Below are 115,343 nucleotides of genomic sequence, written 5' to 3' on the forward strand. Positions count from 1 at the left end.
TCTCAAGGCCTTCTGCATGAGTACCGTGGTTTCGATAAGTCGCATTTTTAACATCGCCACCGGTATAACCGGCAGAGGTTTTTGTTATGCCGGGTAATTTGCGAATTAAATCTTGCATACCCCAAAAGCAACCGCCGGCTAATACGGCTCGTTCAATGGTCATATTCTATCCTTCTACTTGGGCTAAATAGGCTTCATAACCTTCAGCGGTCATATCGTCACGGTGAATAAACTTCAGTGAAGCTGAGTTAATGCAATATCGTAAGCCACCTTGTGCTGTCGGACCGTCAGTAAATACATGGCCTAAATGACTATCACCGTGTGCTGAGCGGACTTCTGTGCGCACCATGCCATGATTTTCATCACTAAGTTCACTGACATTTTTGCTTTCAATGGGCTTAGTAAAACTAGGCCAGCCACAACCTGCGTCAAACTTATCAGCTGAAGCAAACAAAGGCTCACCTGAAACCACATCAACATAAATACCCGGTGAGGTATTTTCCAATAACTCGCCAGTCCAAGGCTGTTCAGTACCGCTTTCTTGTGTAACACGATATTGCTCAGCGGATAACGCAGCAATAGCATCGCTTGATTTGGTATATTGTGACATAAGATCTCCTTAGTGGTTTGATGGCGATTAATGATTTATTGCAGCAATAAATTAATGAAATATAACTCTGCTCATTACTACTACTTAACAATAGACCGGAAATGTCATGATTAATTCACCATAGTATTGAAACTATATTGAGCAAAAATTCGATATAACAAGGCTTACCTAAGGTAAACCAGCGGACTAATGTAAACCTGCTATATTTAGGGGCGATAATCGTAAATTCGAGTTTACTGAGAAGTGCGTTGTTTAGTCGACCTTGTCGAAATATTAACAAGGAAGATAAGATGAACTTCAAATTAACCATAGCACTAATCGTCACGGTTACCGCTTTTAGCAGCTATGCTGAACGTTGGAATGAACAGCAAACACAAGTATGGCATATAGTGTTAGCTTCATATGCAGATATCGAAAAACGCGATAATAATTGGACAGATAAATGGGTAACCGAAGACGCCATGGTGTGGGGGAATAGTACCCCAATGCCTCGTGACCGAAGTGCAGTAAAACGATGGGAAAAATTCAGTTTTGAAGATGGCTCAACTAACAATGTTGCTGAATATAGCCCAACAGCCATTGTTGTACATGGTGATACCGCTGTTGCACATTATTACTATTCTAATGGCACTACGGCTAAAAAAGGAGAGCAAAAGGTTACTCATGGCCGTTGTAGTGATGTGTTCGTCAAAGATGATAACGCGTGGAAATTTGTCGCTTGGCATTGTGCTGATGAAGCGAAAAAATATTAATTAACTCTGTTTGAGATTCATTCCTAGCTGATGTTGAGCTAGGTTTTTTTTGTTAATTTTTCAGGGTGAGAACAAAAGCTAAATTTTAGACATAAAAAAACCGATGACCAAAGGGGTCATCGGTATGTAAGCTTGGGGAAGCTAGAATTCAAAATTAATACAACAGGTTCAAACGAGAACAAGGTTATTATAGAGCAACAACTCTACAAAAGTAAAGCCTTTACTCTAAAATAGTTTATTTAGATTACAAAAAAGACGATTTTAGCTGTGAGGAGGTGTCATAAATAATGAGAATTGTGGCAATAAATGAGAATTTAGATACTTGTGTGAGTACGCATAATACTTGAGTAAAGGGCAGGTTTAAGCTCATTACTGTCGGTCATATTCGATTTTTTAATCGTCAACTATAAACGGGCAACGGACATTTATAGTCATTTAAATTTTTTTTTGCCAATCAGATACACCATATTTTTCTAAAATAGTGCTCAAAATCCCCTTATGGCGAATTAAGGTAAGTCCATCATCAATACTATTAATGACTTCAGGAAGAATTGTTGGAGAGTAACCTAAAAATAAAGGTACAAAACCACCTTCACTACGAGCATATATTAGATCAACAATATTATTTTTATTCATTTCATATTGAATATTATATCTAGAATCAAGAAGAGCCGAAATACGTCCTTTTTGTAACATCTCAATATTTTTCGTTAAAGGAGAATCGCCAGTAGCTTGAAAAATATGATCAGCATATTTAAACTTTAGACTGTTAATGTATGGACCATAGTCATACCCTTTAATTATCCCTAAAGTTTTACCTGAATTTAAAAAAGCGTCTAAATCATTAAGTTTATTAGGCGACCAATCAACCTTTCTACTGATGTAAAAGTCATTTTGCCAACCACCAAAATACTGGTGACTACTTTGTAATTTGTGATCTGTAATGTGAGATTTTGTTACAGCTAATACAATATCTATTTCAGATTTACTAGCCATTATAAGAGAACGTGATAGAGAAATGATTTCAATATTAACCGTCATTTTTTTTGCTTTGGCTATTTCATTTAAAGCCTCAACTAAAATCCCTGGCGCTTTCTTATTATCACAGATATAGGGGCACCAAATGTCAGAAGCTATATTTAACGTCTCAGCTCGAATATTGGCATTTGAAATTAATAACAAAAAAAGTAAGTTGTAAATTTTTTTATCTAACATTTATTGACTACTCCCTTTATAAGATGGTTCAGCACTATAGCAACAGCGAAAATAATGTTATGAACAGGTAAAGTATATATTTCAACAAAGTATCAAAACTTACCCATATGGAGTGAGTAAAGCTATACCTTATTTTAATCAAAAACCAAGCATCAGTAAAGAGCGGACTACAGGGGGTTGCCTTCACCCATTAAGTTCACTTTGTGCGCTTCAATGTCATTAACTTAAGGATTTAACACATACGTTTATAATTCATTGGGTACTTATTTGTCTTGTTTCTCCGGTCTTGTCTAAAAAATTTACGATTAGGTCTAATAACACTTAAATTCTTTGATATTTTACTTATTAGCAGTTCGTATAACTCAAGCTCAGCTAGCTTCATAATGAACCTGACAACATTATCCTTTAGCTGATTTATCGCAAAGGTGAAATTGATTTTATATTGATAAAACCAATAATTTAATGATTTTATTGTGTCAGGTTATTTTACAGTTAAGATATCTATGTTGGGATTGTGTTTTTTATCATATTGAAATACTTAGGTATTATAAATTTGGCATACTTTATGCTTTGCATTGAGTATCACAAAGTGATGACGCTTCACTTTTAGCATTTACCTTCGAATACTATTGTGAAGGGATTAGAAGGAATATCAAATGAAAAATAATAATACACTGATTAGCAAAGCAGCTAAAACACTTATTAAACTATGTACTGTGAGTCTTTTTGCCCTAGCGACGACTGGCGCTCACGCTGGTCTTATCGCTGATATTGCTATTGAATCAAATACTGGCTGGAATACAAATGGCTGGTATAACCCTGTTGGTGGTTTCTTTACGCAGGATTTAGGTCCTTTAACTGAGGGAGGTCGATCTACTCATTCAAATGGAAGCATCACCTCACATAATGATGTATCTCAAGGCGCTCATACACTGCAAGTGGGAACGTATACCATCAGTTTTGCTGCGGGTAACTTCAATAATGCGCAATTCCCATTAATGGAAATTGTTTTTGCTGGCATGAATATCGAGGAAGCAGCGTCTTCGTCTGCACTAACTCCTGGCAGTGGTCACTGGGAGCTTTGGTCATTCACTTGGGACGTTGCCGCCAATAATGTAAATATTGGAAACATGCTTAGCTTCTATAATTACGCCACCAATGGTACTGGTAATGCTTCTTTAGACGGTGTGGGTGCCATGAGCGATTTAGGAAACGGCTTTTTAGTCGATTATAGTGATGGTGCTGGTATCAATGCAGTACCAGAGCCTACAACACTCGCTATTTTCGCATTAGGAATGATTGGCTTAGCATCACGTCGATTTAAGAAACAATCTTAATAATTTAAAATTAAGTATTTAAGAATACATCAATTGTAAGGATTGGTGTTTTTTGTTTCTACTGATTGAATCAGCTAAACGTCTGCTTACCCCCCCCCCCCACAGTGCTTATTCTTTAAGGTTATTTGACCCATTTCTTACTTCTGCTCTGTGGCATAAGTGACGGTAAAACCCAATCTCCAATCAGTTTAGTTTTAGCACTAATATTTGTTGCTGCTAATGTCCCCTTGATGCGCTAAAGCGGAAATAAACAGGCTGAAGTGTCAGGATTTTTTACAGTCCGCAAAGTGGCAGTCGTCAGCCTTAGCAACCATGCTAAAAGGGTCAGCAATTAGTGGGAATAAGTTATCGGTTAATCTCGATGCTAATGTCGGGCTTGTCTGATTAAACGACAAAAAAATTAATAGCTTACAATGCTGTCCGCTGACTCGAACGGGCACATGCACTACTTAACATGCCGGTCTTGTTAAGCGTCGCTATCCAATCAACTTTCCCTATTAACACACACACCGCTTTTTTTAAGCGGAGCCAATGAAACTGAAGCATCCCAAATTCTATCCCAAACACTGGCAAGCATACTTAAATCAGGCCTATCGCTCACCTTCTCAACATGGCTTTTAACAATCCCAGCGCTAGTTTGCTCGCCGAGAATAAAATTGAACACATAACGGCACTCCGCACCCATACGTAAATCAGATAAAACAATATTCTGTTCTACTGCTTTGACTGAATAAAAGCCTTTAGTAAACCATTGAAGCCTCTGTACATTCCATTCATCTTTGATATTAGTCAGTAGAACATCTGAAGAATGATAGGCATCTAAACTCACATCTGACGCTGAGTCAAATACAGAGAGATAACCCTCGTAATATTGACCGTCTGACATGACCAATACCCGCCAAAGTAAGGTGGAAAAAGGCGCAGGTGCACTCAAATAATGATCGACTTTTATCTGCCTATCGTTCAGCGCTATGGTTACTTTTTTGTCGATATAAAATTTTGCGGTTAAAGACCAACAAATATAAAAGCAGCTTATGGCTAATGCAAAATGATTAATTTTTGCGACCTTTGCGGGCTTAATTTTGGGCAGAAAAATCACAACAAAGGCAAACAATAGCGGCAAGGTATACATGGGATCAATAATAAACAAGTTAGAGACGGCAAAGGGATACTCAGTGATAGGCCACAACAATTGTGTACCATAAACCGTGAAACTATCTAAAATCGCATGGGTAGATAAACAAAGGAATACCAGCCAAAACCAGTGTGTCTTATAAATTGCTGTAGCTTGATGACATTTGATGAGTAGCCAGACAATAAAAGGACTGATTAACAAGTGTATTAATAGCGAGTGGCTAAATCCTCGATGGTAAGTAAAAGCCTCTACTTCACCACTGTATGGCAGGAACACATCTAAATCAGGCAAAGTCCCTAAAATAGCACCATAAATAGCGGCTTTGTGGCCAATTTTGTTGCCTAATACCGCATAGCCCACCGCGCCGCCCAAGACAGCTTGTGTTAATGAATCCATAATGACCTTGTTAATTTAACCATGATTAACCTTATACTACGCCTTAACCCTCAATGCTAGATCAGTTAAGACTGCCACTTGCTATGTTATGAGCGATAAGCTATCTCTAGAGGTTCACTCAAGCTTTGAGCTAGCGACCTGTTTTTCGACAACCTCAAAAAATAGGTTTTTTTTCTTGTTCAAGCAATAGGATTTGATTAGTCGGATTAAATGACAAAAAATTAATAGCTGATAACTGTCTTGAAAAACACCAAGAGTACAATGTGCTTATTACCCTTGCAGGCTGAATATCAGAAATTATAACTGAAAGGTAATTGTCGAAAACAAGTTAATATGTCTACTTCATTGATAGATATTGAGTTCACTGACTTTGTCAATTTGATTAACCATGGCATATACAACAAGGTTCGATAGCATTTAAGTTTACGAGTCTGTAGTAGCTCAAACTTATTGTACCTAACTTGTCGACTTATATTAAAGATAAAATAGTGTTAAATCTACTGACACAACCCCTTAAACTAAGTGTTGAGTTGGGTGGTTTGTTCAGAGATATAACACAAGATATTTGATCAACTTGTCAGTTAAGCCCTATCATAGCGAGTTTTTATCTTTATGAATGAGATAAAGAAATGGCAGGTAAACCCGTTCATTATAAGCGTTACATGGATGATATTATTGTGTTATCACCATCAAGGTGGAAATTACGTCAAGCGGTTAAAATGGTAAATCAAGATGTTGAGAAACTAAAGTTAAAACAACACCTTGATAAAATTGATATAGGTAGAATTAAAAATGGTTTTGATTTTTTAGGCTATCAGTTTGGAGAGAAAAATTAACCGTTTCAAAACGAAGATTAGAAAACCAGATTCCTCGATTAACACCGCTTTATGAGCGGCACAAAAACTGCTCCTGCGTGTTTGGCATTCCCACCATCCTGGCGATCAAAAAAGCATCAAGCTAATTGGAGATGCTTCTTGATGATTATCGACAACATTGGGTTACATGGTTTTATGCAGGCATACCCTCGTCGATAATTAATGTTGATAACCAATCTATATTAAGATTTTTTCTTAAATCGACGTGCTGCTAAACCCATCATTCCTAGTGCAAAAATAGCAAGTGTAGATGGTTCGGGTACGATGAAAAAATTCATGCTTGCTACTTTTTTTTCTTTTTTTAACATTAATCCAGCGAACTTAGATTTATTTTCGTTCGTTAAATTTTTGCCCCATAATTCGAAGTAAGGGGCTGTATCAGGGTGCTCATAATCCCCTGATGATAACCCTGCGTGTAACGCTTTGTTTGAACGTGATGAATCAAACATATCGGCAAATGCGAAAAAAGTATGGTCGCTGCTTCCGCTTGCAGATGTGTAAGCACTCCACCCATCTTGGTTATGCATATACCCACCAGAAGACAGCCCCTTATATAAACTTACTGATTCATAAAATTCTCTGTAAGATGCAACATGGTAACCGTCGTGTACCTCATATGTGTCTGTCGTTGAAAAATCCACATCTTGAGCAACCGCGAAATAGAACGAATCGTCAAACTGGGACTGTGTTAAACCCTTGCTACTGCTACCTGCTAGGTCAAACCAATCCTCTAATGCTATTACCTCAGCTTTCACACCTATACTCGTTATGAAAATGGTACATATAATAATCGTTTTTAGTAATGTTTTTATCATTAGTAGTTCCTTAATGCTGTAACTACGATGCTACGGCTTCTGTTATAATGTATATACTTTCTTACAGCAAAATTTATACCAGAAATTAAATATATAATGATTACAATAAAATACACTGCGCGCTAATGTGAACATCTCAAAAAGTGTAAAAAATCCTGACATAGTATTACCCGTAAATAAACAATTTAGTAATTAACCTGTAATCGGATAGTTTGTCACGCCACCCATTGAAAAAGTTCGAGAGTACACTTTGATTATAAAGGACAAGTCGACTGTTCTATTTTAATCAGACTAGATAATTAAATTGGATAAGTGCCTACTAAATGCGCTCATATCAGCTGCCTGAAAAATCTGTAATTTTTAATGAGACAAATTTAATTCATTTAATGGCAACTCAAGGCTCAAAGTTGACATCAAGTGAGAAAGGTCAACTATCTCGGTAACATTGAAAAACCGAACGAGTTCAGCCTGAATGGAATCATTGAGAGCATTTAATATAAAACCCATAAAACAAGGAAAAGTAAGGGGGGCGATTTCGAGTGAAATTGGTAGGTTTTTTGCGGTAATGTTCTAAAAACTCAGTTGAATGAATTAAATACCGAACAGCTTATTGGTGATTTCTCTATATTTTTAATTCATAGGCAGGTTTTCAACCAGCTAACCTATTGTAAATGCGTCAAGTAAACTTAAGCTCATGACATTGATGCGTACTTTTTTGACAAAAATTATACACAAACTCTTTTTATTAATTCGGCTCATTATAAGGTCAGCAATATGGCCTTTAGCTGACTGTAAAAGATCCTGACACTTGAAATAGTTTATGTCTCGAATGTGCACAAAATTAGCATTAGCAGTTTTATGATGAACTCACATGGCTTTTCCGACTGTTAGTCTTGAGCAAAATCTATAACGTCAAAGTGATAGTTCAAGTTTGAGCTAATATAAAGAATGAAAGCAGGCATAGTCTGATTATTAAAAATTCAATATGGCTTAGCTGTCCATAAAGCTTAAAGACTACAAGTCCTCATCTTCAATTCCAAGTGATATAATTCTATCACCGATTTTGTTTATGATAGTTATCTCACCAAGACAAACAGCTAATATAGACTTATTCTGTCTGAACTCCTGCGGGATAATAACCCGGCCAAATTTATTTTTAGGATAGCTTTTAATTTCATGCTTTAATTCTAAACTGTCCTCTTGGTAATAAATAATAGTGACGGTAGTTAAATTTTTAGTCTCCAATTTGAGCTCCTTTAAAGTAATTACTAGTGGCTAAGATGCTAGAACTATCATCTATTAAACGTATGTTGTCCAACTATATTAAGATAGTAGCGCTTTGATGTTCTGTTAAAATCGAATCAATAAATCTAGTTAGGCGCAGAAAGTGAAACTGCTGTAGTATTTATCTGAGCGGACTATTAGCGTGATGTCGCCTTTACTCAGTACTCTTCTGGCCTAAGCGCTATTTTTTATTAACATCTCTCATCTAGCATTCATATGGTTAGGTCAATATGAGCTTTATTTAGCCTGTTTGTTGAGGAGTTCATCGGCTTGTTAATGTTAATGGTGCCATTTTTATAAGGTGTATTTCTACCCTCTATTTTTCACGCTCGATTGTCACTTTCTATATTGGTGATGTGGATGCAAACTTTTTAATTTAAACAGCCGATCAACACCACCTGCTAAGGTGGTGTTTAGGATTGTTATCAGTATTTTTTGTCTTTAATTATCTTTTGTTGAAATAAGAATTAAGCTTTAATGCTCATCAGTCTTATTATTTGGTAGGTATTTATAACCATTGATCATGGCAGAAACAAGGGCGCTTTTTTCCCGTCTTTCAGCGATAATTACCCCAATAATATGCAGTGGAATAAACAATAATAGACAGTAAAAAGCATATACATGAGCGGTAATAAAAGGTTCTCGAAAATCTCTCATCACTTGATAAGCCGCTGCATCAACGTTTTCTTTTGAATAAGGTGCTATCGCCGCTATATTGTCTTTATTGATGGCAATACTTTCAGCAAAATATTGACCAAAGGGGGGGTAGTAAATGTCGGTACCGGCGATAACCAGACCTGAAATCATTTGTACTGTCATAACGGATAACAGTGCTAGTACCATCAACTTACCTGCAGGGCTATGGCCTTTGTAAGCTACCTTTTTACCTTGTGTGAATGCAACTAATTCAGCTTTGAAGCCTTTTTTAAAAGGTAATATTTTATGCCACCGCTCATAACCTTTACCGACAAAAGCTATGATTAATCGAAAAATCAAGTTACTAGCAAAAACATATCCCACCAACACATGTATGGTTTTTAATAACACTTTACCTTCGGTACTAAGGCCAAATGCTTTTCCGTTTAATATCACTGTGCCAATCGCAATGAGTAATAAAATTGCGATGACATTTATCCAATGAAAAAGCCTTACTTTACGACTCCATACGAAAACTTGTTGCCTATTAATATTCATATTATTTCTCTTTTATTGCTGTGGCGTTAAAAATAGCCAGATTGTAAAACAGGGGTGACCCAGTATTTTAACTTGGCGGGTTGGCAAATTGGCTTAAGTATAGCCTTAAGTTTTTCTAGGTCTTTAAAAAATAGCAGGACTTCAAATTGAGAAAGTGCTCGATAGCCTTCAACACTAGCAATAGTTTCACCAGATTTGTAGCTTACCTCGCCAATTAAATTTTGGCCTACCATAAGGTTTGCTTTTTTAATGGTGGCAAATTTTAGCTCAAAAGCGCCAAGCGAAGACAGTTCAACGACTTAGCTTTTTTCACTTAGCTTTTTTCAAAGGCAAATGCTGACGATATTGGAAATGAACAATAAAGCATAAATAAAATAGCGCATATTTGCAGTGAAGTATCTTAGGTATTTCTTTCACCAGTAATAACGACATACAATAAATTCACAGGTAATTAAACGTTGTAAGTCAATTATTGCTGTTATTATATGAAGGGTCATTAGACATAGGTCGAGCCTTACTTAATTTAGGCTTATTTTTCGTGATGGTACATTTGTCTATTGTATATTTAACTATTTGATATAAAGAGGTTTTATGAAGGATAAAGTGATAGTGTTAATTTTAGTTATAATAATGCTATTAAATTTTTTTGACGTGATCACTGATATTTCTTTAGGTGTACCTATGTGGCATGTTTTCTCAGAAAGTCTTATTGTAATAGTTTCTGGTTTTGGTGCGCTGTTTTTAGTTAAAGACATACATTCTCGAACATTAAATACTGTTAGGCTAAAACAAGAGTTAGTCTTTTCGGATGATAAATTGAGAAATATTTCTCAAGAAATGAAAAATGCTCGCCATGCCTATAGTCATGTTATTCATAGCCAGTTTGAACAATGGCACTTAACACTTAGTGAGCAAGAAATTGCCATGTTGCTACTTAAAGGACTAAGCTTCAAAGAAATAAGCAGTGTTAGAAATACCAAAGACAAAACGGTTCGCCAGCAAGCCTCTGTGATATATAGTAAAGCCAATGTAGAAGGGCGGCATGAGTTTGCAGCTTGGTTTTTAGAAGATTTTATGGCGTAAATAAAGCGCTTTTACTTCTAATAAGTATGGCTCAGCGATTTTTAATGCTCAAAACTTTTAATGACACAGCGCAATATATTGCTGTAATGCTATGCAGTACAAGTGATAAAACTTCATTACTTGTACTTTACATCATCATTGACTCGCTTGATAAACCTTGATGAAGCCAAGCAGTAAGCCTTAACCGTTTTAAGACTAAATGCGTTGAAGGTTTCTGGCGCTTTGTTTTCAATGGCAACACCAGATGGTTATTTATAGCCACTTTGTTGGCGAATAATTTTAGATAAAGTTTAGCTGTTTGCTGTAAATTTTTAATATGATTTCAAAAAAATGTACTATTTATATTTGTGTAAAATTAATACAGCGAGTTACCGTCAAAAAATTAAAATCTATCCAGGCAATAAATTTCTCACGGCTTTGTTTAATTAATCACCTCAATCCCTACTAATACCATTAAGCTAAGTAGTCAAACCAAGTGCTTTGCCTACATTGTGATATGCTATTTAGCAGTGAAATTTAATATTATAGATTTGGAATGACTAAGTGACTTTACTGTTTATTTATTTGGCAATTGCGATTGGGGTGTCATTTTTATGTTCAATACTTGAGGCGGTATTATTATCGATAACGCCAAGTTTTGTTGAGCAAATGCAAACCAAAAAACCTAAGCATGGGCTGGTGCTAGCAAAAGTTAAAACGCGTTTAGAAGAGTCACTTGCCAGTATATTAATTCTTAATACCTTTGCACATACCATGGGTGCAGCAGGTGTTGGCGCACAGGCTATCGGTATATTTGGTGAAAAGTGGGAAACCATGATTGCTGTGCTGTTAACGCTGGTGATTTTGTATTTTTCAGAAATTATTCCTAAAACGTTGGGGGCAACATTCTGGCGCAGTTTGGCTATACCTTCTGCCTTTGTTATCACTTGGTTGGTGAGAATTGTTTATCCATTGGTTTGGCTATCAACTCGGTTAACGCACTCATTCAAGCGGGATAAAGCCAATGAAATTACCCGGGAAGAAATTATAGCCTTAGCGTCATTAGGCTACAAAGATGGCAGTCTGTTCTCGCAAGAAAATGAATATTTATCAAATATACTAAATTTGCGAGAATTACACACTGGCGATGTATTTACACCTCGCACGGTAGTGCACATGTTACATCAAGACATCACCGTCACTGCGGCGCTAAATCATGAACAAACTCGGCAATTTTCCCGCATACCCGTTTACGGTAAAACCATTGATGATATTACCGGTAAAGTGATTAAGGGGGATTTATATGAAGCTGAACGTAACGGGCATGGTGATGAGCCGATTAGTAATTTTGTGATTAAGTTAGCTGCGGTATCTGAAAAGTTACCGGTTCAGCAGTTGTTAGATATGTTTATTAAAAATCATATACATATTTACTCAGTTGAAGATGAGTATGGTCAAACTTCAGGGGTTGTTACTTTAGAGGACGCTATTGAAACCTTGCTTGGTCGTGAAATTGTTGATGAAAGTGATACGGTAACTGATATGCAAGCACTAGCGCGTGATAAATATCGTGAGCGATTAAGAGGGCTTAAGTAGCATAATACTGTGTAATGGTACTACACTTTGTTGTGTTCATCAGTTAATCAGACAATAAAGTCTATGATGATTTCCACCCGTTTATTGGCACTTTTCGACTATTTCTGCTATTAAATGTCATCTGCTTATGGGTTTATGGTGTGAACCAAAATAAAAGCGCTGACGTATTGTTTTTCAACAGATTAACCAGGAGCATAACATGCGAATAATAAGCTATTTTTTTGCGCTATTGTTGCTAACAGCTTGTAGCACACAATATCCAAATAAAGATATTACCGGACAAATATTTCCCACCGTAGTGGGTCAAACCTTAGAAAAAAAATCATTAACCATTCCAAGTGATTTCACTGACGACTTAACCTTACTTTTGATTGGTTATGTGCAAAATTCACAGTTTGATATTGATCGTTGGTTAATTGCTTTAGATGTAACCGATACCCGGGTAAAAGTTTACGAAGTACCGACTATACAAGGCTTATTTCCACAAATGTTTAGTACCTTTATTGATAATGGTATGCGATCTGGCATTCCAAAACCTCTATGGCAAGGGGTGGTGACGATTTATGACGATGGTGAACAAGTTCAGGCTTTTACCGGTAATGAAAATATTTCTAATGCCCGTGTGGTGCTGCTAAATAATAAAGGCGAAATATTGTACTTTTATGATCAAGGTTTTGCGGTAGACGCGCTAAACGAGATCAGAGCTGTGTTATCAAACCAGGCGTTAAGTAAATAGTGGCAATACTAAGCCAGTATTGAAAATTATACTCGCTTAGTATTTTTAGTGAGCGTTACTCATTTTACAGACTATTAGCTTACAGACGGTTACTTAACCGCTAACTGCAATATTTCACGACTTTGCGTTAAGGTAATGGCTTGGTGTTCACCTAGCGCTGTCATCTTGTGTGCTTTAAGCTGTGCAATGATCTTATCAATAGCGCTAGCTTTATCATCGCCGTGTTCAGTTAGTTGTGTAGCAACATTTAAGCTATGGTAGAAGGCTTCAATAGCAACAATTGTGCGTTCAGCTAAATCATCACCGGCAGCTAAGGCAAAAACATTATGACCTAGCTGTTCTAACTTAGCTTTTTTAACCGTTAGTTGGTTGCGCAATAATGAAGGTTGTACAATCGCCAATGAGCGTGCGTGATCAACGCCGTAAAGTGCGGTCATTTCATGGCCAATCATATGTGTTGCCCAGTCTTGTGGTACACCGGCACCAATCAAGCCATTAAGCGCTTGATTTGCTGTCCACATGAGATTTTCACGCCATTGTAGCGTTTCATGTTGGTCGTATTGCTTAGCCAAAGTTAGTAAGTTTTTAAGCAAGGCTTCTGCGTAACCCTCTTGTACCATAGCACCCGTTGGCATAGTTAAATATTGCTCACAGGTATGTACCCAAGCATCAACCAAACCATTAATTAATTGCCGTTCTGGTAATGTTTTCATTGCATCAGCATCAAGCACGGCAAACTTTGGTTGCACGGCTGGCGAGGAGAATGGCAGTTTATCTTGAGTTGCTGCGCGGGTAATAACGGAACCCGAATTAGACTCTGAGCCAGTAGCAGGTAAGGTCAGTACAGCGCCAATGGCAATAGCTTTAGTCACGTTATGCTTACCTAATAGAATGTCCCAGCCTGCACCGTCATAGCATGCAGCGGCAGCAACATATTTCGCACCATCGATCACTGAACCGCCACCAACCGCTAGTATAAAATCAACTTTTTCAGCTTTAACTAGCGCAACAGCCTTATCTAAATTTTCCATCGTTGGATTGGGCTCAACACCGGAAAACTCTATCCAAGTATGCTTGCTTAAGGCATTTTGTACTTGTTGATAAACACCATTTTTTTTGATTGAGCCACCGCCGTAAATAACCAGCACTTTGCTAGTGCTTGGAATAGCGTCAGTTACACTGGCAATTTTACCTTGGCCAAAATGGATCTGAGTCGGGTTAACGTATGAAAATTCCATGGGATACCTCATTTAATATTTATCGAATAAAAAGCATAGTAGCTTTTTTTATTGCATATTACTGTAATAAATGTTGTGTAAATAGGCATTTTTATCGATAATCATTGCCTATTTGTATAAATGTGATGATAAGCATGTTTATTGTTTGAGTAAGTTATGAAAAATTTAGCACAACTAATGCAGTCTTTTGCGCATTTAAAATCATTGAATACATTGAATGGCAGTTATCAAACGCTGATTCCGGGCGTAAAATTTTATCGTGCTGGTGCCGGCAGTGATCGAGAGCCATTACTTTATCAGTCAGGCATTATTGTAATAGGGCAAGGGCGTAAAAATATTTATATTGCAGACAATTGTGTGCAATATGGCTCAGGCGACTATTTAGTGTTAGGTGTGCCAATGCCCTTAGAATGTGAAGCGTTTTCTGACCATGGCTTGCCTATTTTAGGGTTAATTATTGATGTTGACTCGCATATATTACATAAACTCGTTAACCAAATTAATGAACAAAATACGTTAGGTAATTTAGCAACACCGAGTCATAAAACGCCATTAGATTTTGGTGTTAAATCAAATAGTTTAGATGATAATTTCAATAGTGTGATTACTCGGTTAATCAAAGCGCTACACGAAGATGTTGAAGCAAAAATTCTTGGGCCGGCGATTGTTGAAGAAATTGTCTACCGAGCCTTGGTGGGTGATAATGGCCATATATTATTTGATTTAGCTCGTCATGATGGTCATTATGCGAGGATTGCTCGTGTGCTTGATACGCTGCACACAGAATATGCCGAGGTAATATCGGTTGAGCATTTGGCTAATCAAGCACATATGAGCGTTTCAGGTTTTCATCGCGCTTTTCGACAAGTTACCAGCGAAACACCATTGCAATATTTAAAAAAAATACGTTTAAACAAAGCCAAAGATCTGATTGTCACAGAAGGTAAGCAGGCAACAGAGGCGGCAATCTTGGTGGGTTATACTAGCCCGTCACAATTTAGCCGCGAATTTAAACGCCACTTTAATGCCACACCCAGAACCATAGATAGCTGATTGTTGCTTAGCGATTTCAAAGGTTAACTATTGCCGTTTCAGGTGAAATTAACTTGGCTGTAGATATTTGACCCATGACAGTAATCATCCACTTAACAGCTGACGGACTAAAGTTCGACCTACATAAACAATTGCCCAAGGCTAGATTGCTACCCCCCAACCACTGCACCCAGCAGTGGTTGGGGGATAAAAACTATGCCTATGAAGATCGCATCAACAATATGGCTAAAGCGCTATTTTTCGTGGTTATTTATAGGTAAAGGTAACTTTATCCATTTCAGCCACTAAGCCCTGTCGTGAGGGTATGAAAGTGACTCTTTGAGTTTTGGCAATGGCGTTACTGAGAATAATCTCTACATCACCTTCCATCACAGTTTTACCTTTTTGAAAAGAAGCACGACTTGACTTAGTCGACAAGTTGCCATGGGCAAAAGCAATTCTGACATTACCGCTGTAGGTATGGCGTTTGCTGTTTTCTGAAATGACTTGTTTTATAGCCGTGATTTCCATGTCGTTTGCCGACGTAAAACTTGATATCGCACTTAATACCACAACAGTTGATCGCGTGAATTTTTTAAATAATATCATCTTGATTCCCTCACCTAGATTTATTAAATACTGCTTTGGTAGGGGTTGTTAATTTTTCATGTTTCTTTTTTTGCATTCAATACAGCTTGCTCGCGGTGCAGGTATCTAGCAACCTGTGCTATGTAAATTCCTCACAGCAAAGAGCAAGTCATATTAAAGGCAATCAGTAGCACTGTTAGCCCTTTTCTTCGTCATCAGATGTTTGATTAAAGTAACGACTAAGTATATGCACTAGCCTATGATCAAAAGCGAATAATCACGGGTAAAAACCCTCAAAAAGTTTAACAAACCCTCAAAGTTACCATACTAAACTTTTATCTGATTGGCATCGTTAATTTGAAACTTTCATAATTATTTCACAATAGCACTGAGGTGCTGCTTAACATTATTGTGCTTTAAAGCCGATACGAAAGCCGCCCCAGTGTTGGCCGTTGACGATAATTGGCGCAGAAACGTCATGCATAACTTCACCTGTATCACGCTTGTATGTTTGCAGAAGAAACTTATGCGTGTGCTGGCCACATCGAATGCCTGTGCTATCGTCAAATATTCGCTTAGTGCGATTATTAATACTGTCAGTGGCGATGTTACCGGTTAGCGGTTGCGAATAACGTTGGTTATGAGTAGGAAAGTAGCCGTTGATATCGACGGCGCCAGCAAAGACAACTTCAAGGTTTTCTTTTAAAATTGGTTCTTGAATCGCCGGTAAAAATTTATCGGTAAAGTCATCGAAAGTACTATGATATTTTTGCGGATTAGTATTGGCAATCTTACTATAACTAAAGTTAAAAAGAGCTTGTTGGCTAATTTCATTACGTGAAATTTTATCACTAAACATAGTGGCTACTTGTTGTGCTGCTAGCTGTGCTTGCCAACAGATTTTTTCCACTAAAGAACCAGTTTTAAATTCAGCCAGATCGATGAATATTGACTCGGTACTTTCGCATAGCGCTTTTGCTTTATCTGAAACTATATGGGTTTCTTTACTTTTTTCGAGTAAAAAGTCATGTAAATTTGTGATCGCCATGGAAATTTCATCACTGGTGGCATTGTGTTCTTCTAGTGCGTTACTGATGAGGTTGCTGGCATCAGACGACTCAGTCATTTTTTGATTGATATCACTTAAAGAAATAGCGAGTGAACCCATGCTGCTAACAATATTATGGCTTTGCTCAACAACTTGTGCCATTACTTCAGTGGTTTGTAACGTTTCCTCATTGATCTGGGTGAGCATGCTACCAATTTGATCTGTTGCCTCAGCTGTCTTCGATGCTAATGCTCTGACTTCATCAGCCACAACCGCAAAGCCTCGACCTTGTTCGCCAGCACGAGCCGCTTCTATTGCCGCATTTAATGCCAAGAGGTTTGTTTGGCGTGAAATTCCATCGATAACATTAGTGATATTTTGAATTTTAGTCGCTTTTTGCGATAGCGATTTTATTTTTTCAGCGGCATTTATCACATCACTATTGAGTTGCTCGATCACCTCGACATTCTCATTTAGCTGCTGTGACCCAGCCGACGTTGCTGTCATGGCTTGGCTAGATTGTTGCGATGCTATTGCCGCATTTTCATTCATCACCTTAATACTAATAGACATTTGCTCAGCAGCGCTGGCTAGCCGATCAACATCTTCACTCGATAATTCAATAGCACCACTGAGCTTTTCAAGGAAAAAACTGACTTCTGCAGAGTTAATGGCTAACTCACTGGCTTTATCGTCAATATTTTTTCCTGCTATGCTGGTTTTACTCGCCTGATTACAGAGAATATCCTGTAAAGATTGGTTGGTTGAAATATCAAGCTTTAAAGCGTGAAGCAATAACTGACGCTGATTTTGTTGATTTTTCTTAATTACAAAGTTGATACTGACGAAAGAAATAACAAGGCTTGCTATAAATATAGATGATACATACCAAGTTATACTGGTTGTTATCTGTGCTAAGGCAATTAATAGCAATGCTATTAAAGTGGCCGCAAGTAAAGCTAGTGAAACTGCAATCTGACGATTTGTAGACATGACTTATTACCGCGTGGTTATTTAACCCATTTATTTTTGTAATTTACCGTAGTCAACGTTGATGGGGTTGTCAATCAGACTTTAGTCTTTATTGAGGTGATTTGTGGTTGTAGGCAGTAGGATATTATTTTTTAGTCATCAGGGCTTAAATAATATCGTCAGTACTATTATTGCTATATTAGCGGTTAAATTTACCTTGTTTGAGGTAACTAATGACTTGTGCGATAACCGCGTCATTTCGCATCATAAAGACATGAGAGGTTGGTATTTCAATATGATCATTCATGCCATCAATTTTAGTACTTTCGACCGAGACTTTACCGTCGTCAGCATCAGGAATGAGGGTCGATAGCAGCAAGTTTATGCTTTGGGTGCCCGCAATAATACCGACATCAAAATTGGCTTTGCCTAATTGGTTAGGCACACTTAATGCGCCAGTGCCTAGTTGCATGCCTGCATCACCATTCACTAAATGAAAACCGGGTAAATTACCAAGTTTGTCAACAATTTCAGTGCCTTTGTTTGGTGGCCCAAGCATAACCACTTTATTGAGGTTTTTAATACTATGGTGACTGAGAAATTGCCGTACTAAAATGCCACCCATCGAATGGGTTACAAAGCTGACTGGCATGTTGTGGCATTGTGCTAACGCATCTGAAATGGTTTGTTCTGCTAACTGTTCAATAGAGTAAGAACGTGAAGGATAGTCAATATTTAATACGCTGTAACCTTGCTCGGTTAGGCGTTGTGCCATTTTGTCCATTGAATGTGCTGAACGCGCTAAACCGTGCAATAAAATGACGTATTCTTTCGATGCACTCTGGATATTATTCATGGTTAATTTCACTGTTTAGCGTAAACGTTGCTGCTTACATTGCACTAGCTCAGGCATGGGTTGTTGTGACTACTTTTGAAACAGTGGCTGCTTAGCACAATAACTGACAAGACTAATAGCCATACTATAATACGTTTTAAAAATAGCACCCAGTATTCATTAAGCATTAATACTTAATGAATACTGGGTGGTTACAAGCGCTTATAGTGCCAACTTTATTGAAATAGGGCAGTGATCACTCAGTTTCTGACTAAGCTCTCGGGTGTATTTTGGCTCAAAGACTAATTGCTCAAATGAGTTTTCGACATAATGCGCTTTTGCTTTTGGATCAAAAATTATATGGTCGATATAGTCTTTGTAATATCCGCCCCAGCATTGTGATTCTGCTGTAATTGTAGGCGCCCACAGTGCTTCGCCACCTTCATCATTAATGGTTTGCCATAAGCCTTGTACTTCAGTGTAATTTAACGCTATGTCTTTAACAAAGCGACGGTTAAAGTCACCGAGTAATATAAAAGGAATACCTTCTTCAGCGCGGGCATCAATCCAAGCTTCTAATGGCTTGGCTTGCTTGGCAAGTTCTGCGCAGGCTATTTTTGCATACTGTTCTTTTTCATTGCTATTGGGCATTTTAGCAATGCTGGCTTGATCAAGAGCTTTATCGAAACAGCCTGATTTCATGTGCACAGCTAATAAGCGCACGCTCTTACCATTTTTTGTTAGGGTAACGTCCATGCCTCGGCGCGCTAGGCCTTGGTCAAGTTCACGGTATTCGACCGCACTGGCTTTATAGCCGCTGCTTTTTCTTACCGCGACACCAACACGCTGGACCCAATCTTTTGTGGTGAAAAAGTAGTCATAGTCGTCACCAAAAACTTTTTGTGCCCATTTTGCGCTTTCAACTTCTTGTAAGGCAATGACATCGGCATCTAATTCGCGTGCATAACGCGCTAACTTTTGGTAATCGGTGTCTTTGCGTTGGTTATATTCATGAGACCCCAACCAAGCGATATTCCAAGAAGCGACTTTTAAGGTTTCTGCAAAAGTTGTGGTGCTTAAAAACGTGAGTGCGATGCAAAGAAGGCTAATTAATTTTGTCATTAGGTTATTCTACAATATACATGGGCAGCTATAGTAACCGCTGGCAGAGCAAATTAAAATAAAGTGTTTAGCTTTGTACTATGACTATCATCAGGATGAGGAGCAGAACTATGGCTAGCACTATGGCATGGAGCTAAAACTTCTTTAAGCGGTATTGGCCTTTTCGCAGCATATGTAATGTCCATATCAAACCAGAAAGCGTGAGCCACAAGGTGATAAAAGCAAATAATATTATTTGAATTGTGTTGAAGCTGCCTGCACTGCCGTAATCCATAAAGTGCAACATAAAGAAAAAATCAGCAAAGCGTTTATCACTATTACTATGGCCTACTAAACGCCCCGAGCCTTGTTCAACATAAACACTAGTGGCTAAGTCATCAGTAAAGTTAATTTGCCAACTGGAATTTTTATGTTTGAGAAAGTCGGTAATTGGCGGCGATATTAACGCGACAGACTTAATATTACCTGGACCATTATAAGTCGCTTTGGCAATAGCTTTGGCGAACGGTTCATCCACCAAGGTTAGCTCACCTGTAATAGCATTGACGAGATGGTAACTGTTGGCAAAGTGGCGATATAACCCTTGCTGTTGAGTGAGCAGGTAATAAGGCTGCGAGAGGATACTGACTTGGTTGAGTTCAAGCGTAGCCGGGTATAATTTTAGTACGCTTTTAACAGGTAACAATGCTTTGTTTGCCAGGGTTGACTGCTCGGTCATTACCGTTTGACGATAAGCATTACCGCGGGCTTTGTTGTGATCAATCACATTGAAAATTAAACCACTGGTTAGCCAAATAAGTATTTGTAGACCGACGAGTAATGAGGCCCATTTATGAATTTTTCTTATCCAAAGCATCATGACTTGTCTCCAAAAGATAAGCTGTTATCTTGTTGCGCTTTTTTAGCCCTATCGCGGTTTTTTCTACGTGAGATTATCATCGGTTTGATCACTTTGAAATAAGTCAGTACTAAACCACTAAAGACAGCAAAAAATCCCAATGAAGCAATAAAAAACAGCAACCAATTACTGACATCTTCGTCGTCGCCATAATCCATGATATGCAAGCGAAACATCCAATCAAACAAATACCAAAGTTGGTGACGTTTGCTAACAACTTTACCGCTACTCACTGAGATATAAAGCGACGGTGAGGCGAAGTTGTCAAAATTAACCTGCCATACAGGTAAATGTCGAGCACTTAAGCCAAAGTGTGGATTTGTAGTTATTAGCTCGGCATTAAGTACTTTACCATCACCAGAATAAAAGTGTTTTGCTAGGGTAATTGCCGTGTTTTTATTTAATGGCGATAACTGTTCGCCGCTCTGTGCATCAATTATAACTGCTTGTTTAGCTATGTTAAAGCGATAGACTTCACGGTTTGCCAGCATGCCAACACTTAAGTTTTTAGCCCGCGGATATTGTTGAAATAATGTTGGTGAGGAGTAAGCTAAGTTCTCTGATTTTATTTTATTTTGATGGTTGATAATTAAGCTATCACCGTGAATATAATCAATATCAAAAAAGACCATATAAGCACCCGTAACAGACCAAATAACAAATTGCGCACCAATAAATAACATCAACCATTTATGAAACTTATGGCTGAGATTAAAAAGTTTTAAAGGCTTTTTTCTTATTGTTCTAGCTTTAATCAGTGTTGTTTTAATTGCGTTATTCTCCACAATAGCTATTCTACTGGCAGTAGTTAATGGTGCGAGCGTAGCCGCGTTAACGATTCCACCCATCATTGATGCAGCAGTGCGATTGATAACTTTTGATCATATGTCGTTGCCTTATAATATCGATAAAAGAGCAACAATAACAATAGAAACTGAATAACGATGAGATAGAAAGGTCTGTCTTTATTTTTTAATGGTGTGGAGTATAGTATTTAGTCTGCTCACTATTGAACTTAATCCTAGTGAATTTAATCGCGCGATTTTTATGGATTGTTATGGGCGGATATGAAGATAAATGCACAGATATGCAAAAAATAATTTAGCCAGTTAGCTATGGTATAATGGCGTGGGCAAAGCTATCAAATTATATAGCTGTGGTGAATGCTCATTATTTACCGATAAACTACTTATTAAAAAGGCGTTAACCATCATGGATATTATGACTGAAACCTTGCCAATTTCTATTCAGGTGAGTGATGACTTAGTGGCCAAAATAAAAAATATTGCCGCCATTAGTAATAAACTTGAAGCGCAGTTAAATTTTCATACCATGACGGCGAATTGGTATGGCGATGAAGCAGAGGTTTTACAAATCAATTTTTATCTTGTCGCGATTAAGGAATTTGGCAATGTAGCAAGACAAGCATCGAGTGTTGAGGTAGAAACGTTTGCAGATGACGTTTTGTTGTTGAGCTCAAACAACAGGTTAATAGATTGTCATGTTGCTATTACAGCGGCTGAATCCGAATTAATACGCCAACAGCCGAAACTATTGTCGGGTTACCTTGCTAAAAAACTGTCCAAGATACTTAATTTAATTGCTGATAGGCAGCAACTTACACAGATATAAAATTATTTTTCAATAAAGTTGAACTAACCACTATCAAGTGACTCTTACCTAGCAAGAGATTCTCCCCTCGGTTTTGTTTTTATTAATGTTTTATAGTGTTTTTATATTTTTATACGCTCCTCAATTGAGGGGCGTTTTTTTTGCCTATAATTTTTGGCGAATGACTTATTAGTTATTGAAAGTGCTCAAGGAGCAAAGCGATTAATTTTTGCTCCTTGAGTAGTGAATCCTTTATTTTCACCAAATTTTCGTCGATGGGGCCTGTTTTATTTTTATATAAATTGAACTAACCGCGATAATAGCACTCTTACTTAACAAGAGATTTCCCCCTCGGTTTTTTTATTAGTGTTTTATAGTGTTTTTATATTTTTATACGCTCCTCAATTGAGGGGCGTTTTTTTTGTCTATATTTTTGGCGGATGACTTATTAGTTATTGAAAGTGATCAAGGAGCAAATAAATTAATTTTTGTTCCTTGAGTAGTGAAATTATTTATTTTCACCAAATTTTTGTCGAGGGATTTAGGTTTATTTTTATTTAAATTGAACTAACCATAATAATAGCACTCTTACTTAACAAGAGATTTCCCCCTCGGTTTTGTTTTTATTAGTGTTTTTATATTTTTATACGCTCCTCAATTGAGGAGCGTTTTTTTTGCCTATAATTTTTGGCGGATGACTTATTAGGTATTGAAAGTGATAAGTAGTTATTGAAAGTGGTAAAGGAGCAAAGAGATTTATTTTTATTTAAATTGAACTAACCATAATAATAGCACTCTTACTTAACAAGAGATTTCCCCCTCGGTTTTTTTATTAGTGTTTTATAGTGTTTTTATATTTTTATACGCTCCTCAATTGAGGGGCGTTTTTTTTGCCTATATTTTTTGGCGGATGACTTATTAGTTATTGAAAGTGCTCAAGGAGCAAAGCGATTAGTTTTTGTTCCATGAGTAGTAAATCATTTATTTTCACCAAATCTTCGTTGAGGGATTTAGGTTTATTTTTATATAAATTGAACTAACCATGGTAATGACACTCTTACTTAGCAAGAGACTCTCCCCTCTGTTTTTGTTTTTATTAGTGTTTTATATTTTTATACGCTCCTCAATTGAGGGGCGTTTTTTTTGTCTTTTTTTTGCTTTGATCATAGCTAAAGAAATTAAGCTGATATTAATCGGCAATCTTATTTTTCATATCATTTTCTGTAACATTGAAATTTTAGCCATCTATAAAATAAAGTTAAACAATCACAACAACATCCTCTCTTTCTACATTTCATTCTACAATACACTCATAGTTTTTGCCTATCGATATAATAAATTCAAACGATTGTTCCTATTTTAAATGCTGACGTATCATTGCTCCTACTTAACAAGTACTCATATTTTTAAAACAAGTGGAGATAAACATGTATAAATCAATTATCAATTCAACCATACAACCATTTAACGCAACAGCATTTAGTAAAGGCGAATTTGTCGAGGTTTCAGAAGCTGATGTTGCAGGAAAATGGTCAGTATTTTTCTTTTATCCAGCTGACTTTACCTTTGTTTGTCCAACAGAGTTAGGCGATATGGCTGACCATTATGCACAACTACAAGAAATGGGCGTTGAAGTTTACTCAGTATCAACGGACACACATTTTACCCATAAAGCTTGGCATGGCAGTTCAGACACTATTGGCAAAATTACCTACCCAATGATTGGTGACCCAACAGGCAAAATTACTCGTAACTTTGGTGTCATGATTGAAGACGACGGCCTAGCATTACGTGGCACGTTTGTTATCAACCCTGAAGGCGAAATTAAGATTGCTGAGATACATGATCTAGGTATAGGCCGTTCAGCAAAAGAGCTAGTGCGCAAAATTCAAGCGGCACAATATGTAGCTGAACATGACGGTGAAGTATGTCCAGCAGCATGGCAGCCAGGTGCAGAAACATTAACACCATCATTAGATTTAGTTGGCAAAATCTAAATAAAGTAAAAAACTACCGCGATATTTTTACAATATCGCGGTATTTAACAAGCCAATTCAGCATGACCTAAAAATCATCCTATTCATCAGTTTTTTCAAAGGAATAAACCATGTTAGATACAAACTTAAAGCAACAACTAACGACCTATTTACAGAATTTAACATCGGCTGTTGAATTATCAGTATTTTTAGGTGACGACGTTAAATCAAAAGAATTAAATACCTTGGTGACAGAAATTGCTGAAATGTCAGCATTAGTCTCGGTTGTTGCAGCAGATGCAAGCAACGAGCGAGTGCCATCAATGTTAGTAAAATCAGTTAAAACTGGTGGCGAAATGCGCTTCGCTGGCGTGCCGATGGGACATGAATTTACATCTTTGGTATTAGCCTTGTTACACAGCGGTGGACATCCAATAAAGCTTGATAAAGCGGTGATTGAGCAAGTGGCCTCACTAGAAGGTGAGCATAGCTTTGAAACCTATATTTCCTTAAGTTGTCAAAATTGCCCAGACGTAGTGCAAGCACTTAACATGATGGCGGCAATTAATCCGCAAATTAAGCATGTGATGGTTGATGGGGCATTATTCCAAGAAGAAGTTTACCAACGAGATATTTTATCAGTACCGGCAGTTTACTTAAACGGTAAAGCGTTTGGCCAAGGCAGAATGACGGTAACTGAGATTTTAAACAAAGTTGATACCAATGCTGGCGCGAGACAGGCTAAGGCGATAAACAATAAAGCAGCTTTTGACTTATTAGTTATAGGTGGTGGCCCAGCAGGTGCGTCATCAGCGATATATAGTGCCCGTAAAGGGATACGCACAGGCATAGTGGCAGACAATTTTGGTGGCCAATTACAAGAAACCATGTCCATTGAAAATTTTATCTCAGTGAATGCAACTGATGGGCCTAAACTAGTGGCTAATCTAGAAGCCCATGTTAATGAATACGATGTTGATATTATGAATAATCAACAGGTGAAAAAAATTATAGAAAGTGATGTTGAAGGTGGTTTAATCACCGTTGAATTAGAAAACGGCGCTATCTTACAAACACGCTCAACCATTATTGCCACAGGCGCAAGATGGAGAGAAATGAACGTCACTGGTGAGCAAGAATACCGTGGTAAAGGTGTCGCTTATTGTCCGCACTGTGATGGGCCATTATTTAAAGGCAAATCAGTTGCGGTAATTGGTGGCGGTAACTCAGGTATCGAGGCAGCCATTGATCTAGCTGGGTTAGTTAAGCATGTTACTGTTCTTGAATTTGATAGCGTACTGCGTGCTGATGCGGTATTACAAAATAAAGCGCGTTCTTTGCCAAATATCGAGATTATTGTTAATGCTCAAACCACCGAAGTATTAGGTAATGGCAAGCATGTTACTGGGCTAAACTACCTTAATCGTGCAACAGATAGGCAAGAGAGTATCGAACTTGCCGGTATTTTCGTACAAATTGGTTTAGTGCCAAATTCAAAGTTTTTGCAAGGAAGTGTTGATTTAACCGAGCGAGGCGAGGTGATCATTAACCACAAAGGTGAAACCAATATCGCGGGTGTTTATGCGGCGGGCGATGTAACAAACACGCCATTTAAACAAATTATTATCGCTATGGGCAGTGGTGCAACAGCAGCATTAGGTGCATTCGATTATTTAATTAGAACACCGAACCCGCTTGAAAACACTGAAAGCGTTAGCGAAGCTGCAGCCTAATGGCGGATTAATTCGTCGCTTTAATTAGTACTGAAACGCTAGTGCAATAAGTACTCAAAAAATAAACGCTATCGTTGGCAACGATAGCGTTTTTGGTCGAAGCTAATAAGCGTGTTGTGAAATATAGCTAATTTATTCATCAAATAACCCCGTCATTGCTTGGCGCACTTCATTAACCACCGCTCTAACACTTTCCATACGCGCGTAACCAGCACGACAAAGTAAAGATATTTCACGCACCGGCTGCGGGCTTTCAAAAGGAATGTAATGAATATGCTTTTGTGGAGCATAATTAATTGTCGCCAACTGTGGTAGCAGCGTAATACCCATATTGCTGGCCACCATATAACGTAAGGTTTCAAGACTGGTGGCTCGAAAACTATGATCTTCCTCCGCACCAGCGCTAAAGCAATAGCCCATGGCTTGATCTCTCAAACAATGGCCATCTTCTAAAGTGAGAATTTTTTGATTATGTAAATCATCAAATGTTACTTTAGTTTTATTAGCCAGTGGATGTGAAGGTGACGTTGCCATCACCAAGGGCTCAGTGAATAAATCGTAACGTTCAAAACGCGCCATTTCTGGCAACCAAGGCAAAATTAAAATATCGAGTTTACCTGTTTCCAATTGTTGCAGTAAATCTTGCGTTCTATTTTCATGTAAATAGAAGTTTATTTTCGCTAGATTGCTGTTTAGTGCCGGCATAATATGCGGCAATATATATGGCGCTAACGTCGGTATTAAGCCTATATGTAAATCACCTGACAGGGGATCAAGTAGCGCTTTTGCCGCTTCTTCAAAGTTATTCGCGGCGTTAAGTACTTGCCGAGCTTGTTGTACTAACTTTTCTCCTGCGGGTGTTAGCATAACATTGCGCGGTTGGCGTTCAATTAAGGTTAGCTTAAGGCGTTGTTCTAGTTTTTGAATTTGACCACTTAGCGTTGGTTGACTAACAAAGCAAGCCTCAGCGGCATGGCCAAAATGCTTATATTCGGCAATGGCCGTTAGATATTCTAAATCACGAATTTTTATCATAGTTTACATCTATTGATATGAGGTGGTTGATAGCTAGATTGATGTTAACTTAAGGTACTGAGTTTAGCTAGAATACTGACAAGCCAAGCCTGCAATGAAAGCGCTAATACCCAGACTAAACCATGCTTGCAAAGGCTATAAACTTGCCAACAGCTTGGTTAACTGAGGCGCTTATTGCATCACTGGGTATTTAAGCCATTGTGTAAAATGACTTACGGTACTTTGAGGTCTTAAAGTCTTAAGGAGTTGAGGGAGATTGAAGCATTATAGCTTTGATCGCTCATAAGCCGGAATGTTAATAAAATTTTCATCACCTTTAGCAACAGCTTCTTTTAAGCTCGCTTTTCTATTTTGGCGAGATTCAATACTTTCACCAAATACCTGAAAGTGAGCTCGCGCGATAACGTCGACAGCCTCTGCATGAGATATAACGCCTAACGCTTTACCCGCATGGATAAAACCTTCAGCCCTGAATTTTTGCTTATCATCTTTTTTATGATTTTTTGCGAGGCTAAAAACTTTCAGCAACTGTGCTTGGCAACAATCTAAATATTCGTCTTTATTCATTATTTTCCATTCACCTTCTACGTTTTATTAACCTATATACCTGCTGTTTGAGCAAGGTTAATAGTTTTATTCATGGCTATTTTAATGACCTTAATCAGCAGTGCTTTTTGATTCATCAACAATGAAATTGACCGTGATGCACACCTAACTGATTTTAATCGTGAAAGCCGCTTACAACAACATGGATTGAGCACTTAATGTTTTTAGAAACACCACCATTGCAACTAAAACCCAAACTAGCAAAGGCGGATGATTATTTTCTTGCGTTTAATTACAGCCTGTATACAATAACAGTAATACTGTGTAAAAATACAGGCTCGCTCTTAAGTAGCTTAAGGAACAACTATGCGCCCTTTAACCCCCAGACAACAGCAGATTTTTGATCTGATCCGAGAAAAAATTTCCGACACAGGTATGCCGCCAACGCGTGCTGAAATTGCTGCTTTTTTTGGTTTTAAGTCGGCCAATGCAGCAGAAGAACATTTAAAAGCGCTAGCGAAGAAAGGTTATATTGAAATGCTACCTGGCACATCGCGTGGTATTCGTCTTACACAAGAGTTTATCGCTGAAGATGGTTTGCCACTTATTGGTCGTGTAGCGGCCGGTGAGCCTATTTTGGCGCAAGAACATGTTGAGCAGCATTACAAAGTTGATGGCAATTTATTTCATCCTCCGGCTGATTATTTATTGCGTGTTAATGGCGAGAGCATGAAAGATATCGGCATTATGGATGGCGACTTGTTGGCTGTTCATCAAACAACCGACGTGCAAAATGGTCAAGTGATTGTTGCTCGTGTGGAAGACGATGTTACCGTTAAGCGTTTTAAACGTGAGGGCAATGTGGTTTATTTACATGCTGAAAATGAAGATTTTGCACCGATTAAGGTCGATTTAAAGTTTCAGCAATTTAATATCGAAGGTCTAGCCGTTGGTGTTATTCGCGCGGCTGATTGGATGTAGTTCAGCTTGCACTTACTTCATAAATGCTAATATTTACCTAAACTAGATTTTTCTACATTATATTTCGCAGATTTAACTATCACTAGGTTTAATCTAGGGGGTTAAAATCTGCGTATTTCTTATGCTTGATAACCATTTCTGTGCCTAATATGTACCTCAATTTTTTTGGTTAGAACAATCCTCCTGTTCGGCAATAAATACCGCTAATAGCTTGCTTTTTATACAGCAAGTTTCTGTGTTGATTATTTATTATTCAGCATGAAAATTATGCCTTGAACAAAATATGAACATTGCAGCCATCCTTTTAAAAATCTACTTGTCGTCCAGTTTAGGGCATTTACTCTATTGTATTTATTGGTTTTTATTTATCATGCTTTTGAAATTAAAAATTGACCCCTATCAAGTTTTAAGTAATTCTAGTCTGGAAAACGTACAAAAAAACAATAGGGCGCAATTGGCAACTGTTGATTAATGCGTCACTTAAATAATAATAAATGTATGCGCTAAATAGCCGGTTTTCATAATGAAAATATGTTATTTGGCCTAAATTAAAGGTGAAGGAGATGTCGTGTGAAAAGACGTAACCTAGGTTTGTTGTTGCTAGGGGGCTTGTTCTCTAGTTCAGTGTGGGCAGAGATGTCGCTGAACTTAACTAAAGGTGTTACTGAGGTGAGCAGAGACGTATATGATTTACATATGCTAGTGCTCTATATCTGTACTGCTATTGGTGTTGTGGTCTTTGGTGCTATGTTTTGGTCTATGGTGTTTCACCGTAAATCAAAAGGCTTTAAACCAGCAACCTTTCATGAAAGCACAAAAGTTGAAATTCTTTGGACAGCGATTCCTGTTGTTATTCTAATTGCTATGGCTTTTCCAGCCACTATTACGCTGATCGATATGGAAAATAACGATGATGCGGATTTAACCATTCAAGTAACGGGTTCTCAGTGGAAATGGCATTATAAATACTTTGATCAAGACCTTGAATTTTATTCAGTGCTTTCTACTCCGCGTGAACAATACGAAAACCAAGATGGTACCTCAGCAGAAAAAGGTGAACATTACCTGTTAGAAGTTGATCGTCCTTTGGTTATTCCAATCAATAAAAAAGTGCGTTTTGTTATTACTTCTGATGATGTTATCCATGCTTGGTGGGTACCGGCATTTGCGGTAAAACAAGATGCTAACCCAGGCTTTATTAATGAAGCTTGGACCAAGGTCGATGAACCCGGTGTTTATCGTGGCCAATGTGCTGAGTTGTGTGGCAAAGACCACGGCTTTATGCCGATAGTGGTTGAAGTTAAGTCTGAAGCAGATTACGCCATTTGGCTTGATGAGCAAAAGCAAATGCAAGCCAATGCAGCAGCTGCTGAAGCGGCGTCGTTAAATGCTTCGGCTTCAATGGACGAATTAATGCAACTAGGAGAAACAACCTATACCGCCTACTGCGCAGCGTGTCACCAAGTCAGTGGCCAAGGTTTACCTCCCGCATTTCCAGCCCTTAAAGGTAGTGCTATTGCCACAACGGGTCCAGCTAGCGCGCATATAGATATTGTCGTTAATGGTAAAGCAGGTACCGGCATGCAAGCTTATGGTAAGCAATTAAGCTTAAAAGAAATTGCGGCGGTTGTAACTTATGAGCGTAATGCTTGGGGTAACAATACGGGTGAAGCTGTTCAAGCGGCTGACGTGCAAGCGGTCAGTGGCGCAAGTACCTCAGATACGGTTGAGCAAGCGGTTGAAGAAGTTAAAGAACAAGTTGCTGCAACTGTTGCCAAAGTTATACCGAAAGAAGATTTATCAAAGGTTTATAGCCAAGATGAATTAATGGCCCTGGGTGAAGATGTCTACATGACAGCTTGTGCTGCTTGTCATCAAGCTACGGGTGAAGGTATGGCGCCTGTTTTTCCTGCACTTAAAGGTAGTGTGATTGCTACCGGTGATGTAGCAGTGCATTTGGATATGGTGCTTAACGGCAGCAAGAAAAATCCAGCGATGGCGGCTTTTGCCGGCCAATTAACTAAAACGCAAATTGCGGCGGTTGTCACTTATGAGCGTAACGCTTGGGGTAATAACACCGGTGATTTAGTCCAGCCAGCAGCTGTTGTTGCTGCTAGCGCGAAGTAGGGAGGCGTTATAATGACTACTGATGTAATTGATGATCAATCCGAGCATGATTCACATGACGGTGAGCACCATGATCATAAAATGACCGGCATAAAACGCTGGTTATATACCACAAACCATAAAGACATTGGTTCGATGTATTTATGGTTCTCTTTTATCATGTTTTTAACTGGCGGTGCTATGGCGTTGGTTATCCGAGCTGAATTATTTCAGCCTGGACTACAGATAATTGAGCCTGATTTCTTTAACCAAATGACCACAGTACACGGTCTTATTATGGTATTTGGTGCGATAATGCCAGCCTTTACCGGTTTGGCTAACTGGATGCTACCTATGATGGTTGGTGCGCCAGATATGGCACTACCTAGGCTGAATAACTGGAGCTTTTGGATATTACCCTTTGCTTTCGCTATTTTATTGTCGTCTTTCTTTATGGAAAGTGGTGCACCAAACTTTGGTTGGACCTTCTACGCGCCTTTATCAACCACCTATAGTAACGGCAGTACAGCGTTCTTCGTTTTTGCGGTACATATTATGGGTATTTCCTCAATTATGGGCGCAATTAACATCGTTGTAACCATTATGAATATGCGTGCGCCTGGTATGACTTACATGAAAATGCCATTATTTGTTTGGACATTTTTCATTACGGCTTACTTGTTAATAGCGGTGATGCCGGTGCTCGCGGGTACCGTTACTATGGTGTTAACCGATACCTATTTTGGCACCAGTTTCTTTGACGCCGCCGGTGGTGGTGACCCGGTAATGTTCCAGCATATTTTCTGGTTCTTTGGTCATCCTGAAGTTTACATCATGATTTTACCTGCATTTGGTATTGTCTCTACAACGATTCCAGCCTTCTCACGTAAGCCTCTATTTGGCTACAGTTCAATGGTTTACGCGACTGCATCCATTGCATTTTTGTCGTTTATCGTTTGGGCGCATCACATGTTTACCACGGGTATGCCGTTATTTGGCGAATTATTCTTTATGTATTGCACGATGTTAATTGCCGTACCTACAGGGGTGAAAGTCTTTAACTGGGCAGCTACTATGTGGCGTGGGTCTCTTAGTTTTGAAACCCCTATGTTGTTCTCTATTGCCTTTGTGATTTTGTTCACTATCGGTGGCTTTTCTGGCTTGATGCTAGCAATGACCCCAGCTGATTTTCAATATCACGATACTTACTTTGTTGTGGCTCATTTCCACTATGTATTGGTTACTGGGGCGTTGTTTTCTATTTTTGCTGGCGCTTATTACTGGTTACCAAAATGGACGGGTCACATGTATAACGATACGTTAAGTAAGTGGCATTTTTGGTGTTCACTTATTTCAGTAAACTTATTGTTTTTCCCAATGCACTTTTTAGGTTTGGCCGGTATGCCTCGTCGTATTCCTGATTATGCTTTGCAGTTTGCTGACTTTAATAAGTGGGTGAGTATTGGTGGCTTTGCCTTTGGTATTTCGCAGTTAATCTTCTTGGTATTGGTTATCAAGTGTATTAGAGGCGGAGAAAAAGCGCCGATGAAACCTTGGGATGGAGCTGAAGGTTTGGAATGGACAGTGCCTAGCCCTGCGCCATACCACACGTTCACAACGCCACCAAAAATTGATTAAGTGGAGCTAAAATGACTAACGGTGAATCGCAAAACAAGTTATCAAAGCAAGCACAAGCGACAACGCATGATGCTTCGGTGAAAAAAACAGTAAAAAAACTGATGTTGATTGTTTTTGGTATGTTTGGTTTTGGTTTTGCGATGGTGCCGTTATACGACGTTTTTTGTGATATCACGGGGTTAAACGGAAAAACATCTAATGTTGCGGCAAGTTACAACGTCAAGAGCATAGATACCGAACGTACGATTACCGTACAATTTTTGACTCGGACAGCCAAAGGTATCCCTTGGAAGTTTGAGCCAATGGTTAATGAAGTAGAAGTACACCCAGGTGAGCGAAAAACCGTTATATTTTACGCTAAAAATGAGTCTACAAGAGATATTGTCGGACAAGCTGTACCGTCAGTATCACCAGGACGGGCGGCGGTTTATTTTCAAAAGATAGAATGCTTTTGTTTTAATAGCCAACCGTTAAAAGCCAGTGAGGATGTTGAAATGGGATTGCAATTTTATGTCGATTTGGACATACCCGATGACGTATCCACCATCACCCTATCTTACACCTTGTACGACATTACAAGCTCGGTTGATTCTTAAGTGCTTGGCACTTAAATGAGGGGAACAACAATGACAATAAAAGAATACGAAAGTTATTACGTACCAGCGCAAAGCAAATGGCCAATAGTAGGCGCTATTGCCTTATTTTTGATTGCTGTAGGTGCGGCAAATTATGTTGCAAATTTGAATAACCCTGAAAATGCAGGCGGCGGCTGGGTATTGCTGGCGGGTATTGCATTGATTATTTATATGATGTTTGGTTGGTTTAACAATGTTATTACCGAGTCAATGTCAGGTAAATATAGCCACCAAATGGACAATTCATTCCGCCAAGGTATGAGTTGGTTTATTTTTTCAGAAGTGATGTTTTTTGCCGCTTTTTTTGGCGCCTTACTTTACGCCCGTACTTTTTCAGTACCCTGGCTTGATGGCGCCGGAAATAATGCAGCAACGGCAATAATTTTATGGCCTGAATTTACCGCGACTTGGCCATTAATTAAAACGCCAGACGGTACTGAAACTACAGCTATGGGTTGGTATGGCTTGCCATTAATTAACACTATTTTGTTGTTAACTTCATCAATTACTGCCCATTTTGCTCATGTTTCGTTAGAGCAGAATAAACGTGGTTTATTGAAATTTTGGTTAGGGCTGACCGTTGTGCTAGGTGTGGTGTTTTTGTTTTGCCAAGGCTTAGAATACGCCCATGGTTATGCCGACGAAATGAAATTGTATTTAGACAGTGGCATTTATGGCAATACCTTTTATTTGCTAACAGGCTTTCACGGTATGCATGTGACCTTAGGGACAATTATGCTGCTAGTGATGCTTATTCGAGTATTTAAGGGGCATTTTACGCCGAAAAACCATTTTGCCTTTCAAGCCGCGAGTTGGTATTGGCATTTTGTTGATGTAGTGTGGGTAATACTGTTCGTGTTCGTTTATATTATTTAACGCTATTGTGTTTGAATAAGCAGTTTAAGGTACGATATTTATCTTGATAAATATCGTACCTTTTGACTATTTAATACGGACTAGGGTTAGGTGTAATCACTCCGGTGAGAATACCCAGTAGTAGTAATAACACCAGTACAACAGAGGTCATCACCCGTCGTCCTATAAATTTAGACATAGATGCTTTATTCGGATCATTTTTATTCATAATGAATAACGCTCGAAATAGGTTATAAACCATAAAGGCTAATAAGCCGACAACAATAAATTTAATTAACACAGTATTCTCTCTTTTATCATCTGTTTTTAGTTAGTCAACATGCGGTAGTTTATGAAGTCGGTATCACTTAAGCACAAATTCAAGCAACTTAACTGGCCGATGGTTATATTTACCATGCTAGTATTTTCGTCATTAATCAAGCTCGGATTTTGGCAGGTTGACCGAGCGCTTGAAAAAGAACAACGTCAACAGCGCATCAGTGAGTTAAGTCAACGCCAAGACTTATCACTAGCGCAAGTATTAACACTGAGCGGTTTACAAGATGGTATTAACGATTTACCTATTCAGTTAAAGGGTGATTTTGTTGGCGATAAAATATTTTTACTCGACAACCAACCCAATAAAGGCCGTTTGGGTTATCGTGTTTATCAAATCATTGAAAGTAATGGTGATGCTATATTAGTGAATCTAGGTTGGGTACAAGGCTCAATTGACCGAAATATATTACCTGAAATCAGCCCTATTACTGGCCAACACACCATCACAGGCCATGTGCGAGAAGTGGAAGTGGGTATTCAATTACAAGCACAAAACTTAACTAATCCGTCCTGGCCATTACGAGTACAGCAAATCGAACTAGATAAGTTTTCAGAATTAATTGGCAAGAAACTATTGCCCTTTGTCGTTTATTTAGATAAAAAAGAGACTATAGGTTATATAAAAAATTGGCAGCCCATCGTAATGCCACCAGAAAAACACCGAGCCTATGCGTTTCAATGGTTTAGTTTAGCGTTAGCTTGGATAAGTTTGATGGTTTGGGCGGCGATAAAAATGGCTAAAAAAGATCCGTCTGAATAAGCATAAGTAACCTGAGATAATGACGAATAAGCAGGTTAGACAGATACCGAAACCAAATAATAAGAATAAAAGGCTGAGTTGTATGAGTTCTTCAAAGTTAAATAAATCGCGCCGCAGTATGCTAATTCTCTTGGCGGTTTTCATCATTCCCATTGCACTAGCTAAATTAGCGTTGAATCAGCAATGGTTTAATTACGGAGTGACCAATCAAGGGCAACTGATTGAAAATGAGTTAACCTTAGCGCAACTTGGTTTAAGTATTGATGACTTTGATCACCAATGGTTGATGTTATACACCTTGCCAACCCGTTGTGATGAGCAATGTGAAAAGACCTTGGTCAGTGTTAACAACACTTATATTGCCCTAGGTAAAGAAATGCCACGTGTGAAACTCGTTGGCTTAACGCAACAAGATTTACGCGCAGAGCAAGCAGAAAAAATTCAACTTAAACGCTGGCATATTCAAACTATGCCCGCTTTGGCAAAGGTGGCGATCACACAATCACAAGTCTTGATTGTTGACCCCCTAGGTAACGTCATTCTTAGCCATGTACCACCCAAAAATGCCGAGCAGCTGCCACAATTTGGCAAAGCCATATTGGCAGACTTTAAGAAACTGCTGAAGTATTCAAGGATTGGCTAAATGAAAACACAAAGCTCTTCCGACCTTAGAAAACTTGTTTTTGTTAGTATATTATTAGCGATTGTGGTGGTCAGTTTAGGTGCTTATGCACGCCTAACCCATGCAGGTCTTGGTTGTCCAGATTGGCCAGGTTGTTATGGTTTAGTTGAAGTCCCTAAAACCAGTGCTCAAATTATTGCTGCTGAGCAAGCGTTTCCTGAACGTCCTGTTGAACCAGAAAAAGCATGGAATGAAATGATCCATCGCTATTTCGCTGGTTCATTAGGGGTGTTAATCCTTATTATTGCCTTAATGTCGCTAAAGCGTCGCGCGCAACGTGGTCCGTTAGGACTGCCAATTTTACTGCTAATAGTGGTGATTTTTCAAGCGGCACTTGGCATGTGGACTGTCACCATGAAGTTAATGCCTGTGGTGGTAATGGGGCATTTACTGGGTGGCTTTACTACGCTGTGCTTATTGCTATTACTGTATTTACGTTTGAGTGATTTTCGAGTGCCGGGTGGTGACATTGGCCTGAAAAAATACTTTAAATTTGCTGTGATTGGTATTTTTATTTTAGTGGCACAAATTGGTTTGGGCGGTTGGACATCATCTAACTATGCCGCGCTTACTTGTGCTGAACTACCTATATGCCAAGCGGGTTGGGTGGAGCAGATGAACTTTGAACATGCTTTTGATCTTATTCCGCCGGAGAAAGAAAGTTATGAATTTGGCCACCTTGATCATGCCTCACGCTTGACCATTCATGTTATGCATCGCTTAGGTGCTATAGTAACAACACTGTACTTATTTTGGTTGGCTATTCGGATTTTTCGTAAGGCGCAATCACCATTTTTTAAGAACACCGCATTGAGTTTAGGTTTTATACTCAGCGTGCAAGTTGGTTTGGGTATTAGCAATGTTTGGTTCTCACTACCGCTAAATGTTGCGGTTAGCCACAACGTAGTAGCCGCCATGTTAATGATGTCATTAATTACCATGACATACAGTTTAAAACGTAAAACTTAGGAGCATATTATGAGTCAAAGCAACACAATAGAAGCGAGCCATAGCGCACCTAATACACCCATTTGGCGTGATTATTATGAAATTACCAAGCCTAGGGTCGTCGCGTTATTAGTATTAACTGCGCTAGTGGGCATGTGTTTATCTGTGCCGGGTGTTATTCCATGGCAGGTATTAGTGCCGTCGATGATAGGTATTGGTTTTTTGTCATCTGCCGCGGCAGCGATTAATCATATTGTTGATCAGCGCATCGACAGTGAAATGGGGCGTACTCATAATCGCCCTTTGCCGAATGGCAGACTTACCGCGCGTAATGCGTCGACATTTGCTATGACTCTAGCAGTAACAGGCTTCGCTATTTTATATAGCCTGGTGAACCCGCTCACCGCTTGGTTAACTTTTTCAGGCTTAGTCGGTTATAGCTTTGTTTATACTATGTACTTAAAGCGTGCTACCCCACAAAATATTACTATCGGCGGTTTAGCCGGTGCTATTCCACCTTTATTGGGTTGGACAGCAATGACCAATGAAGTGCATCCTAATGCGTTATTATTAGTGTTATTAATCTTTACTTGGACGCCACCACATTTTTGGGCTTTGGCTATTCATCGTAAAGACGAGTATGCAAAAGTAAATATTCCTATGTTACCGGTCACACATGGCGTTAATTTTACCAAAACTCAAATTTTGTTATATACAGTATTGCTCTTTATAGTGGGCTTGTTACCTTATTTAGTGGGGATGAGTAATTGGTTATATTTAATTGGCGCTGTGGTATTGAACTTAGTGTTTTTTGCTTACGCATGGAAACTGAAATTTAATGCCGATGAAAATACTGCAATGGACACTTTCAAGTTTTCTATTGTGCATTTAATGGCGTTATTTATTATTCTTTTACTCGATCATTATCTATTACCGGTAACAGGTTAATGAATAAAATTGTTATTCTGATTGTAGCCTTGGGGGCATTAGCAGCAGGTGTGATGTTATTTGGTCAGGTAAATAAAAAAGCCCCTGTTGAATTTGCCTTGCATTATCAACAAGCAAGAGATGTTAAAGCTTTTGAATTAACTGATCATTTGGGCGAAGCGTTTAATAACGAGTCGCTAAAAGGTCATTGGAGTTGGGTGTTTTTTGGTTATACATCGTGCCCAGATGTTTGCCCAACTACCTTACAAGAAATGAATTTTATTTATGATGATTTAAAAGCGATCAGCAATAAAAGCCAAGTGTTATTAGTGTCTGTTGACCCAGAACGTGACACACAAGCAAAGCTCGCCAGTTACATAGGTTATTTCAATCCGGAATTTAAGGCCTTATATGGCCATCACGGTGTGTTATTTCCATTTGCACGAAATTTAGGCTTAATGTATGCGATAACTGAATCAGAGCCAGCGTCAGAGCAAAAGTCAGGGCAAAAAGTTAATAGCGATGCTAAAGACAATCATGGCGCAACTGCGACCCGTTATTTAGTCGATCACAGTGCGTCATTGGTTTTGATTAACCCCGCAGGTAAAGTAGAAGCTATTTTTAAACCTAAACAAGCACTGGGTGAAGTTCCTGTGATTGAAGGCGATAAACTGGTCAGTGACTTTGCAAAAATCGTCGCTTTGTATTGAGCTAGAGTTAAAGCAAATTTTAAGTGTAAGCGGTCAGTGAATAGCTGTCAGCTTAAAGGTCACTTGCTGATTAGCCTTATCCATTATATTGATTCAGCCCATCATATTGATTGAGCAATCGTGTGAACAAGTTAAGGCTTACTTGAAAGCATAAATCCTACCGACAGAAAGTATGATTCGTTAATACTATTGGCCTTAATACCCATAGTGTTAACAGGTGTTATTTACCGTGAATAAGGCTACAGTGGATACCACTGACCGTTTTCTTTGAGAATAAACCAAGGTTTTGAAAACCAATAATAGCGTCCAGGCTCACTAATGCTGGGGGCGGTACAATTGCAACGTACACGACCTGTTGGCAGTGCTGCACTGTAATTAATAGTAAACATTTCATCCTCTTGCCATTGAATTTCTTGACGGCCTAAACTAGAAATATAGCAATTTAATTGTTCAGGATTAAAATCGTCCACATCGACCTTAAAACTTACTGAAGTTGACTCACCTTGTTGAAAAATGGTTTGTTGATTTTCTGCCTCAACGCGAATGCTAAAAGGTAAAGCATTGAGTTTATCGCGTAAGCTGGGTAATTGATCGTAAGGCTGTGAAACCGGAAAGCGTGGAATAATTGTCGTGTTAGTATCCAAGCTAACAGCGCCTGATTGTTGTGAGAAAGCGACAAAGTTATTGTCTTGTATCCACTGCTGAATTTCAGGACTATATTCACCGTAGGGATAAGCGAAATAGCGCCAACTCTGTCCGGTTTTTTCTGCAATTATTTTTTCGGCACTTAGCAAGGATTGCGTGTTTTTTGCTAACCACTGTTGCATCGTCATGCCATCAGGTATTCGGATTAATGAATCGTGCGCCATGCCATGATTAGCAATAATTACTCCGTTGTCTGCCATCTCTTTGAGTTGCTGCCACGAGAGATAATGCTCGGAATTTTGCTCGACAATGCCGGGGTTAATAAAGATGGTAAAGGGATAATCGTGTTGATCTAATATCGGCTTACCCTGGGTTAAAATATCTAAATAAGCATCATCAAAGGTAATAACCACAGACTTATTTGGCAATGCTGTTTGTGTTTTAATTGAATTCATTAAGCTTGATAAGGCAATCACCTCAAAATTGTTGTCTGCTAGGTATTGCATATGCAGCGCAAATTGGCTTGGAGAGATACTGGTGCTGGCTGGAGTTGTATCGCTGACATGGTGATATTGTAGAATGACAGTGGCGAAGCTGGTGATGTGGAGGCAATAGCATAATGCTGCCAACAAACGATATTTCATGTTAATCTTCCTGAGATATTTATAGGGCGTTAGTCGCTTAGGTAAAGTAGCTTTTTTTCTACTATTTAAACAGTCCATTTGCCATAAAGGTTGGCTTTTTTTGAAATTCACCAATATAGAACGCCATAAGCAGTTATTTATTCTTGCTTTCCCCATGATTTTGTCAAACATTACTGCGCCTTTGTTGGGTTTAGTGGATACCGCTGTTATTGGCCACCTAGAATATTCTTATTATTTAGGCGGTAGTACGGTTGGCGCCATGATCATTACCGCCATCATTTGGCTGTGTGGTTTTTTACGTATGTCGACCACCGGCTTATCAGCGCAGGCGTTTGGCCAAAAAAATAATGCATTAAGCTGTTTGATATTACTACGCGGGATTATTGTTGCGTTTGCCATTGGTCTGGTCGTTATTGTATTTCAGAATTTTTACCTTGATCTTGCACTATCATTAGCCGGTGGTTCTGAGCAAGTGCAGTTTTATGCGCAAGAATATAGCGCTATTCGAATTTGGGGTTTGCCAGCAGCACTGGCTAATTTAGTTATTTTGGGTTGGTTGCTGGGTAATCATCAAGCCAAAGTGGTGATGTGGTTAATTATTGCCACTAACTTGATTAACTTAGGCTTAGATTTACTGTTTGTGATTGGTTTTGCTTGGCAAGTTAAAGGTGTAGCTATGGCAACACTGATTGCAGAATATAGTGGCTTATTTATCGGCTTAGCTTTTGTATACAATAACTTTAAACAAAAATTTACTGGCTTATTTGCTAGCGCACAGCAAATGTTTGCTGCGGCTGTAGAGCGAACCGCTTTGTTAAGCTATTTTAAACTGAATCGAGATATATTAATTCGTACTTTATGTTTAGAAATATGCTTTATTTTTATGACCTTTCAAGGTGCTCGATTAGGCGACGATGTGATTGCTGCTAATGCTATCTTGATGAATTTTTTGTTGTTAATATCGTTTGGTTTAGACGGTGTTGCCAATGCAGCGGAAGTGATGGTAGGTAAAGCGAAAGGAGAGAATAATCAAAAAAGCATGTTTGTCAGTGTCAATATTGCGCTCTTTTGGACTGGCATATTTGCGCTCGCTTATAGTTTATTGTTTTATCTGGCGGGCAATTATTTTATTGTCAGTATTTCGGATATATCGGCTGTGGTTGATTATGCCCAGCAACATTTATTTTGGATTGTCGCTTTACCCTTACTGGCCTGTTGGTGTTATTTATATGATGGTGTGTATGTTGGTTTGATGCAGGCGCATATTATGAGAAACAGTATGATAATCGCCACTTTTGGCTGCTTTTTTCCGGTATGGTGGCTATTAAAGGATTATGGTAATCATGGCCTGTGGGCGGCATTTTCAATATTTATGTTAGCACGCGGTATGACATTAGCTTGGCATTATCAGCGAAATAAGCATACTTTCTAGCGCTTTTACCGCTTGTTCTTTTTAAGAGTAGTACTTTTAAGAATAGCACTTTTAAGGTGAGTAATTTAAGGCCTAGTGCGGTTAAATATATAATACAAACGATGAGCAAATAATCCGATATAAGCGTAAATAGCCAGTAGACAACCGCAAGCTAAAATAACTACGCCGAGTATTTGCCAAAGATAGTGCTGATAGTAACCGAGAAATATAAAACAGACGCCGATAATAAAAAGACCAAGTCCACTGAGAAAACGCTGCATACTGCGTTGTGGATCTTGGCCTATTTTTTCTAATAATGACATTAAAACCTTACTGACAACAGCAGGTTATTAGTAGTATGAGTGTTCGCCACGTTCATGCTCTGTCATATCTTTTACGCCTTTAATTTCACCCGCCATCATGTCAATTAATTGCTTCTCAATGCCGTCTTTAACGGTGACATCGATTTGGGCACAACCATTACAGCCACCGCCAAATTGTAATACAGCATAACCGTCTTCAGTGATTTCCATTAGCGTACAATCGCCGCCATGACTCGCTAGCTGAGGGTTAACCTCAGCTTTTAAGAAGTAATCAACACGCTCAAATAATGGCGCGTCATCGGCAACTTTACGTAGCTTAGCATTTGGCGCTTTTAAGGTTAATTGCGAGCCCATTTGGTCAGAGGTAAAATCTATTTCTGCTTCTTCTAAATAAGTCTTACTGTCGGCGTCTATGTAAGCTGAAAAGTTTTCAAACTTTAATTCAATGTCGTCAGCTTCTATAGCGTCAGCCGGACAGTAGGATACACCACATTCTGCGCTTGCTGTACCCGGGTTTACAACAAATACACGGATACTCGTACCTTCAGCTTGCCCAGAAAGTAGTTTTACAAAGTGTTCTTGTGCAGTTTCTGAAATGTTAACCATCATACTATTTACTCTCCCTACTGGGCTTGAACTTTTCAATACCCGACTATTTTACTCAAGTATAACAATTTTACTCTTGTCTGTCATTTGGTGCTAGTCCTAGATAGCATAATTTATATAGCCAGCAGTTGAAAATTTAACAATAAAACAGATAAATGGGCAATTATTACGAGATAACTAGTTCATATGGCATTATTTTGTTATTTTATCTAGCTATTGAATCAGGAGATCTCGCATGTTGTTATCGTTGTATCGAATTGTAATATTTTGTTTATTAAGTGCTTCGTTTACCGTTTTTAGTGCCGATGTAAGTACATACTTGCCCAAAGGCGCAGTTTATAGCGAAAAAGTGCCAACGCCAGAATCCGCTTTGGGCTTTGGTATTGGTGAACGCCATCCACGCCATGATCAAGTAATAAACTATCTAGAGCAAGTCGCGGCATCGTCAACTCGACTCCAAATTGAAGAAATGGGTCGAACTACACAGTTTCGCTCGCAAATTTTATTAACCATTTCAAGTCCTGAAAACTTAAATAACCTTGAGAATATTTTAGCGCGGCGCTCAGATATAGTCGCTTCTGCAAAAGACCCTATTGTGGTTTGGTTAGGTTATAGTGTGCATGGTGATGAAATTAGCGGTACTAATGCGGCTATGGTGCTGGCTTATCATTTAGCGGCATCGCAAGATAAAACCGTGGCCGATATGCTTAACGACACTATTATCGTAATAGAGCCGAGCATTAACCCAGACGGCATGGATCGATTTGTTAATTGGGTGGCGACACATCGCGGTATAGCTAAGAACTCAGATCCAAACCATATCGAACATCATCAAAACTGGCGTACGGGCCGTACCAATCATTTTGGTTTTGATTTAAACCGAGATTGGTTGCTATTGTCGCAAAAAGAAAGTCAAAATCGCCTACCCTATTTTCATCAATACCAGCCGAATGTTTTAGGTGATTTTCATGAAATGGGCGCCAATGGCAGCTATTTTTTTCAGCCAGGAATTCCCACACGAACTCATCCTCTAACACCAGAAAAAAATACCGAGTTAACGCAGTTACTTGCGACTTATCACGCCAAAGCCCTCGATGAAAAAGAGCGTTTATATTACAGCGAAGAAAGCTTTGATGATTTTTATTACGGCAAGGGCTCAACGTATCCAGACATTAATGGTGGCATTGGTATTTTGTTTGAACAAGCCAGTAGTCGAGGTTTACAGCAAGATACCGTTAATGGCTTACTGACCTTTGAATACGGCATACAAAACCATGTGTTAACGTCGTTATCAACCATTGAAGGTGCGTGGAAAAACCAAGGGAAATTTAAAGCTTATCGACAAGACTTCTATCAACAGGCACAAAAACAAGCCAGTGATGAAAACTTTAATGGTTATATTTTTACTGAAACTAAAGATCATTATCGCCTAGAGACTTTTTTAAATAAGTTGCAGCAACATCAAATTAAGGTTTATCCCCTTAAGCAAGATTATAAAATTAATGATTTAACTTATTTTGCTCAGTATAGTTATTATATTCCATTAGAACAGTCTCAATACCGAGTGATTAAAGCCCTATTTAATCAACAACAAAGTTTTCAAGATAATACTTTTTACGATGTCTCAGGCTGGACGTTACCACTCGCCATGAACATAAAATTTGCGCCTGTTGGACGTACTTGGGGGTTAAAAACTGAAGAGAAACCATGGCAGCCTAGTGCTGTAAAATCTGCTGATGTAAGCAGTTCTGCTTACGCCTATGCGTTTGAATGGCATGATTTTTTAGCGCCCAAACTGTTAAATAAAATTACCAAGGCTAAGATCAAGGCAAAAGTAGCCACTAAGACGTTTTCCGCGACAGTTAATGGCGAAGTTAAAACCTTCGAACAAGGCACTATTATTATACCAGCGGGTACTCAGCAAGTGGAAAACTGGCGTAGTATTCTTATTGACTTTGCGGCTAAAAGCCATATAGCGCTTAACGCTTTAGATACGGGATTAACCGCAAAGGGCATTGATATTGGCAGTAGTTCATTTCGCCCAGTTTTAGCGCCGAAAGTATTATTGGTGGGTGGTAAGGGGGTATCTCAATATGAAGCAGGTGAGATGCTTTACTATCTTGATAGTCTACTGGAGATTCCGGTCACGGTCGTTGAAATGCCACGCTTAGCTGCGATTAATTTAGCTGACTATAGCCATATAATTATGGTAGATGGTCGATATACTGGGTTAGACAGCAAGGTACAGAGTAAATTTACTTCATGGTTAGCTAATGGTGGTGTGTTATTTGGTCAAAAACGCGCCGCGCTTTGGTTCTCAGAAATAGAATTATTAAAAATTGATTTTGTCAGTAAAGCGCATATTGACCAGTTATTTGATACGGATAAATTAACTTACGGTGATAAAGAGCAATTGGCGGGTCGCAAACGTATTGCTGGCGCTATTTTTCAAGCCGAATTAGATGTCAGTCATCCGCTAGCATACGGTTATCAAAACAGTAAGTTACCAGTATTTCGAAATAGCACCATAATTATGGAGCAAACATCGCAGCCATTTATAACAGTAGCAAAATACAGTAATGTACCTTTGCTTAGTGGTTATACCGATAAAAATTTAGTGAATCGTTTAGCGAATAACCCGACACTGGTGGCTCACAATGTCGGTAAAGGTCGCATTATTGCTAGTACTGACAACCTAGCTTTTCGTGGCTACTTTTTGGGCAGCATGAAGATTATTGCCAACAGTTTATTCTTTGCTAAAGCTTTTAGTGCCAACTTGGCAGAATAAAGCGCTAGCTAGGTATCGCTAAACATAAACTCAGGAGTGTAATATTTTGCACTCCATTTTTTTTTAGCAGCTGACAAATTTCATTGGCGGTTGTGCCTGTGGTCACCACATCATCAATCAAAATAACATGCTCAGGTAAGCTTGTCTTTGGGTTGATATTTAAGCTAAAAGCTTGTTTTAAATTTTTTCTGCGTTCGCTACCTGACTTACCCACCTGACTGTCTGTCAATTTTTTCCTGATAACTAGATCTGCTTGATAAAGATAACCAACACCTTGGGCGAACTTGCGCGCAATCAGATCTGCTTGGTTAAACCCGCGTTCTTGCCACTTTTTTAAATGTAATGGCACCGGTACTATCCGGGTGTTGTCGGGCGTTAAATCTGTGTGTTCATGGTTAAGATATTGCTGCCAGTGATGAATAAGTAGATAAGATAACAGCTCGGCTAATTCGGTTTTATGTTGATATTTTAACTGACTAATCCAAGTATTGAAGGGCCACACATAAGGTGCAATGGCTAATAGGTGATCAAAATGTTTTATGGGGATCAGTTTTGTAACGGCGGGCCATAATAATAAATCATAAGGCAGATGTTGGTGATTAAAATAAGGTAAATCTGCTTGGCAATACTGACAAAGTAATGGGTGATGTTGGCAAGAGTTACCACATAAGGAGCAGCAGCTTATTTTTAGGCTGATTTTTTTTATCTCTTGGCGTAATGTCTGCTGTAAAGTTAATAGTATTTCCCTGTTGCGCTTGCTGCTAAATTCCATTTTCAGCCTCCTTTGGTTAAACTGTGCGCCTACCAGATATTGAGCACACTAAGCATGAAAAATAGCATGGCAGAAAGATTAAAAATTACCAGCCAAGGCCAAGGCATTCCTTTGGTCTTCATCCATGGTTGGGGCCTTAATTCGGCTGTTTGGCAACCCTGTTTAGCGCAGCTCCAAGCCAACTTTCAAGTGATCACCGTTGATCTGCCGGGCTTTGCGACTAATAAATCAGTACAACTGGCTCAATATTCATTAGTTGAGATAGCAGAGGCTATTGTACAAACGGTGGCCAAACCCGCCGTTTATATTGGTTGGTCTTTAGGGGGATTAGTCGCCAGTCAAATGGCTATTCAGCACCCAACGCAAGTGTTAGGGCTAGTTACTGTGGCGAGCTCACCCCAGTTTGTAGCACAAGATAATTGGCCAGGCATTAAAGCAAGTGTTTTGGCCTTGTTTCACCAACAACTTGCCCAAGACACGACAAAAACTATTAGTAATTTTTTGAAAATTCAAGCTATGGGTAGTCCACATATTCGCCAAGATATTAAACAAATTCGCGAGCTAGTTATGCAATATGAACAACCTACGCGACAGGTGTTAGACGACTCATTAAGTTTATTAGAAAGCTCAGATTTGTCTGCGCAACTACAAAATATTCATCAGCCATTTTTGCGCCTATACGGCAAGCTTGATGGTTTAGTACCCAAACAAGTTATTGCCTTAATTGATCAACTTGCCCCTCACAGCCAAAGTTATATATTTGAACAAGCCTCACATGCGCCATTTATATCTCATCAGGCTGAGTTTTTAGCGATATTGAAAAGCTGGTTAACTGAATATCTTAGTTAAAGAGTAACGGTTTACTTTTTAACACTTTTGGTTGATAATTAACCAGGTAGCTGAATGTTAAATTGAACCGTAAATTTAGCAGATAAGTACAGAGTATAAGTACAGCGTAAGTGTCAGTAATCATTGAGGAGTATTTTGTGGAAATTCAATCCGCCTTTAATCTTGGTGTACAAGGCCTTCAAAAAGCGAATGAAGATGTTTATAAAGCGGCCGAAAATATAGCTTCTAGTACCAGCCTAGCGACTGAGTCTTATGGCGTCGCACAAGCAAGTAATGCTCCTGTGGCTAATGTTAACGAGCTAGCTCAACAAAAGGGTGATAGTCCGGTAAAGCTAACGCAGTCACTCATAGATTTGCGTGTGGCAGAATTTCAAGCGAAGGCGTCTGTTGAAGTGATGCAATCAGCCGATGAAAACTTAGGCTCGTTATTGGACGTTACCGTTTAGCGGTTATGAATATCACGCCACAAAACACTCATCTACCCATACAAACTGTGGTAAACCTGCAGACAGATAGCTTACGTCGTGAAAATCAGCAAAGAGAAGTCATCACAAAACCTGAGCCATCGAGTCAATCAGGCGCCGAAAAAGGTCCGGCCTCTGACAAAGAGCGTGGCCGCACTCCCGCACAAAACAATCAGCAAGTAGATTTTGCCAGCTTACGTAAACAAGCTGAGCTCGCTAACGATGTTATTGGTAATAGTTCACACAATAGTTCAGGTGATGGCTCAGGCCATAGTTCAGGGCAAGACTCAGCAAAGCACTCAGAACAAGAGGCTAATAAGCAAAACAGTGATGGCTCTGGAGAAGCAAAGCCGTGGCAAACAAGTTCAAGTCGTGACCAACAATCGAGTGCGGAAGAGTTAGCAAATACACAAATTATTCGCAGCTTGGAAAGTCGCGATAAAGCGGTGCGTAATCATGAAAACGCTCATGCTGGAGTTGGTGGTTCACTTACTGGCGCGCCATCTTATTCATATGAAATTGGGCCCAATGGTAAAAAATATGCTGTTGCTGGTGAAGTCTCTGTCGATTTAACGCCCATTGCAGGTGAGCCAACAGAAACCATTGCTAAAATGAATAAAGTGCAAGCTGCAGCCTTAGCACCAGCTAATCCATCAGCACAAGATATTCGCGTTGCTGCTTCGGCGGCTAGTATTATTTTAGAGGCTCAGGCAGAGTTAACGAATATCAGCGCTGACAATGTTGAGGCTAAGCCGCCGTTAGGTCAGTTATATCCTGATAAAGCGCTGCTGCAAAGTGACACTAGCCTTGAAAATAATGACAGTAGTAAAGCTTTTGATCGTCAAATTGCCCAAACCTTATCGGCGCAAGAAGCCTTAGTGCCAAGCCGACCATTAGCGGTTGATGAAAGAGCGGGCCGCATTGAAAAGTTTTACGCTACTATTAATCAAGCCTATGAAAAATCAGCAAGCTATCAATTTGAGCTAACGGCCTAGTGAACACTGATCCTGTGATACAATTTTTAATAACAAAAAAGCCTGCAATTTTGCAGGCTTTTTACGTTTGGTAACTCTACCATTTGCTGACTATAGCAAGAGTTAATTTATTACTTAAATACCATAATCTTCACGATATTTTTTAATGCTAGCCAAGCTGTCAGTCATGTCTGGTTTTTCTTCCAAGTAGCTGATTAAGTCAGCCAAGGTGACAATAGAAATGACCTTGGTATTAAAGTCGCGCTCAACTTCTTGAATGGCAGAAAGTTCTGCTTGGCCTTTTTCTTGTCGGTCTAAGGCAATCAGTACACCGGATAATTCAGCTCCGTGAGCCTGAATAATTTGCATTGATTCACGAATGGCAGTGCCTGCGGTAATTACATCATCAACCAGCATCACTTTACCTTCAAGGGGTGAGCCTACTAAGCTGCCACCTTCACCGTGCGTTTTAGCTTCTTTGCGGTTAAAGCAATAAGGCATATCAATATTGTAACTGTCAGAAAGTGCAACTGCTGTGGTGGTGGCAATAGGAATGCCTTTGTAAGCAGGGCCAAACAACAAATTGTAGTCAATGCTAGAATCTTGCAATGCCGCGGCATAAAAACGTCCTAAACGGGCTAAATCACCACCGGTATTGAATAAACCCGCATTAAAAAAATAAGGACTAATACGGCCTGACTTTAAGGTGAATTCGCCAAAACGTAACACTTGTTTAGCTAAAGCAAATTCAATAAATTCGCGTTGATAATCTTTCATAATTAGCTCCTGTCTGGCTTAATTTAAAGCAGTTTTTTGAATATCAAACAGTTCGTTAATACTGTTCTTAGCAAGTGTTAGCATTTGTTGCATTTCGTCAAAACTAAAGGGTTCTTCTTCGGCTGTGCCTTGCACTTCAATTAACTTGCCGGTTTCGGTCATGACGACGTTCATGTCAGTATCAGCGGCTGAATCTTCAACATATTCTAAATCAGAAATCGCTTCACCTTTATAGATACCAACAGAAACAGCAGCAATCATGTGCTTAAGGGGGTTGTTATTGATAATACCTTTAGCGCGCATATGGTTTAATGCATCTACCAAAGCGACACAAGCACCGGTAATTGAAGCAGTACGTGTACCGCCGTCAGCTTGAATAACATCACAATCAATCGTAATAGTGTTTTCACCCAAGGCAGCCAAATCAACTGCAGCACGTAATGAACGCGCTATTAAACGAGAAATCTCTAAGGTGCGGCCACTTTGTTTGCCATTGGCGGCTTCGCGACGCATACGCGTGTGAGTAGAGCGAGGTAACATGCCGTATTCAGCGTTGATCCAACCTTTGCCCTGGCCTTTCATAAAACGTGGTACACCGGTTTCAACTGTAGCGGTACATATAACTTTGGTATCACCAAACTCAATAAGCACTGAGCCTTCTGCATGAGCGGTAAATTGACGCGTAATGGTTACAGGACGTATTTGCCCTAAAGTTCTGCCGCTTGGACGCATGTTGCATTTCCTATCATAGTATAATTGCTGCGCATTATAATCGTTCGGATAGCAATTTGACATAATGACGTGACAAGTAATTTGAAATATAGTTAATTAATATAAGGTCACTCTATTGTGAGTTTGTTGTTAGTTGCCATTGAATATTATTGACGTAGAGAGAATTTATGAAATTTCAGCTGTTTATTTTTTTATGGTTAGCCAGTGTATTGTTATCAAGTTTACTGTTCACCAGCCCAGCAAGTGCGCAAGCTTCTGCACACCCGTCAATAATTGCCACTGCAAACGAATTGCCGTTATACAGTAAAGTTTATGACGATAAGCGCGATCCGTTTAAAGACGCGCAAGCAGCCATTGCCATCGCGCAAGCCAGTAACAGAAATGTGTTAATTGAAATTGGCGGAAATTGGTGTACTTGGTGTCATAAAATGGATGCTTTTCTAGCGAAAAATCCTGAAATTTATCAAGCGCTGCATGATAATTATGTCCTGCTTAAAATAAGCGTGAGTGACAGCAATGAAAACGAAGCTTTTATGAAGTCGTTGCCACCCGTGCAAGGTTACCCGCATATGTATGTTTCAACCAATACCGGCCAAATGTTGTTGTCCAAAGATACCGCTGAATTACTTGACGACTTGCAGTATTCTGCAGAGTACTGGCTGACTTTTCTCACAAAATGGCAGGTAAAAAATAATAAGGAAAATTTAAATGATTCAAGTGCAAAAGGTTAAGACCATGGTTCGAAAGCAAACAACGAACAAAGCAATGTCGCCAGTGAACTCATTTTTTGATGAAAATTTTCGCACGCCCAAATGGCTACAAAAGAAAGTTTCCAGGCGCAGTGCACTAAAATCTGCAGCGGGCGCGACTATGGTTGCCGCTATGCCATTACGTGCTTGGTCAACACTGGCTAGTGAGCAATTTGCTCAGGTATTGCAAACTGACCCCTGGTTAACCCTTGAAGCGGTACTGGCGCATTTATTACCTGAGTCGCCAACGGGCCCTAGTGCAAAAGAAATTCAAGCAACACAGTATTTATATAATGTCGTGTTTCAACAGCCCACCGACAGTGATGAAATTGAATTTATTTATAAAGGCGTTGGCTGGCTAAATGGTTTCAGCAACAGTGAATTACAGAAAAACTTTGTGCTATTAAGCTTTGATGAAAAAGAAAAAATATTGCGGGCCATTAGTCGCTCACGCGCGGGCGAGAATTGGTTAAGTAATTTAGTTAGCTATATTTTCGAGGCCATGCTGACTCCGCCAAGTTATGGCGGTAATCCTAATGGTATAGGTTGGCAGTGGTTAGATCATCAAGCGGGTTTTCCCTTACCTCAAGCTGGGCAGCGTTATTATGAATTACCCGGTAAACAACCTATTGTGCTGAGTAACAAAGCGCCGTTTTCCAAGACAACAAGCACACAAATTGTCAGCCATCAGCAATATATGGGCAAGCAAATAGGAACTCGAAAAGCATGAAATATGATATTTGTATAGTGGGTAGTGGCGCAGGCGCTTCACCAGTAGCTTATACCTTAGCCAACGCAGGCGCTAAAGTGTTAGTGCTAGAGAAAGGCGCTTGGTTAACAGAAAAAGAGTTTTATAAAGATGAACTCGCGATCAGCTTACGTGATGCTTACAACCCTAAACTTGAAGACGAACAGCATGTTATTGAAGAAGAATATGAAAACGCCGCAGGTGAAAGTTTTTGGCAAGGCGAAGCAACCAGTGAATCGGGTTGGAGCTTTTGGAATGGCACAGTAGTTGGTGGCTCGTCAAATTTTATGAGTGGCTACTTTCATCGTTTAAAGCCAGTAGATTTTCGTTTGAAAACTGAATTTGGCAGCATTAAAGGTGCAAATGTCGTTGACTGGCCGATCAGTTATGATGAGCTAGAACCTTACTACGCGATAGTTGAAAAAGTGGTTGGTGTATCAGGCAGAGCCACTGCACATCCACATCAAGAACCTCGTTCAACCGACTTTCCGTACCCACCCTTGGCTGAACATGCCATTTCATCGTGGATAGACAAAAGTGCAGAAAAAATAGGTTATCACACAGTGCCAGTGCCTAGAGCGATATTATCTCAACCGGCAATGGGCAGAAATAGCTGTGAATATTCAGGTTATTGCAGCAGTTATGGTTGTTCGTCAGGCGCGAAAGGTGGTGGCCGAGCGGCATTATTGAACCACGCCGTGGCTACGGGCAATTGCACCATAACACCCCATGCAAAAGTGTATAACATTGCGACCGATAGCCAAGGTGAAATATCTGGCGTGCACTATTATGACCAAGCAGGGCGCAAAAAAACTGTTCAGGCTAAATATTATGTAGTGGCATGCCAAGCCATTGAAACCTCACGTTTGTTATTGGCTTCCAAAGGTGAGAAATTCCCTAACGGTTTAGCCAACAATACCGGCCAAGTCGGTAAAAACTTAGTGTTTAGTGCTGGTGGAACGGGTCGTGGTGATTTCTTTTATAAAGACTTAACCGACGAGAAAAAAACACAACTTACCCAAGTAGGGCCTTTTATTAATCGTGCGTTACAAGACTGGTATCAAATTGATGATAAAGCTTTTACCGGCATTAATCGCGACGGCAAAGCCAAAGGCGGCACCATAGATTTCTTGTTTTATCAAAATCCTATTTCGCGTGCACAAGGCACGCAGTGGCAATATGATGAAAGCCAAAATAGTGAAACACTAGTTTGGGGTGAAGCACTCAAACAAAGCATGAAAACTGAATTCACTAGTTATAAAACACTGCGTTTTGAAGTGTTTAATGACTGGTTGCCCACCGATAATTGTTTTGTTGCCTTAGATAACGAAGTCACCGATAAGTGGGGCGACCCTGTGGCAAAAGTACGTATTGGCGCACATAACCACGATTTAGCTGTAGGTGAATATCTCGCTGAAAAAGCTGAAAAGTTATTAGTAGAAATGGGCGCGAGCAACGTTTCATCATCGGTGAGCAGTTCGCCACCCACCAACTTAATGGCGGGTGGTTGTCGTTTTGGTCATGACCCTAAAACGTCAGTATTGAATAAAAACTGCCAAACACATGAGGTTAAAAACTTATTTGTGACCGACGCCTCGTTTATGCCAACAGGCGGCAGTGTGCCTTACACTTTCACCATTTATGCCAACTCTTTTCGCGTAGCAGACCATATTAAAGCGCGTTGGCAGCAAGCAAAGGCTTAATATTGACGTAGAGCGGGTATATTGCCACCATGATCTCGCAAACTACAGCTTATTAATGTAGATACCCAGTAGTAGCTAGGGCATAATTCACCACAATGTTAATTTAAAAAATTTAGGAGACTCAATGATCCATAGTATGACAGCGTTCGCACGCCATGAAATTAAGGGCGAATGGGGCAATGCCGTTTGGGAAATCCGTTCTGTTAATCAACGTTTCCTCGAAACCTATTTTCGTTTACCCGAGCAATTTAGAAGCATAGAACCAGTATTAAGAGAACGATTTCGCAAGCAATTAAATCGCGGAAAAGTAGAATGTAATTTACGTTTTAATGCTAACCCAGCAGCAAAAAGTAAAATCACCTTAAATACAGAGCTAGCTGGCGAATTAATGACCCATGCCAATACTATTGCAAGCTTAGCCAATAACGCGACGGTGAACCCCGTTGAAATTATGCGCTGGCCTGGTGTGATGGAAGCGGAAGAAGCTGACATGAATACCATTCAAGCAGAAGTACTGGCCGGTTTTGACCAAGCATTAAAAGACTTTATTGTTGCTCGTACCGATGAAGGTGAAAACCTTAAGATGCTTCTTGAGCAGCGCTTAGATGGTATTATCGAGCAAGTCGATATAGTCAAAGGCCACATGCCAGAAATCATAGCATGGCAACGTAAGCGCATTACCGACAAGTTTGCGGATGCCAACATTGAACTTGAATCATCACGTGTTGAGCAAGAACTGGTATTACTGGCACAAAAAATGGATGTTGACGAAGAAATTGACCGTCTATTTAGCCACGTAAAAGAAACCCGCAGCATATTGAAAAAAGGCGGCGCACAAGGCAGACGTTTAGATTTTATGATGCAAGAGTTTAACCGCGAGGCAAACACCTTAGGTTCAAAATCTATTAATGCCGATATCACCAACTCAGCGGTTGAGTTAAAAGTGTTAATTGAGCAGATGCGTGAGCAGATCCAGAACATAGAATAGCGTTCCTCCTTGTTTCCTGTTGTTAATAATTCATTGTAAAGCCTCACTTTTGTGAGGCTTTTTGTTTTCTCTTGTTCTATACTTTTCCGTAAAGTTAACTAATAAGTGCTTACTAAAAGGGTTACTAATTTCATTAGTAACCCTCCTTGACTGACGTGGATACAACATTGTCAAGGCAGCGTGTACTTTGTTGATAAGCCTTATTATGTTATATACCGAGGAGATAAAGCCTTAATTAATCGAGCAATATACCGCTTAAGCTATCTTATTAAAACCACACTAAAGGGCATAATAAGCCTGCCAACAGTTATTTATGTAATGTCATCAAACTAAGGTCTAATAATAAAGGTAATGTGCTAAACGAGAAGTTACTCGTTGACTCATTAATTACCCATCAAATGTTAAATAAATGAATTAAGAATAATTAATGAGTCAATTTTTTAATATCTATTATTCGCACTTTAGCAATTTTTCGTACCCAGTTTTCGCAGTTGTATTTTCAGGTTTTTTTCATATAAAAACAATGGTAAAAAATTAAACTAATAAAATACAGAGTGTTATGGTTTTTTAGGTAGCTCCTCTTAAAAATAATATGAATTTAGCTCGCTCATTTTCAACTTAACAAAGGATCGTAAAAAGTGTCACGTGATTTCATTGAAAAAGTAGTGATTTTTAACGTATATAAATTATTGAGATATTTATACATGACACTGTTATGTGTATAAATATTTGTGTTTTCTATACATGTTGTAATTATGTGTATAAACTATCTTTTTTTATATACATATCAAAAGATCGGATAATGAGCCTGCCAATAGCTGAATTGCCTTTACCCAATATCGAACATTGGGAAACTCGAGCGGTCTTAAAAAAAACAGCCATAGCGCACCGTTATCTCGCTGAATTAAAAGGGGTGGCAGAATCCATTCCTAATGAAGCCATTCTAATCAATACGCTGACACTGCAAGAAGCTAAACATAGTTCTGAAATTGAAAATATTATTACCACTCATGATGAACTATTTAAGGCTGAGCTATTAACTGAAGCAGTGTTAAACCCTACAACCAAAGAAGTACAAGATTACGCCATAGCGTTAAGGCAAGGTTTTGCATTAGTTCGAGGTTCCGGTTTAATTAGGTTAGCTGATATTTTGGCTATTCAACAAACGTTAGAGCGTAACAAAGCAGGGTTACGTAAGTTACCAGGTACTGAGCTTAAAAACGCACAAACCGCTGAAGTTATTTATACACCACCGCAGCATCCGCAAGATATTGAGCGCTTAATGGATAATCTTGTGCAATATATCAATGATGATGAGCTATGCAGTGCTGACCCGTTAGTTAAAATGGCAATAATCCATCATCAGTTTGAAAGTATTCATCCATTTTATGACGGCAATGGTAGAACTGGGCGTATTATTAATATGCTCTATCTGGTCGCGCAAGACCTGCTTGACTTACCCGTGCTTTACTTAAGTCGCTACTTAATTGAAACCAAAAAAGATTACTATCAACAATTGCAAGCGGTGCGAGAAACAGGTGAATGGGAACCGTGGTTGTTATATATGCTAGAAGGTATAGCTGAAACGGCTAAAGCAACAATCGAGATGATTAAAAATATCAAAGTGCTTATGCGTAATTTTAAACAAAAAATTCGTAGTGAGCTACCTAAGATATATCGCCAAGAATTACTGAATAACTTATTTAATCATCCCTATACAAAAATTGAATTTGTGATGAATGATTTAAGTATTACCCGGTTAACAGCAGCCAAATATCTTGAACAATTAGTTGATATAGGCTTGCTACATAAAGAAAAAATAGGAAGAAGTAACTATTACATTAACCAAGGGCTAGTTGCGTTGTTTATTGAGCGAAATAAAGCCTAAAAGGCCGCGGTTACTAAATTGGTTACTGATTAATTAAAAATAATTTACGCTAGAGCTAATTAATTATTTTGTATTTTTATATACGCTTACATAGAATATCAAATAAATTTTTAAGGTTTAGTAAGAGTATATAATAAATGTATATTCAGGCCATATAAAACAAGGGGTTAAGCTGTTTTAGTTTAGCCCCTCCAACTTAGCAATATCACCTGAAGTTGCTTGTTTTTTGATAAAAGTAGCATTCAAGTGATGACTCAAATTCATATCCGAAAAATCGTTCATCCTTAAACTCAATGATTAGGAGAAAGAATGATGACTAAATAAGTCAACAGAGACTCCACATTGGAGTCGAGCCTTAATTTCTAAAAAGCCTCTTTAGCAACCATATCCATTTCTCTTGTTTCATCAAATAACGAATTAGCTTGTTGAGTCACTAGTTGTTTCAATTCCTCAATAATTAATAAGCTTGGTTCATCCAATGTAAATTCATCGAAGCTTAAGTTATCTATTTTTTTGGTTATAAGAGTGGATAAACTAGCTACTCTTTTCCTCAAAAAGCTAAAAGAAATACCTGCTTCATCTGCAAGCGACAGTAAGTTATAAGCTGTGATGTTAGCAATATCAAAATTGTCTCCAATAGCCATCGCTAAGGCAGTATCTATGTTTATATTTTTGGATGCTTCATAGGTTACAGAAACAAGATCATAAAAAGGCGTAATGCTCATACCGCTAGAGCTTATAAAAAAGCTCGCATTCTTACCATGTGCATCACTGTTTCCAATAATTAAGTTGAATACCATCCAATCGACTAGGCTTTGCGTAACTATGGCTGGAACTGAGCAAGTTTTTGCCAATTCAAATAATTTATTGAAGCTCACGCCGTCCCGAATATGCTGCACATGCTCACCAGAGCCAAAGTTATGTTCATATTTATATTCAGGGGGTAAATCTAAGGCTTGGCATGCATCTATGATATGACGTTTTTTAACTTCTTCAGGTGTGACTTTCCTATCAAATCGTTCAACAATTAAGCTATCGTGTTTTCCAAATTTTCTATATGAAACATTAGCAACGTTTAACTTAACCTCTTTAGCTAACCTCATGCAAAAGAGTTCATTGATCACAATGCTTTCATATTTTTTTGATGAAAATTTTAGAATATGTGTACTCGAATATTTACCGTTTGCCAGCGTAAAGCGACCATCAGTATCTATAAATACATTCAGTTTATTTTGAACCCCTGCAACAGATAAACGATATTTACCATCCCAAGTGACCAGTTCTTGAATATCATTTGATGATAGCTTTTGAATCAACTCTTGTTCCGTAATTTCACGAAGCACTGTTTTTTCTTTTTGATACTCAACATCAGAAAAAGACAAAATACCAGCAGTGTCCATGCCGATTGTGATTAGAATGGCGTACAAGTTATTTTTACTTAGGTTTTGGCTTGCTAACAAGAGGTCAAAAGCATCGCCCTCAGGAAAAAGGTTTCTTAAAAAGTTAATAATAGTTTGTTGGGAACATTCAACATCAAACGGGATGCAAGGTGAAATTGGAAATCTATTCTTTATCCAAAAATCATCATATGAAAAGGTACATTTTCCAGGTTCAATAAACTCTAGTGTACCTACTGTTTCAGATTGACTGAATATAGATATACAAGGAAATGACTTAGAGCCACTCATCATCTATCTCCTTAGTGCCTTCAGTATTCTGGCTATCAAACCATAATGAAATGCCTAGTTGCTTAGTGACTTTAAATAACGTCACTAGCTTTACTGAATCAACACCTAGTTCAATGTTATTCAGGGATTGTTTAGATACTCCACAGAGGCTAGCAGCACTTTCAATTGTTATATCTAAGGAGGTTCTTTTAAAGCGAACAAATTCACCCAGCCGCTTCATATCTACAGGAAGGTCTAAGTTCGGTGCTTTTGTCGCTATAACTCGTTTTGCCATAATATATTAATCCTATCTTAATAGGATTAATATACACAATAAATTGTAATTAAACAATAATCCTATTTTAATAGGATGATAAGTGCTTACAAAGTAAATCGCGAATAAATCCTACTAATTAGGGATTTAACGACAATAGGATGATTAAAGATATTCGCATCAAGCTCCTGCTCCTCAAAAAAATGAATTAGCTGGAAAGACTTTGCAATAGCCATCAATCAAATTTTAACAGAAGATGGCATTCCTGAATATAAGCACTTAGGCCGATTCTTTTTATCTGACAATGAGTTGATTAACGAAAATAGAAATTAATCTCTAACTGGTAAGCTATTTATGTACCTTTGGGATGATGTTTTACGACATGGAATATCAGATGTAGTCTTTCATTCAGAAATAAATACTTATGGACAATTAACTCGTCTTTATCAAAGCAAAAGGCCTGTGTTTAGTTGCCAGTTCTATCGCTTAGTAAAAGAGCAGCTACTCCCTATTGAACAGGATAACTCCGTCACGAAAGATGGCAATGAAAACGAATGAAGCTAGTCATGGACCAACGATATATTTAGATAGAGCTTTGCTTTCTAAATTACCCAGAAATGTGACTAAAGCATTATCCTCCAGAGGGTTAACAACCGCAGGATATATTGAAAAATCCTCTTTTGTTGGTTTGATGATGGTTAATAGCAAAAGCTATGTATTTCTCCCCAGAGGCTCTAATCTTGATAAACAAGAAGAGCATGTTGTTCATGTATAGAATACTTTAAAGGCTGTTGAAAAGTATAGTCGGGTTAGCAAAACTAAAATTGATTTTCCTTACGCCGAATGCAGCACGTAAGCTCTAATGAATAGAAATTCAATGAATTAAACACCGAATAACCTAGCCGCTTTTCGTTCGTTAATAGCGGACTTGCTTCGTGGTGATTTCAAGCAATCTCAGTATGGCCGTATTATTCTACCTTTTACCTTGCTACGCCGCCTTGAAGGTGTGCTAGCATAGAGTAAAGAAGTTGTTTTGGCTGAGTTTGAAAAATTGAGTCAATGAGCTTACCTGAAAAAGCTCAAGAAAAATATTATTGTGCGCAACAAAGTCCGTAAGTAAACCAATGGCTTAAGTTTTTTAACCGGAATTGTTCGAAATGTTTTTTTTGTAGGTTATCGATAGTAATTAGTATAAAATATTTTTTTTACTTAATTAGCTAGAACTTATATTAAGTCAAAATAAATCATCTATCTGTATTATTTTAAGGAAGAATGTTGTGACTGTACTATGGCTTTTTATGATTTTTATTACTTTTATTATTTGTGTTTTTGCTGCCTGGTATCATTTAGAAGGTTGGAAGCGGAAGTATCCTCATACATTGGAGAGTTACCTTCATAAATATCCTAATTCCAAAACGTCTCATGGCATTTCATGTGCGCATTGTAACTCCAAAAGCTTACGTAATCTAGGATCTGAAAATGCAACAAGTAGTAGAAGACTAGTGAGTTGTAATAGTTGTTCAAGCACTTTATATCATGCAATAGTATAGATTAAACATTTTATAGATATCTTAAATATGAGTGCTACTCGCTACATTAAAGAGATACTTCAAACAGGCTGAATTCAGATGATTAGTAAAAGGCAAGTAGGTAGAATTAAGGGGCTTAATACCTAAGGGAAGCTGAAAAAATAAAAGCCAAGCGGGTACGTATTAACCAAGAAATAGGTGGCAGGTATTTCCTATAAGTTAGGTGTCTTAGCTTAGAAAATTGCCTTGCAAATAGAATGGAAATTTAACTGTTACCTGTGTTTAATATTTTAACGCTATGATTGTATTGTATAAATAAAGCATCGATAAGGGTGATCTGTATTTTGATAAAATTTATTTTTTGTGTTTTAGGGCTTTTTTTAAGCTTTTCTGTATTTTCTAGTGACAATTATAAAAAGGGCTATTCAGCCTACGTAGCAAAAGACTTTACTCAAGCTATAGTTTGGTTTCAAAAAGCTGCCAACCAAGGAAATACCCAAGCGCAATTTAACCTAGGTGTTATGCTCGACAAAGGCACAGGCGTTAAAATGGACAGTGAACAAGCGGTAACTTGGTATCAAAAAGCCGCAAATCAAGGGAGCATTAATGCACAACTTAGGTTAGCTGGTATGTACTCGGATGGTACAGGCGTTAAAAGGGATGGTGTGAAAGCGGTAGCATGGTACCAAAAAGCTGCAGATAATGGGCATTTTTTCGCACAATTTTCTTTAGGATATAGATATGCAAATGGTTTTGATGTTAAAAAAAACATGGAAAAAGCAGTCGTTTGGTATCGAAAAGCCGCTAATCAAGGACATGCGCAATCACAGAATGAGCTAGGCGTTATATTTTCAAATGGTTTAGGTGTTAAAAAGGACGACGTGCAAGCCGTGGCCTGGTATCAAAAAGCCGCTAATCAAGGACATGCTTCGGCACAATTTGGTTTAGGTATTTCGTACGAAAATGGTTGGGGCGTTGCAAAAGACTTGGCTGCAGCATTGGCTTGGTATGAAAAAGCAGCGAAGCAAGGTCATAGTGGTGCAAGATTTAACTTAGATATTATTAATAAAAAGATAACGATAAAGTAGTTTAATATTTATCAATTGATTCAAAAAAAATTCTTTATAAAAGTAGTGATCATACTGGAAAACCAATGCTTTGTTAGGCATTGATTTGATCACAGCTACATCAAGAATTCAATTTATAATGATCTTGCCGTGGCAGGTCTTTACCAAACTGACAACTTAGTGCGCAAAGTGGAAATTAACTTAAAAATTTTCCCATATTTTTTCTAATGAATCATTAGAGTCATATTACTGAGAATCCTTAGCAATAATCATAAAACACAATGACTTAAATTCAACCAACTGAAATGTTGATAATAATAGAGTATCTTATTTTGGATATTACTGAGAAGTTTCCATAATAAGCTGTTAAGTGGCAATAGAGTCACGTGAATATTAAATAAAATGGAGAATGAGAATGAAAAATAAATTAGCAATGTTGATGTTACTAAATCTTACCAGTATTGGTATAGCTGAAGCTAATGATAATATAAAAAACACCAAATTCGAATATCTACCACCTTATTTGGGGAGTATTAGAGATATAAACTCATCAATAACAATTCAAACATACCAAACAGAGTATTTTTCTTATGGAGAAACAGTATCTGGTGACGGGTTTTCTAGGGGGCTGGAGTATCTTTATAATCAACAAAAAGATAAATTGAAAAAAATGTGTAATCAACATAAAGGTAAATACAATAAAGTATATTACGGATTTGATAACATCTCTGTTTCTGAGAGGCAATTAACAGACATCACCATAAATCGTTCGAGTGGTACAATCTATGAGACAGGTCAAAAAGTACATTTTTTATTTAATATGTATTGTGAAACAAATGAGTAGAACTAATCTGTTAAAAGCCACTTAACAAGCTGTTAAGTGGCTTTTAACAGTTGACTAGGTAAGTTATGCAATTCTCCGATAGATATAAATTTTCAGATTGGCCTAATAAAGAAATACCACTAGCTAGTAGCTGCTGGTATTTATGCTATTTGGAACGGGGATGAATTATTTTATTGTGGAATGTCAGGCAGAGAAATAGAGAAAAACCTACACAAAAAAAAGTATGGTTTAGTTACTAGGCTACATAACCAACCTGACTTACTATCGTATCTTCATACCGGTCACTAACATTCGCTTTAATATGTCGACTAAAAAAGAACAAAGCATCAACAATTACATTCTTTACTCTTGTTGTTCTTTCGGTTAGAAAAGTGGCTGTATCCGTCTTTTTTACATATCTAGCTATTAAAAATAAGCGAACGAGCCAAAAATTGATAGACTAAGTGAAGGTAGCAAGGAAATACGACCAATACTAATGGCAATATTTAGTTAGTAGCTTTGTAAGTGATGATAAACAAGCCCTCTGCTACCACGACTAAGGTTACTATTTTATTATTAGATAAGGTTTTTTTTGAGGTATGCGGTTGCCATTGCAATGGCCTTTTATATCACTGCAAATACTAGTCACCTAATGGGTTACCCAGCCCTCAGCATAAAGCCAACAAAAATACTAAATTGATGTTTTATTATGATTTTTCAAAAATTAAAATGGACAAAATTGCACGAGAAAGGTGGACGAATAATTTTACATCCTCATCTAAATACTATTGGCCTGATGCTAGAAAAAGACACCACAAGCGCAAAGTAGCGTGCTCTTTCTATTAACAGTATTAGCTGACAATTAAAAAAGTAACCGTGAATTAGTCATGTCATTTGTAACCTATGACGTTCAAAACCTTGTTGATAAACCGGTGGACATTATTATCAACGGGGGCGCTATTTAAGCTATTTTTAAGTATTGCTTAATAACTTCTGCACCAGTATCAGCCTTGATTGGTTTAAAAATAAAGCCAGAAATACCTTGGCTTTCACAACGTTTAATCAGCACTTGATCTGTTATTGAAGATAACATAACCACAGGAACCTTACTGCCATCAGCTCTTATTTTTGCTAATGCTAGGTCACCATTCATTTGCCCCATAACAACATCTAGAAATAGAAAGTCAGGCTTGTGATCCCGCACCATAGTAACGGCAACCGAACCATCTTCAGCTTCAATAATATTGCTATAACCAAGCTGTAATAAATAACGTCTGAGTGCTTTACGGATCATGGCACTGTCATCAACTAAAAGTATTTTACTGTCTAGCGGTAATGTTTGGGTGTGAGGATTACTCATACCGGTACTGGCTTCTCGTTTAATACCTATAGTTTGATATTCAACATGGCGGATCAAGAGATTAAAATAATAACGACCAACTCCTTCGATAGTGATCGGCACGGTGATAACCTCGGTAACACCCGCTAAGTATTTTTCCATGTCATTTACATTGTGAACAAAGTACGGACTAGAAAATTTATAATCTAAGCTATAACGGCCATGTAAGTCGGTTGAGCGACCCACAATCGTATTACCCCATTCGGCTAAGGCATGACTTAACTCTTTATTGATTTCAGTATATTGATATTTTTCTTCAAACATATGCTGACAAACTGAGTTACCTATCGCGATAGCCGTTTCTGGGTAATGGTGCATCATGATAACCCCATCTAAGCCACCAGTGACTTGGGAACATACCGCGTAACCTTTAAAACGAAAATCATCGACGCTGTCGACAAAAGCCTCACCCGCCTCGCCAACAAGATTTGTCATCGTTTTTAAACTGGCAAGTGACTCGTTGATAAATGGGTATAAAATCACTTTATATAATGCTTCTACTGACATACGTGTTCCTTTTTTTTATTATTATTATTATTTTTAAATCGACCGGCCAGTATCACTCTCAGCTCAACGCTGAATTGAAAATTTAGCTAAAGTTGGCGCTTAACTTACGGGGCATTGAAAAGTATTGACTTGCACTCGATGCCATTGGGCTCATAGCATACACTTAATATTGCCAAGCTGACTACCGATAACATTAACTTACAACAATAGCTGGCGATCAATAGGGAAAAATTCACTCGCCGCATTAATTAATGACTGTGCGGTTAGCGCCGTGACGCCATAAACATGCGTTTTTACGCCGTCGCGTAACATGATTTTTTTCAGTAACAAATCAAAATCACCATCACCTGAAAGTAATATAACGATATCAACGTCGGCTGCTGCCTCCATCACGTCAATGGCGATGCCGACATCCCAATCACCTTTTGCAGAGCCGTCGCGCCGCTGAATAAAAGGTTTGAGTTTTACATCAAAGCCGATATGTTTTAAGGCTTTTTGAAATTTATGCTGTTGGTCGTCACTGCGTTGTATCGCATAAGCATTTGCCAAAACAATATCACCTTGTTGGCTGATTTTTTGCCAAAACGCGCGATAATTAAATTGCTGTTGAAAAGTATCTCGTGTGGTGTAATAAATATTTTGTACATCAACAAATATGGCAATTTTCGGTAATAGATCGCTATTTTGCATAAAAAATCCTCTTTGCTAAATGAAGCTATATTTTGACTTCATTTCAATAAATTCGTTATATTTCATTATGGTACTTGGTTTGAGTACTTTTAGCAGTTAATTATTAGCCGCTAAGAACGTGCATTGCAAGCCAAAATTTAGTCTTAGTATAAGAGACAACTTTTAAGCTAAGTGTTACAATAAACGATCAAATAAAGCTGAGTAAACAAGATGTTAGCCATTCGTAAATTATTTTATTTATTACTACGTTTACCGATAAAGTTATTCGTGCATTGCAAAGTGGTTGCCGATGAAATCATTAATCTAGGCCAATTAACCACTGAGCAACCGGTATTTTATGTGCTACGTCATCAATCGGCCAGCGATGTTTTATCGTTACGTACCGCTTGTAAAAAAGCCCATCTGCCTGACCCATTAGCGCCCGTGAATGTTGATGGTCAAATCTTGTCACGTTTGCTGTTTTTGGAAAAACCCACGGCATTATTTTATTGGCGCCAATCAACAAAAACTACGGCAATAGCGCAAGGGTTTGAATTGCTTAATGCTCACGCTAATAATGAAAAACTAGACGCGCTACTTATTCCAGCCAATGTAATTTGGGGACGTACTCCGACAAAAGAAAAAAACAATACTAATGTGGGTACGCTGTTAGCCGATCAAGAATCACCCAACTGGTTACGCAAATTTTTCATTGTTTTATTTTTAGGCCGCCATACCTTGGTGCGCTTTAGTGCCGCTATTTCATTTCGCCATATGGCAGATAAGCACGGTAGTGATGAAGTCAGTGCGCGAAAATTAATGCGCATTGCACGTTTTCACTTTCATCGACAAATTATTGCGGCCACAGGGCCCAGACTGATGCATCGTCAACAAATGTTCGCTAATTTAATCGTCAATCCCGCGATAAAACGTGTGATCAGTGAAGAAGCAAAAAATAAAAATATCACTGAAGCACAAGCTAAAAAGCAGGCCTTAGCAATCATGGATGAAATTGCCGGTGATTATCGTGATGTGACGGTACGTTTTGGCGAACGCATTCTGGGTTGGTTATGGAATCGCCTGTATAGCGGTATCGAAGTGAATAAAGCTGAACGCTTGCGCAACTTAGCGCAAGAAGGGCATGAAATTATCTACGTGCCCTGTCATCGCAGCCATATGGATTATTTACTACTCACTTATGTGATTTTTCAACAAGGCTTAGTCACGCCACGCATCGCGGCCGGCATTAATTTAAATTTTTGGCCAGCGGGGCCTATTTTTAGAAAAGCCGGCGCCTTTTTTATTCGTCGTAGCTTTAAGGGTAATCGGCTTTATTCCACTATTTTTCGTGAATATTTAGGTTTACTTTTTGAACGGGGCTACCCAGTTAAATATTATTCTGAAGGTGGACGTAGCCGAACAGGTCGATTACTGTCGCCAAAAACCGGTATGCTTGCCATGACTATTCAAAGTATGCTGCGCGGTATTGACCGACCATTAACCTTAGTGCCGGTTTATCTTGGCTATGAACACGTGATGGAAGTGGGCACTTATCATAAAGAATTGAGTGGCAGCCAAAAAAAGGGTGAGTCGATATTTGGCGTGATTAAAGCGATACGAAATTTGCGTAACTATGGTAAAGGCTACGTTAACTTTGGTGAGCCGATTAATGTTAATCAGTTTCTAAATAATCAGGTACCTGATTGGAAACAAGCCATTGACCCCATTGATCCACAAAAACCTAAATGGCTAAACCCCAGTGTTAACTTATTAGCACAGCAAGTTATGACCTCAATTAACCAATGCGCGGCATTAAATGGCGTTGCTTTAGTATCACTGATTTTACATGCAACAGAAAATAAAGCCTTATCTAAAACAGAGTTAGTCAGCCAACTTGATTTTTTCATCGCCATGCAACGTTTTGCGCCATACCATGTTGAATTAACCATACCAGATGACAGCGGTGCAGCATTGTTAGAGCACGTAATTTTGCTCAATAAAGTGACGGTAAACCAAGACAGTTTTGGTGAAATTATTTCTTTAACTGATAGTGCAATCTTGGAGCTGCGTTACTATCGCAACAATATTTTGCACACCTTTATATTGCCATCACTGGTTTGTCGTTTACTAGAGCGCAACGCAAAAATTAGTCAAGACAGTTTACTTGGTCAAGTTCAGCGCTTAATAGCATTATTAAAAACAGATTTATTTTTATGGCAATCAGCCGATGACGTTGCGCAACAAGTAGAAGCTGTTTGTCAGTTTTTGGCACAAGAGGGCATTGCAACACAAAGCAAAGCCGGTATTTGGTCATTAAGCAGTGGCGATGAAAGTCGGGCAAAAATACGTTTAATAGCAGAATGTGTTAATGAAACTATGCAACGTGTTGCCATTATTACCTCACTACTGAGTCAATTAGCACCCATTAAAAAGCTTGAGTTAAATGAAAAAGTAGTGGCTATTGCTCAACGTTTATCCGTATTAAACAATATCAATGCGCCTGAATTTATTGATAAAAAGGCGCAAGCAACATTAATTACCGCGATGAAAAATCAAGGCTATATCCTGTTAGATGACAACGATAAGTTAGTGGATAGCAGCACGCTAGGCTTATTAAAAAGCTCAGCGAGTAATTTAGTTGATATCGAGGTTCTACAAAGCATTGTCCGCTAGTGCTATTTGCTAGTACTAGCCGCTATATTGCTTTTTACAACCGTTCGTTGTGTTAACAGCAAGTAGCCCATTATGCGGGTGGATAAGGTTTGAAAAAGGCTTAAATGTCTAACTCATAACGTGGTAAAGCCGCAAGCTGATAGGCCTCATTAATCGGCAAAGGTGGAAGTGACGCTGCTGTTGCTGTTTTAGGCTCACGGCTAAAGGCGCTAATGCAATCGATGTTCTAGTTAATGGCATACCCCAATAGGCGGTGTGTTGTCGCTTGTAATCGTTTTAATGGCCTTAACTGTAAAAAGCATCTTGTCTGCTTTTTTGGCCGTGGATTTGCCATGGTCTGAACATCAGCACTTAAGGCGACTATTTCACCCTAACATGGACTGCTAACCTACTTAGTTTTATTTTAAAAACCTTTCTTGATGATGTTTCACCCTAGTAGCCAAAGCTGACCATCTACATCTACATCGACCTCTACCATTAGCTGTTACTACTTTATATAAGCTGGGCTATTAGCATTAAGCTGATTAAGTTTTAGCCCTTGCTGGCTGGTAATCATTTATTGGGATTTTTGCACTGCTGCACTGAGCATGAAAAAGTTTATATTGAACTGACTCGCGATTACCCTTGCCTTACTGAGATAAGGTTGGCTATTAATATCACCTTAGCTTTTATTTTGGCTAATGTAGCCAATATAAATTTTATCTTACAGTTGATTTTTTGTGCCGAAATGTCATATGTTTATTCTGAACCGCTAACTTTTTAGTGCTTATAGCCGATCAAAATTTAAGCTAGATGTCGGGGGGATAAGCAAAAAAACACTCAAAAAGGTTAAAATTAGTCTCATGGCGACAACTGCAAAGACGAAAATATAGCCAAAATATGACTTGGTTGGCTGAGCGTTACTTTTATTACCCCCAAATCATATTAGTAGGCAATGCCTTAAAGTGAGACAACTTCTAATGAATAAAACCCTTGTAAAAATATAATGCTTTTCTTTGCAGTTAAGCTAAATTTAAACTATATATGCAATATAAAGAGTATCTTATAAAAAAATAAATTAGCTAACGTGTCTTGATAAAACTAAATTTAAAGACTTTGAGGGTAAGTGTAAATAGTTTTTAATATCAATTTAGCACTATGTATATGCAAATAATCAGAATATAAATTCACATTAGAGTTGACTCAGAGCCATTTTACAGATAATTTTCCCGGCCGCTTTAAATAATGATTTTCATTAATGGCATATCGTCTCATAAAAACTCAGTAGAAGTTTTGCGATAGATGTTCAAGAAATTCAAAGTAATAATCTGAAGGATCAGTAGCGCACACTTTGAGCATTAAAAGTAGATGACTTAATTAGCAAAGACAATTTAGCTAATAGCAATCGCTTAATGAAATAGGAATGAGTAATGAATGATATGAGTAAAAAACCCCAAGGCCTTTATCGCGCCGAGTTTGAACATGACAGTTGTGGCATTGGCTTTGTTGCCAACCTAAAGGGTAAAAAATCTCACGATATTATTGACAATGCACTCACTATGTTGAGCTGTATGGAACATCGTGGTGGTACAGGTTTTGACGTGAAAAGCGGTGACGGTGCCGGTATTCTTATTCAAATACCTCATGATTTTTTAAGCGCAGAAGTTGCAAGCCTAGGTTTTACCTTACCCGATGCTGGAGATTACGGCGTCGGCATGATCTTCTTTCCGCGCTCAAAAGCGCAAAGTGACGCGTGTAAAAGCATATTAAACCAAAATATTACTGACCTGGGATTAACCTTGATAGGTTATCGTGATGTCCCAGGTGACAACTCTATGTTAGGCGCTGCGGCACTTGACAGCGAGCCGAACATAGAACAGGTGTTTATTGCCAAGCCAGAAAAACTAACAGCACAAGAATTTGAGCGCAAGTTGTTTGTTTTGCGCAAATACACTTCGCATAAAATTAATGCCACTATTGCCGAAGAACGTGACGAGTTTTATGTTACCTCAATGTCGTCAACTAAAATTGTGTATAAAGGCCAGTTTACCACGCAGCAAGTTCGCCAATATTATCTTGATCTGCAAGACGAGCGAACTATCTCTGGTATGGCGATGTTCCACTCACGTTTCTCAACCAACACTTTTCCTGCTTGGCGTCGTGCGCAACCGTTTCGTTATATCGCCCATAATGGTGAAATTAACACAGTACGCGGTAACATCAACTGGATGAATGCCCGTGAAGCATTGTTTAGTTCAGTTAATTTTAGCCCTGCTGAATTAAACATGTTGAATCCAGTTTGTAATAACGATAACTCTGACTCTGCCAACCTTGATATGGCCATTGAGTTATTGGTGCTAAGTGGACGTTCGCTAGCGCAAGTCATGATGATGATGGTGCCAGAAGCATGGCAAACGCAAACAGATATGGATGCGACCAAACGCGCATTTTATGAGTATTATGCTTGTATTATGGAGCCGTGGGATGGCCCAGCCTCGTTATCGTTTACCGATGGCAATATTATTGGCGCCACGCTAGATCGTAACGGTTTACGTCCTTCGCGTTACTTGTTAACTGACGATGGTACCTTAATCATGGGCTCTGAAACGGGCACCTTGTGTGTTGATCAATCAACCGTGGTGGAAAAAGGTCGTTTGCAACCGGGTAAAATATTCATTGCTGACTTAAAGCAAGGTCGCATCATTAGTGATGACGAAGTAAAGCAAGAAGTTAGCTCAGCACAGCCTTATGGTCAGTGGGTAGCAGAAAATAAAATTGAGTTAGATCAATTACCGGTATCAGCGGCTTCTATTGCACAGCCGCCCTTAGCAGAATTGCGTAAAATACAAAAAGCCTTTGGTTATACCAGTGAAGATCTTAACTTAATACTGGCCGGCATGGTGGGCACGTCGAAAGAGCCATTAGGCGCTATGGGCACAGATACGCCATTAGCCGTACTGTCACATCGTCCACAGCAATTATCACATTATTTTAAGCAGTTGTTTGCTCAGGTGACTAACCCACCCATAGATCCGATTCGTGAAGAGTTAGTGATGTCATTGCGTGGTTATATCGGTAAGTCACTTAACTTACTAGAAGAAACCGCCGCGCATTGTCATAAAGTTGAAATTGAGCAACCAGTACTGACCAACGAGCAATTACGAAAGTTACAGCATATTGATAATGATCATCTGCAATCAAAAACTATTAGTATTACGTTTAAAGCGAGTGGTAAAGCTGGTGCGCTTAAAAATGCACTGGATCGGGTTTGCTTATACGCCAAAAATGCGGTTGAAGACGGTTATGCCTTATTAATACTAAGTGATCGTGAAGTTGACAGCGACCATGTCGCTATTCCATCGGTATTAGCAACCGCAGCTGTGCATCATTATTTAATTCGTGAAAATTTACGCTCTTACGCTGATATTATTCTTGAATCTGCTGATATTCGTGAGACGCACCATTTTGCCACCGTTATTGGTTATGGCGCAGCAGCGGTAAACCCCTACTTAGCACTAGAAAGTATGTATGGTTTACGTGATGAAGGCGTACTTGATAGTCAATTATCAAACGCGCAAATCACCGACAAATATACTAAAGCCGTTGGTAGTGGTTTATTGAAAACCTTCTCTAAGATGGGTATTTCAACATTACAGTCGTATTTAGGTGCGCAAGTTTTTGAGGCCTTGGGTATTAACGCTGAAGTTGTTGATAAGTATTTTACGGGTACTGTCAGTCGCATCGAAGGCTTAAGCCTAGATCAAATCGCTCAAGAAGCGCTATTACGCCATCGTGAAGGTTTCCCTGAAGCGAGTCGTATTGCCATTGAAAACTTATTGCCAACCGGTGGTGAGTATTCATGGCGTCATGATGGCGAACGTCATCTATTTAGCCCAACGGTTATTCGTTTACTGCAGCATTCAACCGCCAGTAACGATACTAATCAATTTAAGCAATACACCAAAACAGTGGATGATCAGAGTAAAGAAGCTTTTACCTTACGTGGTTTACTTGAATTTAGTAGTGATCGCGCTTCCATTCCATTAAGTGAAGTTGAACCGATTGGAAACATTTTCAAACGCTTTGCCTCTGGCGCTATGTCATTTGGTTCAATCTCGTGGGAAGCACATACTACGCTAGCTATTGCAATGAACCGTATTGGTGGTAAGAGCAACAGCGGTGAAGGTGGTGAAGACCCGATTCGTTTTACGCCGTTAGAAAATGGCGACTCGATGAATTCGCGCATCAAGCAAGTTGCTTCGGGTCGTTTTGGCGTGACCAGTCATTATTTAGCTAATGCTGATGAGTTACAAATCAAAATGGCGCAGGGCGCTAAACCGGGTGAGGGTGGTCAGTTACCGGGTGATAAAGTTGATGCTTGGATTGGTAAAACACGTGGTTCAACACCCGGTGTTGGCTTGATTTCACCGCCACCACATCATGATATATATTCTATTGAAGATTTATCGCAGCTTATATTTGATCTTAAAAATGCTAACCGCGATGCCCGTGTTAACGTTAAATTAGTCTCTGAAGCCGGTGTGGGTACGGTCGCATCAGGTGTGGCCAAAGCTTATGCTGATGTGGTGTTGATTGCCGGTCACGATGGCGGTACAGGCGCTTCACCATTGAGTTCAATTAAACATACCGGCTTGCCGTGGGAACTTGGTTTGGCTGAAACCCATCAAACTTTGGTACGTAATAAACTGCGTAGCCGAATTACCGTACAAACAGATGGTCAACTTAAAACACCGCGCGATTTAGCGATTGCTACCTTGCTTGGTGCAGAAGAGTACGGCATGGCAACTACTGCGTTAGTGGTTGAAGGTTGTATCATGATGCGCAAGTGTCATTTAAATACTTGTCCTGTTGGCGTAGCAACACAAGATCCAGGCCTGCGAGAGCGCTTTACCGGTCGTGCCGATATTTTAGTGAATTTCTTTACCATGATGGCGGAAGGTTTACGTGAAATCATGGCTGAGTTAGGTTTTAGAAGTATTGAGGAAATGGTGGGTCAGACTCAGTGTCTTAAGCAACTTGAAAATGTGGACCATTGGAAATACAAAGGTGTTGATTTAACGCCGTTATTGCACAAAGTAGAGTGCGATGAGAACGAAACACTTTATCAATCAATTAATCAGAAACATCTGATTGACGATATTATTGATCGCAAGATGATAAAAGATGCGCAAGCCGCGCTTGATAGTCAGAAAAGCGTTTCTCTTGAATATGATGTTATCAATACCGATAGAACGATTGGCGCGATGATTTCTAATGAAATCTCTAAAAAATATCATGCTGAAGGTTTACCAGAAAACACCATTAAGGTGAAGTTCAACGGTTCAGCGGGTCAAAGTTTTGGTTGTTTCTCAGCTAAAGGCCTGCATTTTGAACTGGAAGGCGATGCCAATGATTACTTTGGTAAAGGCCTGTCGGGTGCAAACCTGGTGGTATACCCAAGCAAACAAGCCAAATTTTCAGCCAGTGAAAACATCCTAATTGGTAACGTTGCCTTCTTCGGTGCAACCTCAGGTACTGCTTTTATACGTGGTATTGCTGGCGAACGTTTCTGTGTGCGTAACTCGGGTGCTACCGCCGTTGTTGAAGGTGTTGGTGATCACGGTTGTGAATACATGACGGGCGGTAAAGCCGTTATCCTAGGCACAACAGGTCGTAACTTCGCGGCGGGTATGTCGGGTGGTGTCGCTTATGTCCTTGATAAGAACAATGACTTTGCCCCTAAATGCAACATGGAAATGGTTTCATTAGAAACGGTTGATACCGAGGCTGAAAGTCTCGAATTAAAAGCCTTAATTACTCAGCATTTTGACGCTACTGGCTCAGATGTTGCCAGTGCATTATTGAGCGATTGGAGCAACAGCGTTAAGCGTTTCGTGAAAGTTATGCCAGTTGATTACAAGCGTATGCAAGGCTACATGAATGACGTACGTGAAAGCGGTAAGTTCGAGTCAGAATATGACGTAGCCGTTCAAGCATTCGATATCCATTTAAACAACATAGCTAGCGCAAAAGCTTAAGCTGCCAAGGAGAATATATTATGGGAAATCCAACAGGATTTATCAACGTAGGTCGTGCCTTGCCAACTGAACGCGATCCAAGCGAGCGCTTAATTGATTGGCTTGAAGTCTATGAAGAAATACCACTGGCCGATATTGAGCAGCAAGCTTCTCGTTGTATGGACTGCGGTGTGCCATTTTGTCAGTCAGCGAAATCAGAGTTTGCTCCGGTAGTGGCGGGTTGTCCGGTTAACAACATTATTCCTGAATGGAATGACTTGATTTACCGAGGACGTTGGAAAGACGCCATCGAGTTATTGCATAAAACTAATAACTTCCCTGAGTTTACTGGGCGAGTATGTCCAGCACCTTGTGAGGGGGCTTGTGTACTGGGTATCAATGCGGACCCAGTAGCGATTAAGCTGCATGAAAAAGAAATTATTGATCATGCCTTTAAAGAAGGTTGGGTCGTTGCCCAGCCGCCATCAGCGCGTACCGGTAAAACTGTTGCTGTTATTGGCTCAGGCCCTGCTGGGCTAGCTGCCGCGGCGCAGCTGAATAAAGCGGGTCATATGGTTACTGTCTATGAGCGCGCTGATCGTATCGGGGGTTTGCTCATGTACGGTATCCCCAATATGAAGTTGCAAAAAGAGCTAGTGCAACGTCGTGTTGATATTTTAGCTGAAGAAGGCATAGTTTTTGTCACTAATACCCAAGTGGGTACAGACATTAGTGCAGCACAACTTGAAAGCGATTTTGATTCTGTTGTGCTATGTGTTGGCGCAACCGTACCGCGCGATTTACCGGTTGAAGGTCGTGAACTTAAGGGTGTTCATTTTGCTATGGACTTCTTGAAAGCGAATACTAAAAGCTTACTCGACAGCGAACATAAAGATGGCCAGTACATTAATGCTCAAGGCAAAAATGTCGTGGTTATTGGTGGTGGTGATACCGGTACTGATTGTATTGGCACCTCATTACGTCATCAATGCCAAAGCGCTATTCAACTAGAAATTATGCCATGTCCTCCAGGGCAACGTAGTGCAGACAATCCTTGGCCAGAATGGCCAAAACGTTTGTTGGTTGATTATGGTCAAAAAGAAGCGATTGCCGTTCAAGGTCAAGACCCTCGTCAATATTTAGTGATGACTAAAAAAATTGAAAGTGACGACCAAGGTAATGTTAAAGCGGTTCATACGGTTAATATAACTTGGCAGCGCAATGACAAGGGCCAAATGTTTCCACAAGAAGTTGCTGGCAGCGAAAAAGTTATTCCGGCTGATATCGTACTCATCGCTATGGGCTTCATGGGTCCTGAAGGTGGCTTGATTGAGCAGTTCGGCCTTGAGCAAGACAATCGCTCCAACATAGCGGCAGAATACGATAAATTTGCTACTAGCAAGCCAGGCGTGTTTGCTGCCGGTGATGGTCGCCGTGGTCAAAGTTTAATTGTTTGGGCTATTGATGAAGGTCGTCGTTGCGCTCGTGAAGTAGATACTTACTTAATGGGCAGTAGCTACTTACCTTAAGGTAATACTGACAAACACTTTGAGTGTAAAGTGATTAATGATTAAAAAAGTCCTAGCGTTTTATAACGCTAGGACTTTTTTATGTGCAGGATGTACGGTATGCCGCGAGCACATGGATGTGCAGGAGCGGCGCATATCAGGATGTACGGTATGCCGCGAGCACATGGATGCGCAGGAGCGGCGCATATCAGGATGTACGGTATGCCGTGAGCACATGGATGTGCAGGAGCGGCGCATAAAAGGATTTAGGGTATGTAGCTAGCACAGGCAAAGCCACTTAAAAACCTTATAAATACTCAACCATCACACCGATGAAGACAATTAAACCGACATAATGATTATTTAAAAAAGCTTGAAAGCAACGGTCACGGTCACGGCCGGCAATTAAAATTTGTTGATAGCAGAAAAAGCCTGCAGCAATCACTAATGACAACTGAAAAGGCCAACCAAAGGCTAAAATATCACCAACGGTAAATAATAAGCCTAAGGTCATTAATTGTAAAAATAAGATAATACGTTTATCACGTTCAGCAAAGACGATCGCTGTCGATTTTACGCCAATTCTTAAGTCATCATCACGATCGACCATAGCGTACATAGTGTCGTATGCGGTAGTCCATAAAACGTTGGCGGTAAATAAAAGCCAAGCGGTAACCGGTATTTGACCTTGCTCTTGGGCAAAAGCCATAATCATGCCCCAACTAAAGGCTGCGCCTAACACTAGTTGTGGAAAATGGGTTATACGTTTCATAAACGGATAACTGGCCGCTAATATAACCGCCACGACAGATAGCATAATAGTGTAATTACTTAAGGTTAGCACTAAGGCAAAAGCCAGTAAAATGAAGGTTGCAAACAACTGCAAGGCTTCATTACTCGACAAAGCGCCAGTGACTAACGGCCGATTTTGCGTACGTTTAACGGCACCATCAATTTTTTGGTCGGCATAATCATTAATAATACAACCGGCGCTGCGCATAAAAAAAACACCTAGGCTAAACACTACTAGCATATGTAATGACGGCCAACCATCAGAAGCAATCCATAAGGCCCAGTAAGTTGGCCAAAGCAACAAGTAAGTGCCAATGGGCTTATCCATACGGGTAATTTGTGTGATAGCAATTATTTTTTTCTTCAAGTCACTCAAAGCAATACTCTTTTATTTTTGATAGGCAATGGCATTAGGTAAAAATATTTCTGCCACCATTAAGGGTTTATCATCAAGTACAAAAACCGAACGACGGCCCCAAAGGGCTTGTTGAGTATTTTTTAAGGTTAAATAATTGACGAGATTAATCACACTAGAATCTTGGTCAAACACCGCCACTTGAATTTTTTTGCGCCGTAAATCGGGATGGTTAAATAATACCTGCCCTAAAGATTGCGTACCCAAATGCGCTAACTCTTGCTGAGCACCGGTTAAAGAGCTTAAAGGCAATAAACTTCGGGCGAATACTTGTGGAATATCGTCACAATACAATAATACTTCGCGAACCAACACCTGCTCGCCCGCGGTAATATCATCATTGGCTTCAACCGCATCACAGGCTTGTATGCATTGGCCTAGCACTTCGACACGAAATTGTTGACCATGGCATTTCAGTCGTGCGGTTAATGAACTAGGATCGAGTAACCAATCGCGTAAGCTAATGGGCAGGGTAAAGTTTTCTGGTGGCTGCCAGTTTGCGACCATTTGCACAGGAAATAATACATGCTCTGTTGTCATACTTGAACACTATTTAACGAAAAACGACGTATGATAGCGTTTAGCATGACAAAAATACAGTGTACTCCCCGTATTGCATAATGCTGACTTACCCTACTGACTTACGCCCGTAGATATTAGCGATTTTAGGCCAGTACTATTAGTTAGGTATTTAGTTAGGTATCAGTTTGATATTAGCTAGCTATCAGTCAGATAAGCGTCAGATCAAAAAATCGCTAAATAACTCAACGTATGATCAAAATTCAGGTTATCATTTAGTCGCAATCACCTATTTACTGTCTGACTATAAATAGTTAATTTATTAACCCATTTGAGTTTTAGTGTATGAAAACATCCATTGTTTTAATGTTAGTACTGCTCAGTTCGTCTTTTGCCAAAGCGGCTGATTATGCTTACTTTGGCTTTGAACCTTCGATAGTGACTAATTACGTGGCCGTTAAGAAAAAAATGGGCTATGTTCGCCTAACGGTAGAGTTGATGATTGAAGACTCGGTTAATTATACGATTGTTGAGCATCATGCACCCTTGCTGCGTGATGCCATTATTAATATTATTGGTCAACAACCCGAGTCAAAAATAAAATCAATCAATGGTCGCCATGAAATACAGCGTTTGTGTGAAGAGAAAGTTAAACAATTATTAGCAGAAGAAACAGGTAAGCCATTAATTAAAAAATTGTTATTCACTCAATGGTTAGATAACTAAAGGCTACTCAATCAAATCCCCATCATTAATACCCAGAGTGTTTGATGAAAACACATGCACAGCTATTTTATTCACTGTGTGAGTTATGGCTTAAAATAAGTGACAATTTCGATATTTATTTAATCATTACTCACACGAGTGATTAAATAAATATCTTACCTTTCGCGATGTTCCCTACATATAAAGTCAATTAGCCTAATTAATGCAGCAGGTATTACTCATATCAGCTAGTGTGTTTTTTATCTTGTAAAACGTGAATATAAGCCAGTAAACAACCACTGAGCAAACCTAATAAATGTGCGGTGTTCGCGACATTAATTGGCATTAAGTTGGTATAACCTAATAATAACCAAAACAACATAAAGCCAATAATGGCTTTAGGCAGTGATAGACCTTTTTCTGGCTGCAACCAGCCCAGCCACCATACATAGCCAACCAATGCATATACTACGCCCGATAAACCACCAAAGTTGGGTCCATCAACAAAAAATTGCCCAACATTAGACACCAGTGCAGAAATAATCAGTAACTTGACTAAGCTAGCTTTTCCCATCACTTGCTCAACAGAACCACCCAATTGCCACCACCACATAGTATTAAAAATAAGATGTAACCATGAGAAATGAAAAAAAGCGGGCCCAATTAACCGATGAGGTGCTTGTAATACCGCATCAAAGCTTAGTTGTGGGTAGAATTGTAAATAATGAAATATTGTATTGCCCCAACCAAAATTACTGGCAAGAAAAACCAACCAACATAAGATGAAAACCACTGAGGTGACCATACCCGCATGAGCAAAAAACTGGGTTTTAAAACTGCTCAATAAGGCAGGAGAACTTGAGTTAAGCTCTGTCACATGACTATTTTGCCAGGCGGCTTGCTGATATTTAGCTTGGTAAGGCTCAGCGATAAATTGCTCAAACTCTTGTTGAGCAAAATCATATTGATCAGCTTGGCAATAGATAACAAAACCTGCCTCTTCATTTTGCACCTGCGCCTGAACATCAACTGTGTTCAGGTAGTTGCAAAACAGTAAGGCAATATTGTGTTGTGTGACTTTTACCAGGGGCCTTAGCGCTTGTTGCAACATTAGCGAGCAACAGCATCCGGATGTTGCAACTGCCAATCAGTAAAACCGCCATCCAAAGAATAAACCTCGGTAAAGTCTTGGCTGATCAGAAACTGCGCCGCTTGTTGACTTGAAATACCGTGATAACAACACACCACTACAGGGGCGTCAAAATCAGCGGTACGCAAAAATTCAGCTAAACTATCATTAGTTAAATGTATAGCGTTAGGGATATGCCCTGATTGAAACGAAGCTGGATCACGAATATCCACCACCACATGCGTATCACTCGCTAACGTTTGATGCAGTTCACTGATTTGCATATGTTTAAAAACTTCTTCGCTACTTGCCATTATTTTTCCCAGTTTAAAATTACTTTTCCCGATTGCCCTGAACGCATGATATCAAAACCTTGCTGAAAATCATCAATATTAAAGTGATGAGTGATCATCGGCGATAAATCTAGGCCTGATTGAATTAAAGTGGCCATTTTATACCAAGTTTCAAACATCTCACGGCCATAAATGCCTTTGATGGTTAAGCCTTTAAAAATAACCTGACTCCAGTCAATCGCCATATCCTGTCCAGGAATACCTAACATAGCAATTTTACCACCATTATTCATCTTGTCTAACATATCGATGAACGCCATAGGTACCCCTGACATTTCCATACCCACGTCAAAGCCTTCAGTCATGCCTAGATCGTTCATCACATCAGTCAGTTTTTCTTTAGTGACATTAACCGCACGAGAAGCACCCATTTTACGCGCTAAGTCTAAACGGTATTCATTAACGTCTGTTATCACTACATGACGCGCACCGACATGCTTTGCCACCGCGGCTGCCATAATACCAATAGGGCCAGCACCCGTGATTAACACATCTTCGCCCACTAAATCAAACGACAGTGCGGTATGAACCGCATTACCAAAGGGGTCAAAAATAGCCGCTAAGTCATCTGAAATTTCATCAGGTAATTTAAAGGCGTTAAAGGCGGGCAGCACTAAATATTCAGCAAAAGAACCTGAGCGATTTACGCCGACACCAACCGTATTACGACATAAGTGTGTGCGACCTGCGCGGCAGTTGCGACAATGACCACAAGTGATATGGCCCTCACCAGAAACGCGGTCACCCACGGCAAAGCCACGTACTTCTTGACCCATGCCAACCACTTCACCGGCATATTCATGGCCGACCACCATAGGGACAGGAATCGTTTTTTGTGCCCATTCATCCCAGTTATAAATATGAATGTCGGTACCGCAAATAGCGGTTTTTTTAATTTTGATCAGCAGATCGTTATGACCTACTTCTGGTATAGGTGAATCTGTCATCCAAATACCAGGTGCAGACTTTAATTTCGCTAATGACTTCATGTTTAACCCTCAATCACTTTCATTTCTTTACCAATGCGCACAAAGGCTTCAATGGCTTTATCTAATTCAGCTTTGGTATGAGCAGCAGAAATTTGTGTACGAATACGCGCTTGACCTTTAGGGACGACAGGGAAAGAGAAGCCAATGACATAAATGCCTTCAGCTAATAAACGATCAGCCATAGCGCTTGCTACTTTGGCATCACCCAGCATAACCGGAATAATAGCGTGATCAGCACCGGCACAGGTAAAACCGGCTGCTTCCATTTGGTTTCTAAAATAGGCAGCGTTGTCTTTTAATGTTTTGCGTAATTCGCCACCTTCGGCTAATAAATCAATCACAGTAATTGAGGCATTAACAATCGCAGGGGCTAATGAGTTAGAAAATAAGTAGGGACGTGAACGTTGACGTAACCATTCAACCACTTCTTTTTTCGCCGCAGTGTAGCCACCTGATGCGCCACCCATGGCTTTACCTAACGTACCCGTAATAATATCAACACGACCCATAACATCGCAGTATTCATGGCTGCCACGGCCTTGTTCACCAACAAAACCCACTGCATGTGAGTCATCAACCATGACCATGGCGTTGTATTTGTCAGCTAAATCACAAACCGCTTTAAGATTGGCAATAACGCCGTCCATCGAAAATACCCCGTCGGTAGCAATTAACTTAAAACGGGCACCGGCGGCATCAGCCTCAATTAAACGCGCTTCAAGTTCAGCGGCGTCATTATTGGCATAACGAAAGCGTTTTGCTTTACATAAACGTACACCGTCAATGATCGAGGCATGGTTAAGTGAATCACTAATAATCGCGTCTTCAGGCCCTAACAAGGTTTCAAACAAACCGGCGTTAGCGTCAAAACATGAAGAATACAAAATAGTATCTTCCATACCTAAAAAGGTGCTTAATTTTTGCTCTAAGGTTTTATGAATGTCTTGTGTGCCACAAATAAAACGCACTGAAGCCATACCAAAACCGTGCTCATCTAAACCTTGTTTAGCGGCGGCAATTAATGCGGGGTGATTTGCTAAGCCTAAATAGTTGTTAGCACAAAAGTTCACTACAGCTTCGCCGGTGTTAACCGCCATTTGTGGTTGTTGCGCCGTCGTTATTACTCGTTCAGCTTTATATAAACCATCTTCTTTCACTTGGTTTATTTGCGTGGTTAAATGGGCATAAAAATTGTTGGTGCTAGCAGAATCGGTCACATTAATTCCTTAAAAAATAAAAGTCTTTCAATGACGTTATTATCCGCCCTGACCATGACATAAAAAAGTGACATTACTTAATAATTTGTCTTTTTTTATAGTCAAATTGACATATAACTATGTCAAAGTGTAATATTATGGATGTTTTCTTGCTTTCTGCCATTTTAGGAATGCCCATTGTTAACTGAAAAAGATGAAGAATTACTGTCAATATTACGGCTCAATGCTCGAGCTAGTGTGTCTGACATAGCCAGAGCAACCGGTGTTTCAAGAACAGCGATACAAAACCGACTGAATAAGCTTGAAAATAATCATGTTATTGAAGCCTATAGTGTCGTTTTAGGCCGTGAATATACCAACCAATTAATTACTTCTAATGTGTCATTAAAAGTAAACCCAAATTTGCGAAAAACTATCTGCTTAGCCTTGCGAAAAGTTCACCAAATCAGTCATATATATTCCATTAGTGGTGAATACGATTTATTAGTGTCAATACAAGCGAGTACCTTAGAGAAGCTAAATGAAGTACTCAACATGGTTTGTTCACTTGAAGGCGTAGCCAGAACTAATTCATCCATTATTCTTGATACTATTTTTAAACGTTAATATCTGCTTATACATGAGATTAATATCAGTCCATATCCGAGATTAAAGTGAAAGTTCAGCAGTCGCTAGGTATACTGTACAACATTGATTTTTAGATTTTTGAGCTGGTTAAGTGCGTTTTACTCTCGCTTTATTTTTATACCGATTATTATTTCTTATCTTAACACCGCTACTTTTGCTGGTATTATTGTTGCGCTCGATAAGTCATCAAGCTTATCGACAACGCTTACCTGAACGTTTGGGTATGCAGGAAAAAATTTTTCAGCCCAACGGCATTATTGTTCATGCGGCCAGTGTGGGCGAGGTTATCGCCTTACAACCTTTTATCTCCCAACTGCTGAGCAACTACCCTCAAGTGCCCATTACAGTCACTACTTTTACACCCACAGGCTCAGCACAAGTGCAAAAATTATTTGCTGATAAAGTGCAACATTGTTATTTACCGCTAGACAATATTTTTTCTACCACTTTATTTTTAAAACGCTTAAAGCCCAAAGCGATGATTTTTATGGAAACTGAATTATGGCCAAATTTAATCACTCAGTGCGCAAATCATGATATCAAACTGATGTTAGTCAACGGCCGATTATCCGACAAATCCATGCACAGCTATAAAAAAATCGCTTGGTTGATCACCCCAACTATTCGCTGTTTTGACAAAATATTAACCCAAAGCCAAGTCAATCAAGATAACTATTTGGCGATGGGGGCCAACGCAGCAAGGTGCGCGTTATCAGGTAACTTAAAATTTGATATTTCGTTAAATCATGATGTAGCGACTAAACAACAAGCGTTAAGCACTTTATTGGTAGACCAGCGTAAAATTTGGTTAATAGCCAGCACACATCCTGGTGACGAAATACTGGCATTAAAGGCCTTTGAGCAAGTAAAGCAGCAAGACAGTAACGCCTTACTGATTATTGTTCCACGACACCCTGAGCGCTTTGAACAAGTCGTTAAACTCGCAGCAGACGCCGGTAATCAAGTGCTCAGACGCAGCCAAAAACAGCCGGTAACACTCAATACTAATGTATGGGTTATTGATACCTTAGGTGAACTACTCGCAACATGCGCACTAGCTAACGTAGTTACCATGGGGGGCAGCTTTAGTGATATAGGCGGTCATAACCCATTAGAGCCGGCATTATTTCAAAAGCCAGTCATTGTCGGTCCAAATATGAGTAACTTTAAAGAGATTTTAGCGCAGCTAATTTCAGCACAGGGCATAGTGCAACTTAATGAAAATAAGGCTATGGCGCAAGCGCTAGCGCAAGAAGTTATACGCTTGCTGGTTGACGAAACTAGCGCACAAACACTGGGTCGAAATAGCTATAAAGTCGTGCAGGCAAACCAAGGCGCAACGGCGCAGTCTTTAATTGCACTGCAAACCTTACTAACATCATAAATGCTTGGGTCAATCTTAGTCTTAACTTCAGTAGCTTCAGCGTTAAGGCTAAGAGCGCGGCTTAATATAAAGCCTAACCCCTAAAACAGTGAGCGAAATCAACAAGAGTAGACCGAATATACCTAATACTTGATTGATGCCCTTGAACGGTGTCCATTGCAAATAATGTACTTGGTACAGTAAGTTAATTAATTGGGTGTCTTGCCCAGTTTGGCTTAATGTTAGGGTATGCCAATCAAGCGTTACCTTCACGCCTGTGCTGGTTTGTGCTGATAAACCATCAACACGTTCAATGTCGCCATAACGCGCTTTATTGTCGCTAAAAGCATCATTTAACAGCGCTTTAAACTGTAAGTTTGTTGGCGCTGGTTTATTGAGTAGTGATACTGGGTCTAAATGCTCAACTTTATGGCTAGATTTGACCAAGAGATGAGCCCCTAAAATAGTGTTAACTAACCTCACTTCCTGCCAGTTTTTCTTTGGAGTAACGCTCAACACTTGACTCAAAGGGTGACGTTTTACTGATAATTGTTCATAAGCGCCCTGATAGCCGGGTTTAATAAAAAATACTAATCCGGTCAGTGTCCAACCCAACATAGGTAACACTAAAGTCAGGCCAATGAGTTTATGCAGCTTTCTACTTTTCATGTCTAACTTCTTTTTTTTATTGGTTATTGGTTTGGCATGGTGATTAACAGGTTAGCCGGACTCATTAATCAATTATGCTTTAGTCCGTGCTTGTGCTACTTCTTGTAATAACACAGGTATGGAAAAATCTGCTTGTTTATCTAAAGCTAACGGAATTAACCACTGTAAATTTGGAATGATATTGCTTGGCAATTCCGTTAGTTTAATAATATGTACGGGTTCTTGCTCAATGGTTTTAGCACTAAAAGCAAGATCAGAATGTGCAAAATAAACATCGACATCATAACAATGGGACCGGTATATTTTTGCATAACAGGTCCAATCAGCTTCGGTGGTTGTAACGCCAGTTTCCTCAATAAATTCTCTGACCATGGCATCAACTGATAACTCATTAGCTTCAATTTTCCCGCCAACACCATTAAATAAACCACACTGCCATGGCGGATTTGTTTTCTTGATTAACACCAGATGACTCGCGTCTTGAGAGAACAAAAACCCGGTAACATATTTTTTCATAGTTAGACCTAAATGCTGGCTTAGAGCAACTCTGGATAGTTATCATAAATAAGGCGATCAATGGTTTTCTTTACTTGAGTAATGCTAATTTGCATCATTAAATCTTTACCTTTAGCACGGGTACCCCAAGGCAGTTCTTCAACGTTTTTGTTATATTGCACCTTGATTGCTGCAGCATAAGCACTGACCACATATTGTGGATACAAGTAAGGACCTGTGCGTTTGGGATTGCTGTGAGCATATAAACCTACAACCGGTGTTTCAACCGTCACCGCCATATGAGCTGGGCCCGTATCGGGTGCCACCACAAGGTGAGCAATCTTTAATACCGCTAACAACTGTTTTAGACTAGTTTGACCGACCAAATTCTGTATTTCATTTTCACCCGGGCTAAAGTTACTGCGACTAATGATTGCCTCGGCAAGTAATTTTTCCATTGTGGTTGGGCCGCCACAAATCACCACTTTAAAACCACAAAGGCTTAAATGCTCGGCTATTTGCGAGTATCCTTCAGTATGCCAATTACGTTCTGCTTTACTGGCTGCAGGGCAAATAACGGCAATGGGTTTGCTGGCAGTATTCGCGGCACTGAGCTTTTCACTCGCCCATAACTGAATGTCATCTGTTAACGGCATTTGCCATAAGGGTGCAGTAACTTCCAAACCTAGCGCTTTGGCAAAGCCCATAAAACCGTCCAGCACATGAGGCTGATTTTGCGGCGCTATTTTTTTATTGGTGAATAACCATTGGCCCTCTTTTGCGCGTTGGCGATCAAAGCCAATTTTGACCTTGGCTGAAATACATAGGCTAGCAATACTAGCGCGCAGTGCTACTTGCATATGCAGCAAAACATCAAATTTATGGCCTTTAAGGTTTTGCCTCAAATCGCGATAGCCTTTTAGGCCGGCACGTTTATCAAAAATAACAAACTCAACGCCAACCATATCTTGTAATAAGCTCGCTTCAATCTTGCCTATTACCCAAGTGATTTGGGTTTCTGGCCATTGTCGCTGAATACTTTGTACCATAGCCACCGCATGACATACGTCACCAATGGCAGATAATCGCAATAAACATAAATTTTTCGGAGCAGATAATTGACCCAGCATAAAGGATTCACCACAATAGGAGCATAAATATAATATAGGCCTATTATCTTGAACCAGCCCGCAATTGTAAAACCTTGTCTTGAAAAATTTTTTCAGCAAGGCGATGTTTATTGTCGATACGACAGTGATGAAGTCAGCACTTTTATACCTGAAATGCTTAATAGCGATTATTGGCAAGCAAAAAATAGTGTCGTGGGCAGTGCTCAAGGTCGTGGCACTACTTGGTTTATTGCTACTGAAAATGCTATGGGCACGGTGCGAAACTGGGTGTTGCGTCATTACTATCGTGGCGGTTTAATTGGCAAAGTAATTAACGATCAATATTTATATACCGGCATGGAAAATACGCGTGCGGCTCGTGAGTTTGCTTTACTCAAATCCATGCGGGCATTAGGCTTACCCGCGCCAAAACCTATTGCTTTTCGGGTGATTAAAAATGGCTTGTTTTATCGCGCTGATTTATTATCATCCCGGATTGAAAATGCCAGTGATTTGGTCGGCTTGCTCAGTAAGCATGCAATCAATGATTTGCTGTGGCAACAAATAGGTAAGGTAATAAAGGCTTTTCATCAGCAAGGTATTTATCATCATGATTTAAATGCTCATAACATTTTAGTTGATGACAATGATCAGGTTTGGTTGATCGATTTTGACCAAGGTGAACAGCGTAAACAGCAGACTAAATGGCCAGCAGAAAATATGGCTAGACTACTGAGATCGTTTCGCAAAGAAAATAACAAGATAACGAACTTTCAATGGTGTGAAAAAAATTGGCAAGCGTTATTAAACGGCTACCAGTCTTAGAAGTTAAGTTATGGCTATAGCAGGGGGGGGCCGGAAGTTTGAGTTATGACGAACTGAAAGTACTTTGAGTAAGTAGTTTCAGTTAGTCATTTAGAGCTTATGCATGACTGATACAGTAGTTAAGCGACCTCTAAGCTATTTTGACAACGTTGACGGTACATAGCACGAGCTTCTAAAAATTCATCCTTAGCTTCATCGCTAATGTAAGGCTGAATTATGACTAATATTTTCAATACCCCTTGATAGAATACGGCGTCGTTAATTTCGTTATCATTATTTTGTGTTTGATAAAAACTGAGCCAGAAAGTGTTCACTAAACGTAAAATACTGACAATATCAGGCAGGTCTTCATCTAAAAAATCCATCATTTTTGCGTTACGTAGCGACAGTAACAATTCACTTACCCGTTGTGCAATAAAGCCTTGTACTTCAACATATTTATCGTGCAATAAAGGATTTTTTGCTAGCAGTACGGGTAAATTACTATAAAAGAAACGAAACTTCATCATCGCCTGAAAGACCACATCCATATACAAAATAATGGCATCAAGTGGTTTTACATCAGGGCTCACTTCCGGCATGGTTTCTATTAAAAGGTTGCGCGCATACTCTTCATAGATAGAAAGTATAATGTCTTCTTTATTGCGAAAGTGGTAATACAGATTACCTGGGCTAATACCAAGATCAGCGGCAATGTGATTGGTGGTAACATTACGCTCACCTTGTTCATTAAATAAGACAATGCTGGCTTGAATTATTTTATCCCGAGTTTTCATGGACACTACTTCTTATATTGGTTGTCAGATATTTTTCCATCATACTATCAAAATCAGCGAAAATTAAAGCATTTCGAGTAAATACTTTAAGTAAGCTTAATGTTGACACCTGTTAGATTTGGTTGCATCTTAGCTTACAGTGAAAAAAAACTAAACAAAAGGAATAATAAAAATGCTTAATAATTGGCACACTCTGATACAAAATAAAGCGATTGATCAGGTTTCTACTTTGCTTGCTGACGACGTCACCCTATTTTCACCTGTTATCCATACACCTATCCAAGGAAAAAAAATGGTCAGCATGTACTTAACGGCGGCCTTTCATACATTTTTAAATGGTACATTCAATTATGATCGAGAGTTTTCAGGCGATAATTCAGCCGTATTAGAGTTTTCGTTAAACGTGCAGGGTATCGACATCAATGGTATTGATATGATCACATGGAATGAACAAGGAAAAATTACTGAATTCAAAGTAATGATCCGCCCTTACAAAGCGTTAAATATGATTAATGATCAAATGACGACCATGTTAGCTAAGCTGAAACAATAGGGCTGTGTTTAAATTATTTGATTGCTTTGAAATTAGCGGCTTCAACAATTACAATAGATTTTTACTCATTTGAAAATAGCTAAAATTATGTCAGTTAAAGCGATTTATCCAGGTACCTTTGATCCTGTCACCAACGGTCACACCGATTTAATAGAACGCGCAAGCCACTTGTTCAGTGAGGTTGTTGTTGGTATTGCCGCTAGCCCGAGTAAACAGCCACATTTTGATTTAGCCCAACGGGTTGCTTTACTTGAAGCAGTCACCAAACATTTACCGAACGTTACCATCGCAGGTTTTAGTGGTTTATTGGTAAATTTTGCTAAAGAGCATCAAGCAAAGGTGCTAATTCGTGGTTTACGTGCGGTTTCTGATTTTGACTACGAATTTCAGTTAGCCAATATGAATCGACGTTTAGCCCCGGATTTAGAGTCGGTATTCTTAACACCCGCCGAAAAAAATTCTTTTATATCTTCAACTTTAGTTAAGGAAGTGGCGTTGCACAATGGTGATGTCAGCGAGTTTGTTCATCCGGTTGTAAAACAAGCACTTGATAGCAGTATGCGAAAAAATACAAAACAATAAGCACAATATTGCGCTCTGTTGTTTATTATCATGTAGGCAAATGAACAATAGTCGCTTATTTGCCATTTTTGAGCGTAGAGCCACAAGTACCAGATATAAAGGCATTATGCTTATCTCGTCAGTAATGGCGTAGGTAACAGGGGAAGTGAAAGTAAAAATGGAAATGAAAGGGTAATAAAAGCCAGATTTTCTCTTAATAAATATAAATAAGCGAGTACGTATTACGCACTCGCTTATTTAACCTTACGCTGGATAAGTGTTTCATAGTACTTAAAATTTAAATATATGAATTAACTTTATGCCTAATAACGACGTTACATCGAGATCAGGTCATTGGCTTATCCTTAGCTCAGGTTACTTATGTGCTAGCGCTTAAACAGCAACTACTTTATTAGCACATGGACCTTTTTGACCTTGGCCAACTTCAAACTCAACAGCTTGGCCGTCGGCCAATGTTGCGTATTCACCACCAGATTGGATCTCTGAATGATGAACAAATAAATCTTTGCTGCCATCTTCTGGAGTAATAAAGCCGAAACCTTTATCTGCATTAAACCACTTAACTATACCTTTGCTCATATTATTCTCTTTGTCTTCGGTGAAAAATATAATTCTGACTTGCTATCACCATTACAAATCAGAACTTAAAATTATTTGCGCTATTTTAGCGAAAAACAGTTTACGCTTTAACGTAGCTTACCATTTTTATTTTTAGTGTTAGCGACCTTTCGTGCTATAGCAAGTAACTCAGATGAAATATCATCGCTACCCGCTTTTATTAACTTGCTGACATCACCCGAAGAAAATAGCGAACCACGCTCAGACTTTACGCCTAACGAACGCACAAAATCTTTTGTTTTACCGGTACTAGCTGTCGAAATATATTGAAAAATAATTTGTTCATTAAAGCTCTGCGGCTCTGCTTGCAAGGTAGCAATTTCATCGTTAATTGATTTAACTTCTAACGTTAAGTTTTCAATTAATTCGGCAATATTTTCATAAGATTTCATTAAGTTATTTAACCTGATATTTGAATAAGAGTTCTGTAAACAACTAAAAACCTGTCATATGTATTGATTTATAATCCCAATAATGAAACTTTAGCGCTTTTCAGGCATTTTATAAAGTAATAGGCTCTAATACTCATAAAACAACACCAATGGGCGTTAAAAGTGCCTTAATAGGCAATTCATTTATCGACAGCTCAAGTGATTTATCTCTTACCGGATTATCTGAATTTATTTATGGCGTTCACTTTACAAGCGATAAAATACTTTTGTTAACAGTATCAGTGCCAAAATCAGTATAACCATACTGTGCAAAACACTATTGTACAGTGAATGAAAGTGAGTAAATAGCTTTTGAATGCCAATACTTTATGAAACAGTTCATTTTTTGTAAAGTATTGCTGGCCACACAAGCTTTTATCATGAGTGAATTCAATCAGGTTGGTATTAATTTTCTTTTAAATCCAAGCGATTAGCTTGGCTTATTGGCTCAAGATTAAAGAACTCTGCTCTGGGCAGCTTTAATCGTGTTTATTTACTTGGCAATGATATTTAACATTATCGCAATGATTAGCCAAGTAAAAACAGCAAAAGGCATTGCATAAGCAAAAAATCATGGTTAACGTATGACTAAAAATAGTGATACCTGCCAGTCGTGGAATTAACCCTTGATAATATTTGATGTTTTACTGTTAATCGCTATGGCGTTTATTGCCATGTCGTTAATATACAGCACCCTAAAGTTGGGTATATCCCCGATGCCAAGCTCAAAGAAGGCCTATAAAGCCATGCTAGCATTAGCGGATGAAACAGGTACTGGCCCTATTGTTGATTTTGGCAGTGGTTGGGGCAACTTTGTGATACCTATGGCCAAGCGTAATCCCCACAGGCAAGTTATTGGCTATGAATTGTCTTTACTGCCGTGGCTTAGCTCAATATTACTTAAAAAAATAGGGCGTTTAAAAAATCTCACCTTGTATCGGCAAAATTTTTATCAGGTAAACGTACCAGCCTCAGCAGTCATCGTTTGTTATTTATATCCGCAGGCAATGCACAAAATCAAGCATAAACTACTGACCAAACAACCCAAGGTTGACTTTCTGATCAGCAATAATTTTGCCTTGCCATCATGCCAACCTGAAAAAATAATACGGCTTGATGACTTCTATAAATCACCAGTTTATTTGTATAAAATTGCTAAATTAAAAGCTTAATTTACCGCCTTTAATTTACCGCCTTTAATTTACCGCCTTTAGTTCAAGAATAAACATGGGAGCCCTGAACTTTTTTTAATCTGTTATTGGTTAGCGCTTTTGCTTTTAAGCGCTTTTTTCTTAACGGCAAGCTGTTTTGTGGTGGTTTTTACTTTTTCTTTCAGCTTTGTATTCTGTACATTTTTAGGGGTATTTTCTGGTAATACTTGGCATTGTGGACAAAACACTGAGCTGCGATTAGATTGACGAATTTCTTCTAATACGCTTTGACAGCCATCACATTGCTGACCGGCACGGCCATAAACAAAAAGTTTTTGGGCAAAATAACCTGGTTTACCGTCTGCTTGTGTAAAGTCTTTTAAAGTAGTGCCACCGAGTGCAATGGCCGCAGCGAGTACCCGCTTAATAATATCGGTTAATTCATTAAACTTCGCTTCACTGATACTATTCACTAGCCTAGCAGGATGAATGCTGGCGATAAATAGTGCTTCATTGGCATAAATATTACCAACGCCTACCACAACATGATTATCCATTAAGAAGGTTTTAACCGGCACTTTTCGGTTACCGGCTTTGGCAAATAAATGCCCATAAGTAAAGTCATCTGTTAGTGGCTCTGGCCCCAATTTGGTCAATAAGCCTTGCAAGTCATGATGTTCAGGAAACCACAATACAGCACCAAAACGGCGCGGATCATTTAATCTCAACATTTTGTCGTTTGCAAATAATAGCTCAAAATGGTCATGCTTTATCGCAGGCGTGTCGTGCTCAAGAATGCGCACTGACCCCGACATGCCTAAATGTAATAACAAGGTGCCACTAGAAAACCTGAGCAATAAATATTTAGATCGCCGCTCTATTTTTTCTAAGGTTTGCCCAACAACACTATGCACTTCATCAGGAATAGGCCAGCGTAATTTTGCATTGCGAACCACCACGTGGGCCACTTCCTGCCCTGAAATATGGGGCGTAATACCTAAACGACAAACTTCAACTTCTGGTAACTCTGGCATAATACTCTTATATCTCTGAATTTTAGCTATTTAATAATAAATTGGGAGGGGGAGGCAATTTTAAATACAAGTGATAGTATTCAGGGGTATTAACCCCAGAACACCACGCGACAAGGATTATAGCATGGCTTAAAGCGGGTCTTTTTAATTTAAAAAGGGAATTTAGTTATTAGCATTGCGCCATTGTTAATCTCTATTTATCTTTGTTTGGCATTAAGACGGATAAACCCAATAATAGCCGCTGCAGATGTTTGTTGGCCCATGACATTAATTAGTCCGCTAAACGGTTGACGGACTGAAGTCCGACCTACAAAAAAAAACTCTAAGCAGTAGACTTAATAACTAGTATTCTCGTTGTTAGAAAACCTTGAAATAGTCCTTAATGTCATTATTTCAAGGTTACTGACTATTACTGATTAAACACTTCCTTCCAAGAGATGATTCTGTCATTACCTCGAAACTGGCCAAACGAGGCAACCGCTGAAGGGTTATCTTCATATACACCATCATATACACCATTATAGACACCATCAACGTCAACGCCCCAATCATATTTCAACCAATCATAGATTTCATACGACACACCGATTTTTCCTTGACGTGGAGCGTCAGGTGGATTTGGAGTACCAGGTGCTGCCAATTTAATGGTCCGTGTTTTACCCGCAAGGAAATTCCCCGTTGCTTCCAACGCATGGGTTAATTCATGGTCTAAACTAATAGTGCTAAGTTTAATGTTTTCGCTATCATAACTGACGCAATTATTATCTGAGCTAACAATAAAGCCATCGTCAGTAAAATATTCAATTTGCATCGGTTGGGGTAAGTCTGACGTTTCAGGTCCAAAGCTGTTTTGTAACACTAACCGGCCAAATCGAATTTCAACACCTTCTGGTGACGCATCAACTGTAGTTTCTACCGTGACTCCATCGTCGTCTGTTATAGATGCAGTAGAAAATTTAATATCTGAGATAAATGGCGGCACTTGTGTGTTCGCATCGCGGTTATAATAAAAGTTATCACTATTTGAGAATTGATAATGTAATACTCCATTGTCTAATGCATCAGGTAATGCGGTTAAATCATTTTGACTCAAGATACCCGCAGTCATATTGGCTGTTAAGAATAGTTTTTCATTATCATCGTCGATTGCTGTTTGGAATGTGGGTGCAGTAATACTTAAATTCGCCGCGCTGAGCTTCATATAATCGTCAGAATAATTTTGGGTAATATTACCTTGTTTGTTATAGGCCGTAATGGCCAATACCGGATTGATAACGTATGAAATTGTCCCCTTGTTATCTACATCTTTTTGGCCACTATAAGCAAAGGATGTTGCTGTTGCTGTATCACAAACCGCCATAAAAGCGCCATGTTCTGCTACGGTTTGTGTAAAATGATCAGGAATAAAGCGACCAATATTGATAGCAGTAGCATCAATCACAATACCAGTATTGCCATAATTACTGTCTTGAAGGTCTAGATTTAGTAAGCCCACTTCTGAATATTGCGCGTCAGTATAAACCGACTGCCCTGAAGAAAAGTTATTGAGCGTCACACTTTCGAATGCAGGATTAAGGCTAGTTGCTAGCGAGCTCGCTGCGGCATAAGTTAAGTCACCGTCGACACTATCCGTTAAGGTAGGACCCGTGCGCTCAAGCTTAAGCTGTATTGTTCCGGGTGAATAGTTTGGTGTGATGACGCCAAGGCTATTGAAGGCACTTACGGTTAGCGTAAAACTCTCGCCTGCAGCATGCGTTGGGCTGGCGGTTGCCGTAGCGCCATCTAAGTGGCTTATTCCTAATGTAGCACTGACCACAAGCTCGGCTGGGCTGACCCAGAACGGATCGCTACTGCCGAATAATGTTACGCCGTCTAGGTCATAATTGGCATGCAGACGAATTTGTCCCGCATCGTGATATAAGGGTGTCGGTATTATTGCAATACTGTCGGCGCCAAAGATTAATTCGGTAGGGGTGACGCCTGAGTGTTTTGCAATATCCTTACCATCAATACTAAAACTGAGACCACTAGTGCCATTAGGTTCAAGGTTTTTTTGCGATAAATCGATATTGGTATTACCGGTAAATAAACCCGTACAGACACCATTACTGTTTTGCACTGCTTGCAGCTTTAAAGTTTCGCTAAATACTGAACCTGCAGTTTGATTGGGCAAGGTTGTGCTATTGCTGTCACCATAGAGAAATCTGAAACCCGCATCGCTAAATATCATCTCACAACTAGTGCCATTGCTATTGTCACATACTAAAGGGTTGGTCGCTGCAATGGTGGCATTGGCGAGCGAAAAAGTCAGGGTCTCAGCAAGGCTATGATTAAAATCTACGTCAGTACTGCCGACAAAGCTTGGAGAACTAATAACATCACCGTTAGCAAGAAAATCAAGTGTTACTGATTCAGTACTTAACTCTGAGCAGCTTTCATTGGTACAAGCTTTAATTAACACAGTCTCATCGTCACAGGTTAACCCTTGGCCATCATGAGCAATTTCATAATGGTGAATAGCAGGTATATCAGCAGGAGTGGCAATACAACCAATCGTGCCAATTAAGTTACTGGCGCCTAAGGTGACAGCGCCAGTCGTGGTGAAAAAACCACCACAACTATCACTGACGCCTTTTAGCGTAGTACTTGCGCCAGTGAGGATGTAAGAACCCGCAAAAAAAGTCCCTACTAGATTGACACTTGCGCCTGCAGATATGTAGCCTCCTGCATTCCAAGTGATGGTGCTGTTGGGGGTGACATTGACTAATTCAATGACCGTACTGGCACCAAAAGCAACGAAGGAGTCGCTATTGATAAGCCAATGGCCCTCTACACCTTCGCCATCAAAGGTAATGGTGATGCCAGCAGTGGTTGTCAGTGCTGTTGTATGATAAACGCCCTTTGTAAGCCTTGTACTTACGGTCATCGACGTAAGTAGTTGATTTGCTACCGGAGCTATCATTGCAGCTAGATCTGCTTGTATAGCGGCAACTTGCGGACTCTGATCATCTATATCCTCTTTGGGAGCATCAGTAAATGCCTCACTACTGTATTCTGTAGTTGTACCTCCAACAGTTGCATCTGCGGCTAGCGTCACACTGGTTCCGGCTCTAGCATTACCTGCTACTGCTGCATTGACACCAAGCGCTATAGCGCCGCTCCCAGCCTGAGCATGGCCATCAATGACGACATCGGCACCCAGTGTTAGGGCGGTTCCGGCCGTCGCATTGCCGTTAACTATGGTATCCGCGCCAAGGTCTGTGGATGCGGCAGCTCCGGACCTAACATTACCATCGATCACTGCCTTGGTGCCGACAAGTATCCCGGCGCCAGCCGTAAGGTCGCCACCCACAATAATATTGCCATCTATGGTCGTGGCGCCAAGTGTGGCTGCGTCTCCGGTGGTAAAGTGGCCAGCAACCGTGGAGTCTGCGCCTATCGTACCCGCGTCACGGGCCTTAACAAAGCCACCAATTGTTACCGTGGCGCCAAGTGTAGCAGCGGCTCCAGCGATAAGGTGGCCACTGACGGTTGAGCTTGCACCGATTGTGGCAGCGGCCTCTACTTGAATATTACCACCGACGATTGAACTCGCCCCCATGGTGATGGCCGCGCTAGAATAAATCGTCAAGTTATCTAGGGGGGGGGGTAATTGTGGCGGCAGTTCTGCTTGTGCGTTAGACACAACAAAAAGTAGCAGAATAAAAAGGTATGGCTTGATATACGTCATAAAGTTCGTTTCTCATCATTATGAGTTGTATAGATAGTAGTGTGTATAAAAGTGACTTTGTCACTTTCGTTGCTCATTAAACTTTGGATTTGCCGAATAGCCTAGCTAACTGTCGCTCCAATATTGTTATGCTATTGTTGGCTTTGAACTTAGTCAGTCAACAAACGGATAACAAACCTTGCTAAAGTTAATACGGGTATTGAGTATCTGTAACACGCTATGCAAGTTTATCTCATATAACGATTAGCGCTAACACTTTCGTATGCACCGGCAAAGTCAATATGGTGTACTTCTACCAAAAAGTATCGATAAATACTTTTTCTTGTTTTTACTGTTTTAGGAGTGGCCTTGATAGCCTTGAATTAAATGGGGGAGACGATAAATTCAACAGTATAATGTCAGTGTATTATGCTCAGTATAATAATGCAATAATCCTAAACCATGTCCCCTGCTGCTTAACTGAACTAAAATCAAAGTCTAAGTAAAACTCAAGTGCCAGTCCGGTAATCTTAAACAAACTTAGCGGCATAAAAATGACGGCAAAGTACTGGGTTTAACTGAGTATGGTTACATTTTTTATCATCAAATCAGCTGAGGAACACTTAATAAAAACGCTTAGAAGTCACTGAATATTGAATCACTTGTGGCGATTTTTCAGGCTTTAGCCGAATCTACCAAGTTAATCTATCCACTCAATCTACCTACTTAATTTACCAAATTAATTAACTCAAAGTTAACTTGTGTCGAGTTTTTCGATACAAGTAGCTACTCAGAAGTAGGGCAATGACTAGTAAGGCAATGCTGATCATCAGTTGCTGTTGTCCATTGACTTGTAAGCCAGCGCCCATTAATGCAAATATCGTCATTTGCGGCATAAAGCCGAGTGCTGAGCCTAAGACATAAGGCTTTATTGGCGAGCCTGCGGTACCTGCCAGAACGTTAGTGAGAAAGTTTGACCCAGCCGGTAACAAGCGGATAATTAGAGCTTTTAAAAAAGTGTTCTGACTAAAAAAATGGCTAACTTTCGCTAATTGCAAAGGGTAATAACCTTGCACTTTTTTAGCAAATAATTTGCGCGCCAGTATCAGGGTTATCAAGCAGCCCAAAACGGCCGCTACTGTGGCTAAGACCATGCCATAGCTAGCACTGAATAAAAAGCCGGCGCTTAACGCCGCAACTTGTCGAGGCAAGCCAAGCGCTATGGCGGGGGTAAAAAGCAAGGTAAATATTAAGCCACCGAATAAAGTGGGTGGAATTAAAGTATGCAAATAATTTTGCATACTCATGCCATAGTCACCGAGTAATAGCATCGCTAAGGTAAGCGCCAAAAGTAACGATATTATACTGGCGAAAAGGCTTAACCTTAACGCTGAATTTTTTTTAACCAATTGATTTTTTTGCCTTAATTAAATATTAAACCCATAGGGGTAAAAGTTTGCCCGAAAGATCAGCGGCGGCAACTTTGTTTTTATTTTTACCAATAAGTAGCGGCTATTGATCGATATCAACAGGAAAGCTATCGCCATTATAAACATGAGTGACGCGACTGATGATAATGCTGCCGTAGTTGCTGGCACTCATTTTAAAAAAGTATGAATACTAACAGGAAAAGTCGTTGCGACAAGATAGGTATAAAGCAACCTAATAAGAAAGATTGGCGGCATTTTGCGCTGCTTTCTTAGTAAATACAAGCGCTGTTAACGAGTTCACCTATGGGTGAAAGCACTTGTATTGCATTAAGTCTTAGGTATTAGTTGTTGGTTAAATTTTTTAAAATTTTTGTTTTGGCAATAGTAAACTCACGCTCATTTAAATAGCCTTGTTTTTTCATTATCACTAGTTTGTCTAAAGCAGAAACTAGCTTAGTGTCAATATTGCTTGCCTCTACTTCGCTATTTTGCGAGTTTGTATTCATTACAAGGTCATCTTCAGCTGAACTATCGAGGGAAATATCCAAACTGTGCTTTGCTTGTGTTGAATCATCTTCAAATATTTCGGCACGTAATTTTTGTGCAGGAGTTGATGGTATTGCCATACGATTAGCGGGCTTTTCACGGGGGATTTTAACTTTAATGGTTCGTTTAGTGGTTTTATCTGGGTTGATATGTTGGGCAAATAACCACTGCCAGTCGATAACATGGTCGATAACTTTATTGTATTTAAGTTTGGTATGGCGCGTATCATCAACCCGAAAATACAGGCAAAATAGGTAGCGTTTTTGCTGATCATCCGTTAAGCATAATTGAATGCTTCTCTGTTTTTCTTTAACCATTTTAAATCTATGCTCTTTGGCAAATGCAATCAGCATTTGATCTTCCAGATCATTTGAGAAGCTGGGTGTTGAATCAGCACTGATGGTTGAAATTACCTCATCGTTCAATAATACTTCACTGCGAGTTATTGTTGATAGGTTAAGGGTTAGTTCAGCCGTTTTGGCGTGACGTTTATACAGAGAGAGTGATTTTTTTGTCTTATCAAGCTCAAATTTTGCCCATTGTTCATGCAAATTTCTTTGTTTTTTAACGGTATTTTTTTTATAATACCAAAAGTAGCCAGCGACAATAAAGCTCAATAAAAACATCAAAGCAAAAGCACTGTTGTTATTCGAAGGACTTAATGCATTATCCGTAATAGTAGTTTTACTGCTGACGATTCCAGGCACTTTAATGCTGTATAAGCGCTGTTGATTATGCTCAAGCAACAAGACCTCGCCATTGTGGCTTTGATGTAAACTAAATTTGGCTAGTTCGTTTGCATTCGGTTTGATGAGTTTATGGCGAATATCTTGACTTTTATCTTCGCTAGTCAAAACTGAAGGTAATGCTATGGTTTGCAATTGCCAATTGTTTTCTATTTCGCGTAAGTGCAAGGCTTTACCCCGCAAATTTTCTTGTTCTCTTCCATTATAAAGCAAGGTTTTACGTTGAGTATTTACTGCTGGTAAGTGTTTTATTATCTGTGCTTGTGGGATAGCTTTGCGCCAGTCATCACCAATGTTCGCTGTGATAAGCACATTAGCATCGGGTTGGTTAAATTGTACCAGTAAACTAGGTGAACTATTTTTTATCCAGTCAAAATTTTCAGTTTTTTGTCCCGCGATAAAAAATATGGCATTGTGAATATCAGCGGTGTTTGTAAAAGGGTTATCGGCAGGAATGGTATAGTTATTTAAACCCTGTTTTTCTGGTTTGATACGCAGTATTGCCCCGTCGTAAAGTGCTTCATTTTTCAAAGCATCACTGCGCGCAAGGGCAATAAAAAGTAAACCAAAATCATTGTGCCAAGGGGCAAGATAAGGGTTAAAACTTAATTGTTGAATATTTTCTTGCTGCTGGGCAATGGCAATACGCATAACTTCTTGTTGTTGAATCAGTTTAGGCATAGCGTTTCGTACACTCGATATTTGCCAGCGCATTATAACTGCGTCAAAAGGGAGGTTGATTTTTGTGTTTTTGGGACTTAACTTTGACCTGGTTTTTTGGCTAGCTTCGGTATGGGCAGTGTAAAAAGTGTGGTAGCCATCACGGTCACGATAGGAGAAATTTGGATCTAAGGTAATCGCCGTTAGTGCGATAATACCGGGATTTTCTAAGGCTAATTTTAAATCAAAAAAAGCGGATTGAGCTATTTCGTTATTATTTAATTGATAAATTTTCCCCGCTTTAGTGGTTATAAAATATTGATTTTTATCCCCTATAACAGGTAATACACTAAGCCATTGGTCATTTTTTAATGCCACTTTACTCAAGTTAGCGATCGCTGATAATTCTAAATCATTGGCGATTGGCGCTATGGCGTGTACCACTTGGCTGAAAACGGCAACCAAGGTGCAAATAAAATACAGCTTAAAATGATTAAACCCGTTATTTTTGTCCATAAAATATTGAATTCCACATAAATTAATAATAAGCAGTCCATGTTTTTAGTGCTTAGCAAGTAAAACCGCTTGCTGTGCATCTATAAATTGATTTCTGTCCTTATTATTAAGATAGCTTAATTTTCCGTCAACTATTATTTGATCATTTTTTTTGCCATGATCAGCAAGATAAAGTGCCTGTTTACCCCAAACATGGACTGGGCGTTGTATTGTCACCACATGGCTTTGTTGAGTAACAGTGGAAAATATATGTTGTTTCGATTCCACAATGAGTTCGGTTAAGGTTTTATTGTGCTCTGTGGTCAGGACTTTAATATCAGAAATAATATTGCCACTGTAATGAATTTGATTGATAGATTGTGCGTAACCTCTAGGGAAGGTTTGTGCATAACGCGCGTGGATAATTTCACGGTTATTTTTTTTACTATTAATTAAGTAGCCTTGCACTAATATAATATCACCTTTATCGGCGTGAATAAGCGCACGTTCAACAATTTCACCAATAACTTTTACCGTATGATAGCGGGTCCATTCTTTAAATTTATTGCTGCTTTTATCAAACCAACGACTGTGCGTCGCCAAAGTAAATTCAGCAAAAGCAATAACCGGATTGGCTTGATAACGAATATCAGGCTTACTAACCAAGTTGCCTAATAGAGTGATGCTACATAAGTGGTTTTGGGGTGATTCAGATAACATAGGGCTGCTTATGATTATAGGGTATAAGTATTAACAGGTTAATAACGCCTGATTACTGAGCCCCATTGCTGAAAAAAGCGCTACGGTAACATGGCTGTTTTTCATAAAGCTCAACCGCATGGCAAAGGTATAAGCTAACTGTGAATTTCAGTATCAAATAAATTTTTAATTAACATCGTAAACTCTTTAATAAATGCTAACTGCTCGTTTGTCACAGAGTTGTTGACTACACCGGACAATATTTCTTGTAAGTCATAAACAATGGCATCGGCTTCTCGAATAATAGTATTGCGTTGATTAAAGGCTAAGGTCTCGTTTTGATTACATAAGGTAATAATTTGTTCACTCATTTCTTGTTCTATTACCTCTAACACCGAGCTTTTGGCCTGTACGTTACGGGTGCTATTTTCAAATAAGCTTAAATTAGCGGTTAAATATTCAATTATATGAATATAACCATCAGTATTGGTAACCATTTTATATATATCTCACTTTATTGTAACCCTACTTTACTCGTAAATGAAGCTGATAATCAAGTGGCTTTTTTACAGTAATAAATTGTTATGATAAGACAGTTAAAAAGCAGGGGAGCGCATAAGCCTGACCTTAGCGTTCAATAGGGGGGGAGGTTTGACACCTATAGTGTTAACTAAAGGTGTCATTATAATCTCAGGTATTAAGCCGCAGCATTAGTGCTTTCAAAAATTTTATCGGCAGATGCAGCAACAAAACCTGTGTAAAGTTCACCGTTTTCCATCGGGTAACGTTTGGCAAATTCATAAAAACAGCTTGGAATGGCAAGGGTTTTATCTGAGAACTCAACTAAGGCATGATCAGCCATGGTTGAAGATTGCTCTAGTTTAACGGCTTCATCACCTTTGATTTCTCCACCGGCACTATTGAGCGTAAAACCGTTGGCTTTAACTTCGGTATTCACGGCTTCAATTGAGTCATAGTTTTCTAAGTGGTTAATGCTGACAGTGAAATGGTTGGCGCGGTAGCCCCAGGCAGCAACCCATGCTGCGTATTCACTTTCGGCCAACAAGTCTAGATATTCTTGGTGGCTAACTTGCCAATGAGTGCCTGAATATAAAAAGCTATCAAGGTTAATATCCGCTTCATTAATGCCAGCAACCATTTTCTCAATAATAGCTTGTACGGGCAACGAAAACTCTTCTACTAATAGCTCACTGATAAATACTTTTGGTAAATTAGTGTCTGAGTGCTCAAAGTGTTTTGCGTATAGTTTTTTTGCCACAAAGTGGTATTCACCACATTCTTTGTAACCTAAGTTCAACAAATGTGTTGAAATTTTTGTGATATTTACCTTAGCAATATTAAAAGTGCGGTAAGCAACATGGTCGTTGATTAAATCGTCATCGGTACTTAACAGCTGGTGTAATTTATGAGCTGAAGGTGTGACTTCTAAGTAGTTTTGCCAAATGTTATTAAATAAATTTTTAACGGGTGTCATGTGAAAATCCTAAATGCATAAAGTAAGTTAGTGTCAGTAGCGTAAGTTGGCTGAATGGTATGTAAGGCTATTTATTATTTAAACCAGTAGTTAAACAAGCATTTAAACGAGTAGTTAACTCAGCTTTTAACTCAGCTTTTAACTAAGCACTTAACTCGGTAGGTAAACAATATTTAGGACAGCACACTAGGTAACCACTCAGAACAGGTGGCTATATTTGATCGATGTTTTTGAAAAAGCTGGGACGGATCCCAGCTTTTTTTAATGGACAGTGCAGTTTCATTTTAAATAAAATTTTGCAAATTACTTAATTGATAAACCAGGGCTTAACGTTGCTGGTAATGATACTTTTTCAGCTTCAACTGATGCTACCGGGTAGGCACAGTAATCAGCAGCATAAAATGCGCTGGCTCTGTGATTACCACTGGCGCCAATACCACCAAAAGGTGCGGCACTACTGGCGCCAGTGATTGGCTTGTTCCAGTTGACGATACCGGCACGAATACGGCGGAAGAAATGAGTATATAATGCTTCGCTGTCGCTCAATAAGCCAGCAGATAAACCAAATGCCGTATTGTTAGCTTCATTGATTGCGGCATCAAAGTCAGTGTAGCGATACACTTTCAGTAATGGGCCAAAATGCTCATCATCTGGCATACCTGAGATGTTTGTTACATCAACAATACCGGGTGAGATAAAACCAGTACCTACTTCAAGGTGCTTCATCATCACAAGAGATGTTGCGCCAAGGTCAAGCAGCTGTTGTTGTGCGGCAACTAAACTTAGCGCGGCTTTCTCAGAAATCATCGAACCGATAAAAGGTTGTTCTTCATCGTCAAAATAACCAATTTTAATCGCTGCTGTACTCGCCACTAATTTAGCTAAAATAGCATCGCCTTGTTCACCCGCTTCAATAAATAAACGACGAGCACAAGTACAACGTTGACCTGTAGTAATGAAGGCTGATTGCAAAATGTCGTGTACTACGGCATCGATATCACTGACATCTTTAACGACTAATGGGTTATTACCGCCCATTTCTAGCGCTAAAATTTTACCGGGTTGGCCACCAAATTGTTCATGTAAAAAATGACCTGTAGTCGAACTACCGGTAAAAAATAAGCCATCAATTTGTGGGTGATTGGCGAGTGCTTTACCGGTTTCAACTTCACCTTGAACCATATTGATGACGCCAGCAGGAAGACCTGCTTTTAGCCATAACTTTACGGTTTCTTCAGCAACCATAGGCGTTAATTCGCTAGGTTTGAATACGATAGTATTACCGGCAATAAGTGCAGGAACAATGTGACCGTTGGGCAAGTGACCAGGGAAATTATAAGGACCGTAAACGGCGACAACACCATGAGGCTTATGACGAATAAAGGCTTTTGCACCTGGCATTGGGTTTTCAACCGTGCCAGTACGTTCTTCATTGGCGCGTACTGAAATCGCTATTTTACCTACCATAGCGCCCACTTCTGTGCGGGTTTCCCAAAGTGGTTTGCCGGTTTCAAGCGCAATAGTGGTGGCGAACGCTTCTTTGTTTTCAGTCAATAATTCAGCAAACTTCACGGCAATAGCAATACGTGCGTCAATGGTCATATTAGACCAAGTGTCGAACGCTGCACGCGCAGACATAACAGCTTCGTCAACTTGTGCTACAGAAGCGGTATTTCCTTGCCAAATAATTTGATTTTTAGCTGGATTTTTTGAAAAAATCTCATGGCCTAAACCTGCTGTCCAGTGACCATTAATAAGTTGTATATTGTGTGACATAGTTGATTCCTCTGTGCGTGTATCGCTCATGAGTGTATTAATTAGATGATTAATTTGAAATTAGGCGCACCCAATCTCCTTCATTAACCATTAGCGCATCAGCAACCGCTTGCGATACCACGACTTGATTCGCTGTTTCACGTAATAACACGGCGGCTTGTGTTGCTCTAAAATCTGCTACTTTGCGATTACAAATAATATAGTTATTGTCGGTTGCTACTTCGCCAATCAATACTTGGCATTGTTGACTTTGACAGACAGTTTTCACTAAGGCTGTTTGTGTTTCAACCGTTGGTCCGGCATCAAAAATATCGACATAACCACGACGGGAGAAGCCTTCAGCTTCAAGCAGTCTTAACGCAGGTACTGTTTTTGGATGTACCTTGTTAATCACCCGTTGTGCTTCTGGGCTCAACAAGTTGACATAAATCGGGTATTTCGGCATCAGCTCAGCAATAAATACTTTTTTACCTATACCGGTAAGGTAATCTGCCGTCGGGAAATCTAGCGAGAAGAAGTGCTCTTCTAGCCACTTCCAAAAGGGTGATGAACCGTCTTCGTCTGAAACACCGCGCATTTCTGCGATAACGGTTTCAGCGAAACGTTCTGTGTGCTCTGCCATAAAGAGAAAACGAACACGTGATAAGAAGCGTCCGTTACTATTCTTGCGATGACTTTCGCTCAAAAATAAAGTACAAATTTCAGAGGCACCCGTATAGTCATTGCATAATGACAATGTTTCAACGGTATTATATATATTAAGCTCACGAGAGCTGTGTACAACCTTACCTAAATGGTAATGATAAAATGCATCATCCAAACCCACCGCCGCTTCAATGCCACTGGTGCCAACAACAGCGCCTGTTTCGGTATCCTCCATAACAAAGAGGTAACCTTCTTTACCTGGCTCAGTAACCGAGCTTTTGAAAGAAACTTCAGCGTGAGAAATGCGATTTTTTAGCAGTTTTTCGTTGACCGGTAGTGATGTAAAACCGTGTCCTGACTCCACAGCAATGCGATGCAGTGCATCATAATCACTGTTTTGAATAGGGCGTATAATAATCATAGAAAACTCTCAATGAGACGTTCAAACACCTAAGTATCTTAAGGTATTTGAACGCTATAATAATGAATGACTTATTTAGCTAATTTAGCCACGGCTTTTTCAAAACGCGCTAAACCTTCTACGATATCTTCATCAGGTATAACTAATGAAGGGGCGAAACGCATAATGTTAGCGCCGGCAATAAGGGTCATTAGACCTTCTTCCAGTGCCGCATTTAACAATTCTTTTGCTCTACCTTTATATGCTTCAGTTAATACCGCACCAATTAATAAGCCTTTACCACGAATTTCGCTAAACATATGGTATTTAGCATTAATCGCATTTAAACCGGCGACATAAAGTTTTGCTTTCGCTTTAACACCGTCTAGCACTTCAACCGTATTAACGGTGTCAAGTGCTGCTTCTGCTACTGCACAAGCTAATGGGTTGCCACCGTATGTACTACCGTGCGTACCTACTTTAAGGTGTTGAGCAATATCATTTGTTGTGAGCATAGCGCCAATAGGGAAACCACCACCTAGTGCTTTAGCTGAGGTTAAAATATCAGGTGTAACACCTAAACCCATATAGGCATATAGCTCGCCTAAACGGCCAACACCGGTTTGAACTTCATCAAAAATTAATAAAGCGTTATGTTGGTTACAAAGTTCGCGCACACCTTTAGCAAACTCATCTGTTGGTGAAACAACACCGCCTTCACCTTGTAATGGTTCCATGACTACGGCACAAGTTTTGTCAGACATAAGGGCTTTTAAACTGTCTAAGTTGTTATATTCAGCATGGTCAATGTCACCAGGTTTAGGGCCAAAACCATCAGAGTAAGCTGCTTGGCCACCAACCGTAACGGTAAAGAAGGTGCGACCATGAAAGCCTTGTTTAAACGCAATAATTTGTGATTTTTCTGCGCCAAAGTTTTCAAGGGCAAAACGACGGGCTAATTTTAAAGCCGCTTCGTTAGCTTCTGCGCCAGAGTTAGCAAAGTAAACTTTATCTGCAAAGGTGCTATCGGTTAATTTTTTCGCTAAACGTAATGCAGGCTCGTTAGTCATCACATTAGATAAATGCCAAATTTTATTAGCTTGTTCGGTTAACGCGGTAACTAATGCAGGATGACAATGTCCTAAACAGTTAACGGCAATGCCGCCAGCAAAATCGATAAACTCACGATCTTGTTGATCCCAAACACGTGAACCTAGACCGCGAACAGGTATAACAGCAGATGGTGCATAGTTAGGTACCATAACATCATCAAATAACTCACGATTTACTGGGAAGTGGTTAGACATTGTAAATTCCTCTTATATTTAGGATAGTGTAATCAATAGTTGTTTATTAGCTTTGGGCGCCAACGCTAGCAAAACTAAATGAATTAACTAGTATGCATTATTTAACGGCAGGACTAATTAAAATAGGCACGGATTATGACAGAAAAAATAGACAGTGTCTTGTAAAAATGCGCTGAAGCCCTTGTAAAATAAAGGCTTAGTCGTTTTTATTCATTATTACTGCATAACTATTTTTGCTGTTTTTTTCACCAGAATGGTCGAATTCATTAATTCAATGGCTGTGGCTAACGCCTTATGTTACTTGCGGTGAGTTGCACTTACTGGCAAGGTTTCATAATTAATCAAAAATAAATTAGCGCAATTTAGCGTTTAGCTGACTTTATAGCTATTTATTTGAAAGTAAGCGTAAGGAACTCAGCTGTTGCTAGTGACTGGAAGGAGAGAGTTAATTGACATAAACACGGCATTGAAAGGTTATTAGGCGCTAATTAAAGGTTAATTTTATATGGTTGATATCGCTTTTCTTGAGCAAGGTAATGTCATTTTTTGTTAGTTTACCCGTCGTGAGCAGTATTTTTGCTTCATCTGTGTTGATGAGATCTTCTTTTGCCAAGCTTCTAAATGTGACATAAACTTTGGCCTTGGTGACTAGCTTAGCAATTGGACACATGTGATCGATATTAACCGCGTAGGCTAGATCGAATAAGGGTTCAGTAATTTGTAAACGGTCAAAACGCATGAGTTCAACCATATCTGCCGCCACTGTACTACTGCGTTGAAGTAACTGCTCCAGCAATAAGTCGGGTACCACGTCGAGTGTCACTAAAGCATCATGGAGTTTTTTATCTTTACTTTCATAAGCGCTGCGTAGCTCTGCATTATATAGTTCACTATAGGTATTTAAAAACCCACGGGTAACCGCCAATAAGCCTAAGTTACTTAACATGCCCGCGGTGAAGGCGGTGAATTCATCTAAGCCTTGCTCCTTCGCTAATACTTGTGCCGCTAGCGCGACCGATAAACTATCGTTCCATAGCTTTCTTTTCATTAAAGGGTAAGGTGTTGTCTGGTTGGGTAACCAATGCTTGAGCATAAATATTGGCATGACCAATTTAAGGTTGTCTAAACCAACATAACTTAACGCTAAATGGGCTTCTGTGACTTGTATGTCTGAACGTTTACGGTACTGAGGCTTGTTGACCAAATTGATTAATTCACTACATAACCAAGGTAATGTTTTCGCTAGTGGTGTGATGCGATTGATGCTTGCGGCTTTTACTGCCAATATTTCCATAATAGAAGGTGCAGCATCTTCTATTTTTAACACATTCATGTAGAGGTTTTCTTTATTATCAAACTCTTTATCAAATTGGGCATTAACCCGCTTAAAAAACTGAGTCTTTACTTGTGTTTTAAAGTGTTCTTGGCCATGTGCTTGAATGATTTTTTTTTTGTTAGCTTGTTGTTCTACCGCAAGTAACTCACGTCGACGGTTAAACTGCTCACTGTTTTGTTGATTAGTTATATTTATTTTGCCACTTTTTAGGTTAGCAAAGTCTTTACTAATCGTCAGACTCAGTGCTCGACTATAGATAGCGTAAACTAATTTATTATTTTCAAATATTTGCATCAGGACTTCATTATTAGTATTCGTTATCAATTTATAATATTTTGTGCTTGCTAGGTTATCGGCCTATTAAGCTATTTCATTAGGAACTATTGATTTTTCTGGGTTTAGATTTGTATCTTAAAGCTCAACTGGGCTCAACATTATCAGCTATTTTATTTGAATATTGATCAATGAAATTTTGCAATAATTGGTGACCCTGTTCAGTTAAAACAGATTCAGGATGAAATTGTACACTGGCAATGGCCAAATATTTATGTTGCAAAGCCATGATATCTTGCTGTCCATTTTCAGTGATCCAAGCGGTTATTTCTAGCTCATCAGGTAAAGATTGTTTATCAACAATCAAGGAATGATAGCGTGTGACGGTTAATGGCTGTTTTAATGTACTAAATAATCCTTGCTCATTATGGCTAATAACACTAGTTTTACCGTGCATAACTTTGCTCGCTTTAATGACTTTAGCGCCAAAGTGCTGGGCAATGCATTGATGTCCTAAGCATACGCCTAATATGGCAATCTGGCCTTTAAACCTCTCGATTATCGCTAGCGATAAACCCGCCGCGTCAGGGTCACAAGGTCCAGGGGAAATAACAATATATTGCGGTGCTAATGCGGCGATTTCCGCTAAGCTGATTTCATCGTTTCTACAGACTTTAACTTCTTGTCCCAGTGCTTGAAAATAATGCACTAGGTTAAAAGTAAAAGAGTCATAATTGTCGATCATTAATAACAAAGCAGTACCTGCGTAAGACCAAATCGTAAAGCGGGCGCTATTCTAAGCTTTTATCGATCGCCATTCTACCTTTAGGTTGTGTTTAGCGCTTGCTAAAAAATGTATCAGTATAGTTTTTGGTAAAATGTGCGTAATTGCTGCTGGGCTTGTGGATGAGTAATTAAGGTGAATGCCACTTCCTCCCCAGGACGCATTTGGCTTAAACGAAATAAGTCGGTTTGCATTACGGTGCCAAGCACGGGATAACCACCCATGGTTTGTCGCTCTTTCATTAATATAATCGGTTGTTCGTTGTCAGGAAACTGCACCATGCCGTAAGTCACTGGCATGGATAATAAACACTGGCTGCGTAACGGCTGAGTCAGTATTTTTTTGTCTGGCGATAACGATGACGTGTGTGGGGACTTAAGGTGTAGGCGATAACCCATGCGATTGCTATCAGGTGAAATAACATATTCAGTGGCTAGAAATTGTTGCTGTTGTGCGATACTCATTTGTAAAAATAAGCGACTGGGCATAACACGCAAGGTCAGTTTTTGCTTTGAGTAAAATAAGGCTGGCGCCGTTGTCGGTCTATTGGCTTTTAGTGACTCTAGCTGAGTTTTTTGTGCTGACGTGGCTTCAGCTAAAGGCTGACTTTGTGTTGAAAAATAAAGTTTACTCCCGACCATTAACGCTTCGCCAGTGAAGCCTAAGGCCATTTCATTAACGGTTTGAGCTAAGCTGCCTAACCAAGGTTGTTGTGCTGTTTGGCAAGTAAAACCACCCAGTATGGTCAGATAACTATGTAACTGGGTTTTTGGCATAGCAAACGCAATAATATCGCCGGCGTGTAGTTGATGGCATTGCCAGTTGTTGATCGTCACATTATTAATTTTAGCTTGGCAATCAGCGCCCGTTATAGCTATGGTGCAAGCGGTATTGGCTTTGAAACTGATTTGCCCTAAGGTGATTTCTATTGCCGCATCATTGGCTAGTTTATTATTTGTTTTGGCAATATTATGCACAGGCTTAATGCTAAGTTTATTAGTGATAAGTTTATTGGCACTAAGGAAAGCAAATTCGTCGGCGACGCCACTGGCACTAAAACCAAGATGCTGAGCATTAAGGCGGCCAAGATCTTGAATACTTGCTTGACCATTCATGGTGATAATTTCAAGAAAATTTTGCTTCACTCTGCTACACCTTGTTTTAATGCAAGAAATTCAGCTTTTGAAATAGCATAAAACTGCACATTTTGCCCAACCTGAATACTGGCATTGAACTGACCATGGTGACTTTCATACATAGGTAAGGGGGTTTGGCCGATAATATGCCAACCACCGGGACTTTCAATCGGATAAATAGCACTTTGCTGCTCAGCAATAGCCACAGCGCCCTTAGGTACTTTTATGCGCGGTGAAGACTTGCGAGGCAGCTGTAAACTTTCAGGTAAACTGGCCAAGTAACAAAATCCTGGCGTAAAACCTAAAGCATAGCCGTGGTAAGTTTGAGCACTGTGCTGTTTGATCACCTCATCCATTGACATATTACAGCGTTTTGCAACGTCGGCTAAATCCCACTCTTGTTCACGGTCGTAGTAAACCGGTATTTTAATGCAATGCTCATGGGCAGCTTGATGGGCTAATTTATTGTTTGGATTATTCTCTTGGTTATTGCCATTACTGTGTTTATGGCTAGCGTTTTTGGCGACGCGGTTAATTTTGTCGATCACTTGCAGGCTTGAACTAAGTTGCGGGCAATAATAAACCATTAAACAATGATAGCTTGCCACTGTTTCTATAATTAACTCACCCAACTGCTGGGTAATCATAGCTTGTAAGGCAATAATTTCATTATGTTGTGTGAGCGATATTTTGGCTTGCCAGCTTAGCAATAAAGCGTTTTCTGCGACTAGGTCAAGGGTGAAATTAACACCATGTTCAGTGCTATTGCTAACCTTGGCGTTAATACCCTCTCGATTATTACTCATCATATTAACGCGACCTTTGCTGATTAATGGTTTGGCGCAACGCTTTAATCATCGCCAAGGCGTTTGGCGTGTCACCATGAACGCATAAGGTATCAATGTGAAATTGCAAGGCTTGTTGATTGATGCTGAGTAAGGGTTGTTGATTAAGTATATCTTGGCAACGACTGACGACATCAATATTGTTGGTTAACACCGCACCGGCTGCACTTCGTGGCACTAAAAAACCGTTATCCAAATAAGCTCGGTCAGCAAAGGCCTCAAAATAAAGTGAAAGATGATGTTTTTTCGCTATTTGCTGAAATTTATCGCTGTTGTCTATCGCTTGTATCATCAAAGATAGTGGCTTGTTATGACTAGGATTAAGTTGTGAAATAGCCAAACAGATATCATCAAATAGGCTTAAGTTGGTCATCATATCGTTGTATAACGCGCCATGCGGCTTTACGTAGACAAGCTGAGCATTTTCAACCGCGCACAGTGCCTGCAACGCGCCAATTTGATATTGTACATTCGCGATTAATTCATCTTGCGATAGCTGGAGAGACCGACGACCAAAGTTTTCACTATCGGGGTAGCTTGGATGCGCCCCGATAATCACTTGATGTTGCTTGGCAAGTTTAATGGTTTTTTTAATGGTGAGGGGATCTGAACCATGAAAGCCACAGGCAATATTCGCCATATCAATCAATGGCATAATATCGGCATCGTTATTATGTTTAAACTCACCTAAATCGCAGTTCAACTTCATGTTTTATACTCTATTTACTCATCACTGATGTTACGTCGTTTACGTACGGGATGACTAATAACCACATCAGTAAGCGGCGTACAACTACAACTTAATATATAGCCTTGTTGCTGCTCTTGGTCGGATAAACCATCTTGGCAAAGTTGTTCTACTTCACCCTGTTCTAATTTTACTTTGCAACTACCACACATGCCACCTCGGCATGAACAAGGCAATAATAAACCGGCATCTTCGCCTTGTTCAAGTAGGGTTTGCTTGTTATTACCGGTAATGGTTTTATTAAAGCTAGTAAAGGTGAGTACGGGTTTGTTTGTTTTAACGGTCAATGTTGCATCCTTTTTTACTTGGGTGGTTTTTGTCGCACGAATAACGGACGTACTTTTAACAGTAAATACCGGTGCTGCTTGGCGTTTTAATACTTCAAGGCTATCGCCACGTTTAATCTGGCCTTGATTAAGTGCTACTAAGTTTTGGCCAAATAAAATGTCACCATTAGCTAATTGGCGATAGTTTTTCAAAGTATTTAAAGGCTCTTGCTGGTGATTTTTTTCACTAGTCTTAGGATCAATAGTGGTGAAAATACAGCGCGTGCAAGGTGTGGTTATTTCAAACTCCACTTCACCAATGCGAATGTGCTGCCAATTATCTTCTGCAAAAGCATCACAGTTATTCACGACGATATTTGGCCGAAATTGTGTCATGGAAATGGTGGTGGTGTCAGCTTTATATTGCTTATTTAAGTGATCAAGTGATGCTTGCGAAATAAGCAGTAAGGGGTAGGCGTCAGCAAAGCCAACTTGGCTATTTTTGTTTTTAACAAAACGTTGAGAATCTGCGCCAAAAAAGAGTAACTGGCAAGGTTTTTGAAGATAGAGACTAAACCATCGATTAATGTTTTCTCGACATTGTTGGGCATTAATAGTGTCATTCCACAAGTTAACAGCAATGTACCCTTGGCAAAGATGATGATATTCAATCACTAAAGCTGGCATGTTAGGCGCGATAATGGTTAGGCCTGTTGCGGTTAAACTCGCTTGAATTAAACATAAAGTGGGCTGCGTACGCGCGGTGATAAACTGACCATCAGGGCTGGCAACAACAAAACGACGATCAAAGGCTAAGCCAAGTTCTTCAACCCAGCTATTTGATAGCTCAATGCTGGCGCTAGACTTTATCGGATAAACATAGATATTTTGTAACATAGGCTTACTCATGAGCGCTCTCAAATATAACTAATGGTGATGCCAAGGGTTTAATTCTTTACAGTGGCTAATTAATGATTTCCGTTAGGGTTAATCGTTTTGATAGTGGGGAAAATGCATCGACTTTGCAATATGTATTTTTGCTGGATTAAGGTATATTGACCCCATTGTGATTTAAATTTTAGCTCGAACTAGCCTACGCGCGTCAGAGTTATCTAAATAGGTTTTTATGCATATTCATATATTAGGCATTTGTGGCACGTTTATGGGCGGTATTGCCGCTATTGCCAAGCAAATGGGCTTTCGAGTGTCTGGCTGCGACGCCAATGTTTACCCACCCATGAGCACCCAGCTAGCACAACTGGGTGTCGAATTAAAATCAGGTTACTTAATTGAACACTTAGACGATGAGCCTGATTTAGTGATTGTTGGCAATGCTATGGCGCGTGGTAATGTGATGGTGGAGTACATACTGGATAGAAAAATTGCTTATACCTCAGGCCCGCAGTGGTTATTAGAGCATGTTTTAAAAGATCGTTGGGTGTTAGCGGTTTCCGGTACCCATGGTAAAACCACTACCAGCTCCATGTTAACCTGGATATTGCAATACGCTGGAATGGAGCCGGGCTTTTTGATTGGTGGTGTGCCACAAAATTTTGATTGTTCTGCACGCTTAGGTAATGCGCCATTTTTTGTTATCGAAGCAGATGAATACGATACGGCGTTTTTTGATAAACGTTCTAAATTTGTCCATTATCGCCCGAATACATTAGTCATCAATAATATGGAATTTGATCATGCTGATATTTTTCATGATATCAGTGATATTCAACGTCAATTTCACCACCTTATTCGTATGGTGCCGAGCAATGGTCTTATTTTATCACCAAAAAATGAAGCTGCCATTACAGAAACACTGGCTATGGGTTGCTGGACACCGACTGAATATAGTGTCGTTGAAGCAGATAAACTCTTGGGTTGGCATGCAGAAAAATGTATTGCTGATGGCAGTGAATTTATTGTCAGCTTTAAAGGTGTCATACAAGGGCGAGTGAATTGGGCGTTAATAGGCGACTTTAATATCGACAACGGTTTAATGGCGATTGCCGCGGCGCGTCATGCCGGGGTGCCAACTGAGGTAGCTATCGAAGCGTTAACAAGCTTTATTAATACTAAACGCCGACTAGAGCTAAAAGGTGAGGTGAATCAGGTTAGAGTGTTTGACGACTTCGCCCATCACCCAACCGCTATTGCCAAAACATTAGCGGGTGTGCGGGCAAATGTTGGCAGCAGGCGGGTGATAGCGATATTAGAGCCACGCTCAAATACCATGAAGTCAGGTGTGCATAAAGACACCTTGGCAAAATCGTTATCCGATGCGGATAGGGTGTTTATCTATCAAGGCGAGCAAGTTAAGTGGTCTGTAGAGGCATTAATTGCTGACTGCGTTCAGCCATGTTTTGTCAGTCAAGATATTAGGCAGTTAGTGGCTAATATTGTGGCGAATGCCCAAGCAGGTGATACGCTGGTCGTCATGAGCAATGGTGGATTTGGTGGTATTCATGAAAAATTATTGTTAGCGCTTGCTGAGCTATAATGGTCAGTTAAATATGGCAAAAAAATTATGCCACACTAGGCTTATCAAGCAATACTGAGAGCATGCCGATACTAGCGTCGATAGCAAGGCCGATAGTAATACCAGAACAAATTCTGCATCAGCATTTTACTTTAGCAAGCGCCATTAGTGCTTGCAAAGTTAGACTTGCTAACAGAAAGCATGCCACGAATTACTCGATGCAATCCAATTAAATTAAGTTAGTGGCTAAAGACACTAACTTAATGGATTAACTGATTAATATTACTTATGCAGATTTATTAACCTAAGTAGGGATTCATAAATCTGCATAACATAGCTCTACACTGATGATTTTTAATCAAGGCCTTTCATTTAAAAGTACTTATTTAAAGGTATTAATTTCTAAAGGTATTAATTTCTAAAGGTATTAATTTCAGAAAATAAACTAATCAGCATTCGCTGCAATTTTGCTTTTTGCTTTCAGGGCTTTAATATCAACACCATCAAGCAGCAGCATAACATCAGCAAGTAATCTTTTTAGTTCAGTGACTTCACTGGGAATGCTCTTTTTTATTTTTTGTACGTAAGCAATTGCTTCACGTTTTTGAATAACGTCTAATAGCGCTTTTAGGGTATGAGTATCATCAGCATTAATGGGGGGTAACTTTTGTTCACTGGCGACATTGTAAAGTGAATAGGTGGTCACTAAGCTCGCCTGTGCTTGTTTTAATCTTTCCATAAAATCAGTCCTTGTTTTTATTGTTGTATTGTTATCGTAGTGTTGCAATTTGTTTGAATATCATACTGAAAAATAAAAAAGTTGTCTATTTTTTATTCATACTAATCATCATAAATATTTATATTCACCACACGCTAATAATGGGTGTTTAACGGTAAATAGCGACTATTTATCGCATTCGACTTAAATTTTCAATGCTGATGTGTTCTAGTAGGTAAATAACAATAATTAGGTGGAATTTAATGTCTAAATTTACTACTCGAATTTCTTCACTAGCACTCAGTGTTACCTTAGTGTTAGGCGCTGGCCAACAGGCGTTTGCTGACAATGATGTGGCTAAAACGCCCGAAAAATCCGCCGCTGAAAAGTGGTCGGTCAACAGCCCCCAAGGTGAATTTACTAGCGCCAAAATTGACGTGCGCCAAGGTACTTGGATGAATGTTGATATTAGCCCAGATGGTAAAACCTTAGTCTTTGATCTATTGGGTGATATTTATACTTTACCGATTGAAGGTGGTGAAGCAAGCGCTTTGATGACAGATATTGCTTGGCAAATGCAGCCACGCTTTAGTCCGGATGGAAAGCACATTGCTTTTACCTCTGATGAAGACGGTGGCGATAATTTATGGATCATGAAAGCCGATGGCAGTGCGGGCAAAGCGATCAGTAGTGAAACTTTTCGTTTATTAAATAGCCCTGCATGGTCGCCTGATGGTAACTATATTGTTGGCCGTAAACACTTTACTGGCTCTCGTTCTCTGGGTGCTGGCGAAGTATGGATGTATCACAAAACGGGTGGCAACGGTGTGATGTTAACCAAGCGACCTAATGAACAAAAAGATTTAGGTGAACCGGCATTTTCAGCTGACGGTAAATACGTTTACTTCTCGCAAGATGCGACACCGGGTAAAACTTTTCATTACAGTAAAGACTCTGAGAAGGGCATTTATAAGATTAAGCGCTTAGAGCTTGAAAGCGGTGAAATTAAAGTGGTTATTTCAGGTAAAGGCGGAGCGATACGGCCAGTGCCGTCACCTGATGGTCAATATTTAGCTTATATCAGCCGAGACGATTTTCAATCTAATTTATACTTGTATGACTTAAAAAGCGGCGAAGAAAAGCTGATTTTTGAAAATTTAGATCGCGATATGCAAGAAACGTGGGCGATTCACGGTGTTTACCCTAATATGGCGTGGCTACCTAATAGCACTGGCATGGTGTTTTGGTCAGGTGGTCAAATTAACAAACTCGATCTTGAAAGTAACACCAGCACGATTATTCCTTTTCATGTAAAAACCGAGAAAAAAATCCAAACAGCGTTACGTTTTCAACAAGATATTGATCAAGACAACTTTGACGTAAAAATGTTGCGTGATGTTGAAATATCGCCTGATGGCCGAAAAGTCGTTTACGAGTCAATGGGCCACATTTATGTTCGCCCCATTGCCGATGGCCAAGTCAAAGGTCAAGCCAAGCGTTTAACCAAACAAACATCACACTTTGAACTGAACCCTAGTTTTTCGCGTGATGGCAGAACAGTGGTTTATAGTACTTGGGATGATAAAAAGCTAGGTGAAATTCGCTCAGTATCATCACGTGGCGGTAGAAGCAGTTTACTAACCCAAGAGCCGGGCAAGTATATAGAACCCAGTTTTTCTCCTAATGGTAAGACTGTGGTGTTTCGTAAAGTGGCTGGTGGTTATATTACCGATCCAACTTGGGGCCTAAACCCAGGCGTTTATACGGTAAGTGCTAAGGGTGGTGTGCCAAAACTGGTAACAGAATCAGGTTTACTGCCGCATTTTGGTGCTAAAAATGATCGTATTTATGTCTTACGCAAGGGTGAAACACCGCAACTGGTGAAAATTAATTTAGATAATTCATCAAGTTCTAACAAAGAACAAGCGCTTTATCAGGGTAAGTTTGCTACCGAATATAAAGTGTCACCTGATGGTAAATATTTAGCTTTTGCTGAACGCTTTAAGGTTTTTGTAACGCCATTTGTTGAACGTGGCCAAGTGATAGATATTGGTCCAAAAGCAAAAAACCTACCGGTGAAAAAATTGTCGTTACGTGCTGGCGAAGGTATCAACTGGAATGGCGAATCTAATGAGCTTTATTGGAGCTTAGGACCAGATTTATACCAAGCAAGTGTCGCGGGTTTATTTGATATCAGCGATAAAACAATAGTTGATAAAGACGAGGCTAATAGCCACGAAGAACAGGCTACAGAGTCATCAACACCCGCACCGCTGAAAACCTATTTAGGCTTTAAAGAAAAAGCAGATAAACCTTCTGGTCGTGTCGCTTTTGTTGGCGGTAAAGTGATCACTATGGAAGGTGAGCAAGTGATAGAAAACGGTGTAGTGCTTGTTGAGGGTAATAAAATTATTGCGGTGGGTAAAAATGGCCAAGTCGATATTCCGTCAAATGCTAAGGTGATTGATATTAGGGGTAAGTCGATTATGCCGGGCTTGATTGATGCCCATGCGCATGGGCCACAAGGCAGTAATGAAATTATTCCACAGCAAAACTGGAAAAACTACGCAGGTTTAGCGTTGGGTGTCACTACGATTCACGATCCATCAAACGACACCACTGAGTTTTTTGCAGCGAGTGAAATGCAAAAGGCCGGTGATATTGTTGGCCCACGTTTATTCTCTACTGGTAGTATTTTATATGGAGCCACGGTTGCAGGTTATACCTCGCATGTTGATAGCTTAGCCGATGCTAAATTTCATATTGAACGTTTGAAAAAAGCCGGTGTGTTTAGTGTTAAAAGCTACAACCAACCGCGTCGTAATCAACGTCAACAAATGATCCAAGCCGCGCGTGAAGCAGAAATATTAGTGGTACCAGAAGGGGGGTCACTGCTACAACATAACTTATCTATGATTATTGATGGCCATACGACGTTAGAGCATTCAATTTCAACGGCGAAAATTTATGACGATATCAAACAGTTATGGTCACAATCTGAAATGGCTTATACACCCACTATGGGTGTGGCTTACGGTGGTATTTCAGGTGAACATTATTGGTATGACACGACAGACGTATGGCAACATCCACGTTTGAGCCAGTATGT

General features: G+C 39.4%; 101 protein-coding genes and 2 pseudogenes (2 of these 103 cut by a window edge). 46 read left to right on the plus strand and 57 right to left on the minus strand.

Annotated elements, in window-relative coordinates; all coding sequences use genetic code 11:
• Window positions 1-163, minus strand: the 5' portion of a protein-coding gene (gene msrA / locus H4J54_RS12730) for a peptide-methionine (S)-S-oxide reductase MsrA (RefSeq protein WP_182191240.1). The gene continues 335 nt to the left of window position 1, outside the view; the window shows 163 of its 498 coding nt (coding positions 1-163); its start codon is at window positions 161-163; its stop codon lies beyond the left edge, outside the window.
• 3 nt (window positions 164-166) lie between these two features.
• Window positions 167-610: a peptide-methionine (R)-S-oxide reductase MsrB gene (gene msrB, locus H4J54_RS12735; protein ID WP_182191241.1), complete on the minus strand. Its 444-nt coding sequence runs from the start codon at window positions 608-610 to the stop codon at window positions 167-169.
• 290 nt (window positions 611-900) lie between these two features.
• On the opposite strand from msrB, the gene H4J54_RS12740 reads away from it, so the two are divergent.
• Complete coding sequence (locus H4J54_RS12740) at window positions 901-1,362, plus strand: nuclear transport factor 2 family protein (protein WP_182191242.1); 462 nt, start codon at window positions 901-903, stop codon at window positions 1,360-1,362.
• A gap of 435 nt (window positions 1,363-1,797) precedes the next feature.
• Here H4J54_RS12740 and H4J54_RS12745 read toward each other — a convergent pair whose 3' ends face one another.
• On the minus strand, window positions 1,798-2,577 hold the full coding sequence (locus H4J54_RS12745) for an ABC transporter substrate-binding protein (protein ID WP_182191243.1): 780 nt from the start codon (window positions 2,575-2,577) through the stop codon (window positions 1,798-1,800).
• A gap of 656 nt (window positions 2,578-3,233) precedes the next feature.
• Here H4J54_RS12745 and H4J54_RS19495 point away from each other — a divergent pair.
• Window positions 3,234-3,914 carry a PEP-CTERM sorting domain-containing protein gene (locus H4J54_RS19495; RefSeq protein ID WP_259367021.1) on the plus strand — a complete coding sequence of 227 codons (681 nt, stop codon included), beginning with the start codon at window positions 3,234-3,236 and terminating at the stop codon, window positions 3,912-3,914.
• A 484-nt stretch (window positions 3,915-4,398) separates the two neighbouring features.
• Here the strand turns inward: H4J54_RS19495 and H4J54_RS12755 are convergent, their stop codons facing one another.
• Window positions 4,399-5,445: a metal-dependent hydrolase gene (locus H4J54_RS12755; protein ID WP_182191244.1), complete on the minus strand. Its 1,047-nt coding sequence runs from the start codon at window positions 5,443-5,445 to the stop codon at window positions 4,399-4,401.
• A gap of 629 nt (window positions 5,446-6,074) precedes the next feature.
• Between H4J54_RS12755 and H4J54_RS12760 the strand changes: the two genes are divergently transcribed.
• Window positions 6,075-6,281: a reverse transcriptase domain-containing protein gene (locus H4J54_RS12760; protein WP_182191245.1), complete on the plus strand. Its 207-nt coding sequence runs from the start codon at window positions 6,075-6,077 to the stop codon at window positions 6,279-6,281.
• 221 nt (window positions 6,282-6,502) lie between these two features.
• Here the strand turns inward: H4J54_RS12760 and H4J54_RS19500 are convergent, their stop codons facing one another.
• From H4J54_RS19500 to H4J54_RS12780, 4 genes are all read right to left on the minus strand, one after another.
• Window positions 6,503-7,135 (minus strand): PEP-CTERM sorting domain-containing protein, encoded by a 633-nt coding sequence (locus H4J54_RS19500; protein WP_259367020.1) that lies wholly within the window; start codon window positions 7,133-7,135, stop codon window positions 6,503-6,505.
• A gap of 1,014 nt (window positions 7,136-8,149) precedes the next feature.
• Entirely contained in the window at window positions 8,150-8,380 is a 231-nt protein-coding gene (locus H4J54_RS12770) for a TIGR02922 family protein (protein WP_182191247.1), read from the minus strand.
• A 513-nt stretch (window positions 8,381-8,893) separates the two neighbouring features.
• Window positions 8,894-9,613, minus strand: a complete 720-nt coding sequence (locus H4J54_RS12775) for a cytochrome b/b6 domain-containing protein (protein WP_182191249.1) — start codon at window positions 9,611-9,613, stop codon at window positions 8,894-8,896.
• A gap of 26 nt (window positions 9,614-9,639) precedes the next feature.
• Window positions 9,640-9,846, minus strand: a complete 207-nt coding sequence (locus H4J54_RS12780) for a DUF3240 family protein (RefSeq protein WP_182191251.1) — start codon at window positions 9,844-9,846, stop codon at window positions 9,640-9,642.
• 358 nt (window positions 9,847-10,204) lie between these two features.
• Between H4J54_RS12780 and H4J54_RS12785 the strand changes: the two genes are divergently transcribed.
• The 3 genes from H4J54_RS12785 (at window position 10,205) to H4J54_RS12795 (ending at window position 13,007) form a co-directional block, all read left to right on the plus strand.
• Window positions 10,205-10,696: a LuxR C-terminal-related transcriptional regulator gene (locus H4J54_RS12785; RefSeq protein WP_182191254.1), complete on the plus strand. Its 492-nt coding sequence runs from the start codon at window positions 10,205-10,207 to the stop codon at window positions 10,694-10,696.
• 543 nt (window positions 10,697-11,239) lie between these two features.
• Window positions 11,240-12,271, plus strand: a complete 1,032-nt coding sequence (locus H4J54_RS12790; RefSeq protein ID WP_182191256.1) for a CNNM domain-containing protein — start codon at window positions 11,240-11,242, stop codon at window positions 12,269-12,271.
• A 199-nt stretch (window positions 12,272-12,470) separates the two neighbouring features.
• Window positions 12,471-13,007, plus strand: coding sequence for a hypothetical protein (locus tag H4J54_RS12795; protein WP_182191259.1), 537 nt, complete (start codon window positions 12,471-12,473; stop codon window positions 13,005-13,007).
• An 89-nt stretch (window positions 13,008-13,096) separates the two neighbouring features.
• Here the strand turns inward: H4J54_RS12795 and H4J54_RS12800 are convergent, their stop codons facing one another.
• Entirely contained in the window at window positions 13,097-14,245 is a 1,149-nt protein-coding gene (locus tag H4J54_RS12800; RefSeq protein WP_182191261.1) for an iron-containing alcohol dehydrogenase, read from the minus strand.
• A 156-nt stretch (window positions 14,246-14,401) separates the two neighbouring features.
• Between H4J54_RS12800 and H4J54_RS12805 the strand changes: the two genes are divergently transcribed.
• A complete protein-coding gene (locus tag H4J54_RS12805; RefSeq protein ID WP_182191263.1) occupies window positions 14,402-15,298 on the plus strand; it encodes an AraC family transcriptional regulator in 897 nt (298 codons plus the stop codon).
• 246 nt (window positions 15,299-15,544) lie between these two features.
• Here H4J54_RS12805 and H4J54_RS12810 read toward each other — a convergent pair whose 3' ends face one another.
• The 6 genes from H4J54_RS12810 to H4J54_RS12835 form a co-directional block, all read right to left on the minus strand.
• Entirely contained in the window at window positions 15,545-15,886 is a 342-nt protein-coding gene (locus H4J54_RS12810) for a hypothetical protein (RefSeq protein ID WP_182191265.1), read from the minus strand.
• 385 nt (window positions 15,887-16,271) lie between these two features.
• On the minus strand, window positions 16,272-17,906 hold the full coding sequence (locus tag H4J54_RS12815; protein ID WP_182191267.1) for a methyl-accepting chemotaxis protein: 1,635 nt from the start codon (window positions 17,904-17,906) through the stop codon (window positions 16,272-16,274).
• Between the two features lie 178 nt (window positions 17,907-18,084).
• Complete coding sequence (locus H4J54_RS12820; RefSeq protein ID WP_182191269.1) at window positions 18,085-18,741, minus strand: alpha/beta fold hydrolase; 657 nt, start codon at window positions 18,739-18,741, stop codon at window positions 18,085-18,087.
• A gap of 201 nt (window positions 18,742-18,942) precedes the next feature.
• Window positions 18,943-19,842, minus strand: coding sequence for an endonuclease/exonuclease/phosphatase family protein (locus H4J54_RS12825; protein WP_182191271.1), 900 nt, complete (start codon window positions 19,840-19,842; stop codon window positions 18,943-18,945).
• A gap of 133 nt (window positions 19,843-19,975) precedes the next feature.
• Entirely contained in the window at window positions 19,976-20,701 is a 726-nt protein-coding gene (locus tag H4J54_RS12830; protein WP_259367018.1) for a PepSY domain-containing protein, read from the minus strand.
• Window positions 20,698-21,591 (minus strand): PepSY domain-containing protein, encoded by an 894-nt coding sequence (locus tag H4J54_RS12835; protein ID WP_259367017.1) that lies wholly within the window; start codon window positions 21,589-21,591, stop codon window positions 20,698-20,700. Before H4J54_RS12835 ends, H4J54_RS12830 begins: the two co-directional genes overlap by 4 nt.
• Before the next feature lie 361 nt (window positions 21,592-21,952).
• Between H4J54_RS12835 and H4J54_RS12840 the strand changes: the two genes are divergently transcribed.
• From H4J54_RS12840 to ahpF, 3 genes are all read left to right on the plus strand, one after another.
• Window positions 21,953-22,372: a hypothetical protein gene (locus tag H4J54_RS12840; RefSeq protein WP_259367016.1), complete on the plus strand. Its 420-nt coding sequence runs from the start codon at window positions 21,953-21,955 to the stop codon at window positions 22,370-22,372.
• A 1,406-nt stretch (window positions 22,373-23,778) separates the two neighbouring features.
• Window positions 23,779-24,348, plus strand: a complete 570-nt coding sequence (gene ahpC / locus H4J54_RS12845) for an alkyl hydroperoxide reductase subunit C (protein ID WP_182191273.1) — start codon at window positions 23,779-23,781, stop codon at window positions 24,346-24,348.
• 110 nt (window positions 24,349-24,458) lie between these two features.
• Window positions 24,459-26,060 carry an alkyl hydroperoxide reductase subunit F gene (gene ahpF, locus H4J54_RS12850; RefSeq protein ID WP_182191275.1) on the plus strand — a complete coding sequence of 534 codons (1,602 nt, stop codon included), beginning with the start codon at window positions 24,459-24,461 and terminating at the stop codon, window positions 26,058-26,060.
• Window positions 26,061-26,192: 132 nt separating this feature from the next.
• Here ahpF and oxyR read toward each other — a convergent pair whose 3' ends face one another.
• Window positions 26,193-27,095 carry a DNA-binding transcriptional regulator OxyR gene (oxyR, locus tag H4J54_RS12855; RefSeq protein ID WP_182191277.1) on the minus strand — a complete coding sequence of 301 codons (903 nt, stop codon included), beginning with the start codon at window positions 27,093-27,095 and terminating at the stop codon, window positions 26,193-26,195.
• Between the two features lie 264 nt (window positions 27,096-27,359).
• The gene (locus H4J54_RS12860) at window positions 27,360-27,662 is read right to left on the minus strand and encodes a hypothetical protein (protein ID WP_182191280.1); all 303 of its coding nucleotides are present in this window, start codon (window positions 27,660-27,662) and stop codon (window positions 27,360-27,362) included.
• 345 nt (window positions 27,663-28,007) lie between these two features.
• Between H4J54_RS12860 and lexA the strand changes: the two genes are divergently transcribed.
• The 5 genes from lexA to H4J54_RS12885 all read left to right on the plus strand — a co-directional run bounded on the left by lexA (window position 28,008) and on the right by H4J54_RS12885 (window position 33,877).
• Window positions 28,008-28,622 (plus strand): transcriptional repressor LexA, encoded by a 615-nt coding sequence (gene lexA / locus H4J54_RS12865; protein ID WP_182191282.1) that lies wholly within the window; start codon window positions 28,008-28,010, stop codon window positions 28,620-28,622.
• A gap of 636 nt (window positions 28,623-29,258) precedes the next feature.
• Window positions 29,259-30,749 (plus strand): cytochrome c oxidase subunit II, encoded by a 1,491-nt coding sequence (gene coxB, locus H4J54_RS12870; protein ID WP_182191693.1) that lies wholly within the window; start codon window positions 29,259-29,261, stop codon window positions 30,747-30,749.
• Window positions 30,750-30,761: 12 nt separating this feature from the next.
• On the plus strand, window positions 30,762-32,366 hold the full coding sequence (gene ctaD / locus H4J54_RS12875; protein ID WP_182191284.1) for a cytochrome c oxidase subunit I: 1,605 nt from the start codon (window positions 30,762-30,764) through the stop codon (window positions 32,364-32,366).
• Window positions 32,367-32,377: 11 nt separating this feature from the next.
• On the plus strand, window positions 32,378-32,962 hold the full coding sequence (locus H4J54_RS12880) for a cytochrome c oxidase assembly protein (protein ID WP_182191286.1): 585 nt from the start codon (window positions 32,378-32,380) through the stop codon (window positions 32,960-32,962).
• Between the two features lie 30 nt (window positions 32,963-32,992).
• Entirely contained in the window at window positions 32,993-33,877 is an 885-nt protein-coding gene (locus H4J54_RS12885) for a cytochrome c oxidase subunit 3 (RefSeq protein WP_182191287.1), read from the plus strand.
• Between the two features lie 70 nt (window positions 33,878-33,947).
• On the opposite strand, the gene H4J54_RS12890 is transcribed toward H4J54_RS12885, so the two are convergent.
• A complete protein-coding gene (locus H4J54_RS12890) occupies window positions 33,948-34,157 on the minus strand; it encodes a DUF2909 domain-containing protein (protein ID WP_182184364.1) in 210 nt (69 codons plus the stop codon).
• Window positions 34,158-34,208: 51 nt separating this feature from the next.
• Here H4J54_RS12890 and H4J54_RS12895 point away from each other — a divergent pair, with 51 nt between their 5' ends.
• The 5 genes from H4J54_RS12895 to H4J54_RS12915 all read left to right on the plus strand — a co-directional run bounded on the left by H4J54_RS12895 (window position 34,209) and on the right by H4J54_RS12915 (window position 38,222).
• On the plus strand, window positions 34,209-34,955 hold the full coding sequence (locus H4J54_RS12895) for an SURF1 family protein (protein WP_182191288.1): 747 nt from the start codon (window positions 34,209-34,211) through the stop codon (window positions 34,953-34,955).
• A gap of 82 nt (window positions 34,956-35,037) precedes the next feature.
• Window positions 35,038-35,598, plus strand: coding sequence for a hypothetical protein (locus H4J54_RS12900; protein WP_182191289.1), 561 nt, complete (start codon window positions 35,038-35,040; stop codon window positions 35,596-35,598).
• Entirely contained in the window at window positions 35,599-36,606 is a 1,008-nt protein-coding gene (locus H4J54_RS12905) for a heme A synthase (protein WP_182191290.1), read from the plus strand.
• A 9-nt stretch (window positions 36,607-36,615) separates the two neighbouring features.
• A complete protein-coding gene (gene cyoE / locus H4J54_RS12910) occupies window positions 36,616-37,533 on the plus strand; it encodes a heme o synthase (protein WP_182191291.1) in 918 nt (305 codons plus the stop codon).
• Entirely contained in the window at window positions 37,533-38,222 is a 690-nt protein-coding gene (locus tag H4J54_RS12915) for an SCO family protein (protein ID WP_182191292.1), read from the plus strand. Before cyoE ends, H4J54_RS12915 begins: the two co-directional genes overlap by 1 nt.
• 239 nt (window positions 38,223-38,461) lie before the next feature.
• On the opposite strand, the gene H4J54_RS12920 is transcribed toward H4J54_RS12915, so the two are convergent.
• On the minus strand, window positions 38,462-39,511 hold the full coding sequence (locus H4J54_RS12920; protein ID WP_182191293.1) for a polysaccharide deacetylase family protein: 1,050 nt from the start codon (window positions 39,509-39,511) through the stop codon (window positions 38,462-38,464).
• Window positions 39,512-39,611: 100 nt separating this feature from the next.
• Here H4J54_RS12920 and H4J54_RS12925 point away from each other — a divergent pair, with 100 nt between their 5' ends.
• Window positions 39,612-40,943, plus strand: a complete 1,332-nt coding sequence (locus tag H4J54_RS12925; protein ID WP_259367015.1) for an MATE family efflux transporter — start codon at window positions 39,612-39,614, stop codon at window positions 40,941-40,943.
• Window positions 40,944-41,008: 65 nt separating this feature from the next.
• Here the strand turns inward: H4J54_RS12925 and H4J54_RS12930 are convergent, their stop codons facing one another.
• Entirely contained in the window at window positions 41,009-41,245 is a 237-nt protein-coding gene (locus tag H4J54_RS12930; RefSeq protein WP_182191295.1) for a hypothetical protein, read from the minus strand.
• Window positions 41,246-41,272: 27 nt separating this feature from the next.
• Window positions 41,273-41,851, minus strand: a complete 579-nt coding sequence (nfuA, locus tag H4J54_RS12935) for a Fe-S biogenesis protein NfuA (RefSeq protein ID WP_182191695.1) — start codon at window positions 41,849-41,851, stop codon at window positions 41,273-41,275.
• A 235-nt stretch (window positions 41,852-42,086) separates the two neighbouring features.
• Between nfuA and H4J54_RS12940 the strand changes: the two genes are divergently transcribed.
• Window positions 42,087-44,639 carry a M14 family zinc carboxypeptidase gene (locus H4J54_RS12940; RefSeq protein ID WP_182191297.1) on the plus strand — a complete coding sequence of 851 codons (2,553 nt, stop codon included), beginning with the start codon at window positions 42,087-42,089 and terminating at the stop codon, window positions 44,637-44,639.
• A 4-nt stretch (window positions 44,640-44,643) separates the two neighbouring features.
• Here H4J54_RS12940 and H4J54_RS12945 read toward each other — a convergent pair whose 3' ends face one another.
• Complete coding sequence (locus H4J54_RS12945) at window positions 44,644-45,411, minus strand: ComF family protein (protein WP_182191299.1); 768 nt, start codon at window positions 45,409-45,411, stop codon at window positions 44,644-44,646.
• Window positions 45,412-45,465: 54 nt separating this feature from the next.
• Between H4J54_RS12945 and bioH the strand changes: the two genes are divergently transcribed.
• The 3 genes from bioH (at window position 45,466) to H4J54_RS12960 (ending at window position 47,719) form a co-directional block, all read left to right on the plus strand.
• Window positions 45,466-46,260, plus strand: coding sequence for a pimeloyl-ACP methyl ester esterase BioH (gene bioH / locus H4J54_RS12950; RefSeq protein WP_220464200.1), 795 nt, complete (start codon window positions 45,466-45,468; stop codon window positions 46,258-46,260).
• A 137-nt stretch (window positions 46,261-46,397) separates the two neighbouring features.
• Window positions 46,398-46,706, plus strand: a complete 309-nt coding sequence (locus tag H4J54_RS12955) for a hypothetical protein (protein WP_182191300.1) — start codon at window positions 46,398-46,400, stop codon at window positions 46,704-46,706.
• 5 nt (window positions 46,707-46,711) lie between these two features.
• Window positions 46,712-47,719 (plus strand): putative metalloprotease CJM1_0395 family protein, encoded by a 1,008-nt coding sequence (locus H4J54_RS12960; RefSeq protein WP_182191301.1) that lies wholly within the window; start codon window positions 46,712-46,714, stop codon window positions 47,717-47,719.
• 114 nt (window positions 47,720-47,833) lie between these two features.
• Here the strand turns inward: H4J54_RS12960 and pyrE are convergent, their stop codons facing one another.
• Both pyrE and rph read right to left on the minus strand, forming a co-directional pair.
• Window positions 47,834-48,475 carry an orotate phosphoribosyltransferase gene (gene pyrE / locus H4J54_RS12965; protein WP_182135799.1) on the minus strand — a complete coding sequence of 214 codons (642 nt, stop codon included), beginning with the start codon at window positions 48,473-48,475 and terminating at the stop codon, window positions 47,834-47,836.
• Between the two features lie 18 nt (window positions 48,476-48,493).
• The gene (gene rph / locus H4J54_RS12970; protein ID WP_182191303.1) at window positions 48,494-49,207 is read right to left on the minus strand and encodes a ribonuclease PH; all 714 of its coding nucleotides are present in this window, start codon (window positions 49,205-49,207) and stop codon (window positions 48,494-48,496) included.
• Window positions 49,208-49,374: 167 nt separating this feature from the next.
• Between rph and H4J54_RS12975 the strand changes: the two genes are divergently transcribed.
• The 5 genes from H4J54_RS12975 (at window position 49,375) to H4J54_RS12995 (ending at window position 55,283) form a co-directional block, all read left to right on the plus strand.
• On the plus strand, window positions 49,375-49,938 hold the full coding sequence (locus H4J54_RS12975; RefSeq protein ID WP_182191305.1) for a thioredoxin family protein: 564 nt from the start codon (window positions 49,375-49,377) through the stop codon (window positions 49,936-49,938).
• A complete protein-coding gene (locus H4J54_RS12980; protein ID WP_182191307.1) occupies window positions 49,916-50,686 on the plus strand; it encodes a gluconate 2-dehydrogenase subunit 3 family protein in 771 nt (256 codons plus the stop codon). Before H4J54_RS12975 ends, H4J54_RS12980 begins: the two co-directional genes overlap by 23 nt.
• Window positions 50,683-52,407: a GMC family oxidoreductase gene (locus H4J54_RS12985; protein WP_182191309.1), complete on the plus strand. Its 1,725-nt coding sequence runs from the start codon at window positions 50,683-50,685 to the stop codon at window positions 52,405-52,407. Before H4J54_RS12980 ends, H4J54_RS12985 begins: the two co-directional genes overlap by 4 nt.
• A 124-nt stretch (window positions 52,408-52,531) precedes the next feature.
• Entirely contained in the window at window positions 52,532-53,395 is an 864-nt protein-coding gene (locus tag H4J54_RS12990; RefSeq protein ID WP_182191311.1) for a YicC/YloC family endoribonuclease, read from the plus strand.
• An 802-nt stretch (window positions 53,396-54,197) separates the two neighbouring features.
• On the plus strand, window positions 54,198-55,283 hold the full coding sequence (locus H4J54_RS12995; protein WP_182191313.1) for a Fic family protein: 1,086 nt from the start codon (window positions 54,198-54,200) through the stop codon (window positions 55,281-55,283).
• Window positions 55,284-55,645: 362 nt separating this feature from the next.
• On the opposite strand, the gene H4J54_RS13000 is transcribed toward H4J54_RS12995, so the two are convergent.
• Together H4J54_RS13000 and H4J54_RS13005 are read right to left on the minus strand one after the other, a co-directional pair.
• Window positions 55,646-56,974 carry a HipA domain-containing protein gene (locus H4J54_RS13000; protein WP_182191315.1) on the minus strand — a complete coding sequence of 443 codons (1,329 nt, stop codon included), beginning with the start codon at window positions 56,972-56,974 and terminating at the stop codon, window positions 55,646-55,648.
• Window positions 56,958-57,245, minus strand: a complete 288-nt coding sequence (locus H4J54_RS13005; protein ID WP_182191317.1) for a helix-turn-helix domain-containing protein — start codon at window positions 57,243-57,245, stop codon at window positions 56,958-56,960. The genes H4J54_RS13000 and H4J54_RS13005 overlap by 17 nt, the downstream gene beginning before the upstream one ends.
• Before the next feature lie 523 nt (window positions 57,246-57,768).
• Here H4J54_RS13005 and H4J54_RS13010 point away from each other — a divergent pair.
• The 4 genes and pseudogenes from H4J54_RS13010 to H4J54_RS13020 all read left to right on the plus strand — a co-directional run bounded on the left by H4J54_RS13010 (window position 57,769) and on the right by H4J54_RS13020 (window position 60,664).
• Window positions 57,769-57,999 (plus strand): hypothetical protein, encoded by a 231-nt coding sequence (locus H4J54_RS13010; protein WP_182191318.1) that lies wholly within the window; start codon window positions 57,769-57,771, stop codon window positions 57,997-57,999.
• 144 nt (window positions 58,000-58,143) lie between these two features.
• Window positions 58,144-58,236: pseudogene (locus H4J54_RS19240) on the plus strand (type I restriction-modification system subunit M N-terminal domain-containing protein); the annotation flags it as partial.
• Between the two features lie 861 nt (window positions 58,237-59,097).
• Window positions 59,098-59,841, plus strand: coding sequence for a tetratricopeptide repeat protein (locus H4J54_RS13015; RefSeq protein WP_182191319.1), 744 nt, complete (start codon window positions 59,098-59,100; stop codon window positions 59,839-59,841).
• 394 nt (window positions 59,842-60,235) lie between these two features.
• Window positions 60,236-60,664, plus strand: a complete 429-nt coding sequence (locus H4J54_RS13020) for a hypothetical protein (RefSeq protein WP_182191320.1) — start codon at window positions 60,236-60,238, stop codon at window positions 60,662-60,664.
• Between the two features lie 940 nt (window positions 60,665-61,604).
• Here the strand turns inward: H4J54_RS13020 and H4J54_RS13025 are convergent.
• A complete protein-coding gene (locus tag H4J54_RS13025) occupies window positions 61,605-62,549 on the minus strand; it encodes a response regulator (protein ID WP_182191321.1) in 945 nt (314 codons plus the stop codon).
• A gap of 198 nt (window positions 62,550-62,747) precedes the next feature.
• Window positions 62,748-63,239, minus strand: coding sequence for an NYN domain-containing protein (locus tag H4J54_RS13030; protein ID WP_182191322.1), 492 nt, complete (start codon window positions 63,237-63,239; stop codon window positions 62,748-62,750).
• A gap of 210 nt (window positions 63,240-63,449) precedes the next feature.
• Here H4J54_RS13030 and plsB point away from each other — a divergent pair, with 210 nt between their 5' ends.
• The 3 genes from plsB (at window position 63,450) to H4J54_RS13045 (ending at window position 73,416) form a co-directional block, all read left to right on the plus strand.
• Window positions 63,450-65,891: a glycerol-3-phosphate 1-O-acyltransferase PlsB gene (gene plsB / locus H4J54_RS13035; protein WP_182191323.1), complete on the plus strand. Its 2,442-nt coding sequence runs from the start codon at window positions 63,450-63,452 to the stop codon at window positions 65,889-65,891.
• Window positions 65,892-67,300: 1,409 nt separating this feature from the next.
• Window positions 67,301-71,908, plus strand: coding sequence for a glutamate synthase large subunit (gltB, locus tag H4J54_RS13040; RefSeq protein WP_182191324.1), 4,608 nt, complete (start codon window positions 67,301-67,303; stop codon window positions 71,906-71,908).
• A 20-nt stretch (window positions 71,909-71,928) separates the two neighbouring features.
• Window positions 71,929-73,416, plus strand: coding sequence for a glutamate synthase subunit beta (locus H4J54_RS13045; protein ID WP_182191325.1), 1,488 nt, complete (start codon window positions 71,929-71,931; stop codon window positions 73,414-73,416).
• 286 nt (window positions 73,417-73,702) lie between these two features.
• Here the strand turns inward: H4J54_RS13045 and ubiA are convergent, their stop codons facing one another.
• Both ubiA and H4J54_RS13055 read right to left on the minus strand, forming a co-directional pair.
• Window positions 73,703-74,563: a 4-hydroxybenzoate octaprenyltransferase gene (gene ubiA / locus H4J54_RS13050; RefSeq protein ID WP_259367014.1), complete on the minus strand. Its 861-nt coding sequence runs from the start codon at window positions 74,561-74,563 to the stop codon at window positions 73,703-73,705.
• A 12-nt stretch (window positions 74,564-74,575) separates the two neighbouring features.
• Window positions 74,576-75,142 carry a chorismate lyase gene (locus H4J54_RS13055; protein ID WP_182191326.1) on the minus strand — a complete coding sequence of 189 codons (567 nt, stop codon included), beginning with the start codon at window positions 75,140-75,142 and terminating at the stop codon, window positions 74,576-74,578.
• Window positions 75,143-75,466: 324 nt separating this feature from the next.
• Here H4J54_RS13055 and H4J54_RS13060 point away from each other — a divergent pair, with 324 nt between their 5' ends.
• Window positions 75,467-75,847 carry a flagellar basal body-associated protein FliL gene (locus tag H4J54_RS13060; protein ID WP_182191327.1) on the plus strand — a complete coding sequence of 127 codons (381 nt, stop codon included), beginning with the start codon at window positions 75,467-75,469 and terminating at the stop codon, window positions 75,845-75,847.
• Between the two features lie 223 nt (window positions 75,848-76,070).
• Here the strand turns inward: H4J54_RS13060 and glpG are convergent, their stop codons facing one another.
• Genes glpG through H4J54_RS13080 form a run of 4 tightly spaced genes read right to left on the minus strand, consistent with a single transcriptional unit; the run spans window position 76,071 to window position 79,514 of the window.
• A complete protein-coding gene (glpG, locus tag H4J54_RS13065) occupies window positions 76,071-76,973 on the minus strand; it encodes a rhomboid family intramembrane serine protease GlpG (protein WP_259367013.1) in 903 nt (300 codons plus the stop codon).
• Window positions 76,937-77,269: a thiosulfate sulfurtransferase GlpE gene (glpE, locus tag H4J54_RS13070; RefSeq protein ID WP_182191328.1), complete on the minus strand. Its 333-nt coding sequence runs from the start codon at window positions 77,267-77,269 to the stop codon at window positions 76,937-76,939. Before glpE ends, glpG begins: the two co-directional genes overlap by 37 nt.
• Window positions 77,269-78,297 (minus strand): L-threonine 3-dehydrogenase, encoded by a 1,029-nt coding sequence (gene tdh / locus H4J54_RS13075; protein ID WP_182191329.1) that lies wholly within the window; start codon window positions 78,295-78,297, stop codon window positions 77,269-77,271. The genes glpE and tdh overlap by 1 nt, the downstream gene beginning before the upstream one ends.
• A gap of 2 nt (window positions 78,298-78,299) precedes the next feature.
• Window positions 78,300-79,514: a glycine C-acetyltransferase gene (locus H4J54_RS13080; protein WP_182191330.1), complete on the minus strand. Its 1,215-nt coding sequence runs from the start codon at window positions 79,512-79,514 to the stop codon at window positions 78,300-78,302.
• A 177-nt stretch (window positions 79,515-79,691) separates the two neighbouring features.
• On the opposite strand from H4J54_RS13080, the gene H4J54_RS13085 reads away from it, so the two are divergent.
• Together H4J54_RS13085 and waaA are read left to right on the plus strand one after the other, a co-directional pair.
• Window positions 79,692-80,120 carry an Lrp/AsnC family transcriptional regulator gene (locus H4J54_RS13085; RefSeq protein WP_182191331.1) on the plus strand — a complete coding sequence of 143 codons (429 nt, stop codon included), beginning with the start codon at window positions 79,692-79,694 and terminating at the stop codon, window positions 80,118-80,120.
• A gap of 112 nt (window positions 80,121-80,232) precedes the next feature.
• Complete coding sequence (gene waaA / locus H4J54_RS13090; protein WP_182191332.1) at window positions 80,233-81,525, plus strand: lipid IV(A) 3-deoxy-D-manno-octulosonic acid transferase; 1,293 nt, start codon at window positions 80,233-80,235, stop codon at window positions 81,523-81,525.
• A 48-nt stretch (window positions 81,526-81,573) separates the two neighbouring features.
• Here the strand turns inward: waaA and H4J54_RS13095 are convergent, their stop codons facing one another.
• From H4J54_RS13095 to H4J54_RS13105, 3 genes are read right to left on the minus strand one after another with little or no spacing between them, the layout of a single operon-like run.
• Entirely contained in the window at window positions 81,574-82,200 is a 627-nt protein-coding gene (locus H4J54_RS13095; protein ID WP_310650107.1) for a PepSY domain-containing protein, read from the minus strand.
• Window positions 82,201-82,245: 45 nt separating this feature from the next.
• On the minus strand, window positions 82,246-82,689 hold the full coding sequence (locus H4J54_RS13100) for an NUDIX domain-containing protein (RefSeq protein ID WP_182191334.1): 444 nt from the start codon (window positions 82,687-82,689) through the stop codon (window positions 82,246-82,248).
• A 20-nt stretch (window positions 82,690-82,709) separates the two neighbouring features.
• Window positions 82,710-83,798: a glycosyltransferase family 9 protein gene (locus H4J54_RS13105; protein ID WP_182191335.1), complete on the minus strand. Its 1,089-nt coding sequence runs from the start codon at window positions 83,796-83,798 to the stop codon at window positions 82,710-82,712.
• Window positions 83,799-83,846: 48 nt separating this feature from the next.
• Between H4J54_RS13105 and H4J54_RS13110 the strand changes: the two genes are divergently transcribed.
• The gene (locus H4J54_RS13110) at window positions 83,847-84,602 is read left to right on the plus strand and encodes a 3-deoxy-D-manno-octulosonic acid kinase (RefSeq protein ID WP_220464199.1); all 756 of its coding nucleotides are present in this window, start codon (window positions 83,847-83,849) and stop codon (window positions 84,600-84,602) included.
• A gap of 119 nt (window positions 84,603-84,721) precedes the next feature.
• Here H4J54_RS13110 and H4J54_RS13115 read toward each other — a convergent pair whose 3' ends face one another.
• Window positions 84,722-85,378, minus strand: coding sequence for a TetR/AcrR family transcriptional regulator (locus tag H4J54_RS13115; RefSeq protein ID WP_182191336.1), 657 nt, complete (start codon window positions 85,376-85,378; stop codon window positions 84,722-84,724).
• Window positions 85,379-85,550: 172 nt separating this feature from the next.
• On the opposite strand from H4J54_RS13115, the gene H4J54_RS13120 reads away from it, so the two are divergent.
• Window positions 85,551-85,931, plus strand: coding sequence for a nuclear transport factor 2 family protein (locus H4J54_RS13120; protein ID WP_182191337.1), 381 nt, complete (start codon window positions 85,551-85,553; stop codon window positions 85,929-85,931).
• Window positions 85,932-86,018: 87 nt separating this feature from the next.
• Window positions 86,019-86,513, plus strand: a complete 495-nt coding sequence (gene coaD, locus H4J54_RS13125; protein ID WP_182191338.1) for a pantetheine-phosphate adenylyltransferase — start codon at window positions 86,019-86,021, stop codon at window positions 86,511-86,513.
• Between the two features lie 372 nt (window positions 86,514-86,885).
• Here the strand turns inward: coaD and H4J54_RS13130 are convergent, their stop codons facing one another.
• Both H4J54_RS13130 and H4J54_RS13135 read right to left on the minus strand, forming a co-directional pair.
• Window positions 86,886-87,092 (minus strand): cold-shock protein, encoded by a 207-nt coding sequence (locus tag H4J54_RS13130; RefSeq protein ID WP_081150364.1) that lies wholly within the window; start codon window positions 87,090-87,092, stop codon window positions 86,886-86,888.
• A 107-nt stretch (window positions 87,093-87,199) separates the two neighbouring features.
• A complete protein-coding gene (locus H4J54_RS13135) occupies window positions 87,200-87,523 on the minus strand; it encodes a hypothetical protein (protein WP_182191339.1) in 324 nt (107 codons plus the stop codon).
• A 665-nt stretch (window positions 87,524-88,188) separates the two neighbouring features.
• Between H4J54_RS13135 and H4J54_RS13140 the strand changes: the two genes are divergently transcribed.
• Window positions 88,189-88,734 (plus strand): class I SAM-dependent methyltransferase, encoded by a 546-nt coding sequence (locus H4J54_RS13140; protein ID WP_259367012.1) that lies wholly within the window; start codon window positions 88,189-88,191, stop codon window positions 88,732-88,734.
• Window positions 88,735-88,940: 206 nt separating this feature from the next.
• Here the strand turns inward: H4J54_RS13140 and mutM are convergent.
• The 16 genes and pseudogenes from mutM to H4J54_RS13220 all read right to left on the minus strand — a co-directional run.
• Window positions 88,941-89,747 (minus strand): annotated as a pseudogene (gene mutM, locus H4J54_RS13145) (bifunctional DNA-formamidopyrimidine glycosylase/DNA-(apurinic or apyrimidinic site) lyase); the annotation flags it as partial.
• Between the two features lie 409 nt (window positions 89,748-90,156).
• Entirely contained in the window at window positions 90,157-93,477 is a 3,321-nt protein-coding gene (locus tag H4J54_RS13150; RefSeq protein WP_182191341.1) for a DUF6701 domain-containing protein, read from the minus strand.
• Between the two features lie 722 nt (window positions 93,478-94,199).
• Window positions 94,200-94,865, minus strand: coding sequence for a TVP38/TMEM64 family protein (locus H4J54_RS13155; protein ID WP_182191342.1), 666 nt, complete (start codon window positions 94,863-94,865; stop codon window positions 94,200-94,202).
• A 362-nt stretch (window positions 94,866-95,227) separates the two neighbouring features.
• Entirely contained in the window at window positions 95,228-97,354 is a 2,127-nt protein-coding gene (locus H4J54_RS13160) for a hypothetical protein (protein WP_182191343.1), read from the minus strand.
• Between the two features lie 45 nt (window positions 97,355-97,399).
• On the minus strand, window positions 97,400-98,053 hold the full coding sequence (locus tag H4J54_RS13165; protein WP_182191344.1) for a single-stranded DNA-binding protein: 654 nt from the start codon (window positions 98,051-98,053) through the stop codon (window positions 97,400-97,402).
• Between the two features lie 134 nt (window positions 98,054-98,187).
• Complete coding sequence (locus H4J54_RS13170; RefSeq protein WP_182191345.1) at window positions 98,188-98,529, minus strand: DUF3802 family protein; 342 nt, start codon at window positions 98,527-98,529, stop codon at window positions 98,188-98,190.
• Window positions 98,530-98,729: 200 nt separating this feature from the next.
• Window positions 98,730-99,527, minus strand: coding sequence for a DUF1338 domain-containing protein (locus H4J54_RS13175; protein WP_182191346.1), 798 nt, complete (start codon window positions 99,525-99,527; stop codon window positions 98,730-98,732).
• 303 nt (window positions 99,528-99,830) lie between these two features.
• Entirely contained in the window at window positions 99,831-101,303 is a 1,473-nt protein-coding gene (gene astD, locus H4J54_RS13180) for a succinylglutamate-semialdehyde dehydrogenase (RefSeq protein WP_182191347.1), read from the minus strand.
• 49 nt (window positions 101,304-101,352) lie between these two features.
• Window positions 101,353-102,369 (minus strand): arginine N-succinyltransferase, encoded by a 1,017-nt coding sequence (gene astA / locus H4J54_RS13185; RefSeq protein WP_182191348.1) that lies wholly within the window; start codon window positions 102,367-102,369, stop codon window positions 101,353-101,355.
• Window positions 102,370-102,440: 71 nt separating this feature from the next.
• Complete coding sequence (locus tag H4J54_RS13190) at window positions 102,441-103,655, minus strand: aspartate aminotransferase family protein (RefSeq protein ID WP_182191349.1); 1,215 nt, start codon at window positions 103,653-103,655, stop codon at window positions 102,441-102,443.
• A 484-nt stretch (window positions 103,656-104,139) separates the two neighbouring features.
• Window positions 104,140-105,285 carry an HDOD domain-containing protein gene (locus H4J54_RS13195; protein WP_182191350.1) on the minus strand — a complete coding sequence of 382 codons (1,146 nt, stop codon included), beginning with the start codon at window positions 105,283-105,285 and terminating at the stop codon, window positions 104,140-104,142.
• A gap of 124 nt (window positions 105,286-105,409) precedes the next feature.
• On the minus strand, window positions 105,410-106,018 hold the full coding sequence (locus tag H4J54_RS13200; protein WP_182191351.1) for an aminodeoxychorismate/anthranilate synthase component II: 609 nt from the start codon (window positions 106,016-106,018) through the stop codon (window positions 105,410-105,412).
• Between the two features lie 104 nt (window positions 106,019-106,122).
• Entirely contained in the window at window positions 106,123-107,193 is a 1,071-nt protein-coding gene (locus H4J54_RS13205; protein ID WP_182191352.1) for a biotin-dependent carboxyltransferase family protein, read from the minus strand.
• On the minus strand, window positions 107,190-107,993 hold the full coding sequence (gene pxpB / locus H4J54_RS13210) for a 5-oxoprolinase subunit PxpB (RefSeq protein WP_182191353.1): 804 nt from the start codon (window positions 107,991-107,993) through the stop codon (window positions 107,190-107,192). The genes H4J54_RS13205 and pxpB overlap by 4 nt, the downstream gene beginning before the upstream one ends.
• 1 nt (window position 107,994) lies before the next feature.
• On the minus strand, window positions 107,995-108,738 hold the full coding sequence (locus H4J54_RS13215; RefSeq protein WP_182191354.1) for a 5-oxoprolinase subunit PxpA: 744 nt from the start codon (window positions 108,736-108,738) through the stop codon (window positions 107,995-107,997).
• Between the two features lie 14 nt (window positions 108,739-108,752).
• Window positions 108,753-109,952, minus strand: a complete 1,200-nt coding sequence (locus H4J54_RS13220; RefSeq protein WP_182191355.1) for a YcbX family protein — start codon at window positions 109,950-109,952, stop codon at window positions 108,753-108,755.
• A 217-nt stretch (window positions 109,953-110,169) separates the two neighbouring features.
• On the opposite strand from H4J54_RS13220, the gene mpl reads away from it, so the two are divergent.
• Window positions 110,170-111,537, plus strand: coding sequence for a UDP-N-acetylmuramate:L-alanyl-gamma-D-glutamyl-meso-diaminopimelate ligase (mpl, locus tag H4J54_RS13225; protein ID WP_182191356.1), 1,368 nt, complete (start codon window positions 110,170-110,172; stop codon window positions 111,535-111,537).
• Window positions 111,538-111,961: 424 nt separating this feature from the next.
• Here mpl and H4J54_RS13230 read toward each other — a convergent pair whose 3' ends face one another.
• Window positions 111,962-112,255: a hypothetical protein gene (locus tag H4J54_RS13230; protein WP_182191357.1), complete on the minus strand. Its 294-nt coding sequence runs from the start codon at window positions 112,253-112,255 to the stop codon at window positions 111,962-111,964.
• Window positions 112,256-112,497: 242 nt separating this feature from the next.
• Here H4J54_RS13230 and H4J54_RS13235 point away from each other — a divergent pair, with 242 nt between their 5' ends.
• A protein-coding gene (locus tag H4J54_RS13235) for an amidohydrolase family protein (protein WP_182191358.1) crosses the window boundary here: on the plus strand, window positions 112,498-115,343 show its 5' portion. 445 nt of this gene lie beyond the right edge of the window; the window shows 2,846 of its 3,291 coding nt (coding positions 1-2,846); its start codon is at window positions 112,498-112,500; its stop codon lies beyond the right edge, outside the window.

The organism is Colwellia sp. MB3u-8 (genome assembly GCF_014076985.1).
Classification (GTDB): Bacteria; Pseudomonadota; Gammaproteobacteria; order Enterobacterales; family Alteromonadaceae; genus Cognaticolwellia.

Coding starts and splice junctions, on each gene's coding strand:
- msrB (WP_182191241.1), bottom strand. CDS start 610: ATGTCACAATATACCAAATCAAGCGATGCTATTGCTGCGTTATCCGCT.
- H4J54_RS12740 (WP_182191242.1), top strand. CDS start 901: ATGAACTTCAAATTAACCATAGCACTAATCGTCACGGTTACCGCTTTT.
- H4J54_RS12745 (WP_182191243.1), bottom strand. CDS start 2,577: ATGTTAGATAAAAAAATTTACAACTTACTTTTTTTGTTATTAATTTCA.
- H4J54_RS19495 (WP_259367021.1), top strand. CDS start 3,234: ATGAAAAATAATAATACACTGATTAGCAAAGCAGCTAAAACACTTATT.
- H4J54_RS12755 (WP_182191244.1), bottom strand. CDS start 5,445: ATGGATTCATTAACACAAGCTGTCTTGGGCGGCGCGGTGGGCTATGCG.
- H4J54_RS12760 (WP_182191245.1), top strand. CDS start 6,075: ATGGCAGGTAAACCCGTTCATTATAAGCGTTACATGGATGATATTATT.
- H4J54_RS19500 (WP_259367020.1), bottom strand. CDS start 7,135: ATGATAAAAACATTACTAAAAACGATTATTATATGTACCATTTTCATA.
- H4J54_RS12775 (WP_182191249.1), bottom strand. CDS start 9,613: ATGAATATTAATAGGCAACAAGTTTTCGTATGGAGTCGTAAAGTAAGG.
- H4J54_RS12780 (WP_182191251.1), bottom strand. CDS start 9,846: ATGGTAGGCCAAAATTTAATTGGCGAGGTAAGCTACAAATCTGGTGAA.
- H4J54_RS12785 (WP_182191254.1), top strand. CDS start 10,205: ATGAAGGATAAAGTGATAGTGTTAATTTTAGTTATAATAATGCTATTA.
- H4J54_RS12795 (WP_182191259.1), top strand. CDS start 12,471: ATGCGAATAATAAGCTATTTTTTTGCGCTATTGTTGCTAACAGCTTGT.
- H4J54_RS12800 (WP_182191261.1), bottom strand. CDS start 14,245: ATGGAATTTTCATACGTTAACCCGACTCAGATCCATTTTGGCCAAGGT.
- H4J54_RS12805 (WP_182191263.1), top strand. CDS start 14,402: ATGAAAAATTTAGCACAACTAATGCAGTCTTTTGCGCATTTAAAATCA.
- H4J54_RS12810 (WP_182191265.1), bottom strand. CDS start 15,886: ATGATATTATTTAAAAAATTCACGCGATCAACTGTTGTGGTATTAAGT.
- H4J54_RS12815 (WP_182191267.1), bottom strand. CDS start 17,906: ATGTCTACAAATCGTCAGATTGCAGTTTCACTAGCTTTACTTGCGGCC.
- H4J54_RS12820 (WP_182191269.1), bottom strand. CDS start 18,741: ATGAATAATATCCAGAGTGCATCGAAAGAATACGTCATTTTATTGCAC.
- H4J54_RS12825 (WP_182191271.1), bottom strand. CDS start 19,842: ATGACAAAATTAATTAGCCTTCTTTGCATCGCACTCACGTTTTTAAGC.
- H4J54_RS12830 (WP_259367018.1), bottom strand. CDS start 20,701: ATGATGCTTTGGATAAGAAAAATTCATAAATGGGCCTCATTACTCGTC.
- H4J54_RS12835 (WP_259367017.1), bottom strand. CDS start 21,591: ATGATGGGTGGAATCGTTAACGCGGCTACGCTCGCACCATTAACTACT.
- H4J54_RS12840 (WP_259367016.1), top strand. CDS start 21,953: ATGGATATTATGACTGAAACCTTGCCAATTTCTATTCAGGTGAGTGAT.
- ahpC (WP_182191273.1), top strand. CDS start 23,779: ATGTATAAATCAATTATCAATTCAACCATACAACCATTTAACGCAACA.
- ahpF (WP_182191275.1), top strand. CDS start 24,459: ATGTTAGATACAAACTTAAAGCAACAACTAACGACCTATTTACAGAAT.
- oxyR (WP_182191277.1), bottom strand. CDS start 27,095: ATGATAAAAATTCGTGATTTAGAATATCTAACGGCCATTGCCGAATAT.
- H4J54_RS12860 (WP_182191280.1), bottom strand. CDS start 27,662: ATGAATAAAGACGAATATTTAGATTGTTGCCAAGCACAGTTGCTGAAA.
- lexA (WP_182191282.1), top strand. CDS start 28,008: ATGCGCCCTTTAACCCCCAGACAACAGCAGATTTTTGATCTGATCCGA.
- coxB (WP_182191693.1), top strand. CDS start 29,259: ATGTCGCTGAACTTAACTAAAGGTGTTACTGAGGTGAGCAGAGACGTA.
- ctaD (WP_182191284.1), top strand. CDS start 30,762: ATGACTACTGATGTAATTGATGATCAATCCGAGCATGATTCACATGAC.
- H4J54_RS12880 (WP_182191286.1), top strand. CDS start 32,378: ATGACTAACGGTGAATCGCAAAACAAGTTATCAAAGCAAGCACAAGCG.
- H4J54_RS12885 (WP_182191287.1), top strand. CDS start 32,993: ATGACAATAAAAGAATACGAAAGTTATTACGTACCAGCGCAAAGCAAA.
- H4J54_RS12895 (WP_182191288.1), top strand. CDS start 34,209: ATGAAGTCGGTATCACTTAAGCACAAATTCAAGCAACTTAACTGGCCG.
- H4J54_RS12900 (WP_182191289.1), top strand. CDS start 35,038: ATGAGTTCTTCAAAGTTAAATAAATCGCGCCGCAGTATGCTAATTCTC.
- H4J54_RS12905 (WP_182191290.1), top strand. CDS start 35,599: ATGAAAACACAAAGCTCTTCCGACCTTAGAAAACTTGTTTTTGTTAGT.
- cyoE (WP_182191291.1), top strand. CDS start 36,616: ATGAGTCAAAGCAACACAATAGAAGCGAGCCATAGCGCACCTAATACA.
- H4J54_RS12915 (WP_182191292.1), top strand. CDS start 37,533: ATGAATAAAATTGTTATTCTGATTGTAGCCTTGGGGGCATTAGCAGCA.
- H4J54_RS12920 (WP_182191293.1), bottom strand. CDS start 39,511: ATGAAATATCGTTTGTTGGCAGCATTATGCTATTGCCTCCACATCACC.
- H4J54_RS12930 (WP_182191295.1), bottom strand. CDS start 41,245: ATGTCATTATTAGAAAAAATAGGCCAAGATCCACAACGCAGTATGCAG.
- nfuA (WP_182191695.1), bottom strand. CDS start 41,851: ATGGTTAACATTTCAGAAACTGCACAAGAACACTTTGTAAAACTACTT.
- H4J54_RS12940 (WP_182191297.1), top strand. CDS start 42,087: ATGTTGTTATCGTTGTATCGAATTGTAATATTTTGTTTATTAAGTGCT.
- H4J54_RS12945 (WP_182191299.1), bottom strand. CDS start 45,411: ATGGAATTTAGCAGCAAGCGCAACAGGGAAATACTATTAACTTTACAG.
- bioH (WP_220464200.1), top strand. CDS start 45,466: ATGAAAAATAGCATGGCAGAAAGATTAAAAATTACCAGCCAAGGCCAA.
- H4J54_RS12960 (WP_182191301.1), top strand. CDS start 46,712: ATGAATATCACGCCACAAAACACTCATCTACCCATACAAACTGTGGTA.
- pyrE (WP_182135799.1), bottom strand. CDS start 48,475: ATGAAAGATTATCAACGCGAATTTATTGAATTTGCTTTAGCTAAACAA.
- rph (WP_182191303.1), bottom strand. CDS start 49,207: ATGCGTCCAAGCGGCAGAACTTTAGGGCAAATACGTCCTGTAACCATT.
- H4J54_RS12975 (WP_182191305.1), top strand. CDS start 49,375: ATGAAATTTCAGCTGTTTATTTTTTTATGGTTAGCCAGTGTATTGTTA.
- H4J54_RS12980 (WP_182191307.1), top strand. CDS start 49,916: ATGATTCAAGTGCAAAAGGTTAAGACCATGGTTCGAAAGCAAACAACG.
- H4J54_RS12985 (WP_182191309.1), top strand. CDS start 50,683: ATGAAATATGATATTTGTATAGTGGGTAGTGGCGCAGGCGCTTCACCA.
- H4J54_RS12990 (WP_182191311.1), top strand. CDS start 52,532: ATGATCCATAGTATGACAGCGTTCGCACGCCATGAAATTAAGGGCGAA.
- H4J54_RS12995 (WP_182191313.1), top strand. CDS start 54,198: ATGAGCCTGCCAATAGCTGAATTGCCTTTACCCAATATCGAACATTGG.
- H4J54_RS13000 (WP_182191315.1), bottom strand. CDS start 56,974: ATGATGAGTGGCTCTAAGTCATTTCCTTGTATATCTATATTCAGTCAA.
- H4J54_RS13005 (WP_182191317.1), bottom strand. CDS start 57,245: ATGGCAAAACGAGTTATAGCGACAAAAGCACCGAACTTAGACCTTCCT.
- H4J54_RS13010 (WP_182191318.1), top strand. CDS start 57,769: ATGAAAACGAATGAAGCTAGTCATGGACCAACGATATATTTAGATAGA.
- H4J54_RS13020 (WP_182191320.1), top strand. CDS start 60,236: ATGAAAAATAAATTAGCAATGTTGATGTTACTAAATCTTACCAGTATT.
- H4J54_RS13025 (WP_182191321.1), bottom strand. CDS start 62,549: ATGTCAGTAGAAGCATTATATAAAGTGATTTTATACCCATTTATCAAC.
- H4J54_RS13030 (WP_182191322.1), bottom strand. CDS start 63,239: ATGCAAAATAGCGATCTATTACCGAAAATTGCCATATTTGTTGATGTA.
- plsB (WP_182191323.1), top strand. CDS start 63,450: ATGTTAGCCATTCGTAAATTATTTTATTTATTACTACGTTTACCGATA.
- gltB (WP_182191324.1), top strand. CDS start 67,301: ATGAATGATATGAGTAAAAAACCCCAAGGCCTTTATCGCGCCGAGTTT.
- H4J54_RS13045 (WP_182191325.1), top strand. CDS start 71,929: ATGGGAAATCCAACAGGATTTATCAACGTAGGTCGTGCCTTGCCAACT.
- H4J54_RS13055 (WP_182191326.1), bottom strand. CDS start 75,142: ATGACAACAGAGCATGTATTATTTCCTGTGCAAATGGTCGCAAACTGG.
- H4J54_RS13060 (WP_182191327.1), top strand. CDS start 75,467: ATGAAAACATCCATTGTTTTAATGTTAGTACTGCTCAGTTCGTCTTTT.
- glpE (WP_182191328.1), bottom strand. CDS start 77,269: ATGGCAAGTAGCGAAGAAGTTTTTAAACATATGCAAATCAGTGAACTG.
- tdh (WP_182191329.1), bottom strand. CDS start 78,297: ATGAAGTCATTAGCGAAATTAAAGTCTGCACCTGGTATTTGGATGACA.
- H4J54_RS13100 (WP_182191334.1), bottom strand. CDS start 82,689: ATGAAAAAATATGTTACCGGGTTTTTGTTCTCTCAAGACGCGAGTCAT.
- H4J54_RS13105 (WP_182191335.1), bottom strand. CDS start 83,798: ATGCTGGGTCAATTATCTGCTCCGAAAAATTTATGTTTATTGCGATTA.
- H4J54_RS13115 (WP_182191336.1), bottom strand. CDS start 85,378: ATGAAAACTCGGGATAAAATAATTCAAGCCAGCATTGTCTTATTTAAT.
- H4J54_RS13120 (WP_182191337.1), top strand. CDS start 85,551: ATGCTTAATAATTGGCACACTCTGATACAAAATAAAGCGATTGATCAG.
- coaD (WP_182191338.1), top strand. CDS start 86,019: ATGTCAGTTAAAGCGATTTATCCAGGTACCTTTGATCCTGTCACCAAC.
- H4J54_RS13130 (WP_081150364.1), bottom strand. CDS start 87,092: ATGAGCAAAGGTATAGTTAAGTGGTTTAATGCAGATAAAGGTTTCGGC.
- H4J54_RS13135 (WP_182191339.1), bottom strand. CDS start 87,523: ATGAAATCTTATGAAAATATTGCCGAATTAATTGAAAACTTAACGTTA.
- H4J54_RS13150 (WP_182191341.1), bottom strand. CDS start 93,477: ATGACGTATATCAAGCCATACCTTTTTATTCTGCTACTTTTTGTTGTG.
- H4J54_RS13160 (WP_182191343.1), bottom strand. CDS start 97,354: ATGGACAAAAATAACGGGTTTAATCATTTTAAGCTGTATTTTATTTGC.
- H4J54_RS13165 (WP_182191344.1), bottom strand. CDS start 98,053: ATGTTATCTGAATCACCCCAAAACCACTTATGTAGCATCACTCTATTA.
- H4J54_RS13170 (WP_182191345.1), bottom strand. CDS start 98,529: ATGGTTACCAATACTGATGGTTATATTCATATAATTGAATATTTAACC.
- H4J54_RS13175 (WP_182191346.1), bottom strand. CDS start 99,527: ATGACACCCGTTAAAAATTTATTTAATAACATTTGGCAAAACTACTTA.
- astD (WP_182191347.1), bottom strand. CDS start 101,303: ATGTCACACAATATACAACTTATTAATGGTCACTGGACAGCAGGTTTA.
- astA (WP_182191348.1), bottom strand. CDS start 102,369: ATGATTATTATACGCCCTATTCAAAACAGTGATTATGATGCACTGCAT.
- H4J54_RS13190 (WP_182191349.1), bottom strand. CDS start 103,655: ATGTCTAACCACTTCCCAGTAAATCGTGAGTTATTTGATGATGTTATG.
- H4J54_RS13195 (WP_182191350.1), bottom strand. CDS start 105,285: ATGCAAATATTTGAAAATAATAAATTAGTTTACGCTATCTATAGTCGA.
- pxpB (WP_182191353.1), bottom strand. CDS start 107,993: ATGATGAGTAATAATCGAGAGGGTATTAACGCCAAGGTTAGCAATAGC.
- H4J54_RS13215 (WP_182191354.1), bottom strand. CDS start 108,738: ATGAAGTTGAACTGCGATTTAGGTGAGTTTAAACATAATAACGATGCC.
- H4J54_RS13220 (WP_182191355.1), bottom strand. CDS start 109,952: ATGAGTAAGCCTATGTTACAAAATATCTATGTTTATCCGATAAAGTCT.
- mpl (WP_182191356.1), top strand. CDS start 110,170: ATGCATATTCATATATTAGGCATTTGTGGCACGTTTATGGGCGGTATT.
- H4J54_RS13230 (WP_182191357.1), bottom strand. CDS start 112,255: ATGGAAAGATTAAAACAAGCACAGGCGAGCTTAGTGACCACCTATTCA.